This window comes from Streptomyces sp. NPDC001843 (assembly GCF_042891955.1).
Classification (GTDB): Bacteria; Actinomycetota; Actinomycetes; order Streptomycetales; family Streptomycetaceae; genus Streptomyces.
Genome location: NZ_JBIATQ010000010.1, coordinates 112,431 through 226,022, shown reverse-complemented (window position 1 = coordinate 226,022; position 113,592 = coordinate 112,431). Strand labels below are relative to the sequence as shown.

The following is a 113,592-nucleotide window of genomic DNA, read 5'->3' as shown; positions in this document are numbered from 1 at the left end:
GGCGATGTACAGGTAGTGGGTACGGTCCCGCTTCACGGCGGGTGCGGCAGGTGCCGTATCGGGAGTGCTGGCGGCCACGGCTGCCCTCCTTGACGTCTTCGTCGGCGAACACCGGCGTGCGGCTCACGTCCGGGCGTTATAGGGGAATGCGGCGACTATCCCCCTGCCGTGTGAGGGCGGTCACCCTTCCGTTCATTTAGTTCACACTTAACCCGGAGGCAGACTGACGTCATGCGCATCCCGGACGTCCCACGACCCCGCAGCCTGGCCGGCCAGCTTTTCGCCGTCCAGGCCGTGCTGATCGCGGTCGTCGTGGCCGGGTACGCGCTGTTCACCTACGTCAGCGACCAGAGGCAGGCCGAGGAGGCGGCGACCCGCCAGGCGACGGCCGTCGCCCGCTCGATCGCGGACGCACCCTCGGTGCGGGCCGCGATCCACACGTCGGACCCCTCCGCGCACCTCCAGCCCTACGCCCTGCAGGTCATGCGCGACACCCAGGTCGACTTCGTCACGATCATGAACCGGGACGGGATCCGCTGGACCCACCCGGACCACAACGAGATCGGCAAGCGCTACCTGGGTAACATCACTGCTGCCCAGCAGGGCAACACCTACACCGAGACCTTCACCGGCACCCTCGGCGCCTCGGTGCGCACGGTGACCCCGGTGGAGGAGAACGGCCACGTCATCGGACTGGTCAGCGCCGGCATCCGGGTCGAGGCGATCAGCCGCCACGTCCAGCGACAGGTCACGGCCCTGCTCGGGGTCGCCGCCGGCACCCTGCTGCTGGGCGCCGTCGGCACGTACGTCGTCAACGCCCGGCTGCGCCGTCACACCCACGGCATGAACGCGGCCGAGCTGAGCCGGATGCACGACTACCACCAGGCCGCGCTGCACGCCGTGCGCGAGGGGCTGCTCATGCTGGACGGGCAGTTCCGGGTGGCGCTGATCAACGACGGGGGGCGGGAGCTGCTCGGGGTGGGCGCCGAGGACGAGGTGGTGGGCCGGTCGGTCGCGGACCTCGGCCTGCCCGCGCCGCTGACCGGCGCGCTGCTGGCGTCGGAGCCCAGGGTGGACGAGGTGCACCTGACGGCGGACCGGGTGCTGGTGGTGAACACCTCACCGGTGTCGGGAGGTGAACGCCGGGGCACGGTGGTGACCCTGCGGGACGTGACCGAGCTGCAGTCGCTGATGGGCGAACTGGACTCCGAACGGGGCTTCACACAGGCGCTCCGCTCCCAGGCCCACGAGGCCGCGAACCGCCTGCACACCGTGGTCTCCCTGATCGAGCTGGGCCGTGCGGAAGAGGCGGTCGACTTCGCGACGGCGGAACTCGAACTGGCTCAGGCACTGACCGACCAGGTGGTGGCGGCGGTGAGCGAACCGGTGCTGGCGGCGCTGCTGCTGGGCAAGACGGCGCAGGCGAACGAGCGGGGCGTGGAGCTGGTCGTCTCCGACGACAGCCGCCTCGACGACGGTGTCCTCCCCGAGGACCTGTCGGCCCGCGACCTGGTCACCATCCTCGGAAACCTGATCGACAACGCGGTGGACGCGGCCCAAGGCAGCGCGCGGGCGCGGGTGACGGTGACCGCGTACGCGAAGGACTCCCTGGTGCTGCGGGTGGCGGACACCGGGCCCGGTGTGGATCCGGACCATGCCGACCTGGTATTCCAGCGGGGGTTCTCCACCAAGCCGGCGGGGCCGGGCGGACGTGGCCTCGGTCTGGCGCTGGTCCGGCAGGCCGTGCACCGGCTGGACGGGACCCTGTCCGTGGCGGAGGCCGACGGCGGTGGGGCCGAGTTCCGGGTCCGGCTGCCGTTGCGTACGGCGGTCGGGCCGTCCGCGGTGTCTGGAGGCGACGTATGACGAACGAGCAGCGCATCCGCGTGCTGGTGGTGGAGGACGATCCCGTAGCGGCGGACGCGCACGTCATGTACGTCGGCCGGGTGCCCGGCTTCACGGCCGTGGGCAAGGCGCACACCGGGGCGGAGGCGCGGCGTCTGCTGGACCGGACACCGGTGGATCTGCTGCTGCTCGATCTGCATCTGCCGGACGTCCACGGGCTGCAGCTGGCCCGGTCGCTGCGGGCGGCCGGGCATCACGCGGACGTGATCGCGGTGACCTCGGCACGCGACCTGACGGTGGTGCGGGAGGGGGTCTCGCTGGGGGTGGTCCAGTACGTCCTGAAGCCCTTCACCTTCGCCACACTGCGTGACCGGCTGGTCCGCTACGCCGAGTTCCACGCGGCGGTGGGCGAGGCGAGCGGCCAGGACGAGGTGGACCGCGCACTGGCGGCACTGCGCGCCCCCGGCCCCGCGGCCCTTCCCAAGGGCCTGAGCGGGCCGACACTGGAACGGGTGACCGGGGCCCTGCGGGAGGTTCCGGAGGGCCTCACGGCGGCGGGGGTCGCGGAGGCGGTGGGCATATCCCGGATCACCGCCCGCCGGTATCTGGAACACCTGGTGGAGGGGGCTCGGGCGGAGCGGAAGCCGGTGTACGGGCAGGTGGGGAGGCCGGAGTTGGTGTACCGGTGGGTGACTGGGGTGCAGGGCAGGCCGACGTGACCGGTCACCCGGCGCCGCTCCCCGCCCCGAACGGCACCGCGTACAGCACGATGTGGACCCCCAGGCCCACGACCGCGAGCGCCTCGCCCACCGACAGGACGACCAGCCCCGCCGAGGTACCGCCCCCGGCCCAGTACACGACGAGAGCGCCGAGCGGCACCACGCAGAAGGCGAGCAGGTCGACGACGCACTGCACGGCCTTGCGGGAGGAACGGCGGGCGTCCGTCCGATGGGCGACCTCCCACTGGAAGACGGCCGCCTCGTCCGCACTGGCGACGGCGGCCAGCCGGGGCCCCAGCTCCCCTCTGACGTAGGCCCCGATCGCGGAGATCTTCTGGTCGTTGACCAGGTAGGTCCACCCGAGGACCACGCACACGGGCGGCAGCGCGAGCAGCATCTCCGTGCGCTTGGCCTGGGCGGCGGCCGCGATGACGGCGGCGACGACGGTGAGCGTGACGTAGAGGAGGTTGTCCCGGAACCCGATCCGCGTCTTCTGTTCGTCCTTGACGGTCTGGTACTCGGCGAGCAGCAACTGCCCTACGGTGACGTCTCGTTCCGGCACTCGAACCCCTTCCCCTGGCAGTACCTTAAGAGTGTGCCGGAGTCACCGCCCAGCGTTCTCGTCCTGACCGCGCTCGCGTTGGAGTACGCGGCCGTGCGCGCCCATGTCGAGGACCGCCAGGACCTCGTCCACCCCGGCAACGGGACGATCCTCGAACAGGGACGACTGCCCGGCAGCCCCTGGCAGGTGGCCCTCGGCGAGCTCGGCGAGGGAGCGAGGGCCGCGGCGGCGCTCACGGCTTCGCTGATCGACTGGCTGCGGCCGCGGGCCGTCCTCTTCGTCGGGGTCGCGGGCAGTCTCAAGGACGACGTCGGCATCGGCGACGTCGTCGTCGGCACGAAGGTGTACGGCGTCCACGGGGCCAAGGTGACCGCCGAGGGGCCCCTCGTCCGCCCCGAGGCCTGGTTCGGCTCGAACGCGCTCGTCCAGGCCGCGCGTTCCGCGGTGCGGGACATGCCCGATGTACGGGCGCACTTCAAGCCGATCGCCACCGGTGACATCGTCCTGGCGGACGCCGGGGCGGAGATCGCCCGGTACGTCCGGCAGCACTACAACGACGCCGCCGCGATCGAGATGGAGGGCTCCGGGGCGGCCCACGCGGCGCATCTGTGCGGGCAGGTGGACGCCCTCGTCGTCCGCGGCATCAGCGACCGGGCCGATGCGCGCAAGTCCGATGCGGACGCCGGGGGTTCGCAGGAGAGGGCCGCGGGGCAGGCGGCTTCGGTGGCGGTGGCGGCACTGCGGAAGTACGGGCCGCGGGACGGCGGCTCCGTCGGCTCCGTCGGCTCCGTCGGCTCCGTCGGCTCCGTCGGCTCCGAGGAGGGTCCCCGAGCGGTTTATGAGGGCGATCACCTCGACTTCCGGGGCGGTACCTTCTACGGGCCGGTCGTCGGGAAGCGGACACGAGGGCGGTAGGAGACCCCAGTTCACCGACGCGCGAGCGGAACGTACAGTTTGCGCCGCCGGTCAGGACAGCGCGTGGTGCGCCGGGGAGTCGGTCGGGCCTGCCGGGGCGGGCCGGAAAGTGGCTTGCGCATATGCCCCTTTACCTTGCCCTTCGGGTGACCGTCCCCCCGGAAGGATCAGTTGCAGCCACCCGCACACCAGGCCGGAACCGTATCTTCCTACGATAAGTGATCCTGGCCGGACAGAGCGTAGCCAACCCCTGCTCATCCCCCTAGTTTGAGCGCGTGCGCAAACCGCTCTCAGCCCGACCGGTACCGCCAGGACCGCCTTTCGACGCCCCCGCCGCCCGAAGACTCCGTGCCGCCCTCGGTATGGGGCCCGAGCATGTCGCCTACGGCATGCGCGCGTCGTTCGGGCTGCCGTATGTCACCCCGGATCTCGTCATGGCCTGGGAGCGTGGGCTCGCCTCGCCGAGCGGTTCCGAGGTCACCGCGCTCGCGGCCGTGCTGTGGTGTTCGCCGGGGGAACTCGCCGGCCGGCCGCGGACGCTGCGGGAGCACCGGATCGCCCGGGGGCTCGCGCCGGAGGACGTCGCGGGCACCGTCGGGCTGGAGCTCCTCGCCTATCTGCACATGGAGGAGCACGACGCGTGGCGCGGCACCGACCGGCAGTCCGCCGCCCTCGCCGGCCTGCTGGAGCTGTCCCTGGCCGACTTCATCGGCGTCACCGGCCGCGCCGGGAAGCTGGCCGACCTGCTGCACAGGGCGGTGACCATGCGCTGGCAGGCGTGCGTCCGGCCGGTGAGCCGGATCGTGCCGCTGGACCGGCGCGTGCTGACGGCTGCGCTGCACGGACTGCACCAGGAGTACCAGCGACAGGGCGGCGACGGGCGTGACTTCCTCGACCGGATCGTGGAGCACTTCTGGTCGAGGGTGGAGGACAGCCCCCAGGACCTGTAGAAGTGCGGGGGCTCCAGAAGACCAGGAACTCCAAAAGACCGGGGGCTCTAGAAGACCGAAAGCTCTAGAAGACGGACTCCGCCTCGTCCATGCGGTCCTTCGGTACGGTCTTCAGCTCCGTCACCGCCTCCGCCAACGGCACCATCACGATGTCCGTCCCGCGCAGGGCCGTCATCCGCCCGAACTCACCACGGTGCGCGGCCTCCACGGCGTGCCAGCCGAAGCGGGTCGCGAGGACGCGGTCGTACGCGGTCGGTACGCCGCCGCGCTGGACGTGGCCGAGGATGACCGGCTTGGCCTCCTTGCCGAGCCGGCGCTCCAGCTCGTACGCCAGGGCGGTGCCGATGCCCTGGAAGCGCTCGTGGCCGAACTGGTCGATCTCACCCTTGGTGTAGTCCATGGTGCCCTCGGCCGGGTGCGCGCCCTCGGCGACGCAGACGACCGCGAACTTCTTTCCGCGGGCGAACCGCTCCTCGACCATCTTGACCAGGTCGGCGGGGTCGAAGGGGCGCTCGGGCAGGCAGATGCCGTGGGCGCCGGCGGCCATGCCGGACTCCAGGGCGATCCAGCCGGCGTGGCGGCCCATGACCTCGACCACCATCACGCGCTGGTGGGACTCGGCGGTGGTCTTGAGGCGGTCCATCGCCTCGGTGGCGACACCGACGGCCGTGTCGAAGCCGAAGGTACGGTCGGTGGAGGAGATGTCGTTGTCGATCGTCTTCGGGACGCCGACGACCGGCAGGCCCGCGTCGGACAGCATGCGCGCCGCGGTCAGCGTGCCCTCGCCGCCGATCGGGATCAGCGCGTCGATCCCGAACTCCTCGACCATGTCCGTGGCCCGCTCGCAGGCCTCGCGCAGCCGGTCGCGCTGCAGGCGGGAGGAGCCGAGGATGGTGCCGCCGCGAGCCAGGATGCCGCCCACGTCGTCCAGGTCGAGGGTGCGGTAGTGGCGGTCGAGCAGGCCCCGGTAGCCGTCTTCGAAGCCGATGACCTCGTCGCCGTAGTGAGCGACCGCCCGGTGCACGACCGACCGGATCACGGCGTTCAGGCCGGGGCAGTCGCCGCCTGCGGTGAGAACTCCGATGCGCATCGTGCTGTGTCTCCTGCTCGCTGTGGGTACCGGTGAGCCAGTCCGATTGTTTCATGTCCCCACAGGCACCCGGCGCCCGTACTGCCCCGGCGACCCCCTGCGGCCCTCGGCACTGACGGGCGCCTTACCCAGCCGCAGGGGTACCGTCAAGAGGGTTCTGCTCACCCTGGTGGGCGATTTTTCCGGCCATGCGACGGACCACGAGACGACCGCGATACGACAGCGAGATGACAGAGGGAGAGCGCACGTGACCCGCAGCGTGTACGTGACCGGGATCGACCGCGGCGACGGCCGCCAGGTCGTCGAGCTGGGGGTCATGGAGCTATTGACCCGGCAGGTCGACCGGGTCGGCGTCTTCCGTCCCCTCGTCCACGACGGACCCGACCGCCTGTTCGAGCTGCTGCGTGCCCGCTACCGGCTGGCCCAGGACCCGGTGACCGTGTACGGCATGGACTACCAGGAGGCCTCCGCGCTCCAGGCCGAGCAGGGCACGGACGAGCTGGTGTCCGCGCTCGTGGAGCGCTTCCACCGGGTAGCCCGGGACTTCGACGTCGTCCTCGTCCTCGGCACCGACTTCGCCGACACCCTGGTCCCGGACGAGCTGTCCCTGAACGCCCGGCTGGCGAACGAGTTCGGCGCGTCCGTGATCCCGGTGGTCGGCGGGCGCAGGCAGACCGCCGAGTCGGTGCTCGCGGAGACGCGCAACGCCTACCGGGCGTACGACGGGCTGGGCTGCGACGTGCTGGCCATGGTCGCGAACCGGGTGGCACGCGAGGACCGGGACGAGATCGCCGAGCGGATCGTCTCCCGGCTGCCGGTGCCCTGCTACGTCATCCCGGACGAGCCCGCGCTGTCCGCCCCGACGGTCGCCCAGATCGGGCAGTCCCTCGGCGCCAAGGTGGTGCTCGGGGACGACTCGGGGCTGGCCCGGGACGCGCTGGGGTTCGTCTTCGGCGGCGCGATGCTGCCGAACTTCCTCGCCGCCCTCACGCCGGGCTGCATGGTGGTCACCCCGGGCGACCGGGCCGATCTGGTCGTGGGCTCACTGGCCGCGCACAGCGCCGGCACTCCGCCGATCGCCGGGGTGCTGCTCACCCTGAACGAGGTGCCGAGCGAGGAGATCCTCACGCTGGCCGCCCGTCTCGCCCCCGGCACCCCGGTGCTGTCCGTGTCCGGCACCAGCTTCCCCACCGCAGAGCATCTGTTCTCCCTGGAGGGAAAGCTGAACGCGGCCACCCCGCGCAAGGCGGAGACCGCGCTCGGCCTGTTCGAGCGGTACGCCGACACCGCCGACCTGGCACGGCGCGTCTCCGCGCCAAGCAGCGACCGGCTCACCCCGATGATGTTCGAGCACAAGCTCCTCGAGCAGGCCCGCTCGGACAGGCGGCGGGTCGTGCTGCCGGAGGGCACCGAGGAGCGGGTGCTGCACGCGGCCGAGGTGCTGCTGCGCCGGGGCGTGTGCGACCTGACGCTGCTCGGGCCGGTGGACCGGATCCGCAAGAAGGCCGCCGACCTGGGCATCGACCTCGGCGACACCCAGGTGATCGACCCGGCCACCTCCGAGCTGCGCGACTCCTTCGCCGAGGAGTACGCCCTGCTGCGGGCGCACAGGGGGGTGACGGTGGAGCTGGCGTACGACGTCGTCTCCGACGTCAACTACTTCGGCACGCTGATGGTGCAGAAGGGGCTCGCCGACGGCATGGTCTCGGGGTCCGTGCACTCGACGGCGGCCACGATCCGGCCCGCGTTCGAGATCATCAAGACCAAGCCGGAGTCGTCGATCGTCTCGTCCGTGTTCTTCATGTGCCTCGCCGACAAGGTGCTGGTCTACGGCGACTGCGCGGTCAACCCCGACCCGAACGCCGAGCAGCTCGCCGACATCGCCATCCAGTCGGCCGCCACCGCACAGCAGTTCGGGGTGGAGCCGCGGATCGCGATGCTGTCGTACTCGACCGGCACCTCCGGTACGGGCGCCGACGTCGACAAGGTGCGCGAGGCGACCGAGCTGGCCCGCGCACGCCGGCCCGACCTGAAGATCGAGGGGCCGATCCAGTACGACGCCGCCGTGGAGCCGAGCGTCGCGGCCACCAAGCTGCCGGGCTCCGAGGTCGCGGGACAGGCCAGCGTGCTGATCTTCCCGGACCTCAACACCGGCAACAACACCTACAAGGCCGTGCAGCGCTCGGCCGGCGCGATCGCCGTCGGCCCGGTCCTGCAGGGCCTGCGCAAGCCGGTCAACGACCTGTCCCGCGGCGCGCTCGTCCAGGACATCGTCAACACCGTCGCCATCACGGCGATCCAGGCCCAGAACCCCAGCGAGAAGGCGTCCGAGCAGTGACCTCTCCCACCCGCGTCCTCGTCCTCAACTCAGGCTCCTCCTCGGTGAAGTACCAGCTGCTGGACATGCGGGACAGCAGCCGGCTGGCGGTGGGCCTGGTGGAGCGCATCGGCGAGCAGACCTCGCGGCTCAAGCACACCTGCGTCTCCACCGCCGACACCCGTGAACACAACGGCCCGATCGCCGACCACGACGCCGCCCTGAAGGCGGTCGCCGAGGAGCTGAGCAGGGACGGTCTGGGCCTGGACTCCCCCGAACTCGCCGCGATCGGGCACCGGGTGGTGCACGGCGGGATGTTCTTCACCGAGCCCACCGTCATCGACGACGAGGTGCTCTCCGAGATCGAGCGGCTGATCCCCGTCGCACCGCTGCACAACCCGGCCAACCTCACCGGCATCCGCACGGCCATGACACTGCGCCCGGACCTGCCGCAGATCGCCATCTTCGACACCGCGTTCCACACCACCATGCCGGAGTCCGCGGCCCGCTACGCGATCGACCCGAAGGTCGCGGACCGGCACCGTATCCGGCGGTATGGCTTCCACGGCACGTCGCACGCGTACGTGTCCCGGGCGACCGCGCGGCTGCTGGGCAAGGACCCGTCCGAGGTCAACGTCATCGTGCTGCACCTCGGCAACGGCGCGTCGGCCTCTGCGGTCGAGAAGGGCCGGTGCGTGGACACCTCCATGGGGCTGACCCCCTTGGAGGGGCTCGTGATGGGTACGCGATCCGGTGATGTGGATCCGGCGGTCATCTTCCATTTGGCGCGCGTTGGCGGAATGTCCATGGACGAGATCGACACTCTTCTCAACAAGAGGAGCGGGCTGTTCGGTCTGTGCGGGGACAATGACATGCGGGAGATCCGCCGCCGGATCGACGAGGGCGACGAAGAGGCACGACTCGCCTTCGACATCTACATTCACCGCTTGAAGAAGTACATCGGCGCCTATTACGCGGTTCTCGGCCGGGTGGACGCAATCGCCTTTACAGCAGGAGTCGGTGAAAACGCTAGCGCGGTGCGCGAGGCTGCGGTCGCGGGCCTGGAGGGCCTCGGCCTGGCCGTGGACGGCGAGCTCAACGCCGTACGCGGCGACGAGCCGCGACTGATCTCGCCCGCGCAGGCCCGGGTGGCGGTCGCCGTGGTACCGACGGACGAGGAACTGGAGATCGCGACGCAGACCTACGCACTGGTCAGAAAGAACAACTGAGCTGAACAACCCAGCTGAACAACTGAGCAGCATCCAACTCATTTGTCTCTTCCACCAGACGGAATATTCCGTAGCGAAACAAACCGATAGGATCGCCCCATGCGCCGTTCGAAAATCGTCTGTACTCTCGGCCCCGCGGTCGACTCCCACGACATGCTCGTCTCGATGATCGAGGCCGGCATGAATGTTGCCCGGTTCAACTTCAGCCACGGCACGCACGCCGAGCACCAGGCGCGGTACGACCGCGTCCGGGCCGCCTCCAAGGAGACCGGCCGGGCCATCGGTGTCCTCGCCGACCTGCAGGGCCCGAAGATCCGTCTGGAGACCTTCGCCGAGGGTCCGGTCGAGCTCGAGCGGGGTGACGAGTTCGTCATCACCACCGAGGACGTGCCCGGCGACAAGCAGATCTGCGGTACGACGTACAAGGGCCTGCCCGGTGACGTCGAGCGCGGCGACCAGATCCTGATCAACGACGGCAACGTCGAGCTGAAGGTCGTGGACGTCGAGGGCCCCCGGGTGCGGACGATCGTCATCGAGGGCGGCGTGGTCTCCGACCACAAGGGCATCAACCTGCCCGGCGCGGCCGTGAACGTGCCCGCGCTGAGCGAGAAGGACGTCGAGGACCTGCGGTTCGCGCTGCGCATGGGCTGCGACCTGGTCGCGCTGTCCTTCGTGCGGGACGCCAAGGACGTCCAGGACGTCCACAAGGTGATGGACGAGGAGGGCCGCCGCGTCCCGGTCATCGCCAAGGTGGAGAAGCCGCAGGCGGTGGAGAACATGGAGGACGTCGTGATGGCGTTCGACGGTGTGATGGTCGCCCGTGGCGACCTCGCCGTCGAGTACCCGCTCGAGAAGGTCCCCATGGTGCAGAAGCGCCTCATCGAGCTGTGCCGGCGCAACGCCAAGCCGGTGATCGTGGCGACCCAGATGATGGAGTCGATGATCACCAACTCCCGCCCGACCCGCGCCGAGGCCTCGGACGTCGCCAACGCGATCCTGGACGGCGCCGACGCGGTCATGCTGTCGGCCGAGTCGAGCGTGGGCGCGTACCCGATCGAGACCGTCAAGACGATGTCGAAGATCGTCGTCGCGGCCGAGCAGGAGCTCCTCTCCAAGGGCCTGCAGCCGCTGGTCCCGGGCAAGAAGCCGCGCACCCAGGGCGGTTCGGTGGCCCGCGCGGCCTGCGAGATCGCCGACTTCCTCGGCGGCCGGGGCCTGATCGCCTTCACCAAGTCCGGCGACACGGCCCGCCGCCTCTCCCGCTACCGCGCGGCCCAGCCGATCCTCGCCTTCACCACCGACGAGGGCACCCGCAACCAGCTCTCCCTGAGCTGGGGCGTGGAGTCCCACGTCGTGCCCTTCGTCAACAGCACCGACGAGATGGTGGACATGGTCGACGCGGAACTGGCCAAGCTGGGCCGCTTCAACCCGGGCGACATCATGATCATCACCGCTGGCTCGCCTCCTGGGGTGCCGGGGACGACGAACATGGTGCGGGTGCACCACATGGGGGGCGACGGGAGCTGACGGTTCGACCGCGGGGCTTTGTACGGCGGTGAGGGCGTCCCCTGTGACAGGACAGGGGGCGCCCTCAGCTCTTGCCGCGAAACCTACGGCAGGTCGACGGCCATCCACGGCGTCACGGAACTGGGCTGCGGGCCGGGGTGCGCCATGTGGGTGCCAGGCTCTGTGTGTGCCGCAGGGGCGGGCGGACTGGCGTCTGTCCACCCGCCCCTGCGCCCCGAGCGTCAGTCGGCCCGATCGTTGAGCCCCTCGGGTACGACCCATCGCGGGTAGCCGAAACGCTCACCGAGGGCTACCAGGACCGGCCGGTCGGCCGCTACGTGGTACGCCTTCATGGCACGCAGGAACAGCCGGTAGCCGAGGTCCGCGCAGCACTCGGTGACCACCCGCTCCAGCGCGGGGACAAGGCCGGTCACCGGGATGCCGAACGGCGGATTCTCGACCGCGAGGCTCAGTCGTTCCGCGACCGGGTGGATCACCCCCAGGACAGCCCGCCGCAGCTCCTCGTCCACCACCGGCTGCGGCGGCGGGGGGACGAACCCCGGATCGTCCAGGCGCACCCGTGCCAGCCATGCCTCTTCGGCCTTCCGCAGCCAGGCACCGGTGCTCATGCCGTGCTCCCTCGGATCGAAGACCCCGTGGGTGGCTGCGAGCCACACCGTGCGGATCGTCTCGTCCGTCAGTGGGGAGCACAGCAGCCGCTCGACGTCTTGGCCGAGCTGGGCGGCCTTTGAGCGGTCGAACTCCTCGACCGACGACTCCGCGATCCTGAGCCACACCACGGCGGGGCCCTCGTCGGAGTCAGACGGGACGTGCTCCTTGTAGAAGTACTCCAGCACCTCCCATTGCGAGGCCAGCCAGGTCAGCCCGATGTCCGTCGTGTAGAGGTCCTCGAGGAAGTCTCCCTCGCCGCCGCTCTCCGGCTCGTGTGCCATCGTCATCCCTCCAGATAAGAGGTGTACACGACCCACTTGCCCTGCCGGTGCTGAGCGACCTTCTTGCCGATGTACTTGAGCTGCACGACGACCCACTTGGATGTGACCGCGCTCCCCTGGGCGGTGTTGTCGGTCTTCGACATCATCTTCATCACCGCGGCCTCGCCTCCTGGGGTGCCGGGCACCACGAACATGGTTCGGGTGCACCACATGGGTGGGGCCGGGAGCTGAGGGCTCGGCCGAGAGGTTTTGTACGGTGCTGAGGGCGCCCACTGTGACAGGACAGGGGGCGCCCCCTCAGCTCTTGCCGCAACTACGGCAGGTCGTCGGCCATCCGCTGCCACGCCTCGAACTCGATCCAGCGCGGGTGCCCCTGCAGCAGATGCGCCAGGGTGCGTCCGGGGTTGAGCAGTCGGCGGACCATCCGCAGGAAGAGGATCTGCGAGCGTTCCAACTCACGCCACCGAGGAGCCAGTGCGGCTGCCGTTACCCGGTCCATCGGCATAACGTCGAGAGCCCGGTCGAGCACGGGCCATGGATCGAGCAGCGAGACGTCACTCCTCGCTCCCACCGCCTTGAGCAAGGAAGCCCTGAGCCACAGGTCGCGCAGCAGCCATTCGTTGTGCTGTGCACCAGTCGCTCGCTCGGCAGCGGCCAGCAGCGCCGACCATGCCTCGCCGACCGCACGCCACTGCTCGTCCGTCAGCCGGACCGGGTCCTCCTGGATGCGAGCGGCGAACATCTGCGCCGCGGCGATCCAGTGACTCACCGACCCGTCGGCGCGCGCCACCTCCGGCGCCGACCAGCGGCGTGTGTGCGCGTCGAGCTCCAGCCTGTCGAGGCCGTCGAAGAGAGCGGTCATCCGCAGTGCACCCCCGCCGTAGTTACCACCGCATCGTCCCCCTGGGCAGCCTGGCGTCCCGCTGAAGAATCCGGCTCGCGCCCAGCAACAGCCACACCGCCAAGGACTCCTGTGACCAGCATCGAACAGCTCACTCGCCTGTGCCCACCCCCCGCCGACGCGCCCCCGGTCGACTGGGACGCCGTCGAGACCACACTCGGATTCCGCCTGCCCGAGGACTACAAGCAGCTCGCCGCTGTCTATGGCCCTGGCGCCTTCGCCGACTTCATCCGCGTCTTCCACCCCCACGGCGTCACGGAGTGGGTCGACCTGACCGGACGGGTGCCCACAGCCATGTGGGAGCAGTTGCAGAACGACCAGGCGGCGGGCCGACCGGTTCCCTACGACCCGCAATGCCTGTTCGTCGTGGGCGTGACCGACAACGGTGAACACCTCTTCTGGATCACAGGCCCGAGGAACGATCCGGGCGCCTGGCACATCGCCGTCAACGAAGCGCGGGGCCCTCTGTGGTGCACCTTCAACGGAACCCTGACCGATTTCCTCGTCTCCGTCCTGAGCGGCGACACTGCCGTACCGCAGTTTCCCGACGGTCTTCGGCAGGCCGCCACCACGTTCTTCCCATCTACTTCCCGCCCATCAGCCCCCACCGCACTCCCTACCGACACCAATGTCATCCGAGAGTGGGCCCGAGCCAACGGCTACGACCTACCTTCCCGCAAACGGGTTCCCGCAGCGATCATCGTCGCTTTGGTCCAGGCACACGGCGGAGAGTGAATGCTGAAGAGGTCATCACGATCAACCGGAAGCTTCACTTCCCCGCCCTTCCCGTGCGAGGAAGCGAAAGGGTCCGCCGACTCCGTCGCCGGACCCTCACGAAAGAGCGAGTCAGCGCGTTCCCCGCATCTGGCCGAACCATGACGGATCGTCCATCGCGCCCTCGTCCTCATGCCACTGTGGAGGCGCCGAGACGACGAAGCTCCTCAGATCACCGCCGAGCACGAACAGACGCCCAGGGTTGACTTCCACCCCGTAGTCGAGGCTGACCTTCTCGCATTGCTCGTCGTCGGCCCGGCGGATGACCAAGCCCTCGTAGCTGGGACGAAGAAGCATGAGGTCGACGTTGGCGAAGTGGATGTCGATCCGGGTGTCCGGTGGCCTGTCCCGGCTGCTGCGGAGGAGCAACCTGCGATGGCCGACGGTGTACTGCCAGACCTTGAAGTACCTGTCCGATCGGAACACCTCGGAACCGGCGACCTCTGACGTCAACTCATTTCCCACCATTCAGTACATCCCAGTTCGGTTCGGGAATCTGCACAACTTTGCCCTCTTTACTGTAGAACGTGATATTGCGCCATTCGAAGTTCCCCATCTGTATCTGGAGACCTACCTGACCCATTTCCCACTGAGTGGCCGCCCAGTCGCCCGACCTCCAGGCCTTATAGGCGAGCTCGTATTGCTCAGCCGGCGAATCTCCATCGAAACCCTTTAGGCTGACTGCGACCTTGCCGTTGTTGCGCAGGACGTTCGAGACCTCGGTCATCCACAGGGCGATCGGCTTCCCGTTGGCCCTGCCGACCACTTCCCTGAAGGCGTCGCCGTTGAAGGTGTAGCCACCCTGAATTTCCTTGGCCAGTGCTTCTGAGTAGTCGCCAATCCCGAGCACCATGGTTCCGGTCGGGCACCCGTTTGTGTTGTGCACCAGAACCGATGTCGTTCCGGCCAGTTTACGGGTGCACCACTTCCGTGCCTTGCCGAGAGCCTCGATCGCCTTGGCACCGATTCCGGCGATGGCTTCATCGGAAAGGTGGAGTGCACGGAGGGATTTCCACGCGTCGGTGAAGCCGATGCCGGTCTTGGCAGCGGCGTCGACAGCCTTGACGGCACGCGCGATCGGGTCGAGCAGGCCTTCGACCGGGACATACGTGGCGAGGCTCCAGACGCAGGCGGTTTTGTCGCCGTGCCAGCAGTCCATCAGGTCTTCGGCGAAGAAGGAGAACAGGATCGATCCGGCCACGTCGCCGAAAAGGCTCTGCCATCCGGCGCGGACGATGTCCTTGCCGGAGAACTTGTGCGTCCAGCCGTCGATCTTGATGTTCTTCAGCGTCGCCCGCTGAAGGAACTGCCACGCCGACTTCGGGCACCCGTCTGCCGTGGCCTGGGCCTGGTCGTCGGCGCACAGGTAGAAGTCGGCCTCGTAGGTGACGACCAGGTCGTACATCGCGTTGCAGCCCTGGAAGGCGGCTTCCGGCATCGGCGGGCAGGTGCCGATCTGCTTACTGCTGACGATCTCGACGGTGGACTCGTCCGGAACGGCGAAAACACCGGGAATGCCCGTGCCAGCCCCTTGGGACGCCTCCTTGTTGGCCTCAGCCTGCTCAGCCTGTTTGGCCGCGTCCTGGGCTTCCTTGGCGTACTTGTCGGCGTCCTTGGCGGCCTGTTCGGCTTCGGTCGCGGCGGCGTCGGCGCGGTCGGCGGCGGCGCGGGCGTCCTTGGCGTCCTGTTCGGCCTGGGTGGCGGCGGAGCGGGCGGCTTCGGCGTCCAGTGCGGCGGCGTCGGCGGAGTCGCGGGCGTCCTTGGCGTAGCCCTCGGCGTTGCCGGCCGCCTTGTCGGCGGCTGCGGCATCTTCCGTGGCCTGCTGGTCGTAGTCGACGGTGCGCGCCAGTGATGCCGCGGCGGCGGATGCTGCCTTGGCGGCGTCGGCCGCGTAGCCGAGGGCTTCCTTGGAGTAGCCGCGGGCATCGGCCGCGTACTGGGCGGCGTTCGCCGCGTGCTGGTAGGCCTCCTTGGCGTCGCCCTTGGCCTGGTCGGCGAGGTTCTTGGCGGCCTGCGCCTCGGCGGCGGCGTTCTTGGCGTGTGCGTCGGCGACGGCCTGCTGCTGGTCGGCGATGGACTTGGACGCCTGTCCGGTCAGTACGACCAGGCCGGCGGCGGAGTCGGTGTCGACGTAGGCGGAGCCGAGCTGGATGGCGTCGTTGGCCGGGTTGGCGACCTGCGCCGCTGCTTTGCCGGCGTCCACGGCCGCCTGCGCGGTGACATGGGCGAATCCGGCGGCCTTCGCCGCGGCGGCCAGTGCCTTCCCGGCCTCTACGTTGGCTGCGTTGGCCTGGGTCTTGGCGTCCTTGGCGTGCTGCTCGGCCTCGTCGGCGAGCTTGACCGCCGTCTTGGCCTCGGCGGAGGCGTCCTGGGAGGCCTTGATGGCGTCGGCGGCGGCGCTGGTGGCGGTCTTGACGGCCGCGTCGGCCTTCAGCTTGTCGGCCTGGGCTGCATCGGCGTCGGAGCGGGCGCGCCTGGCCGCGGCTTCGGCGCGGGTGGCCGCGGCGTCGGCATCGGCCGCTGCCTGGGTGGCCGCGTCGGCCTCGGAGCGAGCCTTTGACGCGGCTGCTTCGGCGTCGTCGGCTGCCTTGTCCGCGTCATTCGCGGCGGCGCGGGCGGCGTCGGCTGCCTCCCCGGAGTCCAGGGAGTCCGCGTAGGCGTCCTTGGCGTCGGCCTTGGCGCGGGCCGCGTCCGCCTTCTGCTTGGCGTCCCAGGCGTCGTCGCGCATGGCCTTGGCGTGGTCCTTGGCCGTAACCGCGTCGTCGCGCTTGCTCTCGGCGGTGTTCTCGGCCGCCTCCGCCTTGTCCTTGGCGTCCTTCGCCTTCCCGGCCTGGGTCTCGGCGTTCCTCTTGTGCTCGGCCGCCTCGGCCTGCTTGGCGGCGGCGTTCTCCTTCTCCGCCTTGGCCGTCTTCTCCTCGGCCTCGGCCGCGAGCCGCTTGGCGTGCGCGTCCGCGGCGGCCGCCTTGGCGTCACCTTCGGCCTTCAGGGTGTCGGTGAGCTTGGCCTCCGCGGTCTCCTTGTCCTTCTTGGCGTTGTCGCGGTGGATCTTGGCCGCGTCGGCTGCGGCCTTGGCCTGCAACTCCGCCGCCTCGGCGGCCTTCTTGCGGAACTCCGCCTTGGACTGCGCGGCCTGCGCCAGCGCACGCTGCGCAATGGTGGCGCTGTCCCCAGCGGAGGCACGGGTCGCGGCCTCGGCCGTCTCGCCGGCCTTCTCCATCGCCGTCAGCGCGGCAGCCGCGCCCTTGGTGACCTGGTCCTTCTGCAGACCCACCAGCAGGCCACGGCCCCGGGGAGCACCGGCCGCGTCGGCGATGCCGTAGGCGGCCTGGATGGCCGTGTCCGAGGCGGTGGCAGCCTTCTGCGCGGCGGCCAGCTGCGTCTTGAGGACGGCAAGCTGCTTCTTCGCCCCCGCCTGCGTGGCGGCGACACCGGCCTTGGCCTTGTCGAACTGCGCCTTCGGCGGCACAGTGCCGGTGTGGCCCGACGGCTTGACGTCGTACTGCTGCGGACCGGTAGCGTTGCAGGTCTTCAGCTTGGCGTCGGTGCCGTTGTCGTACGCGCTCAGATCCAGGCACTTGCCTGTCGCGGGATTCTTCAGACTGGTGGTGGCCCGCAGGTCGTACTCCCACGTGCGCGTCGGGGAGCTGACGCAAGTCACAATCTGGATCTTCGTGCCGTCGGCGTTTCTGCCGCCCGACACATCCAGACACTTCCTGGACTTGACGTTACGCAGATGCAGGCCCAGGTCGTCACCCTCGACCGTCCACTGCTGCGCAGTACTGCCGTTGCAGGTGTACACCTGGACTGGTGTGCCGTCGGCCGTGCCGCCACCCTGCACTTCGAGACACTTGCCCTTGGACGCGTGCACCTCGATGACGGCCGGGGCATCACCGACGTAGCCCACGCCGCCAGCAGCCCAGTAGTCCTGCCAACGGGTGAGACGGTCGGCGACCCAGGAGTGGCCCAGCATCTCGCTCAGGGCCTTCGCGCCCTTGGTCAGGGCGTCGACGGCGGACTTGTTGGCGTCGAGGACCTGGTTGCGCTGGGTGGCCTGGGAGGCGATCTCCTGCTGCCACTCACCGGCCGCAGTGGTGGTGATGTCGCCCAGTACGTTGTCCGGGTCGATTGGGTCAGTCCAGCCACAGGCCGCGAACCGCGCCTTCACGTCCTCGACGGCGATGCGGTACTCCGGCGTGCCCGGCTGCGGAGCGGTGCGCGGGAAACCGCCGGAGGACAGGAAGATGCGGGCGTCGTCGGCACTCGCGTTGTGGCCGGGACCGCCGTGCATCCACTCGAAGGCACTTTTCTCGGCAAGGTAGCGGTCCCATTCCTCGCGCGACACCTGTGTCGCGTCGGGGGCCGTCGTGTACCGGCTTCCGCCCACATCGTCGACGGCCTTGAGCGTATTCTCGTCGGCCTTCGGGGTGGCGTCCTCGTAGAAGTCGAACTCGTCCTGCCAGAACCGGTCGACGACCCACTGCTTCAGGCCGGTCTGGCCGTAGAAGCTCGTGCCGCCGTCGGACGGCCAGAGGTAACCGGCGGGAGGATCCAGCCCCGCGAGTGGCTTGTCCCATCCGTCCTCGAGAGCGGACAGCGCGTCGATTTCCTTCCTGGCCTCGTCCTTGTCGGTCTCGAAGGCGGTGGCGAGCGGCGTCTGCTCCCAGTGCTGCCGGTTGGCCAAGACATGGAGCTTGTCCGGCGGCTGGTTGAGGCCGTCCTTCGCGGTCGCGGCCATCGACGGTCCGCCCAGCCGCAGCACCTCGGCCATCAGGCACTGGTCCTGGCGCAACTGCTCGGCGGCCGTGTCCTGGTACCAGTTGTAGGAGTCGTCGACCGGCTCGGTGTTCGACCGGACCGAACCGGGCTGCACCGCAAGGCCGGCCACCACGGCCAGCGTGGCGATGGAGGTGATGGCGGAGGTAAGCCTGCCTGATCTTCGTGACGTGGGCAGGCGGAACCATGGTCTGGGCTGCAAGAAGCCATCCCTTTCTTCGTTCCAGGGGCGCGGGACCATGGGGGCGGCCGAAGAGCAGAGAGCAGCGGCGTGTTGCCGAGGGTGTCTCAGGAACACACGGCTTTCGTCGTATCGATGTGTGCGGACGCCCGGCGCGGCGGCATGGCGATGCGCCCCTCCCCGTGAGCGACGGCGTTCCCCCGGTCGCTGAGTGATGTGCGCGTACGGAGTGGTCAGGCTCCGCCGGTGCGCGGCGCCACTTTAGGCCCACACAGAAGGATCCGTACAGGTGTTCACTTATGTGCGACGAGCTGATGGCGTAAATCTGTCGGCCGGTCAGCCTGCTGCCAGAGGTGCCCCTCAACCGGATCACCTGTGCTTCCCTGTGAGGTTTCTGTGAGGATGGACGGTCGGCGGGATGCGACAGGCGATCACAGATGACCGGTTTTCGACCCCGATTGCCTTCGTTTTCGTGATGGGCGCTTGAATCCCGCCGATGCGTTCGTGCTCCGCGACTCAGTCGCCGCGACCGCGCCGGCCCTGAAGGGGACCCTGGCGCTCCCGTCGTGTTCCTTCTGGTGCTCGCGCCGATCGCAACGTCGCAGCGCGGCCAACGGTCGGCCTGTCGTGTTATGGCGGCCAGACTGTACGCACTGTCTGCGCATGCGGCTGCAGCGTCGCGCCCGCCACTTGCACTGGGTCAGCATCTGCGCGACCCGGCTGGAGCCGTAGCGATGAGGACAGTGGACGAGCGCAAGAAGACCGTGCCGACCGTCTTCGTGGACGGTCGGCCGCACGTCAATCCCGATCCCGCACGGGTACGCGAGCAACTCTCTCGTTCTGTGTGACTGGCTGCCGCGCCGGTTCTCCCAGCTCGCACCAGACCGTCTTGCGGTCCGCTGCCTGCTCCACACCCCAACGTTGGGCAAGTGCATCGACAAGTGCCAGGCCGCGGCCGGACTCGGCCGTCTCGGTCGCGGACAGGAGGGTGGGCAGCGCGCGTGGGTCCGGGTCGGTGACCTCGATGCGGGTATGGCCGACGTCCGTGCCGGTGACGCGGACGGTCACGGGTGTGCCTTCGCCGAGGTGGTCGATCACGTTTGTCAGCAACTCCGTCGCGCACAGGCGGGCTTCGAAGTCGAGTGCGCGAAGGTGGTGGCGCAGTTCGCGTACGGCCTTCGGGGTCGCGAGCAGGCTGAGTTCGAACGTCATCATTCGGCCGCCGTCTTCTGGAGGGCGGTGGCGAGTGCGTGGGCCGTGACCGTGTTGCAGTTCCCGAGCGCGACGAGGCCGACGGGTGGTGTGTACCCGCCTGCGAAGCTCGGCAGGTCCGCGCGGAGGGACGGCAGCGTGATGTCGTGCAGGGCGAGGGCGGCGCGGAGGTTCTCGACGCAGAGGGTGACGTCGTAGGTGGTAGGGGCGCAGTCGGGCATGGGCGCTATCAGCCTTCTGTGCGGTGTGTGACGAATGCCTCACAGAATGTCGCCGGGCTCGCTAGCGTGGAAGGCGGTTCGCGTCCGCGACGTGAACCGTGGAAACAGAACAGTGAGTTACGGCGGTGAGCACGTGGTCCGACGTAAGGACATCGACGGGTCGATCAGCATCCCCGACTTTTACGGCAGCGAGTTGCGGTGGAAGCGGGAGGCGGCGGGACTGTCGTTGGAGAAGTTGGTCGAGGGCAGCTTCTACGGCAAGTCGCACCTCAGCGACATCGAGCACGGCAAGCGGCGCATGCCCATGGATTTGGCTCGGCACGTAGACCGGGTGCTGGGAACCGACGGATACTTCGAGCGGCACTGTGAGGATGTGCGGCGGGCCAGACGGGGGCCGCACGCCGCGTACTTCGAGCGGATTCTGGAGGCGGAGAAGCACGCGGAAACCATTGAGGAGTGGTGCCCCAGCACGTTTCCGGGACTGCTGCAGACACCTGCCTATGCGCGGACACTCGTCCGGTCCGCCCATCCGGCGGCGTCCGAGGAGTGGATCGAGGAGAAGGTGCGGGCTCGAATCGACCGCGCGTACCTTTTCGAGGACGACCATTCCGTCCCCGAGTACTGGGCGATCCTGCACCAGTCGCTGCTGACCGACACCATCGTGACGCCAGAAGAGATGGCTGCACAGCTCGACCGGATCGTGGAGCTGAGCGAGCGGCGCCGGATCACTCCGCAGATCGTTCCGCGGAAATGCGGTGCGGGCAGCCTCCATCAAGGTCATGGCGTTTCCGGATGCGCCTCCGCTGATCTACACCGAGGCGTCCTACAGCGGGGACACCATCGATGATCCGGCCCTCGTGAAGCAGTACCGCAAGGCATACGATCGGCTCAGGGCCGTAGCGCTGTCACCAGACACGTCCCTCGCCATGATCAAGGCCGCCGCAGAGGATTACCGAAATGGCAAGCAACCGGATCGACTTGAGTGACGCGCTCTGGCTGAAGAGCAGTTACAGCAACGGGGACGGCGGCGACTGTGTCGAGGTAGCCAGCGACTTTCCCGGCCTGGTCCCCGTCCGAGACTCCAAGGTGCGCCAAGGCCCCGCCATCATCCTCAGCACCACTGCTTGGGCCCCCTTCGTCGCATCGCTCAAGGAGTGAACTAGGCGTCTGTCCAGAGTGAGCGCCTGGCCGAAGCCGCTGCCGGCAGGCTCCGGCTGGACGGACCCGTTTGCGTCCGCGCCCGGCAGCCGGAGTGACCGCTGAGGTCAGCTTTCCGAGGCTGCCTTGCGGAAGAACTGCCCGCTGATCCGGGCGGCCGTCCGGGTCGGCAGAATACGGCTGAAGACGAAGGCCTGGACGGTGTTGAAAGGGCCGTCAACGACGGCGGGACCGCGGCCTCGCATGGCTTTCATCACGGTTTCGGCCACCTGCTCCGGCTGACGCTTACCGGGGACAGGGCGGGTGTTCATCGGGGTCTCGGTCGCTCCAGGGCTGACCGCGACCACCCGCACCCCGGTCCTCTTCGTCTCCGCCCACACGGCTCGGGTGAAGGAAAGCACGAATGCCTTCGAAGCGCCGTACGCAGCGTTGTACGGCGCCGGTGCGTACGCGGCGGTGCTGGCGATGTTCACGATCGCGCCGTGGCCACGGACGAGCATGCCGGGCAGCAGCAACGAGGTCAGTTCCGCCACCGCTCTGGCATTCACGTCTATCAGTGCCCGCATGCGTGCCGGATTCGTGTCGGCGACCGGCCCGACCTGGGCGACGCCGGCGTTGTTGACCAGAACCTCGACCGCGACGCGCTCATCCTCGAGCCGCTCGGCCAGTTTCGCGGGAGCCTGCTCGTGCGACAGGTCCAGTGGGACGGCGAGCACCTCCACACCGTGGTCGGCGCGTAGTCGTTTCGCTGCGGCTTCCAGCCGCGCGGCGTCGCGAGCGACCAGTACCAGGTCCATGCCCTCCCGGGCCATCCGTTCGGCGATCGCCGCCCCGATGCCCATCGTGGCGCCTGTGACCAGCGCGGTGCCCTGCTTGGTTGGTTCCATCTTCGCGATCTTCATGATGGCAACGCTAAACTTTGACATTGACGTGAATGTCAAGCCTGGTCCAGTCGAGGAGACGGCGTGCGCATCGGAGAACTCGCCAAGGCCACCGGCGTCAGCACGCGGTCGCTGCGCTACTACGAGGAACAAGGACTGTTGCCCGCAAGCCGGGGCGCCAACGGATATCGGGACTACGGCGAGCAGGCGGTGCGCGTGGTCGCCTTCATCCAGGATCTCTACCGCGCGGGGTTGTCCTCCGAGATCATCCGGCAGATCCTGCCCTGCGCCGGATCCGCGCGGCCCCAGGGCGACTGCACCGAACTGCTCGCCCGCGTGAGGCAGGTTCGTGACCAACTCGCCCACCAGGAACAGCAACTCGCAGTGCGGCGGAAGATGCTCGAACGCTACCTCTCTGGCGCCGCGACCCCGGCAGGCCTCGAGGCCCACCTGAACCGGGCGCACTGAGAGGGCAGTCCGGGTTCGGTCTAGTCAAGGAAACGCCGCCGAGCCGACGCGGTGTCCGCCCGGTGCCCACGCAGGACCACATGTTGCAACAACCCCTGGAAACGCCGTGAACAGGGAAGGCGCACCTCGGCCTCTCACCGGGCCGGTCCGGCCGACTGCGAACTCACTCGGCCGGGGGTCCCACCGTCTCCCGCAGCCACACGTTGTTGCGCAGCTCGGGATGGGCGGTGGTGATCAGCCGGAACGCCTCGGACTTCGCCCGCTCGGTGAGCTGGCCCAGCTCAGCCCAGGTCAACTCGGCCACGTCGGGTGCGTAGTTCGTCGTGAGAGTGATGGTCGTTGCCTCACGGCTGAAGGAGAAGACGTCCTGGGTCACGCTTGTCTCCACCACAATGCCACTCCCGGACTGCAGCTCCCTCCTCGCGTACTCCAGCATCAGCGCGAAATCGACCACCGGCAGTCCCGACGTGCGCAGGCTGAGATCGACCCCGTGGACGACGAGCTGCAGGTCCGCCTTGAAGAAGTCGATGGAGAAGTCCGCGCCGGTGAGCTCCGGGTGCTCGGGCCGGCCCGGATGCTCCGGCCGCGTGTCCGGGGACCAAAGGACGTCATCATCGCGAGGCTCGAAGGAGAAAGTGGTCACCTATTACACCTGTTTCTGTCAGACGATGGGCATTGCCGTCTCGAGATTGCCGAATGCGTCGCACCATCCACCCTTGTACGACGCGAAGGGCACTTCCTGGGACAGCTGACGCCCTCCGCAGCTTCTGCTGGTGGGCGCGGCGGCCAGTGCACTGTGCAGGCACGTGCAGTTCCTCAAGAGTCAGCCGGACGTGTGGCTTGTGTGCGGTCGGGCCAAGCGTTCCAGCAGCCCCACGGCTGATTGCCGGCCCGCGTCGGCCAGCAGGGGTCAGGCCCTGTCACCGAGGTTCCGCTCGCACAGACGGCGCAGAGCCTCGTACATCGCCGACGCCTGAAGACGGCCACCAGGCGACGCACGTCACCGAGAGGCCCCTTGTTTCAGGAGCGCCCTAGGTGTGCGCGCCGGGGCCGCCCTACGGTGACCTCACACGGTCCGCGGCGGACCCACCACGTCCCGCAGCCACGCGTTGTCACGCAGTTCCGGATGGGCGGTGGTGATCAGCTTGAAGGCCTCGGACTTCGCCCGGTCGGTGAGCTGGCACAGCTCGGACCAGGTCAACTTGGCTCTGGCTGGTGGCCAGTCCGTTGTAAGACTGACGGTTTTTGCTTCGCGGCTGAAGGAGTAGACGTGCTGGGTGAGACTGGCCTCAACCCTGACGTTGCTCCTGGTTTCCAGTTCCCGCCGTGCGTAGTCCAGCATGAGCGCGATATCGACCACAGGCTCTCCCAGCAGGCGCACACTGAGATCCACGCCGTGGACGACGAGACGCAGATCTGCCTTGAAGTACTTCAGGCAGAAGTCCGAGGAGTTCAGGTCTGCATTTTCCGGCCGCCAGTCCGACGACCAGGAGACGTCATCCGCGCGGGGCTCGAAAGAGCAGATGATCAACTGTCCTCCTCTCCAACTACCAGACATTCCTGAGTATCGCGGTGTGCGTCGCGAATGACTGTGCCCCGCCGGGTCTACTCCCGGCGGGGCACAGTCATTCGCGGCTCCCGGAAAGGCTTGTTAAGTATGACGACGCTCAGTCGGTCGTGTACTGGCGCATCCCGGGGATCTTCAGGTTGCCGCCGAACTGGGCCGCCTGGACCACCTTGACGTTGGTCATGTAGATCCACGAGATGTTCAGCGGCGGGGGGTTGTCCGGGGTGAACTTCACGTGGACCAGGCCCAGCAGGTTGCCCGAGATGCTCTCGGTGTACATCGTGGTCTTGCCGCCGGTGATGGTGGATTCCTGACCCTTGGCGCTCTGCACGTGGTAGGTCTTGCCCGACTGCTTGTCCTTCACCGTCTGGTGCAGGTCCACGATCTGGGTACCACCAGAGATGACGTATTTGAGTACCTTCTTCGTGGCCCCGCTGGCCGTTCTCACCTCGACGATGCCCTGGTAGTCAGCGCCGTTCAACGTCAGCGAACTCGCGTCCAGGTACCAGGGGTCGTCCGCGACCAGAATATTGTTGTCGACGCCGCTGACCTTGTCGGTGGCCGCTGGGCAGTCGTCCGGAGACGCGCTGGAACTGGCGGACGGGTCGGGCGTGGCCGAATCGGCCGCGTCCTTGGCCGCCTTGGTGGCGTCCTCGACCGTCTTGGTGGTGTCCCTGGCCGTCTTGGACACCTTGTCGGTGGTGCCCTTCACGGTGTCCCCAACCGTCTTGGTGGTCTTGTCGACCGTGTCCTTGACGGTGTCGGTGGTGCTGCCCTTGCCGGTGGAGCCGGACGAGGAGGACGTATCCGACGTGGCCGAGGGGGCCGGCGAGGACGACTCGGACGCGGAGGGCGTCGGGCTCGCGGTCGTGCCGGAATCCTTCGCGCCGCCGGTGAGGATGTCTCCGACCGTGTCACCGATGGTGTCCAGCAGGCCGCCACCGCTGCTCTGGGAGGCCGACGGGGCGGGCGAGGGCGTGTCGCCGGTGCCGGAGCCCGAGTCGGAACCCGTGTCGGAGGAGCCGGAGGTCGCGGTCGGCTTGGGCGTGGCCTTGTCGTCGGCACCTGAATCCGACGAAGAGGTGCTGCCCGAGACCTTGGTCTTGTCCTTGCTGCTGTCCTTGCCGGCGTCGGCGGATGCCGAGGGAGTCGGCGTCGCCGTGCCGGTGGACTCGCTCGCCGACGGCGACGGCGAGGCAGAGTCGTTCTCGGAGCCGTCGAGCGCCTTGACGCAGTCCTTGTACTCCGCGGCCTTCTGACTGTTGGACGTGCCGGCACTGTCCGCGATGGCGAGCGAGGACGTCACGCCCAAGCCCATGAGCACCGCCGTCGGCATCGCCACGGTGGCTATCGCCTTGCCGGCCGGCATGTGGAACCTGAACAGCGGCTTCCGGGGTGCCGCGTGGCGGGGCCCGGTTCTCGCGCGGGACCCGTCCACTTCGGTCCCGTGGGTCACCTCGTCAGCCGGCACTGTGCCTCCCGTTCGCCCCGTTCGCGGGGCTCGTTCCCGACAGGTCGTTCGACTCACCCGGCCCGTTCACGCCCTCGCCGAACAGCGGTGCGGCCTCAGCGGCACCGGCCACCTCCGGCGCGGCCTCGGCCTGCGACTCAGGCTGCGGTGGAGTACCCGGCGCCCAGGCAACAGCGAGCCCACCACCGACCAGGGCGAGCAGGAAGCCCACGACGAAGCCACCGAAGTTGGCCACGGGGATGGACACCAGCGCCAGCAGAATCGCCGCCACGCCCGCGAAGACCCTTACGTGCTTTTGGAACCAGAGGCTGATCCCCAGGACGACGAGGAGCACGCCGATGATCAGCGATCCGGCTCCCGCGGTGGTGGAAATGGCGAGCGTCAGGGCGCCGAACTTGAGGTGGGCGTACGGGAAGTACATGATCGGCAGGCCGCCGAGCAGGACGAACACGCCTGCCCAGAACGGACGGGTGCCCCGCCAGGCGCGGAACTGCTGCCTCCGGCGGGTGAACTGGCCGGGTGCAACAGGAGTCTCGGCGCTCATGGAAAAACAGCTCCCTGGTGCGGCGTTGCTGTGGTGAGGATTATGGTGCGATGGAGATGTGAAGGGGTGTGAAGGCGGCGGGCGAAGAGGTGACGGGCGGGGGACCCTGTCGGCTCCCCCGCCCGTCACTGAGTGCCTAGTAGCACTCGTACTTCGGGCCGTCGCCCCAGTTCAGCTCCATGTGCAGATTGGACAGCGAGAAAGTGCCGGCCGTGGTGGCCCAAGCCGTCTGGTGCACATCGGTCAGCGTGGCCTTGTCGGCCTGCTGAGCGAACCCGAACGGGTTCGTCTTCTCGTCGGCCTTGGGCTTCATCTTGGCGCTGCCGGCGGCGACGCCGATGTCCATGTCCTCGAAGTCGGCCGTCTTCGCGTCAAGGTTGGCGACGTCGATGTAAAGGTTCTTGGCCGTGACATCCGTACCCTTGTCACCCGCGGTCAGCTTGAGGGTGACGTTCTTACCCAGAAACGGGATCGGGGTGACCACGGACTGGCACATGTTGGTGATGTTGGCGTGGTCGAACGCCGAAACCGCCACCGGGTGTGCCTGGTCCTTGCCGTCAAGGCCCTTGCCTGTGTCGATGGCGCCGTACTGGGTGAAGTCGTAGCCGACGAGCTTGTCGGCGTGCACCTTGAAGTCCTGCCCCGACACACTGAACGACGCAGCAAGCGCACCCTGCGCAAGGGCAACACCTATCGCGGCCGTCGCGGCAACGCTGGGCACCATGACCACAGCGAACCGCTTCCATCTGGTCCCGCCACGCACCTGGGACTCCATATTTCCTCCTTCTCGGACGTACATCTCCTGGCCCTCGCTCGCCACCGAGTCAGCGGCTCAGCCGGGCAGGGATGGGAGAAGTGCTACGTCCTCGGGTAGGGGAGCGCCCGTATGTCGGTGGCGCGAACCGCGACCGAATCACCGGCGATCACCCCCGAGCGACAACCACTGGTCGCGCCTGACACGCATCACGCACAACCCTGCTGGACAGGCTTCGCCGTTGGCGAAGACCCCCCTGTCCTAGAGCCGGCGCCACTGCCGCCGGCTCTGCTCGGTGGGGACCCAGATCGTCACGTGACCCGACCGGCTGTCGGGGTACGGAAATGGACCGAGCGTGGCCGATCGTGGTGCATTCTCGCCGCCCGCACAAGGGGCTTCGTTACTGGCTAGTAACGGCCCGATAACCGAAGGACGACCCACCGGTCTCGGAGAGCGACTCTCGGTGGCAACCCAGGGCAGAGCAATGCTGTTGATTCATGGACGGAACCAGACAGATCAACAGGCTCGTTTTACTGGGAGTAACAGCGGCCGCAATTACCAAGTTTTGGCAAAGTGCGGCCGCCTCGACGCCTCGCTGGCGAATTTTTCACTCCGGCATCACAACGCCGGACGTTTAGCGACTGGTCAACGGCCGCCTCAGAACAGGGCCCTCGCCAACGCCCGCCGCGCGCCCACGACACGCGGGTCCTCCGGGCCGACCACCTCGAACAGCTCCAGCAGGCGGCGCCGTACGGTGTCCCGGTCGTCACCCACCGTGCGCTGCACGGTGTCGATCAGCCGGCCGAACGCGTCCTCCACGTGCCCGCCCACCAGATCCAGGTCGGCGGCGGCGATCTGTGCGTCGATGTCGTTCGGCTTGTCGGCCGCGTCCTTGCGCACCTGCTGCGGGTCCGCGCCCTGCACCCGCTGCAGCAACTCCGCCTGCGCCAGGCCGAGCTTCGCCTCCGTGTTGGCCGGGTCGTCGTTGAGTACGTTCCGGTACGCCTGGACGGCTCCGCCGAGGTCCCCGGCGTCCAGGGCCTGTACGGCCGCCTCCAGCAGGGCGTCGTACGGGCCCGCCGGCGCCCGGTCCTCCGTCGCCGCGCCGCCGCCGGGCTGGGCGTCCGGGTCGACGCTCAGGCCGGTGAGCCCGAAGCGCTCTTCGGCGACCTGCACCAACTGGTCGAGGGTCTGCCGGATCTGCGCCTCGCCGGCGGCTCCCTGGAAGAGCGGCAGCGCCTGCCCCGCCACGACGGCGAAGACGGCCGGGATGCCCTGCACCCCGAACTGCTGCATCAGCATCTGGTTGGCGTCGACGTCGATCTTCGCGAGGAGGATACGGCCGTTGTACTCGACGGCCAGCCGCTCCAGGACCGGGCTCAGCTGCTTGCAGGGCTGACACCACTCGGCCCAGAAGTCGATGACGACCGGTACCTCGGCGGACCGCTGGAGGACATCGCGTTCGAAGGTGGCCTCGTCGACGTCGATGACGAGATCGGCCGGGGAGACGGCCCCGGCGCCGGCGCCCTGCCGGGCGGCTTCGGCGCGCGTCTGCTCGGCCTTGGCCTTGGCCTCCTGGGCCGCCTTCACCGCGGCGAGGTCGACGACGCCGCTCATGGACATGTTCCGTGGCTGCATGCGTCTATCCTCCCCCGTTCCCGCGTGTGTGTGAAAAGGCATTGTGAAGCGCTTGCGGCGTCGGGTCCCCACCCTGCGCCGGATTGGTCATCGCTTTCGCTACGAGTCGTAGCGTAATGCCATTGGGGGCGCGGACGACAGTCCGCCCCGGTGATCTCCCTCACGGCCTCACAGGAACGGCCGGTTATGGTCGGGTCATGCAGAGCCGCAGCCCCGCCAGCCGCCCCGGACGCCCGCGCAGCGCCGCCGCGGACACCGCGATCCTGGCCGCGACCCGGGAGGCGCTGGTGGAACTCGGCTGGTCCAAGCTCACCTTGGGAGACGTGGCCACACGGGCGGGGGTTGCGAAGACCACCCTCTACCGCCGCTGGGCGGGCAAGAACGAACTCGTCGTCGACGCGGTGGCCGAGCTCTTCGACGAACTCGAACTCCCCGACCGCGGCAGCCTCGCCGCCGACATCGAGGGCGTGGTGCTGCAGCTCGCGGCCATCCTCGCCCGGCCGGAGGCCAAGAGCGGGCTGATGGCGGCGGTGGCGGAATCCACCCGCGACGAGGCCCTTCGGGAACGTGTCCGCACTTCGATAGTGGACCGCCAGAAGCGGCTGGTCCTGGAGGGCCGCGCCCGCGCCCAGACCCGCGGCGAACTCCCGCCGGAAGCCGACCCCGGCGAAGCCGCCCGCACCGTCGACCTGATCTTCGACATGGTGGCGGGCGCGGTGGTGCACCGCACCCTGGTGAGCGGCAAGCCGGCGGACGAGGACTGGGTGCGCGGCTTCACGCGGGTGCTGCTGCAGGGGCTGGCGGGAGCGACGCAGGACACCCCCTAGTGCTCATCTCTCAGGGTCGGACCAAGCCGCCACAAGTGCTCGCCGATCCGGAAAGCGGGGACCGGAGACCATCTCCCAGGTGGGTTCACCGTTCACCCAACACACCTCCTCGGGGCCGCCGTCGCCGGTGTCGAACAGGCAGCACACCCCGCCGCTGGCGGCGGTGAGGTCGGTGAACGCCTTCCTGACGTTGGCCGACCGGGCGAACAAGCGGCTCATCCCCGACGCCGCTGCCCAGCACTCCACCGACGCGTAATCAGGGTGCAGCAAAGACTCGAACCTGATCGTCGCATAGACGTACCCGATCTGGATGCGTCCGTCCGCCGCAGGTTCGAGCCCGTTCCTCTCCGCGTACTCGCGCAGTGCGTCATCAACGTCGAACATGAGGGACATGTCGAGCTTGAGCGTGCTGCTCATGGAGCAGTCGACCGGCTGGCTCTCGAAACGGGACGTGAACGGGACGACGACCCGGTCACCGCCAGGAAGTGTGATCTCAAGCGGCGGCACGGCACGGGTCGGCGGCGCCAGCCCGGCCAGATTGGCCAACGCCCTGGCGACGTTCCGGGGACGCAGGTAGATGTCGTAGCTGTAGTCCAGTCCCATCGCTTCCCCCCATGCCGGATCGGATCCGTAAACTCTCATGACCTACCCGTGGGACGCCTGCCGGTTTCGGGAAGCGCGCTGCCCACCGGTCCGAAGGCCGGTGGGCAGCGCGTGGAGTGCGTTCCCGTCAGAATCCCGCGGGTTCGGTGTACACCCCCCACTCGTCCCGCAGCACCCCGCAGATCTCCCCCAGCGTGGCCTCCGCGCGCACCGCGTCCAGCATGGGTTCGATCATGTTGGTGCCGGAGCGGGCGGCGGTCAGCATGGCGTCCAGGGCTGCCCGGACCCGGGCGTCGTCACGCGCCGCCTTCCGGGACCCGAGCTCGCGGACCTGCTCCCGCTCCACCTCGTGGCTGACCCGCAGGATCTCCAGGTCGCCGGTGACGGAGCCGGTGGCTACGTTGACGCCGACGACCTTCTTGTCGCCCTTCTCCAGCGCCTGCTGGTAGCGGAACGCGGACTCGGCGATCTCGCCGGTGAACCAGCCGTCCTCGATACCGCGCAGGATGCCGGAGGTGATGGGGCCGATCGGGTGCCGGCCGTCGGGGTGGGCCCGCAGGCCCCGCTCCTTGATCTGGTCGAAGATCTTCTCGGCGTCGGCCTCGATCCGGTCCGTGAGCTGCTCGACGTACCAGGAACCGCCCAGCGGGTCGGCCACGTTGGCGACGCCGGTCTCCTCCATCAGCACCTGCTGCGTACGGAGGGCGATCTCCGCCGCCTGCTCGCTCGGCAGGGCCAGCGTCTCGTCCAGTGCGTTGGTGTGCAGTGAGTTCGTGCCGCCGAGCACCGCCGCCAGCGCCTCCACCGCCGTGCGCACCACGTTGTTGTACGGCTGCTGGGCGGTCAGCGAGACACCGGCGGTCTGCGTGTGGAAGCGCAGCCACTGCGCCTTCTCGCTCTTCGCCCCGTACACGTCCCGCATCCACCGCGCCCAGATCCGCCGGGCGGCCCGGAACTTGGCGATCTCCTCGAAGAAGTCGACGTGGGCGTCGAAGAAGAAGGAGAGGCCGGGCGCGAACACGTCCACGTCCAGGCCGCGTGACAGGCCGAGTTCCACGTAACCGAAGCCGTCCGCGAGCGTGTACGCCAGCTCCTGCGCGGCGGTCGAGCCCGCCTCGCGGATGTGGTAGCCGGAGACGGACAGCGGCTTGTACGCGGGGATGCCGGCCGCGCAGTGCTCCATCAGGTCGCCGATCAGCCGCAGATGGGGCTCGGGCTGGAAGAGCCATTCCTTCTGGGCGATGTACTCCTTGAAGATGTCGGTCTGCAGCGTGCCGTTGAGGACCGACGGGTCCACGCCCTGCCGTTCGGCGGCGACCAGGTACATGCAGAAGACGGGCACGGCCGGCCCGCTGATGGTCATGGACGTGGTCACGTCGCCCAGCGGGATGTCCTTGAACAGGACCTCCATGTCCGCCGCCGAGTCGATGGCCACCCCGCAGTGCCCGACCTCGCCCAGCGAGCGCGGGTCGTCGGAGTCGCGGCCCATCAGCGTCGGCATGTCGAAGGCGACCGAGAGACCGCCGCCGCCGGCGGCCAGGATCATCTTGTAGCGCTCGTTGGTCTGCTCGGCGTTGCCGAACCCGGCGAACTGCCGGATGGTCCACGTACGCCCGCGGTAGCCGGTCGGGTAGAGGCCGCGCGTGAAGGGGTACTCCCCCGGCCAGCCGATCCGCTCGAAGCCTTCGTATGTGTCCCCGGGCCGGGGTCCGTACACGGGCTCGACGGCATCGCCGGAGAGCGTCGTGAAGTCTGCGTCGCGCTTGCGCGCGGCGTCGTAGCGGGCCTGCCAGCGTCGGCGGCCGTCCTCGATGGCGTCAGCGTCCATACCCTCGAATTTACTAGGACGTCCTAGTAAATGTCGACGGCTGACCGCCGCGCGAGTCCCGGGCGGCGGTGGAGCGTGACCCGTCCGGCGGAACCCGATCCGTCCGGCGGGTCGGGATTACGCCTTGACGGCGGCCGGGGCCTGGTCCGCGACCTTGGACTCCAGCTCGTGGCTGATCTTCCGCTCGACGAAGAAGGCGGCGGTCGGAACCGTCCCCGCGAGCAGCACCCACAGCTGCTTGCCGACCGGCCACTTCGCCTTGGAGCCCAGGTCGAAGGCGACGATCAGGTAGACGACGTACAGCCAGCCGTGGGCGATGGCGACGACGCGGGTGAAGTCGGCGGCGCCGTCCATGTGAAGCCCGTACTTCGCGATCATGCTCAGGCAGAGCAGCACCAGCAGCACGCCGGTGGTGTAGGCCATGACGCGGTAGCGGGTCAGCACGTTCTTTTTCATGCCGTCGAGCGTAACCGCCCGTTCCGGGAGATCTTGTCCCGGGGCGGCGCCCATCCCCGGTGCCACTCCGCCCTCGGCTCAGTCCTCGTCGAAGTCGTTCGCCGCGATCCTGAGGGGCCGCAGCATCGCGAAGATCTCCGCGCACTCCTCGGCGTCGTAGCAGCCGAGCCCGAAGTCCATCGCCATCAGGTCCCGGGTGGCCGCGTCGACCACCTCGCGCCCCTTGGCCGTGATGGTGGCGAGCGTGCCGCGCCCGTCGTTCGGGTTGGGCCGCCTGGCCACCAGCCCGGACTTCACCAGCCGGTCGACGGTGTTCGTCACCGAGGTGGGGTGCACCATGAGCCGCTCACCGATCTTGGACATCGGCAGTTCCCCGGCCTTGGAGAAGGTGAGCAGCACCAGCGCCTCGTACCGCGCGAAGGTCAGCCCGTACGGCTTGACCACCGCGTCGACCTCCGCCAGCAGGATCTGGTGCGCCCGCATGATCGAGGTGATCGCGGCCATCGACGGCACGTTTCCCCAGCGCTGCTTCCAGAGCTCGTCGGCACGGGCGATGGGGTCGAAGGGAAGACTGAGAGGCTTCGGCACGTCATCAGACCCTACCCGCCGGTCACATGCCGGTCAGCTCCGTCTCGGCCTTCGGTCACCTCCGCGGCGGCCACGGAATCCGTGCCCGTCACCTCCGCGGCGGCCACGGACCGTGCCGGCTAGTCGGCCAGATGCCGTTCGACGGTCTCGACCTTCGAGGTGAGGCCGTCGGTCACCCCGGGACGGATGTCCGCCTTGAGCACCAGCGACACCCGAGGGGCCCGTGCCTCGACGACGGCGACTGCGCGCCTGACGACGGCCATGACCTCGTCCCACTCGCCCTCGATGGAGGTGAACATGGCGTCGGTACGGTTGGGCAGGCCCGACTCGCGGACCACGCGGACGGCGTCGGCGACGTACTCCCCGACGTCCTCGCCGACGCCCAGGGGCGTCACGGAGAAGGCGACGATCATGCGTTCACGACTCCTTCCTTGCGGGCCCGGGCCGCGATGACCGCGTCCTCGGACTCGCGGCGGAGCCGGCGCTCGGCGATGAAGCCGCCGCCGGGGATGATCGAGTAGGCGAAGTAGACGGCGGCCTTGCCCTTGGCCCACTTGGTGCGGTTCCAGGCGTCGAGCCAGAAGAGCACGTAGAGGATGAACAGCACGCCGTGGATCGGGCCCAGCACCGGGGCCACGTCGAAGCCCGAGGCGACCGTGTACTTGATCACCGTGCAGGCCGCGAGCACGATCCAGGAGATGCCCTCCGGGACGGAGACCAGGCGCAGGCGGCGGATGGCGGAGGCTGTCTTGAGGTCCACGGATCACCTTCGGTGGAGAGTCGCCGGCGACGCGGTCGCCTTGTGAACGGAAGCACAATCGTCGCCCCATTGTGGCAAACGGTCGCCCCTGGCCCGCGGTAGGGGTCTGTCCGGCACCCTCCGTCCGCCGCTACCTTCACCCCGTGGCGATGTTCCGACTTCAAGGAAGCAAGGTGCTCGCCGTCGACATGACCGGTGATGCCGTCAAGGCGAAGAACGGCTCGATGGTCGCGTACGACGGGCAGATGGCCTTCAAGAAGCTGAGCGGAGGCGGTGAGGGTCTGCGGGGGATGGTGACCCGGCGGCTCACCGGTGAGCAGATGACCGTGATGGAGGTGAAGGGGCACGGGACGTGCTGGTTCGCCGACCGGGCCGCGGAGATCAATCTCGTCGCCCTCCAGGGGGACAAGCTGTACGTGGAGTCGAGCAACCTGCTCGCCACCGACGCCGGGCTGAGGACCGGGACGACCTTCACGGGGCTGCGCGGCGCCTCCCAGGGCAACGGGCTGTTCACGACGACCGTCGAGGGGCACGGGCAGGCGGCGATCATGTCGGACGGGCCGGCGGTCGTGCTCCGGGTGAGCCCCCAGTACCCGCTGATCGTCGACCCGGGGGCTTACATCGCCCACCAGGGGAACGTCCGGCAGTCCTTCCAGTCGGGCGTGACCTTCCGCACCTTCCTCGGGGAGGGCGGCGGCGAGGCGTTCCAGATCCGGTTCGAGGGGGACGGGCTGGTGTACGTCCAGCCCAGTGAGCGGAACACGATCGCGGGGGACGTGTGACATGGCGCTGCGCGAGATCAACTCGAAGATGGTCGAGGCCACCGTCCTGCCCGGGCAGCGGCTGTTCAGTCAGCGCGGCGCGATGCTCGCCTACAAGGGGGACGTCTCCTTCACCCCGAACATCCAGGGCGGTCAGGGGGGACTGATGTCGATGCTCGGGCGGCGGGTCGCCGGTGAGGCCACTCCCCTGATGACCGTCGAGGGCAGCGGGACGGTCTTCTTCGGGCACGGCGGCCACCACGTCCACGTCATCAACCTCTCCGGCGACACCCTCTACGTGGAGGCGGACCGGCTGCTGGCCTTCGAGGGCACGCTCCAGCAGGGAACGATGTTCATGGGCTCGCAGGGCGGGGTGATGGGGATGGTGCGGGGGCAGGTCACCGGACAGGGCCTGTTCACGACGACCCTGAAGGGACACGGGGCGGTGGCGGTGATGGCGCACGGCGGGGTCTTCGAGATCCCGATCACACCGCAGCGGGCCGTCCACGTCGACCCGCAGGCGTACGTCGCCCATCACGGCGACGTGCGCAACAAGCTGTCCACCGCGCTCGGCTGGCGCGACATGGTGGGGCGCGGGTCGGGCGAGGCGTTCCAACTGGAGCTCAGCGGCAGCGGCACGGTGTTCGTCCAGGCCTCGGAGGAGAAACTGTGAGCGGGTACGGAACCCCCGGTGGGCCCGGGTACGGAACCCCCGGTGGGCCCGTGGTGCACGACCCCATGACGCTGCCCGTCGACGACAACGTCAACAAGTACACCTTCTGCGTCGAGCTCAAGGGCGGGCAGTGGTTCCTGCAGAAGGGGAAGATGATCGCCTACTACGGGGCGATCGACTTCAACGGCGTCGGGCACGGCCGGCTCGACCGGCTCGTCCGCACTTCCTTCCATTCACCTCTGCACGCGAGCGACTGGGTGGTGGCGGAGGGCTCGGGGAAGATGCTCCTCGCCGACCGGGCGTTCGATGTGAACTCCTACGACCTGGACGACGGCAACCTGACCATTCGCTCGGGCAACTTGCTCGCTTTTCAGCCAAGTCTCGCCCTCAAACAGTCGATCGTGCCGGGTTTTCTGACACTCATCGGAACCGGAAAGTTCGTGGCCGCATCTAACGGCCCGGTGGTGTTCATGGAACCCCCCATCCGGGTGGACCCTCAGGCGCTCGTCGGCTGGGCCGACTGTCCGTCCCCGTGCCATCACTACGACCACGGGTATCTGACGGGCGTCATGGGCGGTCTACGTGCGATGACGGGGCTCGGCGGGGCCTCCGGGGAGGAGCACCAGTTCGAGTTCGTCGGGGCCGGGACGGTGCTGCTGCAGTCGACCGAGACGCTGATGGCGGAGCAGGCCACGGGTGCGGTGCCACATGAGCCGGGTGTGCCCGGGGGTGGCGCGGGAGCGCCGGGTGGACACGGAGGGCAACCGCCGGGAACACCGCGTCTTCCCGGACAGCTCGGGGACCTCCAGCGTCGCTTCGGGCTGTGAGCGGTAGTCTGCGGAGTGTGACGTCGAACGCGTGCGCACTGTCACACCACCCTCACTAGTTCGCTTTTCAACATTTTAGGTAGACTTCATTCATGGAGACCGAAACGGCCACGCGCTGGCTGACCGATGCGGAGCAGTGCGCCTGGCGCACCCACCTGGAGGTCAACAGGCTGTTGACGTACCAGCTCGAGAGGGATCTGCAGCCCTTCGGCCTGACGATGAACGACTACGAGATCCTCGTGAACCTCTCCGAGTCCGAGGACGTGCGGATGCGGATGAGCGACCTCGCCTCCGCGACCCTCCAGTCCAAGAGCCGGCTCTCGCACCAGATCACGCGCATGGAGAACGCGAACCTGGTGCGCCGGGAGAACTGCGAGTCCGACCGCCGCGGGCTCTACGCCGTGCTGACCGAGCACGGCATGGAGACCATGAAGAAGGTCGCCCCGCACCATGTGGCGTCCGTGCGGAAGCACTTCATCGACCTGCTCTCGCCCGAGGCGCTGCTGGAGCTGGACAAGGCGCTGAAGCCGATCGCCGAGCATCTGCGGGGGCAGCGGGGACGTCCCTGACCTCGGCAGGGGGACCGGAGCGGCAGGCGGGTGTTCAGGTCTCGCCTGCCGCTCCTTTGTCCGCGGCGCCCGAAGTTTTCGCGGCGCCCGAGGTTTCCGCGGTGCCCGAGGCCAGGAGACAGGCCACGCCGGCCGCCAGTGCCACCCCGCCCGCCAGCACGAAGCACACCGCGACCGGCACCCGGCCGATCAGCATCCCGGCCAGCAGGGCACCTCCCGAGCTGCCCGCGTTCACCGCGGTGTTCACCCAGGCCCCCGCCCGCGTCCGGGACGCCGGGGACGCCGTCTCCTCCGCGAGGAGGTACGCCGTCGTCAGGGCCGGGGCGGTGAACAGGCCCGCGCTCGCGACGGCCGCCGTCAGGACCCACACCCCGGGTGCGAGACCCGTGACGGCGAGCACCAGGCCGAGGCCGGCGGCGAAGGACGCCAGACGCACCCGCGCCGGCCAGTGCCAGTCGACCGCCCCGTTGAGCAGCCCGCCCACCGCGCTGCCCGCCGAGAGCGCGGCCAGGATCCAGGGGACCACGGAGCCGTCGTACGAGCGCTCGGTCGCGAGGGCCATCACCAGCAGCTCCGTGCCGCTGAGCGCGAGGCCCATGCCCGCGGCGACGACCACCGGGGGAAGCAGCCTGCGGTCGAACCGACGCCCGGGCCTGCCCTTCGGCTCGGCGGCGCGGGGCCCGGGCACGGCCGGAGAGGCCACGAACGCACAGGTCCCGGCCACGATCAGCAGCGCGCTCAGGGCCACCCCGGCCGCCGGTGGGGCGAAGTGGACGAGGACGCCGACCAGTGCCGGGCCGGAGACGTACAGCAGTTCCTCGGCGACCCCGTCCAGGCTGTAGGCCCGCTGCACGAGCCGGGGGTCGTCCAGGAGTCCGGCCCACACCGTACGCATGGTGGGGCCCAGCGGGGGTGCGCAGGCACCGGCGAGGGCGGCGAGCGTGCCGAGGAGTGCCGGCGGGGTGCCGGGACGCCAGGTCAGTGCCGCCAGGGCGCACAGCAGGGCGCCGTACAGCGACGCCATGGGGATCAGGGCCCGGCGCGCGCCGTGCCGGTCGACCAGCGCCGCCCGTAACGGCATGAGGAAGACGGTGGCGGCGCCGAACACGGCCATCACCGTCCCGGAGACGGCGTACGAGCCCGTCGCCCGGGTCACCGCCAGCATCACGGCCAGCCCGACCGTGCCGTACGACAGTCGGGCCGTCAGGGCGGCGGCGAAGGTGCGGCGGGCGTGCGGGACGCGCAGGACGGCGGCGTACGACGGCCGGGGGGCGGGAGAAGGGCGCGACGAAGTGAGCGCGGACATGAGTCGGTTCCTCGGCTGGAGGCGGAAGAGGGGACACCGAAGCCCCGCGCCACCGACGGCCGGCGGGCCTGCCGGGCGCGGGTGCGGCGCGCGCTCTATGCCAGGAGGAGGAACATGCCGGTGAAGCTAGCAGCGCCAGGTGCCGGGGGGCACCCGTTTTTCGGACCACCGCCGACCGGTCCCGGGCTCCTGAGGGCAAGCCCCCCGATGAGCCGGGACGCCGTCGCCGCTCAGCCCTCCGTCAACCCCGCCACCAGTTCGTCCGCCGCCCGGTACGGGTCCAGTGCGCCGGCGACGATCCGCTCCGCCAGCGCGCCGAGGCGGCGGTCGCCGTGGAGGTCGGCGATGCGTTCACGCAGGGCGGTGACGGCGATGCTCTCCACCTCGCGGGCCGCGCGGGCGAGGCGGCGTTCGGCGAGGACGCCGCGCTCCTCCATCCAGGCGCGGTGCTTCTCCAGGGCCTCGACGACCTCGTCGACGCCCTCCGCACGGGCGGCGACCGTCTTGACGATGGGCGGGCGCCAGTCGCCGGGGCCGCGGGACTCGCCGAGGCCGAGCATGTGGTTGAGCTCGCGGGCCGTGGCGTCCGCGCCGTCGCGGTCGGCCTTGTTGACGACGTACACGTCGCCGATCTCCAGGATGCCCGCCTTGGCGGCCTGGATGCCGTCGCCCATGCCCGGGGCGAGCAGGACGACGGAGGTGTCCGCCTGGGAGGCGATCTCCACCTCCGACTGGCCGACGCCCACCGTCTCGACCAGGATCACGTCGCAGCCCGCCGCGTCCAGCACGCGGATCGCCTGCGGGGCCGCCCAGGCCAGGCCGCCCAGGTGGCCGCGCGTGGCCATGGAGCGGATGTAGACGCCGGGGTCGGAGACGTGGTCCGACATGCGGATCCGGTCGCCGAGCAGGGCGCCGCCGGAGAACGGCGAGGAGGGGTCCACCGCGAGGACCCCCACCCGTTTGCCCTGTTTGCGGTACGCGGTCACCAGCGCCGAGGTGGAGGTCGACTTGCCGACCCCCGGGGAGCCGGTGAGACCGACCACGTACGCGTTCCCGGTCAGCGGCGCAAGAGCCGCCATGACCTCTCTGAGCTGCGGGGACGCCCCCTCCACCAGGGAGATCAGCCGGGCCACGGACCGTGGCCGGCCTGCCCTGGCCCCGTCCACCAGTGAGGAGACGTCCTGCATCACAGCTCCGTTCGCGAAAGGGACTTCAAGGAGACCTACGACGAGAGTGCGCTCACGCCTTGGGCACGCGCACGATCAGCGCGTCACCCTGGCCGCCGCCGCCGCACAGCGCGGCCGCGCCGACCCCGCCGCCCCGGCGCTTCAGCTCCAGGGCCAGGTGCAGGACCAGACGGGCGCCGGACATCCCGATGGGGTGGCCGAGGGCGATGGCGCCGCCGTTGACGTTCACCCTTTCCGTGGACACCCCGAGGTCCTTCATTGACTGGACGGCGACGGCGGCGAAGGCCTCGTTGATCTCGATGAGGTCGAGGTCGGAGACCTCCAGGCCCTCCTTCTTCAGGGCGTGCAGGATCGCGTTGGACGGCTGGGACTGCAGCGAGTTGTCCGGTCCCGCCACATTGCCGTGGGCGCCGATCTCGGCGATCCAGTCCAGGCCCAGTTCCTGCGCCTTGGCCTTGCTCATCACGACCACGGCGGCGGCGCCGTCGGAGATCTGCGACGAGGAGCCGGCCGTGATCGTGCCGTCCTTGGTGAAGGCCGGGCGCAGCTTGCCCAGGGACTCCGCCGTGGTGTCACCGCGGATGCCCTCGTCCTTGCTGAAGACGACCGGTTCGCCCTTGCGCTGCGGGATCTCCACCGGAGTGATCTCGGCCTCGAAGACGCCGTTCTTCTGCGCGGCGGCGGCCCGCTGGTGCGACAGGGCGGCGATCTCGTCCTGCTCGGCGCGGCCGATGCCCAGGCGGGTGTTGTGCTTCTCGGTGGACTCGCCCATGGCGATGCCCTCGAAGGCGTCGGTCAGGCCGTCGTACGCCATGGCGTCGAGCATCTCGACGGCGCCGTACTTGAAGCCCTCGCGGGACTTCGGCAGCAGGTGGGGCGCGTTGGTCATGGACTCCTGGCCACCGGCGACGACCACGTCGAACTCACCCGCACGGATCAACTGGTCCGCCAGGGCGATGGCGTCGAGGCCGGACAGGCACACCTTGTTGACGGTGAGCGCCGGGACGTTCATCGGGATGCCCGCCTTGACCGCGGCCTGGCGGGCCGGGATCTGGCCCGCGCCGGCCTGCAGCACCTGGCCCATGATCACGTACTGCACCTGGTCGCCACCGATCCCCGCACGGTCGAGGGCGGCCTTGATCGCGAAGCCGCCGAGGTCGGCTCCGGAGAACGACTTCAGCGAGCCGAGCAGCCGCCCCATCGGGGTACGGGCACCCGCGACGATGACGGAGGTCGTGCTGTTCGATCCTGACATGAGGTGGGATCCCCTTTCAGCTGCACGAGCTGAGGAGTGAACGAGGGTTTACTTCGAATGTACTGACCGGTACCGCACCCCGTCATCTGGCTGTCGGTGTGATCGCTCGCACGTTGCGTAACCCCCCGAGGAGCGGTGCACTGACACCATGCTGACGCGAATCGACCACATCGGGATCGCCTGCCACGACCTCGACGCGACCGTCGAGTTCTACCGGGCCACGTACGGCTTCGAGGTGTTCCACACCGAGGTCAACGAGGAGCAGGGCGTGCGCGAGGCCATGCTCAAGATCAACGAGACGTCCGACGGCGGCGCCTCTTACCTCCAGCTGCTGGAACCGACCCGCGAGGACTCCGCGGTCGGCAAGTGGCTGGCGAAGAACGGGGAGGGCGTCCATCACATCGCCTTCGGTACGGCGGATGTCGACCAGGACGCCGCCGCCATCGGGGAGAAGGGCGTACGCGTTCTGTACGAGGAGCCACGACGCGGCTCCATGGGGTCGCGGATCACCTTCCTGCACCCGAAGGACTGCCACGGCGTACTGACAGAACTGGTCACATCCGCGCCTGTTGAGACACCTGAGCACTGACCCTCGTACATAGGGGCCGGTAGGGTTGGGGGCGGTCGTCCCCGAACACGGGACGACCCGGTCCTGCCGTCAGGGGCAGGACCACCGGGGTCCAGGTTTCGGGGGACGAGCGTCGGGGCAGCAGCCCGTGCTCCGCCGTTGATCTGACACCATTCCCCGGGGGCCCCGTTCGGCGGACGGACGGAGCTCGTTTGGACAGGCTTGCGACCAGGGGACGGATGGGACCGCGCAGTGCGGGGCTACGAGAGCCAGGAGCGAGAGCCGGCGGCTGACGTCGACCACCTCTCTCGGTTCGAGGCCGAGATGAAACGGCTGAAGACCGAGCGGGAAAAGGCGATCCAGCATGCCGAGGACCTCGGCTACCAGGTCGAGGTGCTGCGCGCCAAGTTGCACGAGGCGCGGCGCACCATCATGTCCCGGCCCGCGTTCGACGGCGGTGACATCGGCTACCAGGCCGAACAGTTGCTGCGCAACGCCCAGATCCAGGCCGACCAGCTGCGCCAGGACGCCGAGCGGGAGCTGAGCCAGGCCCGCGCGCAGACCCAGCGCATCCTGCAGGAGCACGCCGAGCAGGCGGCCCGGCTGCAGGCCGAGCTGCACGCCGAGGCGGTGGCCCGCCGTCAGCAGCTCGACCAGGAGCTGGCCGAGCGCCGGCAGACGGTCGAGTCGCACGTCAACGAGAACGTGGCGTGGGCCGAGCAGCTGCGCGCCCGCACCGAGGCCCAGGCCCGCCGGCTCCTCGAGGAGTCGCGTGCCGAGGCCGAGCAGGCCATGGCCGCCGCTCGCGCGGAGGCCGAACGGCTGACCTCCGAGGCCCGCCAGCGGCTGCAGAGCGACGCCGAGGCGGCCCGCGCGGAGGCCGAGCAGTTGCTGCGCCGTGCCCGCGCGGACGCCGAGCGGCTGCTGAACGCCGCCTCCACCCAGGCTCAGGAGGCCACCGACCACGCCGAACAGCTGCGCGCCTCCACCGCGACGGAGTCGGACGCCGCCCGCCGCCAGGCCGGTGAGCTGAGCCGGGCCGCCGAGCAGCGCATGGCCGAGGCCGAGGAGGCGCTGCGCAAGGCGCAGACCGAGGCCGAGAAGTTGGTCACGGAGGCCAAGGAGGCCGCCTCCAAGGCCCTGACCAGCGCCGAGTCCACCAACGAGCAGCGCACGCGCACGGCCAAGGAGCAGGTCGCCCGGCTGGTCGAGGAGGCCACCAAGGAGGCCGAGAACACCCGCTCCGAGGCCGAGCAGCTGGTCGCGGACGCCCGCGCCGAGGCCGAACGGATCGTCGCGGAGGCCACCGAGAACGCCCGCACGCTCACCGCCGAGGAGAGCGCGACCCAGCTGTCCAAGGCGGCGAAGACCGCCGAGGACGTGCTGAACAAGGCGGCCGAGGACGCCCGGAACACCACCAAGGCCGCGGCCGAGGAGGCCGAGCGGATCCGGCGCGAGGCCGAGACCGAGGCCGACCGGCTGCGCGCCGAGGCGCACGACATCGCCGAGCAGCTCAAGGGCGCCGCCAAGGACGACACCAAGGAGTACCGGGCCAAGACGGTCGAGCTGCAGGAGGAGGCCCGCCGGCTGCGCGGCGAGGCCGAGCAGCTGCGCTCCGACGCGGTCGCCGAGGGCGAGAAGATCCGTGCGGAGGCCCGCAAGGAGGCCGTCCAGCAGATCGAGGAGGCCGCCCGGTCGGCCGAGGAGCTGCTGTCCAAGGCGAAGGCCGACGCGGACGAGCTGCGTCAGAAGGCGACCACGGACAGCGAGAAGGTCCGCACCGAGGCCATCGAGCGCGCGACGACGCTGCGCCGGCAGGCCGAGGAGGTCCTGGAGCGCACCCGCGCGGAGAACGAGCGCTCCCGCGAGGAGGCGGTGGAGCTCGCCGAGACCATCACCTCGAACGCCGAGCAGGCCGCGCGCGAGCTGCGTGAGGAGACCGAGCGGGCGCTCGAGGCACGGCAGGCGGAGGCCGCCGAGGAGCTGACCCGGCTGCACGGGGAGGCCGAGGCGCGGCTCGCGTCCGCCGAGCAGGCGCTGACGGACGCCCGGGAGGAGGCCGCGCGGATCCGCCGGGAGGCCGGCGAGGAGACCGAGCGGCTGCGTGCCGAGGCCGCGGACCGGATCCGTACGCTCCAGCAGCAGGCGGAGACGGAGGCCGAGCGGCTGCGTGACGAGGCCGCGTCGGACGCGTCCGCGTCCCGGGCGGAGGGCGAGGCCATCGCCGTACGCCTGCGCTCGGAGGCCGCGGCCGAGGCCGAGCGGCTGAAGACCGAGGCCCAGGACACCGCCGACCGGGTGCGGGCGGAGGCCCAGGCCGCCGCCGAGCGGCTCGCCGCGGAGGCGTCCGAGACGCTGGCCGCCGCCCAGGAGGAGGCCGCCCGCCGCCGTCGCGAGGCCGAGGAACTGCTCGGTGCCGCGCGCGCCGAGGCCGACCAGGAGCGTGAGCGGGCCCGCGAGCAGAGCGAGGAACTCCTGGCGTCTGCGCGCCGGCGCGTGGAGGACGCGCAGGCCGAGGCGATCCGGCTGGTGGAGGAGGCCGACCGGCGCGCCACCGAGATGGTGTCGGCGGCCGAGCTCCACGCCCAGCAGGTACGGGACTCCGTCGCCGGGCTGCACGAGCAGGCGCAGGAGGAGATCACCGGGCTGCGCTCCGCCGCCGAGCACGCGGCGGACCGCACCCGCCGGGAGGCCGAGGAGGAGGCGGACCGGGTCCGCGCCGACGCCTACGCCGAGCGGGAGCGGGCGAGCGAGGACGCGGGCCGGCTGCGCCGCGAGGCCCAGGAGGAGTCCGAGGCCGCGAAGGCGCTCGCCGAGCGCACGATGGCGGACGCGATCACGGAGGCCGAGCGGCTGCGCGCGGACTCGGCGGCGCACGCCCAGCGGGTGCGGACCGAGGCGTCGGACGCGCTGGCGGAGGCCGACCAGTCCGCCGCGCGCACCCGTGCGGAGGCCCGGGAGGACGCCAACCGGATCCGTTCGGACGCGGCGACGCAGGCGGACACGCTCATCACCGAGGCGCGCAACGAGGCCGAGCGGCTGCAGACCGAGACGATCGCGGAGGCGGAGCGGCTCCAGTCGGAGACGGCCGCCGAGGCCGAGCGGGTGCGGGCCGAGGCGGTCGCCAAGGCCGAGAAGCTGATCGCGGACGCCTCCGGCGACGCGGAGCGGCTGCGCGCGGAGGCCGCCGAGACGGTCGGTTCGGCGCAGCAGCAGGCGGAGCGGATCCGCACCGAGTCGCAGCGGGTCAGGGCGGACGCGGAGGCGGAGGCCGAGCGGCTGATGTCGGCCGCACGCGAGGAGGCCGACCGGACGCTGGACGAGGCCCGCAAGGACGCCAACAAGCGGCGTTCGGAGGCGGCGGAGCAGGTCGACAAGCTGATCTCCGAGACCACCGCCGAGGCCGACAAGCTGCTCACCGAGGCGCAGCAGCAGGCGCAGAAGACCACCGCGGAGGCCGAGTCGCAGGCCGACACCATGGTGGGCGTCGCCCGGCAGGAGGCCGAGCGGCTGGTGTCCGAGGCCCGGGTCGAGGGCAACTCGACGGTGGAGAAGGCCCGTACGGACGCGGACGAGCTGCTGGTCGGCGCCCGCCGGGACGCGACCGCGATCAGGGAGCGCGCGGAGGAGCTGCGCGACCGGATCACGGCCGAGATCGAGGAGCTGCACGAGCGGGCCCGCCGCGAGGCCGCCGAGACGATGAAGTCGACCGGCGACCGCTGCGACGCGCTGATCAAGGCCGCGGAGGAGCAGCTCGCCAAGGCGCAGGCGAAGGCCAAGGAGATCGTCTCGGAGGCCAACTCCGAGGCGGGCAAGGTGCGTATCGCCGCGGTGAAGAAGGCGGAGGGGCTGCTCAAGGAGGCCGAGCAGAAGAAGTCCACGCTGGTCAGGGAGGCCGAGGAGCTCAAGGCCGAGGCGATCCGCGAGGCCCGGCGCACCGTCGAGGAGGGCAAGCGCGAGCTGGAGGTCCTGGTGCGCCGGCGCGAGGACATCAACGCCGAGATCTCCCGTGTCCAGGACGTGTTGGAGGCGTTGGAGTCCTTCGAGGCCCCGTCGTCCGGCAAGGACGGCGGAGTCAAGGCGGGGGCCACCGTAGGACCCCCTCGATCGGGTGGCAAGTCGTCAGACAGCTAGCGGACAGGGTGGGTTCTGATGTCTTCTGGGTGCTTTGACCACGTCTTCGGCGACATGATGGGCTGGTCGTCCGGGGGTCGAATGTTCAAAAGAGGTGTCATTCTCCAGATCAAACACGTATCCGCTCGATGACACACCGCTTCGGCCCCTAGGATTCCACCTATCACCTCACCGGTCTCATTCGACAGGAACCCCATGAGCGACACTTCCCCCTACGGCTTCGAGCTTGTGCGGCGTGGATACGACCGCGCTCAGGTGGACGAACGGATCTCCAAGCTCGTCTCCGACCGTGACAGCGCTCTCGCCCGCATCACCGCTCTGGAAAAGCGCATCGAGGAGCTCCATCTCGAAACCCAGAACGCCCAGGCCCAGATCAGCGACGCCGAGCCGTCGTACGCGGGTCTCGGCGCGCGGGTCGAGAAGATCCTCCGCCTCGCCGAGGAGGAGGCAAAGGATCTGCGTGAGGAGGCTCGGCGCGCGGCCGAGCAGCACCGCGAGCTCGCGGAGTCGGCGGCCCAGCAGGTGCGCAACGACGCGGAGTCGTTCGCCGCGGAGCGCAAGGCCAAGGCCGAGGACGAGGGCGTCCGGATCGTCGAGAAGGCCAAGAGTGACGCCTCGCAGCTTCGTGCCGAGGCGCAGAAGGACGCGCAGTCCAAGCGTGAGGAGGCGGACGCCCTCTTCGAGGAGACCCGTGCCAAGGCCGCGCAGGCCGCCGCGGACTTCGAGACGAACCTCGCCAAGCGCCGCGAGCAGTCCGAGCGCGACCTGGCCTCGCGTCAGCAGAAGGCCGAGAAGCGCCTCGCGGAGATCGAGCACCGGGCGGAGCAGCTGCGCCTGGAGGCGGAGAAGCTGCGCACCGACGCCGAGCGTCGCGCCCGCCAGACGGTCGAGACCGCTCAGCGCCAGGCCGAGGACATCGTGGCCGACGCCAACGCCAAGGCCGACCGGATCCGCTCGGAATCCGAGCGTGAGCTCGCCGCGCTGACCAACCGCCGCGACAGCATCAACGCCCAGCTGACGAACGTCCGCGAGATGCTCGCCACGCTGACCGGCGCGGCGGTGGCCGCCACCGGTGCGCCGACCGAGGACGAGCCGATCTCCCGCGGGGTCCCGGCCCAGCAGTCCCGGTAACCCCGGACACCCACGAAGCCCCCTGCCACTCCCCCGTCGGCAGGGGGCTTCGTCCTGTTCCGCCGTACTGGCCTGCTCTCCCCCAGCTTTACTTCCCCTTGGGCGGAACCGTCAGCGCCCGGATATCCTCCTAACCCTTACGGGGGCGTGTGCCCCGCTGTCCTGAACCTTTCGATGGGTGCGGAGCATGATCGAGGCTGTAGGCCTGACCAAGCGCTACGGCGACAAGACCGCCGTGTACAACCTTTCCTTCCAGGTGCGACCGGGCGCCGTCACCGGCTTCCTCGGGCCCAACGGCTCGGGCAAGTCGACCACGATGCGGATGATCCTGGGCCTGGACAACCCGACCGCGGGCACGGTGACCATCGGCGGCTATCCGTACCGCAAGCTGCCCAACGCGGCCCGTCAGGTCGGTGCGCTGCTCGACGCCAAGGCCGTGCACGGCGGCCGGCACGCCCGTAACCACCTGCTGTGCCTGGCCCAGCTCTCGGGCATCCCGGCCCGGCGGGTGGACGAGGTACTCGGGGTCGTCGGCCTGCAGGACGTGGCCAAGAAGCGCTCCAAGGGCTTCTCGCTCGGCATGGGCCAGCGGCTCGGTATCGCGGCCGCGCTGCTCGGTGACCCGCAGGTGCTGCTGTTCGACGAGCCGGTCAACGGGCTCGACCCCGAGGGCATCCTCTGGGTGCGCAATCTGATGAAGGCGCTGGCCGCGGAGGGGCGGACCGTGTTCGTCTCCAGCCACCTGATGAGCGAGATGGCACTGACCGCCGACCACCTCATCGTCATCGGGCGGGGCCAGCTCCTCGCCGACATGAGCGTGACGGACTTCATCTCCGCCAACTCCGCCGACTTCGCCCGGGTCCGCACGCCGGACACCGAGCCGCAGCTGCGGGAGAAGCTGACCTCCGCGCTCACCGAGGCCGGCGGGCACGTGCTGCCTGAGCAGGACGGCGCGCTGCGCGTCACCGGGCTGCCGCTGCCCCGCATCAGCGACCTGGCGCACGAGGCGGACGTACGACTGTGGGAGCTCTCGCCGCACCAGGCCTCGCTGGAGGAGGCGTACATGCGGATGACGCAGGGCGCCGTGGACTACCGCTCGACCATCGACCAGAAGGCGGGCCTGCAGCAGCCGCTGCCGCCGGGCGCCCAGCCGCCCATGCCGGTTCCGGGTCAGGGCCAGCCGGGCTGGTACGCGCCGCCGCCGCCCCAGCAGGGCGGCCAGCCGTTCGGGGCGCCCCAGGGGCAGCCGGCGCCGCAGGGCGGGGCGCCCGCGGGGCCGTACGGGGGGCCTGCGGTGCCCGCGGGGGGCGCTCCCGGCGCCTACGGTGCTCCCGGCGCCGCCCAGCCGAATCCTTACGCCCAGCCGCCCGCGCAGGCGCCCGCCGCCCCGGCGACCCCGCCCGCGCCCGCGCCCCCGGCAGCCGGATCGTCCCAGCCCGCCGCATCCGCCCCCGCCAACCCGACCAAGCCCGAGGACGCCCGATGAGCACCCACCAGCCCCCGATGCCGCAGGCACCAGCCGCCGCGCCCGAGTGGCAGGCGGCGCCCGGAGCCTCGTATCCCGGCTACACCTCGCCGATCCCGGTGGTGCGCACGCACCTCGGGCACGCGCTCGCCTCCGAATGGACGAAGATCAAGTCGGTGCGCTCCACGATGTGGACGCTGGGCGTGTTCGTGCTGCTGGTGGTCGGCATCGGGCTGGCCGCCGGCGCGCTGGTGTCGAACAGCTCCGACGACGGGAGCATGCGGGGCCAGAACCCGCTCGGCCTGGGCTTCTTCGGGCTGCTGCTGGGCAGCATGTGTCTGATCACGCTGGGCGTGCTGACCACGGCCTCGGAGTACGGCACCGGCATGATCCGCACGACGATGGTCGCCTGCCCCAGCCGGGGGCGCGTGCTCGCGGCCAAGGCCATCGTGTTCTTCGGGGTGGCCTTCGTGGTCACGCTGGCGTCGGCCTCACTCGTCGCCATGGCCCAGGTGTCCATGCTGGACGGCACCGCCAAGGACCCGTCCGGCGGGGAGTGGCTGAAGGCCACGGTCGGCGTCAGCCTCTACCTCGCCCTCCTCGGGCTGCTCTCGCTCGCGGTCGGCTCGATCATCCGTCACTCGGCGGGCGCCATCACCATCATGATCGGCGTCCTGCTCGCCCCGCTGGTGATCGCGCTGTTCATGTTCTCCGAGTCACTGTCGAGCGTGCGCGACAAGCTGGTCGAGTACTCGATCCCGAACCAGTTGAGCGTCTTCTACTCCAACTCCCTCAGCGAGTCGGGCCCGTCCGGCTGGGACCCGCTGTGGATCGCCCTGGGCGTGACGGCCGCCGTGTTCGCCGGGGCGTTCGCGCTGCTGCAGAAGCGGGACGTGTGACACCCCCGCTCGGCTAGGGCGCTTCAGAACCTCGGCGCGTTACGGGACCGCTGCACCCGCGTGGTGCGGCGGTCCTTGGCGTTCCAGCACGCCTTGTGCCAGTGGCGGCGGTCGTCGACGCCCGAGTGCTCCGGCCAGGCCACGACGTGCGGGACACCCGAGGGGATCACCTGGTCGCAGCCCGGGCAGCGGTACGTCTTGCCCCCCGCGCCGGACCCGGCCACGTGCCGCACGCTCCAGTCCTCGCCCCGCCAGTTCTCCGTGGACTGCCAGCCGCCGTACCGGCCGGGGCGGTCGTCCTCGGCGCTCCGGCCGGACGCGGCCGTGCCCTTGGGGCCCTTGAGACGGTTGCGACGCGGGGACACGGGACACCTCACGGGGCTATACAGGAAGCACGGGCTGTAACCAGCCTACGCGGCACCGACAGGGGTACGCGTAGGGAACCAACCACCACAAGTGCCGCTGCCGGCCGACTCATTCTGCAGACAATCCGCAAATCCCTTCGCTAGGCCGTGTCCTCGGCACGTGTCGCACGGTTATGCCCGGTGGGGGAGCTCCGCGTCGGAGCCGAGGAAGCAGGAAATGCAATGCGCGTAGGTAGTTTTGTGCTGGCCGCCCAGTTCCCGGGGCAGGGCCAGGGGGAGGCGCTGCACCGGGCGGTCCGCTCGGCGCAGGTTTCCGAGGAGGCGGGTCTCGACGCGGTCTGGCTGGCCGAGCACCATTTCGTGCCGTACGGCACCTGCCCGTCCGCGGTCACCCTGGCCGCCCTGCTGCTGGGCCGCACCAGCCGCATCGGGGTCGGCACGGCGGTGAGCGTGCTGCCCACCGTCCATCCGGTCGCCCTGGGCGAGCAGGCCGCGCTGCTGCATGTGACCAGCGGCGGCCGTTTCACGCTCGGCGTGGGGCGCGGGGGGCCGTGGGTGGATCTGGAGGTGTTCGGCGCGGGCCTGGAGGCCTACGAGCAGGGGTTCCCGGAATCACTCGATCTGCTGGTGCGCTGGCTGCGCGAGCCGGCCGTGGCGGCCTCGGGGGAACGGTTCTCCTTCCGCGAGGTCCCCGTCGTGCCCCGCCCGTCGGAGGCGCTCGACGACACCCCGGGCCCCGAGGTCGTCGTCGCCTGCACCTCCCCGGCGACCGTGCGGCTGGCGGCCGAGCGCGGACTGCCGATGCTGCTCGGGATGCACGTCGGGGACGAGGAGAAGGCCGAGATGGTCGCCCTGTGGCGGCAGCACGCGCGGACGGCCGGACGTCCGGCCGAGGAGATCGCCCGCGCGGCCCATGTGTCGGCCGGCGTCTGCCAGATCGCGGACCGGCGCACCGACGCGGCGGAGACCCTGCTGAAGGCGATGCCGGGCTGGCTCAGGCAGGGCCTGGAGGCCCATGTGACGGTGGACGGCCGGGCACGGGCGATGCGCGACCCGCTGGCCTACACGGAACTGCTGTGCGGGCTGCACCCGGTGGGCTCCCCCCGGCTGTGCGCCGACCGTCTGGCGGCCACCTCGGAGCGCACCGGCATCTCCCGCTTCGCGCTGCTCGTCGAGGGCTCGGGTGATCTCGCGGCGACGGAGGAGAACGTCCGGCGGCTGGGCGCCGAGGTGCTGCCCCAGCTCCGTTGAGAGTTCGTGTCACGCCTCCCCGGCCGACGAGGGCTTGCCGCTCCGGTGCTGGTTGCACCTCCCGCGGGCGGAGCGGCAAGCAAGCGGTTCACCGCGTCAGCAGTCCGTGGGCTCCGCGTCAGCAGTCCCTGAGTTCCGGGGACTGGTTCAGCAGTTGACCGCGTATCGAGGTGAAGCGGGCCAGCCGTTCGTCGGCCGAGGCGTCCAACGGGAACACCGCCACCCGGTGGCAGTTCTGGAACGCCAGTCGCACACCGAAGTGCCGCTGCAGCGCGCCGCGAATCGCGTCACTGGCGAGCGCGCGCAGCAGCTGACCGCGTGCCTGCTCGTCCGGCGGGGGCGTCCGGTTGTCGGCGAAGTCTCCGCCGTCCACCTTCAGCTGGGCCACCAGGGAGCTGATCATCTCCCATGCGTAGGGCAGGGAGGTCCGGACGCAGTCGACGAAGGCAGCTTCGTCGACCTCGCCTCGCTCGGCCTGTTCGAGTAGGGCCGGTGAGACGTCGAGCGACATGGGTACTCCTCTCGCACCCCCGAACAGCAGGGGTTGCCGGACAGGTAAAGGGCGTTCGCGACACCGGACACGCTCAGTACACGTATCGCGACCTCCCGTTCACTACCGTAGGCAACGGCAGGTGACCGCACCAGGAGAATGCGCACATGGGCCGGTCCCTTTGGGCACACAATCGGCCAAGGATGAACAAGAGTTTCCAAAGCAAAAAGGGCGGCCCGGAGTGCCCCGATTGATGGCGGTGGCGGGAACGGGCGGGCGAATCGCGTGAGGCGCGGGACGTCGAGTAGCGTTGCCGACCATGCGTCTCGTCATTGCCCGGTGCTCGGTCGACTACGCCGGCCGGCTCACCGCCCACCTCCCCTCGGCCCCCCGCCTGATCCTGGTCAAGGCGGACGGCAGCGTCTCGATCCACGCGGACGACCGGGCGTACAAGCCCCTCAACTGGATGTCGCCTCCATGCACGCTCAAGGAGGGTTCCGGCGAGGACGAGGGGGTCTGGACCGTCGTCAACAAGGCGGGCGAGAAGCTGATCATCACCATGGAGGAGGTCCTCCACGACTCCTCGCACGAACTCGGTGTGGACCCCGGTCTGATCAAGGACGGGGTGGAAGCACACCTGCAGGAACTGCTCGCCGACCGCATCGAGACGCTGGGCGAGGGCTACACCCTGATCCGGCGTGAGTACATGACGGCCATCGGCCCGGTCGACATCCTGTGCCGGGACGCCGAGGGACGGACCGTCGCCGTGGAGATCAAGCGGCGTGGCGAGATCGACGGCGTGGAGCAGCTCACCCGTTACCTCGAACTGCTGAACCGCGATCCGCATCTCGCCCCGGTCCGCGGCATCTTCGCCGCGCAGGAGATCAAGCCGCAGGCCCGCGTCCTCGCCACCGACCGCGGCATCGGCTGCCAGGTGCTGGACTACGACGCGCTCCGGGGCATCGAGGACGACAAGCTGCGGCTGTTCTGAGGAGCTTTTCGAGAAGCGCGGGCGTACGTACGCCGGTGAGGGCCGGACCCCCGGGTGGGGGCCGGCCCTCATGTACGTCAGATCGTCGGGCCCGTGCCGCTGCTCCGGGAAGCGCTCGCCGAACCGCTGGACGCGGTGGGGCCGCCGGAGGTGGGACCGCTGGCGCTGTCGGTCGTGGACGGGGCGGTCGAGGTGGCCGTGCCCGTGGGGCTGCCGGTCGACGGCGGTGTCGTCGAACCACTCGGCGAGCCACCGCCCGTCGGCGGTGTCGTGGAACCGGTCGGCGGTGTCTTCGGCGGGGTCGAGTGCGGCGTCGACGGCTTGGTCGTCGTGGGCTTCGACGACGTGCTCGGCGAACCGTCCCCGCCCGACCCCTGCGTCCCGCTCGGGTCGTCCGACGGCTGGGCCGCGGTGGTGGTGGGCGCCGGATCGTCCGCGGTGCTGCCGGGGCCGGGGTCCGTCGGGTGGCTCACCGCCACGCCGGTGCCACCGCCGCCCCCGCCGCTGTTCCTCCTCGGCGTGTCCGCTCCCAGGTCGCCCCCTTCGGTGCCCGCGCTGGCGGACGGGTTGACGCTCACGTTCTTGGCTGGTTTGTCCGCGTCGTCGTTCGAGCTCATGCCGAGGGTCACGACCGTGCCGAGTACCGCGGCGAGGATGACGCCGGAGCCGGCCGCGAGGAGGTTGCGCCGGGCCGGCCGCCGGCTGCCGCCGCCCTGGGCCCTGGGCAGCAGGGCGGTGGCCGCGGCCCGGTGGGTGACCAGCGTGTCGTCGGTGGGGAGCTTGAGTTGGGGGAACGGGGCCGGGGCCCCGCGCGGGGGCGACGCTGGCTCCTCGTGGCGCGCGTCGGACGACTCCTCGCCCGCCGTGGCGCCGATCCCGGGCACGTCGCCCGCACGGTCGGCGACCAGGGCGAGGGCGCGGCGGCCGACGACGGTGCCGCGCTTGTCGGCGAGGGCGCCGCGCAGGCCGATGGAGGCCTCCAGCTCGGCGCGGGCCCGCTCGAGCTGTCCGCCGCACAGGGCGACGACGCCGAGTTCGTGGTGGAAGTAGGCCTGTTCGGCGACCTCTCCGGCACGTCGGGAGGCCTCGGCGCCGGCCCGCAGCGCGCGCTCCCAGGCGCTCCAGTGCAGCCCCGCGGCGAAGGCGGGGGCGGCGGTGCGGGCCAGCCGGACGCAGGCGCTCTCGTCGCCCTCGGCGAGCGGTGACGAGGGCTCCTCCTGTCCGAGCGGGGTCACGGGCTCGGCGGAGGACGGCTCCAGGGCGGTCAGTGCGGCGAGCAGGGCGTCGGCCTCGGCGCACACCCTTTCGGGCGTGACGGAGGGGTGGCCGGCCCACCAGGTGTAGTGCTGGACGGCGGCGAGGGCGTTCGCGGCGGCGTCGTCGGCGTATCCGGCGGCCTCCAACTGTGTTTGCACGCCGGTCGCGAGGCGGTAGCGGGAGCCGACCGGGCTGACCAGCCCGCAGCCGACGAGTTCCCCCAGGGCGGCGTCCGCGTGGGTGTCCCCGATCAGCGCGGGCAGGTGCGCCTGGTGCGGGACCTCGCCGCCGAGCGCGACGGCGAAGCGCAGGGTGGCGCGGGCGGAGGCGCTCAGCCGGGAGGCGAGCAGCGGCGCGGGTGCGGCGGCCTCCCCGAGCGACGGGAGGGGGATGTCCTCGCCGTCGTCGGCGGACGTGTCGAGCGGGGTGCCCAAGGGGGCGTCGACCGGGTGCCGCAGGTCCTCGAAGACCCCGAACTCGTCCACGGCGCCCGCGCTGGCGCGCAGTTGGTCGCGCTGCCTGAGCAGAGCACCGGCCTGGACGAACCTGAGGGGCAGACCCTCGGACTCGAACCAGAGGTCGCCGGCCCAGTTGGCCTCCTCCTCGGTGAGGACGCGGCCGACGGCGCGTTCGAGGATCTCCACGCCGCCGGCGCGGTCCAGGCCGCCGAGGACGACCTCCTCGATCGCCGAGTCGGCGGACGGGGCGGGCACGTCCGGGGTGGCGGCGATCAGGAAGGCGCACTCCGGGGTGGCGTCGACGAGTTCGTCGAGGGCCGCGCCACCGAACTCGATGTCGTCCAGGACGACGACCGCGCCGATCTCCCGGACCAGGTCGAGCAACTCGTCCGCGCCGGGGCGGTGCAGGGGTGCGTCGTGGACGGCGTGGCAGAGGTCGTGGAGCAGGTCGGTCGTCGTGCGGCGGAAGCCGGTGAGGCGGACCACGCCGTCGGGGGCGAGGTCGGCGCAGTCCTCGGCGACCAGGTCGAGCAGGGCGGTGCGGCCGGAACCCGGGGGTCCCGTGAGACGTACGGAGCGGCCGCGGGCGAGCAGGCGGACCAGGCGCTCGCGTTCGTCCTGGCGTTCCAGGAGCGGCAGCGCCGGCTGGGCCGGGCCGGGCGGTACGGCGGGCCGGGCCGCGCGGTCGGAGGCGGCGCGCTCGGCGGCCCCGAGCTTCGCGGGCCTGCCCGGCTGCTCTCCCGGCGGGCAGGGCTCTATCTCGCTGCCGTCGACCGGGTTGACGGTGAGCAGGAAGTCGCCGGTGACGAGGCGCACCGTGCGGGCGAGTGCGGGCGCGTTCTGGAAGTCGGTGGTCAGGGAGTCCCTGGGCGGGCGCTGACGCGGCGCGTTGCCGTCCGTTGTGTCCTGGCCATGCTCCCCGGGCCCCTGATTGATCGGGTCCATAGGTTTCCTAGCCCCCCAAAAGCGTCGTGTGCCCGTGTCCGGCCCCTCCCGGCCTAGCACACCGCGCTGTCGCTTCTGGTCCGGGCCCGCTCGAGGGTTGCGAGGCAGCGGGCGACCGAACCCTAAACCTTCGCACAGTATCTACGACAGCCCGGGGTGCCGCGCGGTCCGAGACGTCACCATCTCGTGAGGATTGCGTGTGACGTGCGGCTCGGCTCGTCCGACGGGTCTCCCCCGTCACCGTTTTCACACCCGGTCACGGCGTCCCGCTCGGGGGGCGGGGGGTCACACCCGGGGCAGCGACTCCACGCCGATGCCGCCCTCGATCGCCAGGATCCGGTGCAGCCGGGTGGCCACCAGCAGGCGCTGCATCTGCGGCGGCACGCCGCGCAGCACCAGGCGGCGGCCGCAGCGGCCGGCCCGCCGGTGGGCACCCATGATCACCCCGAGTCCGGTGGCGTCCCAGAACTCCAGCTCGGACAGGTCGAGCACCAGGTCACCGGCTCCGTCGTCGACGGCCGAGTGCAGGACCGTACGGGCGTCCGCCGCGCTGTGGACGTCGAGGCGGCCCCCGACGACCAGCTCGGCGTGGTCGCCCCTGATGTACATATGCGCTCCCCGTGAGTGCGTCTCGTGCTCGCTGATGTCTCGGTGATGTCTGGTGATGCAACCTCTGACGGCGTTCGACGGTCAGAGGTTGCCGTCTGTGAGCGAACCGATACCGAATTCACCCGCAGGGGTGACCCCAGAGCTCAGTGCTTGTAGAAGCCCTGCCCGCTCTTACGGCCGATGTCACCGGCGTCCACCATCCGGCGCATCAGCTCCGGCGGTGCGAACTTCTCGTCCTGCGACTCGGTGTAGATGTTGCTGGTGGCGTGCAGCAGGATGTCGACGCCGGTCAGGTCGGCCGTCGCGAGGGGGCCCATGGCGTGTCCGAAGCCCAGCTTGCAGGCGATGTCGATGTCCTCGGCGCTGGCGACGCCCGACTCGTAGAGCTTCGCCGCCTCGACGACGAGGGCGGAGATGAGCCGGGTGGTGACGAAGCCGGCCACGTCCCGGTTGACGACGATGCAGGTCTTGCCGACGGACTCGGCGAACTCCCGCGCGGTGGCGAGGGTTTCGTCGCTGGTCTTGTAGCCGCGCACCAGTTCGCACAGCTGCATCATCGGGACCGGGGAGAAGAAGTGGGTGCCGACTACGCGCTCCGGGCGTTCCGTCACGGCCGCGATCTTGGTGATCGGGATGGCGGAGGTGTTGGAGGCGAGGACGGTGTCGTCGCGCACGATCTTGTCCAGGGTGCGGAAGATGTCGTGCTTGACTTCGAGCTTCTCGAAGACGGCCTCGACGACGATGTCCGCGTCGGCGGCGGCGTCCAGGTCGGTGGTCGCGGTGATGCGGGCGAGGGCCGCGTCGGCGTCGTGCGCCTCCAGCTTGCCCTTGCTGACGAACTTGTCGTACGAGGCCTTGATGCCGTCGGTGCCACGCTTCAGTGCCTCGTCGGTGACGTCCCGCAGGACGACCTCCCAGCCCGCCTGAGCGGAGACCTGGGCGATGCCGGACCCCATGAGACCGGCCCCGATGACGGCGAGCTTCCGTGCCACTCCGACTCCCCTTACGCGCTGTTTACGGTTGCCTCTTCGGCGGACCATAGCGCTCGTGAGGGGCTGTGTGACCGGTAAGTAATGCGCGTCACGTCCCATTTGACGGACGTCACACCGACAGGGGTCAGATCTCGCCCCGGACGGCGTAGTTGAGCACCGTGTCGCCCAACAACTCCTCTATGTCATCGAGGAGGTCCAGCACCTCTCGTGACACTTCGTTCGGATTGCGCCCCTTGACCATTTCGCGCCCGATGACCGCCATGACCGCGCCGTGCGCCCACCCGATCTGACCGGCGATCAGGTACGGCCGCTCGTCCTCGTCCGCCGCGCCCGTCTCCTCACGCAGGACCGCCTCCAGGTTCGCCTGGACCTCCTGCGCGAGGGCCCACAGGCGTGAGCGCAGCGCGGGCGCCTCCTCGACAACCCGCATGAAGCGGGCGTATTCGGGCATCAGGCCGATTCGAGGCGACACCGACTCGACCTCCTCGCGCAGTTCCCGCAGGACCGCCACGGCGGCCGACTCCCCCCTGCCGCGACCCCGGACCCAGCGGGCGAGCCGGTCGACCATGCCGGCCGAGCGGTCGAAGAAGAGGTCTTCCTTGGCCGGAAAGTAGTTGTAGACGGTGTTGACGGAGACGTCGGCAGCGTCGGCGATCTCCGCGACCGTCACCGCGTCGAAGCCGCGTTCGACGAACAGCGCCGTGGCGACATCCGAGATGTACTGCCGGGTCTGCCGCTTCTTCCGCTCCCTGAGCCCTTCCGTCATGCCTCCATCCTAGCTTCGCTGGGCTCTCTTTATTTTTGGACTCATTGCAAAATTTAAGAATCTCTGTTTTTCTGGTCGGCATGACAGCAGTCATCAGCGCGGCCGGACTGGCCCGTACCTTCCAGACCAAGCGCGGCCCGGTGGAGGCCGTGCGCGGCATCGACCTCACCGTCCGCGAGGGCGAGATCCTCGGCTTCCTCGGGCCCAACGGCGCCGGCAAGACCACCACGCTCCGGATGCTCACGACCCTGCTCACCCCCACCGGCGGCACGGCCACCGTCGCGGGCTGCGACCTCGCCACCGACCCGGCCGGTGTGCGCAGGGCCTGCGGGTACGTGGCCCAGTCCGGCGGCGTCGACCCGCAGATCTCCGTGTACGAGGAGCTGGTCACCCAGGGCCGCCTCTACCGCCTGACGAAACAGCAGGCGGTGCGGCGGGCCGAGGAGTTGGCGCACGACCTGGACCTCGCCGGGCTGCTCGACCGCAAGGCGGGCGCGCTCTCCGGAGGGCAGCGGCGCCGGCTGGACATCGCGATGGGTCTCACCCACCGCCCGGAGATCCTCTTCCTCGACGAACCGACCACGGGCCTCGACCCCGGCAGCCGCGCCGACCTGTGGGACCTGATCCGCCGTCTGCGCGACGACCACGGCACGACGGTCTTCCTCACCACCCACTACCTCGACGAGGCGGACGCCCTCGCCGACCGGCTGGTGATCGTCGACAAGGGCGTGGTCGCGGCCGAGGGCACACCGGGCGCGCTCAAACTCCGGTACGGCGGCTCGGTCGACGCCTCCCTGCAGGACACCTTCCTCGCCGTAACCGGTCGCGGTCCGGCCCCGGCCGACACCGCCCCCGTAGCCGTATAGGACCACCAGGATGCTTCTCCACGACACCGCGCTGATCTACGGCCGCTACCTCCGCCAGTCCCTGCGGTCCCGCTTCGCGCTGCTCTTCGGCGTACTGATGCCGCTGCTGTACCTGTTGTTCTTCGGCCCGCTGCTCACCGGCCTGCCGCTCGGCGCGCGGGGCAGCTCGTGGCAGGTGCTGGTGCCGGGGCTGCTGCTCCAGCTCGGTCTGTTCGGGGCCGCCTTCGCGGGATTCGCGATCATCATCGAGAACGGGCACGGGGTGGTGGAGCGGATGCGAGTCACGCCGGTCAGCCGGCTCGCGCTGCTCCTGGGGCGCGTACTGCGCGAAGCGACCGTCTTCGTCTTCCAGGCGGTGCTGCTGGTGCTCGCGGCCGTGGGTCTGGGCCTGCGCGCGCCGCTGCCCGGCGTCCTCATCGGCTTCGCGTTCGTCGCGCTGCTGACGATCTCGCTGGCCTCGCTGTCGTACGCGCTGGCGATGAAGGTCCGCACCCCGCAGGAGTTCGGGCCGACGATCAACGCGCTGACCATGCCGTCCATGCTGCTGTCCGGTCTGATGCTGCCGATGAGCCTCGCACCGGCCTGGCTGGACGTGCTCTCCCACTTCATGCCGTTCCGCTATCTGGTGGACGCGGTGCGCGACGCCTACGTGGGTTCCTACGCCACCGCGCACATGCTGTACGGCGTCCTGGTGGCCGTCGGCTTCGCCGCGCTGGCCGTGACGGTGGGCACACGGGTCTTCCGGACGTCCGGAGCGTAATTACGCTGGCCTCATGGTCAATCTGACGCGCATCTACACCAGGACCGGCGACCAGGGCACGACCGCCCTCGGCGACATGAGCCGGGTCGCCAAGACCGACCTGCGGATCTCCGCGTACGCGGACGCCAACGAGGCGAACGCGGTCATCGGCACGGCGATCGCGCTGGGGAACCTGGACGAGGAGATCGTCAAGGTCCTCACCCGCGTCCAGAACGACCTGTTCGACGTGGGCGCGGACCTGTCGACGCCGGTGGTGGAGAACCCTGAGTTCCCGCCGCTGCGGGTCGAGCAGTTCTACGTCGACCGGCTGGAGGCGGACTGCGACCGCTTCAACGAGAAGCTGGAGAAGTTGCGGTCGTTCATCCTGCCGGGCGGCACCCCGGGCGCGGCCCTGCTGCACCAGGCGTGCACGGTCGTACGCAGGGCCGAGCGCTCGACCTGGGCCGCCCTGGAGGCCCATGGCGAGGCGATGAACCCGCTCACCGCCACCTACCTCAACCGCCTGTCCGACCTGCTTTTCATCCTGGCGCGGACGGCGAACAAGGAGACGGGGGACGTGCTGTGGGTGCCGGGCGGGGAGCGTTAGCGCTCGCGCTTGGGGAACAGTGTGTAGCTGCCGGCGATGATCACATTGATGCCGATCACCCACAGCATCCGCTGCTGCCAGGCCCGTAGTGAGCCGGTCCCGCCGCCCCCACCGACGTACCAGGCCGCGGCCTGCAGCAGGACGATGGCGACCAGCGCCGCGAGGATCCAGCGGCCCGCGACCCTCCATTCGTGGACGGCGCGGGCCGTCCCGTACTTCGGGGGCCGGACCGGAGGGGGGCCGCCCGCGAAGCGGTGGGCGACCCGGGCGTCCGCCCACGTGATCGTGGAGTGACCGAGGCCGACGGTGAAGCCGATGTACACGGCGGCCAGACCGTGCCGCCAGTCGGGCTCGGCGCCGTTCTTCAGGTCGATCGCCGTGACGACGAACAGCACGACCTCCAGCAGCGGTTCGCACAGCAGCAGTGCGAGGCCCGTTCGGGGCATCCGGAAGACGTAGCGGAACACCAGCCCCGCGGCCAGCAGCACCCAGAAGGCCACCTCACAGGCGACGACCAACCCGACGATCACGGCTCGCTCCCTTCGCTCACCCCACCAGGCTCGCCCGGAGGGCAGCAGGCGTCGTCGTCGCCGGTGACGAGTCCGCGGTAATCGAAAGATGCAGCTCCGAACCCTTCCGAAGGAGCAGGCGGGGCGCGCCTCGCCCGTGTTTGATGGGGCCATGCCCGTACGACTCCCCCGTCCGCACCGCGACGACGTGCTCATCGCCGTGGGCGGGCTGTTCGGAGGGCTGCTGCTGTGGGCGCTGGGCCTCTTTCCGCGTGTGCCCTCGGACAGCCTGGTGCTGTGGCCCCAGCGCTGGGCGGCTCTGGTGCCGCTGGTGGTGACCGCCGCCTGCGAGCCGCTGCGCCGCACCCGGCCCCGGATCGGCCTGCTGGTCGGCACGGTGGCGCTGACCGTCGACACGGTGACCCTGGGCAGCATCGTCACGGTCGTGCTCTACACGGATCTGGTGTACGCGGCCGTCCTGTACGGCAGCCCCGCCTCCGCCCGCCGCATCCCCTGGATCACCGGTCTGCTCACGGTGATCGGCGGGGTGGTGCCGGCCGCGCTGTGGCGTGATCCGCAGGGACTGCTGATCGGCGTCGCCGTCGGCGTCGTGGCGCTCGCCCCCGCCGAGACCGGCTGGGTCGTGCGCAATCACCGCGAAGCCGCCGAGGCGGCCCGGCTGCGTGCCGAGCAGACCGCGCTGCTCGCCGAGATGGACCGGGTCCAGGCGGTCACCGCCGAGCGGGCGCGGATGGCCCGGGAGCTGCACGACCTGGTGGCGGGCCATCTGTCGGCGATCGCCATCCACTCCACGGCCGCCCTGTCCATCGACGACCCGGACACCTCGAAGCAGGCCCTGTCCGTCATCCGTGAGAACAGCGTGGACGGTCTCGCCGAGATGCGGCGGCTGATCGGCATCCTCCGCCAGGGCGACGACGCGCCGGCCGCGACCCCGACCCTCGACGGCCTCACCGCCCTGGTCGACGGCGCCCGGGCGAACGGCCTCGACGTCCGGCTCGACGCCGACCCCGGGCGGGTGCCCGTACCGGTCGGGCTGGCCGCCTACCGGATCGTGCAGGAGTCGCTGACCAACGCACTGAAGCATGCCGCGCGCGGTCGCGTCCACGTGGTGCTGAAGCGGTCCGACGGCGTCCTGCTGGTCCGGGTGAGCAGCCCGTACGCCGGCGCCGACGGGCCCCGTGTCCCCGGCTCCGGCACCGGCCTGGTCGGGATGCGGGAGCGTGCCACGCTCCTGGGCGGCAGCTTCGACGCCGGGCCCGACGGAGCGCTGTGGACCGTCAGCGCCACCCTTCCCGTGACCGAAGGAGACCCCGAGTGATCCGCGTCCTGGTCGCCGAGGACCAGTCGGCCGTCCGCTCCGGGCTGGTGCTCATCCTGGGCACCGCGCCCGACATCGAAGTGGTCGGGGAGGCGGCGGACGGCCTGCGGGCGGTGGCCCTGGCCCGGGAGCTCCGGCCGGACCTGGTGCTGATGGACGTGCAGATGCCCCGGCTCGACGGGGTGTCGGCGACCCGGGAGGTGGTCGCGGAGGGGCTCGCGGACGTACTCGTGCTGACCACCTTCGACCTCGACGAGTACGTCTTCGGGGCGCTGCGGGCCGGGGCGGCCGGCTTCCTGCTGAAGAACGCGGAGGCGGGGGACCTGCTGGAGGCCGTGCGGACGGTGGCGCGCGGGGAGGGGATCGTCGCCCCGGCAATCACCCGGCGGCTGATCGCCGAGTTCGCCGCCCGGCCGGTGCGGGAGCCGTCCGTGGACCCGGCGGTGCTGGAGGCGTTGACGCGGCGGGAGCGCGAGGTGCTGGCGTGCATCGGTGAAGGGCTGTCGAACGCCCAGATCGCGGGGCGGCTGGAGATGGCCGAGGGCACCGTGAAGACCCATGTGAGCCGTCTGCTGGGGAAGCTGGAGCTGCGCAGCCGGGTCCAAGCGGCCGTTCTCGCCCAGGAGTTGGGGATCTAGCGCCTCACCGGGGAACGAACGGCCAAGTGGTCCAGACCTATTGACCGATGGTCCAGACCTTTCTATTCTCGCGGCACCGTGGGCATGAAGGCTCAGTCATGCCCCTGACATCCCCACAGAGGAGGCGCAGCATGCGCTTCAGACACAGAGCCGCGGCAGGGTTCGCGACCTTGCTGCTCCCCGTGGCAGGACTGGTCGGCCTCGCGAGTCCCGCCCAGGCCGCGACGACCGCCACCGCCACCTACGCCAAGACGCAGGACTGGGGCACCGGCTTCGAGGGCAAGTGGACGGTGAAGAACACCGGCACCACGGCCATCAGCTCCTGGACCGTCGAGTGGGACTTCCCCTCCGGCACGTCGGTCACCTCCGCCTGGGACGCGGACGTCACGTCCTCCGGCACCCACTGGACCGCGAAGAACAAGTCCTACAACGGCAGCCTCGCCCCCGGCGCCTCCGTCTCCTTCGGCTTCAACGGCGCGGGCTCCGGATCACCGTCCAACTGCAAGCTGAACGGCGACAGCTGCGACGGCACGACGGTCCCCGGCGACGCGGCCCCCTCCGCGCCCGGCACCCCGACCGCCTCGAACATCACCGACACCTCGGCGAAGCTCGACTGGAGCGCGGCCACCGACGACAAGGGCGTCAAGAACTACGACGTCCTGCGCGACGGGACGAAGGTCGCCACGGTGACGACCACCTCGTACACCGACACCGGCCTGAGCGCCGGCACCGACTACTCCTACACCGTCCAGGCCCGCGACACCGCCGACCAGACCGGCCCGGTCAGCGGCGCGGTCGCCGTGCACACCACCGGTGGCACCACTCCCCCGCCCACCGGCGGCAGCAAGGTCAAGCTCGGGTACTTCACCGAGTGGGGCATCTACGGACGCAACTACAACGTCAAGAACCTGGTGACGTCCGGTTCGGCCGCCAGGATCACGCACATCAACTACGCCTTCGGCAACGTCACCGGCGGCAAGTGCGCGATCGGCGACTCCTACGCCGACTACGACAAGGCCTTCACCGCCGACCAGTCCGTCAGCGGCGTCGCCGACACGTGGGACCAGCCGCTGCGCGGCAACTTCAACCAGCTGCGCGAGCTGAAGGCCAAGTACCCGAACCTCAAGGTGCTGTGGTCCTTCGGCGGCTGGACCTGGTCCGGCGGCTTCGCGGACGCCGCGAAGAACCCGGCCGCCTTCGCGCAGTCCTGTTACGACCTGGTCGAGGACCCGCGCTGGGCCGACGTCTTCGACGGCATCGACATCGACTGGGAGTACCCGAACGCCTGCGGTCTGAGCTGTGACACCAGCGGGGCGGCGGCCTACAAGAACCTGATGGCCGCGCTGCGCGCCAAGTTCGGCTCGAAGAACCTGGTCACCGCGGCGGTCACGGCCGACGGCTCCTCCGGCGGCAAGATCGACGCGGCCGACTACGCGGGCGCCTCGGCTTCCGTCGACTGGTACAACGTGATGACGTACGACTTCTTCGGCGCCTGGGACGCGCAGGGCCCCACTGCCCCGCACTCCCCGCTCACCTCGTACAGCGGCATCCCGAAGGCCGGCTTCACCACCGCCGACGCGATAGCCAAGTACAAGGCCAAGGGCGTGCCCGCGAGCAAGCTGCTGATCGGCATCGGCTTCTACGGGCGCGGCTGGACCGGAGTCACCCAGGACGCCCCGGGCGGCACGGCCACGGGCCCGGCGGCGGGTACGTACGAGCAGGGCATCGAGGACTACAAGGTGCTCAAGACGTCCTGCCCGGTCACCGGCACCGTCGCGGGCACGGCGTACGCCCACTGCGGCGGCAACTGGTGGTCCTACGACACTCCGGCCACCATCGGCACCAAGATGGCGTGGGCGAAGTCGCAGGATCTGGGCGGCGCGTTCTTCTGGGAGTTCAGCGGTGACACCAGTAACGGTGAGCTGGTGAGCGCCATCAACAGCGGGCTGTCGTAAGAGAGGTACGGCCTTTCAGGCCACGTTGACGCGCTGTCCGGGCGGGGCTGCCTCCAGCCACGCGAGGAAACCGGTCAGCGCGTCCTCGCTCATGGCGAGTTCCAGGCGCGTACCCCGGTGCGTGCAGGCGAGGACGACGGCGTCGGAGAGCAGGGCCAGCTCCTCCTCGCCCTCGGGAAGACGGCGGCCGGAGACCTCGATCTGCGCCCGCTCCAGGAGGCGGCGCGGGCGGTAGGCGTACGAGAAGACCCGGTACCACTCGATGCGGTCGCCGTTGTAGCGGGCGACACCGTAGCTCCAGCCCTTGCCGCCCGTGTCGGGTTTCTCCGGCAGGTCCCAGCGCAGGGAGCAGTCGAAGGTGCCACCGGAGCGCTGGATCAGCCTGCGGCGCAGACCGAACAGGAACAGTCCCACCACCACGAGCGCGACCACGATCCCGCACACAGTCAGAGCGAGGACCACCGGCACCGACCTCCTCGTCTCCTAGGTAACGGAACGTAAAAAACACCCGGATTCACCTCAGCCGCGGCCGGCACCGGATCGCTCCGGTCCCAGCCGCGGCTGAGTCACGTCATCGCACAGCTTGCTGGTTCAGCGAGCCGTCGCCGCCCGCAGTCGGACGTCCGCCCGGCGCTCGGCGGTGGCGTCACCCTCCGCCTTCGCGCGCTCGAGCTCGCGCTCCTCGCGCTGGACATCGATCTCGTCCGACAGCTCGGCGGTCTCGGCCAGCAGGGACAGCTTGTTGTCCGCGAACGAGACGAAACCGCCGTGCACCGCGGCGACGACCGTTCCACCGTCACTCGTACGGATGGTCACCGGGCCCGACTCCAGCACACCGAGCAGCGGCTGGTGACCGGGCATGACGCCGATGTCGCCGGACGTGGTGCGCGCGACGACCAGGGTGGCCTCGCCGGACCAGACCTCTCGGTCGGCCGCGACCAGCGCGACGTGCAGCTCAGCAGCCAAGGGTGGCTCCTCGGGTCACCACCCGGCGGTTGTGCCGGGTGTGGGGTCAATTCTAATGGGCGTGAACGAGGGGACGGGACACGCCCGCCCCCTCGACGACTCGGGCAGCCGCCCGGATCAGGAGACGCCCAGCTCCTTCGCGTTGTTCTTCAGGTCCTCGAGACCACCGCACATGAAGAACGCCTGCTCGGGGAAGTGGTCGTACTCACCGTCGCAGATCGCGTTGAACGCGGCGATCGACTCGTCCAGCGGCACGTCCGAACCGTCCACGCCGGTGAACTGCTTGGCGACGTGGGTGTTCTGGGACAGGAAGCGCTCCACGCGACGGGCACGGTGGACGACGAGCTTGTCCTCCTCGCCGAGCTCGTCGATACCGAGGATCGCGATGATGTCCTGGAGGTCCTTGTACTTCTGCAGGATCGTCTTGACGCGCATGGCGGCGTCGTAGTGGTCCTGCGCGATGTAGCGCGGGTCCAGGATGCGGGACGTGGAGTCCAGCGGGTCCACGGCCGGGTAGATGCCCTTCTCGGAGATCGGACGGGAGAGAACCGTCGTCGCGTCGAGGTGGGCGAACGTGGTGGCCGGGGCCGGGTCGGTCAGGTCGTCGGCGGGGACGTAGATCGCCTGCATCGAGGTGATCGAGTGACCGCGGGTCGAGGTGATGCGCTCCTGGAGGAGACCCATCTCGTCGGCCAGGTTCGGCTGGTAGCCCACCGCGGAGGGCATACGGCCGAGCAGGGTCGACACCTCGGAACCGGCCTGGGTGAAGCGGAAGATGTTGTCGATGAAGAACAGCACGTCCTGCTTCTGCACATCGCGGAAGTACTCCGCCATGGTCAGACCGGCCAGGGCCACGCGCAGACGGGTGCCCGGGGGCTCGTCCATCTGACCGAAGACCAGCGCGGTCTTGTCGATGACGCCCGAGTCCGACATCTCCTCGATGAGGTCGTTGCCCTCACGGGTGCGCTCACCGACACCGGCGAACACGGAGACACCGTCGTGGTTGTTGGCGACGCGGTAGATCATCTCCTGGATGAGCACCGTCTTGCCGACGCCGGCGCCGCCGAACAGACCGATCTTGCCGCCCTTGACGTACGGGGTCAGCAGGTCGATGACCTTGACGCCGGTCTCGAACATCTCGGTCTTCGACTCGAGCTCGTCGAAGTTCGGGGCCTTGCGGTGGATGGACCAGCGCTCACCGTCGTAGGACTCGTCGACGTTCAGCACCTCACCGAGGGTGTTGAACACCTTGCCCTTGGTGAAGTCGCCGACCGGGACGGTGATGCCCGTGCCGGTGTCGGTGACCGGGGCCTGGCGGACCAGACCGTCGGTGGGCTGCATGGAGATGGTGCGGACCAGGCCGTCACCCAGGTGCTGGGCGACCTCCAGGGTCAGGATCTTCTTCTCGCCCGCGTTCGCCGGGTCGGAGACCTCGACATGCAGGGCGTTGTAGATCTCCGGCATCGCGTCGACGGGGAACTCCACGTCGACGACCGGGCCGATGACCCGGGCGACGCGGCCCGTGGCCGTCGCGGTCTCAACAGTGGTGGTCATTAGCGGTCACTCCCCGCGGTCGCGTCGGCGAGAGCGCTCGCGCCACCGACGATCTCGCTGATTTCCTGGGTGATTTCGGCCTGGCGGGCCGCGTTGGCAAGCCGGGAGAGGCTCTCGATGAGCTCACCGGCGTTGTCGGTGGCCGACTTCATCGCGCGCCGCGTGGCGGCGTGCTTCGAGGCTGCCGACTGGAGGAGCGCGTTGTAGACGCGGCTCTCCACGTAGCGCGGCAGCAGGGCGTCGAGGACGTCCTCCGCCGAGGGCTCGAAGTCGTACAGCGGGAGGATCTCGCCCTGGGGCTTCTCCTCCGCGACCTCGTCGAGGCTGAGCGGCAGCAGACGGTCGTCGAGGGCCGTCTGCGTCATCATCGAGACGAACTCGGTGAAGACGATGTGGATCTCGTCCACGCCGCCCTCGGCCGTTTCCGTCTCGATGGCCTCGATCAGCGGCGCCGCGACCTTCTTGGCGTCCGCGTACGTGGGCTCGTCGGTGAACCCGGTCCACGACTCCGCGATCGTGCGCTCACGGAAGTTGTAGTGGGCGACACCGCGCCGGCCGACGATGTACGTGTCGACCTGCTTGCCCTCGGCCTCGAGGCGCGCCGTCAGCTGCTCCGCGGCCTTGATGGCGTTGGAGTTGAAGGCACCGGCGAGACCGCGGTCGCTCGTCAGGAGCAGCACCGCGGACCGCGTGACCGTCTCGGCCTGCGTGGTCAGCGGGTGCCTGGTGTTCGAACCGGTACCCACCGCCGTGACCGCGCGGGTGAGCTCGGTCGCGTAGGGAGTGGAGGCCGCCACCTTGCGCTGCGCCTTGACGACGCGCGAGGCGGCGATCATCTCCATCGCCTTGGTGATCTTCTTGGTCGCGGTGACGGATCGGATGCGACGCTTGTAGACCCGGAGCTGGGCTCCCATGAGTCAGGTCCCTTCCTTACGTCACTTGGCGGCGGCCGGGGCGTCCTCGCCGAGAAGCTTGCCGTCCGAGGTCTCGAACTGCTTCTTGAACTCGGCGACCGCGTCGTCGATGGCCTGGATGGTGTCGTTCGACATCTTCGCGCCCTCCTTGATGGAGGTCATGAGGCCCTGCTCCTTGCGGTGCAGGTACTCGAGCAGCTCCTTCTCGAAGCGGCGGATGTCGGCGACGGGAACCTCGTCCATCTTGCCGTTGGTGCCGGCCCAGATGGAGACGACCTGGTCCTCGGTGGCCATCGGCTGGTACTGAGCCTGCTTCAGCAGCTCGACCATGCGCGAACCACGCTCCAGCTGCGCCTTCGACGCGGCGTCCAGGTCGGAACCGAAGGCGGCGAACGCCTCCAGCTCACGGAACTGGGCGAGGTCCACGCGCAGACGCCCGGACACCTGGCGCATCGCCTTGTGCTGCGCGGAACCACCGACTCGGGAGACGGAGATACCGACGTTCAGCGCGGGACGCTGACCGGCGTTGAACAGGTCCGACTCCAGGAAGCACTGGCCGTCGGTGATGGAGATGACGTTGGTCGGGATGAACGCCGAGACGTCGTTGGCCTTGGTCTCGACGATCGGCAGACCGGTCATCGAACCGGCACCCATGTCGTCGGAGAGCTTGGCGCAGCGCTCCAGCAGCCGGGAGTGCAGGTAGAAGACGTCACCCGGGTAGGCCTCACGGCCCGGCGGGCGGCGCAGCAGCAGGGACACGGCGCGGTAGGCGTCGGCCTGCTTCGACAGGTCGTCGAAGATGATGAGGACGTGCTTGCCCTCGTACATCCACTGCTGGCCGATGGCCGAACCGGTGTACGGCGCCAGGTACTTGAAGCCGGCCGGGTCGGACGCGGGGGCGGCGACGATGGTCGTGTACTCCAGCGCGCCGTTCTCCTCCAGCGCGCGGCGGACCGACGCGATGGTGGAGCCCTTCTGGCCGATGGCGACGTAGATGCAGCGGACCTGCTTCTTCGGGTCGCCCGAGCGCCAGTTGTCGCGCTGGTTGATGATCGTGTCGACGGCCAGGGCGGTCTTGCCGGTCTGACGGTCACCGATGATCAGCTGACGCTGACCACGGCCGATCGGGGTCATCGCGTCGACGGCCTTGTAGCCGGTCTCCATCGGCTCGTGCACCGACTTGCGCTGCATGACCGTGGGGGCCTGCAGCTCGAGGGCGCGACGACCGCTGGTCTCGATCTCGCCGAGGCCGTCGATCGGGTTGCCGAGCGGGTCGACGACGCGGCCGAGGTAGCCCTCGCCGACGGCCACGGAGAGCACCTCACCGGTACGGGTGACCGGCTGACCCTCCTCGATGCCGCTGAACTCACCGAGGACGATGGCACCGATCTCGCGCTCTTCCAGGTTGAGCGCGAGGCCGAGGGTGCCGTCCTCGAACTTCAGCAGTTCGTTGGCCATGGCCGAGGGAAGGCCCTCGATCTTCGCGATGCCGTCGCCGGCAAGGGTGACCGTACCGACCTCCTCGCGCGAGGCCGCGTCCGGCTTGTACGACTGGACGAAGTTCTCCAGTGCGTCCCGGATCTCCTCCGGCCGGATCGTGAGCTCCGCCATCTGGGTTCCCTGCTCTCCTTGTTGGGCCCGAAGTTTCACTTGGGGGGATGGGGGACTCCCCCCTGAACGAGGTGAATCCTCTGCACGGCCCAACGTGGGCCGTATTTCTACGTCTTGTTGAGTTGCTGCTAGCTCGCCATGCGGCGGGCGGCGTCCTCGAGCCGGTCCGCGAGGGAACCGTTGATGACCTCGTCACCGACCTGCACCCGGATCCCGCCGACGACCTCGGGGTCGACGTCCAGGTTGAGGTGCATCCGACGGCCGTAGAGCTTCGCGAGGGCGGCGCCCAGGCGCTGCTTCTGCGTGTCGCTCAGCGGCACGGCCGAGGTGACCACGGCCACCGCACGGTCCCGGCGCTCGGCGGCGAGCTTGGACAGGGACTCGAGTCCCGCCTCCAGGCTACGTCCCCGCGGCGCGGTCACAAGGCGCGTCACCAGACGCTCGGTGGTCGCCTTGGCCCGGCCGCCGAGCAGCCGGTGCAGCAGCTCCACCTTGGCGGCGGTGGTGGCCTTGCGGTCGGTCAGTGCTGCGCGCAGCTCGGTGTTCGAGGTGACGATCCGGCCGAACCGGAACAGCTCGTCCTCTACGTCGTCGAGCGTGCCCGCCCGCTGGGCGGCGGTGAGGTCGGCGATGCTCGCCAGCTCCTCCAGCACGTCCACCAGGTCGCGGGGCTGCGACCAGCGGGAGCGCACCAGGCCGGACACCAGGTCGGCGGTGGTGCCGCTGACCTGGCCGCCGATCAGGCGCTGGACCAGGGTGGCCTTCGCCTCACCGGGCTGCGCCGGGTCGGTCAGAACCCGGCGCAGACCGATCTCGCGGTCGAGCAGCGCCGTGACGGCAGCCAGCTGGTCGGCCAGCTGCGTCGCGTCCACGGACGTGGCGTCCGTCAGTGCGTCGAGACGCTCCCGGGCGGCGGCGAGTGCCTCGCGGCTCGCTCCGTGCGCTGTCATCGAGTCGCCTCTGCCTTCTCCTCGAGCTCGTCGAGGAAGCGGTCGATCACACGGCTCTGGCGGGCGTGGTCCTCGAGGGACTCGCCGACGAGCTTGCCGGCCAGGTCGGTGGCGAGCTTGCCGACGTCCTGACGGAGCGCGGCCGAGGCGGCCTTGCGGTCGGCCTCGATCTGGGCGTGACCGGCGGCGATGATCTCCTCACGCTGCCGCTGGCCTTCCGCGCGCATCTCGGCGATGAGCGTGGCGCCCTGCTCCTGAGCCTCCTGGCGCAGACGCGCGGCCTCGTGGCGGGCCTCGGCCAGCTGCGCCTTGTACTGCTCGAGGACGCTCTGGGCCTCGGTCTGCGCGGCTTCGGCCTTCTCGATACCGCCCTCGATGGCCTCGCGGCGCTGCTCCAGAACCTTGTTGATGTTCGGAAGGAGCTTCTTGGCGAGGAAGCCGAAGACGATGACGAAGGCGATCAGGCCGATGACGAGCTCTGGGATCGGCGGGATGAGGGGGTTCTCGGCCTCCTCCGCCGCCAGCTGAACCAGGGGGCTCATATCAGTGCCTTTCGTCTATTGGTGCGCGACGGTCGGGTCAGGAGGTCGGGTAGACGAACGGCATGACCAGACCGATCAGGGCGAGCGCCTCACAGAAGGCGAAGCCGAGGATCTGGTTGGCGCGGATCAGGCCGGCCGCCTCGGGCTGGCGGGCGAGGGCCTGGGTGCCGTTACCGAAGATGATGCCGACGCCGACGCCCGGGCCGATCGCGGCGAGGCCGTAACCGATGGAGCCGAGGTTGCCCTTGATCTGGGTGGCGGCGAGGGTGGCCTGCGCAAGAGCGGACATGCCGGTTCTTCCTTCTCTTTCAAGGACCGGTGGGGGTTGGCCACCGGATGTCTGGGTGGGTGTGTCGGGGAGCTCAGTGGTGCTCGGCGAGCGCGCCCTGGATGTAGCTGCAGGTCAGCAGTACGAAGACGTACGCCTGGACAGCCTGGATGAAGAGCTCGAAGGCGGTCATCACGATGACCATCACGAACGAGACACCGGAGTAGGCGATGCCGATGCCGTTCAGCATGTACCAGCTGGCGATCGTGAACAGCAGCAGCAGCGTGTGACCGGCGAACATGTTCGCGAAGAGTCGCACGGCGTGCGTGAAGGGCCGCACCAGCAGGTTCGAGAAGAACTCGATCGTCATCGACAGGGGGAGTACCCCACCGAGCGTCTTGTCGTAGCCGGTGAAGTTCTTGAAGGCGCCGACGAAACCCTGTCGCTTGAAGGTCAGCGAGACCCAGGTGATGTAGACGAGGCCGGCCAGGACGGCGGGGTACGAGATGATCGCCGTGACCGGGAAGGCCGCGACCGGGATGATCGACCAGAGGTTCATCATCCAGACGAAGAAGAACAGCGAGACGACGAACGGGACGTACTTCTCGCCTTCCTTCTTGCCGATGGTCTCGTAGACGACACCCCGCCGGACGAAGTCGTAGCCGGTCTCGGCGATCATCTGGAGCTTGCCCGGGACGACCTTCGGCTTGGCGAAGGCGGCCCAGAAGAAGCCGACGATGATGATCGACCCGAGCAGCGCCAGCAGCATCGTCTTGTTGAAGTACACGTTGCTGTCCGCGTCGCCCCAGAGCGGCTTGAACAGGAACGAGTGCAGGCCCGGAGCCGGGAAGCCGCACCCGTCGAACAGGTGGCAGCTCGTGTCGAAAGCGAGCGTCTGCGTCGGGTCAGCACTCACCGCGGGCTCCTTCATCGTGGCGCATGGGTACGGCAACCTCGTTGTGTCGGCGCGACGCTGGGCCGCGGTTCGGCACGGGACTGGTGTTACGGATGTGGGGGCGGCTGGGGGGCATCTCGCCTCGCGATTGAGCAGGCGTCAGCTCGGATGCCCGCGCCCGCGATGCCGCAGTTGGCACCGGACGATAGCAGGATCTCTCGTGCGCCTTTATCCCGGGCCTACCTCTCACGACGAGTGCCCCGACTTCTCGGGCTTGTCACCCTTCGCGGAGGCACTCGAGTCGGGCTCTACGTAGAGGATCTTGGCCTTCATGTGGGCACGCGTCTGCGCGGCGATCCACGTCAGGGTGGCGACCACGAGCACGATGGCGAAGGCCCGGGGGCTGAACAGCGTCGTGTTCTTGAAGATGGAGAGAAAGACGAACATCAGCAGCAGCTGGGCCGCGTAGAGCATCAGGCCCATCATCTGGAACAGATGCGGAAGCGATTTGGCGGTGCGCTGCAGTACATAGAGCCCGATCCCCATGAAGAGGATCACCACAACCGTCGCGACGACCGCCCCGATCGCCCCTTCGCCGCCCGCGACCACACCGCTGACAACGGCGGCGATCGCACCGACGGCAGCCGTGGGCACGGCGGCCTGGGCCAGGATCCGGACGTCATTGGACGGCATGGCGGCAACTCCGCTTTCACAGGGGGCAGGGTGTCGTCATGGACGAGCGTAGTCCCGGTCCGAGTGCTGGAGACCTCACAGTCCCGGACCGTCGCACTGCGGTCCTTCGTCTCTATCCGGGGTTCTCGTGAACCGTATCACAAACTATTTGATGAGGTCTTTACCTGTGAGGTGTGCTTGCTGTCACACATGAGAGTGACAGTGCACGTCTGCGCAAAAACCGCGCCCTCTTGTCTGGTATTAGGGGGCTTTGCTCCCCCACGAGTTGGCAATGCTCTAGTCAGATTCTTACCTTGAACCGTCGCCGACGTGGAAGCGGGAACGGGCTCCGATGGCGGTCGCACCGTTGACCCGGGTCGCTCCCGCGGTCACCGGAGCGGGCTTCGGGGCGGGCTCCTCGGCGGCCTTCTGAGGCTCGTCCGCGGTCTCGTCGACGGTCTCAACGGCCAGTGCCTGCTCGTATGTTGCGGCCGCCCGGCGGCGCCGGTAGCGCGGCGGCACGAAGTGCTCGGCCCAGCGCGGGGCACGCGGGGTGAAGCGCGGCAGCAGGAGCAGTACGAGGCCGATCGCGCTGAGGAAGACCACGCCGAGCACGATCCACATCGAGGCGGAGTTCACGGAGTAGGCCAGCGCGCCGAAGCCGATCAGCGCGGACCAGAAGTACATGATCAGCACGGCCCGGCTGTGCGAGTGGCCGATCTCCAGGAGCCGGTGGTGCAGATGGCCGCGGTCGGCGGCGAACGGCGACTGGCCGCGCCAGGTGCGGCGCACGATCGCCAGGATCAGGTCGGCGGCCGGCACGGCGATGATCGTCAGCGGCAGCAGCAGCGGGATGTAGACGGGCACCGTCTGGTGCACGGCCGCCTTCTCGGAACCGGTGAACAGGGCCAGCGCGTCCGGGTCCACCTGTCCGGTGATGGAGATCGCGCCCGCCGACAGCACCAGGCCGATCAGCATCGAGCCCGAGTCGCCCATGAAGATCCGCGCCGGGTGCATGTTGTGCGGCAGGAAGCCCAAGCACATGCCCATGAGGATCGCCGCGAACAGGGTGCCGGGGGCGGCGGCCTCGATGCCGTACGAGTACCAGATCCGGTAGGCGTACAGGAAGAACGCGGCGGCGGCGATGCACACCATGCCGGAGGCGAGGCCGTCGAGGCCGTCGACGAAGTTGACCGCGTTGATCGTGATGACGACCAGCGCCACCGTCAGCAGCGTGCCCTGCCACTGGGTCAGCGCCACGTTGCCGACGCCGGGGATGGGCAGCCACAGGATCGTCAGACCCTGCATGACCATCACACCGGCGGCGATCATCTGGCCGCCCAGCTTGATCAGGGCGTCGATCTCGAACTTGTCGTCCAGGACACCGATCAGCCAGATCAGGGCCGCCCCGGAGAGCAGCGCCCGCGGCTCGTTCGACTTCGCGAACACCTCGTTGAGGTTCGTCAGGTGGTCGGCGACCAGCAGGCCCGCGCACAGTCCGAAGAACATCGCGATCCCGCCGAGCCGCGGAGTGGGTTCCCGGTGTACGTCACGGGCCCTGATCTCCGGCATCGCTCCGGCCACGATCGCGAACTTCCGTACCGGCCCTGTCAGCAGGTACGTCACCGCGGCCGTGATGCAGAGCGTCAGCAGGTATTCACGCACGGGCAACCCCACATGTCTCGCTGGCCATCTCAGCCCCACACCCTAGCGAGGTGCGCATATCTGTGGGGACTGACGGGTAGCGACGATGGTTGCACGTGTGGCTGTGTGCTTGCCGCACATCGGTTTCCACCCGGGTGCGCCTACCCGCGTTCGGCGGGGATACTGCCCGGATACGGGGGGAACGTGCCCGCCAGTTCGCGCACCTCGTCCCGGGCCGCCGTGGGATCCGTCTCACCTCGCAGCACACCGGCGACCAGCTTCGCGATCCGCGCCATCTCCGGCTCCCCCATCCCCTGCGTGGTCACCGCGGCCGTGCCCAGGCGCAGGCCGCGTGCGTCGCCGTGCGGCAGCACACAGCAGTCCAGGACCAGCCCGGCGGCGGCCAGCCGGCCCCGCGCGGTGCGCCCGTCGACGCCGAGCGGGCCCGGGTCGGCGGTGATCAGGTGGGTGTCGGTGCCGCCGGTGGTCACTACGAGGCCCTCGGCGGCGAGCCCGGCGGCCAGCACCCGTGCGTTGGCGACCACCTGGTGGGCGTACGCGGTGAAGGCCTCTGTCGCCGCCTCGCCGAACGCGACGGCCTTGGCGGCGATGGTGTGCATCTGGGCACCGCCCTGGGTGAACGGGAACACGGCCCGGTCCACGCGCTCGGCCAGTTCGGCGCCGCACAGGAGCATCCCGCCGCGCGGGCCGCGCAGCACCTTGTGGGTGGTGGCGCACACGATGTCGGCGTACGGCACCGGGCTGGGCGCCGCGTTCCCGGCGACGAGCCCGATGGGGTGCGCGGCGTCGGCGATGAGATAGGCCCCGACCTCGTCGGCGACCTCGCGGAAGAAGGCGTAGTCGATGTGGCGCGGGTAGGCGATGGACCCGCACACGATCGCCTTGGGCCGGTGCGTGCCGGCGAGGCTGCGCACCTGTTCCTGATCGATGAGCCCGGTCTCCGCGTCCACCCCGTACCCGACGAAGTCGAACCAGCGGCCGGAGAAGTTGGCGGGCGAGCCGTGGGTGAGATGGCCGCCGTGGGCCAGGCCGAGGGCGAGGACGGTGTCGCCGGGCCGCAGCAGCGCGGCGTAGGCGGCGAGCACGGCCGACGATCCCGAGTGCGCCTGCACGTTGGCGTGCGCGGCCCCGAACAGTGTCTTGGCCCGCTCCACCGCGAGGCGCTCGGCGACATCGACGATCTCGCACCCGCCGTGGTGACGGGCGCCCGGATACCCCTCCGCGTACTTGTTGGCGAGCGGCGACCCGAGCGCGGCCAGCACCGCCGCCGACGTGAAGTTCTCCGCCGCCACCAGCTGCAACGTCGTCGACTGCCGCTCCAGCTCCCCCAGCAGAATCCCGGCCAGCTCGGGATCCTGCCGCCGCAGGACATCGGCCTCGAGGGTATGACTGACCGACATGGCGCCCTCCGGGCGGTCGACGGTGACGTGAGACCAATGTAGGCCCGAGACGAACACCCCGCCCGGCGGCCACCAGCCCGTCCGGCCCCAGGATTGCAGCCCGTCCGGCGTTTGAGGACGAGGCCGTTCAGGCCGATGGGGTCCGGGGCGAAGCCCCGGCGGGGTGCAGGGGCGGAGCCCCGCAGGGGGTACAGGGGCGCAGCCCCGCGGGGGCCCAGGGGGCGCAGCCCCCCGGTGGGGTCGAAGGGGCGGAGCCCCTGGGGACGGGAAGGGTAGGGGCGGCGGGGGCGAGACCACGCCGCCAACCCGGCAGGCAGCCGCTACGCCCGGGCCGCCACCCCGGTCAGCGCGGTCACCACCGGGTCCAGCGCCTCATGTATCTCGTCCCCCACCGACCGGAAGAACGGCAGCGGCGCCCCGTAAGGGTCGTACACCTCGTCCGCCTCGGCGGTGGGCGCCAGCAACCACCCCCGCAACGCCGCAGCCGCCCGCACCAGCGCCCGCGCCCGCGTCACCAGCCCGTCCTCCAGCGGAGGCAGCGTCGCCGGGTCTATCGCCCGCACCAGACGGGTGAACTCCTTCAGCGTGAACGTGCGCAGACCGGCCGAGTGCCCCATGGAGATCACCTGGGCCCGGTGGTCCCGCGTAGCGGTCAGCACCAGGTCCGCCATGATCACATGCTCGTCCAGCAGCTCCCGCCCCACGAAGCCGGAGGCGTCCGCGCCGAAGTCGGCCAGCACCGCCTCCGCGTTGGCCTCCATGGGCGCCCCCTCGTGGCCCCAGGTGCCCGCGCTCTCCACGATCAGCCCGCGGCCCAGGACCCCGAGCCGCTCCGCGACGAAATGGCGGGTCAGCCGCTCGGTGATCGGCGAGCGGCACACGTTGCCTGTGCTGACGTGGAGGATGCGGAAGCTGTCGCGCGGAAACCCGAACGTCGTCGTCTCCTCCGCGCTGTAGCGACCGCCGCCTATGCCACGCCCCGCGTCAGGGGCCGTCAATTCGCCACCTCGAGGTCGGGTACGACCTTCCGCAGCTCGTCCGGCGAGATCGCGCCCTCGCGCAGCAGCAGCGGCACCTCACCGGTGACGTCCACGATGGACGACGGCACGTTGCCGGGGGTCGGGCCGCCGTCGAGGTAGACGGAGACGGAGTCGCCGAGCATCTCCTGGGCCGCGTCGCAGTTCTCCGGCGCCGGGTGACCCGTGAGGTTCGCCGACGACACGGCCATCGGGCCGACGTCGTTGAGCAGTTCGATGGCGACCGGGTGCAGCGGCATGCGCACGGCGACGGTGCCACGGGTGTCCCCCAGGTCCCACTGCAGGGACGGCTGGTGCTTGGCGACGAGCGTGAGGGCGCCCGGCCAGAACGCGTCGACCAGCTCCCAGGCCAGCTCGGAGAAGTCGGTGACGAGACCGTGGAGCGTGTTCGGGGAGCCGATCAGCACGGGCGTGGGCATGTTGCGGCCCCGCCCCTTGGCGTCGAGCAGGTCGGCCACCGCCTGCGAGGAGAACGCGTCCGCGCCGATGCCGTACACGGTGTCGGTGGGCAGCACCACGAGCTCGCCCCGGCGGACGGCGGAGGCGGCCTCGCGCAGACCCGTCGCGCGGTCGGTCGCGTCGTTGGTGTCGTATCGCCGTGCCATGTCTAACGGGCCTCCTCGTACACGTACTGCTGCGGGTGGGAAGTGCTGGTGGTCACGGCAGCGCCTTGCGGGCCGTCGCGAACCGGGGGCGGTTGTTGAGGTCGGGGTGGTCGGCCGCGTCGGCCCAGCCCCGTTCCTCGGTGAAGATCCAGGGCACCTGGCCGCCCTGGGTGTCGGCGTGCTCGATGACGACGACTCCGCCGGGGCGCAGCAGCCGGTGTGCCGTGCGTTCCAGGCCGCGGATGAGGTCGAGACCGTCCTCCCCGGAGAACAACGCGAGATCGGGGTCGTAGTCGCGGGCCTCGGGGGCCACGTACTCCCATTCGGTGAGCGGGATGTACGGAGGGTTGGAGATGACCAGGTCGACCTGGCCGTCGAGGTCGGGGAAGGCGTCCAGGGCGTTGCCCTGGCGCAGGTCGACCCTGGACCCCTCCATGTTCTTCCGGGTCCACTGGAGGGCTTCCTCGGACAGCTCCACGGCGTGCACACGGGAGCGCGGCACCTCCTGGGCGAGGGCGAGCGCGATGGCGCCGGAGCCGGTGCACAGGTCCACGATGCAGGGCTCGACGACGTCCATGGCGCGCACCGCGTCTATGGCCCAGCCGACCACGGACTCGGTCTCCGGCCGGGGCACGAACACCCCTGGCCCGACCTGCAGTTCGAGGTAGCGGAAGTAGGCCCGCCCGGTGATGTGCTGCAGCGGCTCGCGCTGCTCGCGCCGGGCGATGACCTCCCAGTAGCGGGCGTCGAAGTCGGAGTCCTTCACGGAGTGGAGCTGGCCCCGCTTCACGCCGTGCACGAACGCGGCGAGTTCCTCGGCGTCGGTGCGCGGCGAGGGCACGCCGGCGTCGGCCAGCCGCTGGGTGGCCTGTGCCACCTCCGCGAGCAGCACGCTGCGGGGGCTTGGGGGCCGCCCCCCAAATTCTTGCTGCACGCTCGTCCTCCGGTACTCGGTACTTCGTCTGTGCGTGGCCTGCGTGATCTGCGTGGCCTGCGTACGCGGCTTACGTGTCCTACGCGGCCGCGAGCTTCGCCGCCGAGTCCGCGTCGACGCAGGCCTGGATCACCGCGTCGAGGTCGCCGTCCAGGACCTGGTCCAGGTTGTACGCCTTGAAGCCGACGCGGTGGTCGGAGATGCGGTTCTCCGGGAAGTTGTAGGTGCGGATCTTCTCGGAGCGGTCGACGGTGCGGACCTGGCTGCGGCGGGCGTCGGCGGCCTCCCTCTCCGCCTCCTCCTGCGCCGCGGCGAGCAGCCTGGAGCGCAGGATACGCAGTGCCTGCTCCTTGTTCTGGAGCTGGCTCTTCTCGTTCTGGCAGGAGGCGACGACTCCGGTCGGGATGTGCGTGATGCGCACCGCGGAGTCGGTGGTGTTCACGGACTGGCCGCCGGGTCCGGAGGAGCGGTAGACGTCGATGCGGAGGTCGTTGGGATTGATCTCCACGTCCACCTCCTCGGCCTCCGGGGTGACGAGGACACCGGCGGCGGAGGTGTGGATACGGCCCTGGGACTCGGTCGCGGGCACCCGCTGCACGCGGTGCACCCCGCCCTCGTACTTCAGCCGGGCCCACACGCCCTGCCCGGGCTCGGTGGCCCCCTGGCCGCCCTTGGTCTTCACCGCGACCTGGACGTCCTTGTAGCCGCCGAGTTCGGACTCGGTGGCGTCGATGATCTCGGTCTTCCAGCCGACGCGCTCGGCGTAGCGCAGGTACATGCGCAGCAGGTCGCCGGCGAACAGGGCGGACTCGTCGCCGCCCGCGCCCGCCTTGATCTCCAGGATGACGTCCTTGTCGTCGCTGGGGTCGCGCGGGACGAGCAGCAGGCGCAGCTTCTCGGTGAGTTCCTCGCGCTGCTTCTCCAACTCCTTGACCTCGGCCGCGAAGTCGGGGTCGTCGGCGGCGAATTCACGCGCGGTCTCGACGTCGTCGCCCGTCTGCTTCCAGGAGCGGTACGTGGCGACGATCGGGGTGAGCTCGGCGTAGCGCTTGTTCAGCTTGCGCGCGTTGGCCTGGTCGGAGTGGACCGACGGGTCGGCGAGCTTCTTCTCCAGGTCGGCGTGCTCGGCGACGAGTTCCTCGACGGCCTCGAACATCTTGGGGCTCCTGTACTGCGGGTGAAGGGCTGGCGGGCGACCAAAAACGCCGGTCCCGGCGCGACGCCCTCCGGGGAGGGGCCGCGGCCGTGGACCGGCGAATCGGCGCTCGCTACTTCTTGGAGCCGGCGGCCTTGCCGAAGCGGGCCTCGAAGCGGGCCACACGGCCACCGGTGTCGAGGATCTTCTGCTTGCCCGTGTAGAACGGGTGGCACTCGGAGCAGACCTCGGCCCGGATGGTGCCGGACTCGATGGTGCTGCGGGTGGTGAACGACGCGCCGCAGGTGCAGCTGACCTGCGTCTCGACGTACGCGGGGTGGATGTCGCGCTTCAAGGTGTCTCCTAGGTTTCGGGAGGGCGCCGGGTCGCTCCGCGGGGTGCGGGGGCGTGAACCGGAGCCGACGTACCAGTCTGCCAGGACTGGGGCCATCCTCCCAAACCGGGGGCTCGGGGTTTCTATTCCCTGGGGGGTAGCAGGGGGGTTCGCGCGGGAGGGGGTGCCGGTTTGTCGCCGTTGGCGGGTGCAGGTTGTTCGTGGCTGGTCGCGCCCACGCGGCGGAGCCGCATATCGATACAGCCCCGCGCCCCTTCGGGGCGCCTGCAGCGGGCGCCTACGACGAAGTCACCACGCCGTTGGCCTCGCCCTTGGCGGCGTCCTTGGTGGCGCTCGCCGGGATGGGTCTGTCGTTCTTGAGGGCCGTCCAGACCTGCTGGGCCTTGGTCCGCTGGATGAGGACGCGGTTGGGGTTCGTGGGGTCGTACTGGACCGGCATCGTGACCATGTGCATCTGCGAGGAGCTGATGCCCTTCAGGCCGTTCGCGAAGTCGGTGAGGGAGTTCACGGAGCCCAGCTCGGAGTCGGCGGTGACGGTCTTGGTCGCCGTGTTCGCGAGGTCGAACAGCTTCTTCGGGTTGGTGAAGACGCCGATCTCCTTGACCTGGTTGACCAGGGCCTTGACGAAGGCCTGCTGGAGCTGGATGCGGCCGAGGTCCGAGCCGTCGCCGACGCCGTGCCGGGTGCGCACGAGGCCGAGGGCCTGCTTGCCGGTGAGCTGGTGCGTGCCGGCCTTGAGGTCGAGGTGGCTCTGCGGGTCGTCGATGTTCTTGGTGGTGTGCACCTTGACGCCGCCGAGCTCGTCGATGAGCTTCTGGAAGCCGGCGAAGTCGACCTCGAGGTAGTGGTCCATGCGCAGTCCGGTGAGGGACTCGACGGTCTTCACGGTGCAGGCGGCGCCGCCGGTGGAGTACGCCTCGTTGAACATGACCGCCTTGGCGGCGGGGTGGGTCCTGCCCTTGGTGTCGGTGCACTCGGGGCGGTTGATGAGGGTGTCGCGCGGCATGGAGACGACGGCGGCCTTCTTGTGGCCCTTGTAGATGTGCACGATCATCGCCGTGTCGGAGCGGGCGCTGCCGTCGTCGGTGCCGCCGCCGAGCTTGCGGTTGGAGCCGGAGCGGGTGTCCGAGCCGAGGACCAGGATGTTCTCGGAGCCGTTGTCGGCCTTGGCCGGCCGGTCGTTGCCGAGCGCCTGGTTGATGTCGACGCTCTTGATGTTGCCGTTGAGCTTGAAGTACACGTATCCGAGCCCGGTGCCGCCCACCACGAAGACGCCCGCCGCGGTCCAGGCGGTGACCAGCAGGGCCTTGCGGCGCCCGCTGGGGGCCTTGCGGCGGCGCCCCTTGGCTCGGCGGCGGCCTCTGGTACCGGGCTCGGTTATGGCGGGCTCCGGCGTGCTCTCGGCAGACATGCGCTCCTCGAATTCTCGTCCGGTCGGTTACCCCCTGTTTTCAGGAACAGACCTGGTGTCGCGGCACCCTTACCGCACCATGGTCACTCCACCGGGTCAGACGGGGAAACCCGGAAAAGGGTTGCACAACGGACCGTGCCCACCGTGTACGACGGTGGGCACGGTCCGTAGTCGGGCGAGCGGATCAGCCCCGTCTCACCTGCGGGTTCATCCGAAGATGTCGTACTGGTCGAAACCGGTACCGACGGAGACTCTTGTGGCGAAAATCTCGCTGGTCGCCTTCCCGGTGCCCTTGTACAGGTAGAGCGTGCCGCCGGGCGTACGGGTGAGGAAGTCGGCCTTGCCGTCGCCGTCGACGTCGCCGACCGCGTCGAAGGCGTTGTAACCGGTCCAGGCGCTGCGCACCTTGATCCGGCTGGAGAACGCCCCGGAGCCGGACTTGCCGGTGCCCTTGTACAGGTAGAGGTCGCCGGTGCTGCTCTGGCGCGCGAGCAGGTCGGCCTTGCCGTCGCCGGTGAAGTCGCCGTGGCCGCGTACCGAGTTGTACTGGTTCCAGCCCGTGCTCACCTGCACGCGCGCGGAGAAGCTGCCGTCGCCCTTGCCGGGGTAGAGCCACAAGGTGCCGGCGGAGTCCACGGAGAGCAGGTCGGGCAGGTAGTCGCCGGTGAGGTCGCCGGGGGCGATGATCCGCGTGCGGGTCTTCCAGTTGTCGAAGATTTGCTTCATGGCCCAGGAGCCGCTGGAGGTGACGTAGTGCGTCCAGAAGACGGCACCGGAGGCGCTTTCGCGGGTGATCAGGTCCTGGTAGCCGTCGCGGTCGAGATCGGCCTGCAGGACGACGTTGACGCCGTCCCAGTCGCCCCAGGACTGGCGGGCGCCGAACGCGCTGCCGGTGGAGTCCTTCTCGTAGCCGGTCTTGGCGGAGGAGCTGCGCACCCACAGGTCGGCCTTGTGGTCGCCGCTGAGGTTGGTGTCGTCGACGCGCGGGTAGGCGGCGCCGACGTAGGTGCTGACCTTGGTGAAGACGCTGTAGGCGCCCTTCTCGACACAGTCCTGCACGCCCCAGGAGACGACGCCCACGATCCGGCCGCCCACGATCAGCGGTCCGCCGGAGTCGCCGTTGCAGGCGGAGGTGGTGCCGGTGTCGCTGCCGGTGGCGGGCTTGCCCGCGCAGACCATGTGGCCCTTGACGAAGTCCGTGCCGTAGTAGCCGGCGCAGGTGCTGTCCGACTGGATGGGCAGGGTGGCCGTCTTCAGCGTGTCGGAGATGTCCTGGCTGCCGGAGCTGGTGCGGCCCCAGCCGTAGAGCGTGGCGCTCTTGCCCGCGGTGTACGAGGCCGTGTCACCGGAGGTCGTCATGCGGATCGGCGTGGCCTTGACGGCGACCGGCAGGGTGAGGACGGCGAGGTCGTTGTCGATGGTGGCCGAGTCGTACGACGGGTGGTTCCACTGCCGCCAGACGCCGGTGGCCGTACCGCCGTGCAGGTCGGTGCCGCCCGAGCCGTCGTCGCCGGCGAGCTGTGAGGTGCCGGTGATGACGGCGCCGTGGGCGTGCCAGTCGTAGCCCTTGACGCAGTGCGCGGCGGTGAGGATCTTCGTCGGCGCGACGACCGAACCGCCGCAGAAGAAGCCGATGTCGTCGCTGGTGTCGCTGGTGCCCTTGTCGTCGTAGTACCAGAGCTGGGCCATCCACGGTGCCGACGTGATGGTGGTGTCGGTACCGCCGATGATCTTCGGGTCGACGGTGGCGGTGTTCGTGCTGGTGCCGCCGCTCGTGCTCGCGCTCAGGGACGACTTCCGTGTCGTCTGTCCGGCGGTGTCGTCACCGGCGAGGGCGCCCGCGACGCGCTTCTTCAGCTCGCTGAGCGAGGGCGAGCTGACGGCGGGTTTGACCGTCGGCGTCGGCGGTGTGATGGCCGCGCCGGCGGACGAGGTCATCAGCGCGGCGGCGACGGCCGCGGCGACACCGGCGGCGGCGAGCGGAAGGCCGAAACGTACCCGACGTCTGTGCCGACCGCCGCGGGGCAGGGCTGTGCTCAAGGGTTCCCCAGGGATGCATGAGATGGAAGGGACGCATGATGCGCCCCGCCCTACTCAGCGCCAAAAGGCCGCCCCCCGTCACTGTTGTGACGGGGGGCGGCCTCAAGCGCCCCGACAGGGGCGCGGGGCTGTGTCGATCTGCGGCTCCGCCGCGTGGGCGCGACAAGCCACGGACAACCCGCAGCCGACGAGACACAGTCACCTCAACGGCGACTAGTCACCATTGCCAGGCGTAGGCGTCGTCTTCTGGATCTGCATCAGGAACTCGACGTTCGACTTCGTCTGCTTCATCTTGTCGAGCAGCAGCTCGATGGCCTGCTGCTGGTCAAGCGCGTGCAGCACCCGCCGCAGCTTCCAGACGACCGCCAGCTCCTCGTTCCCGAGCAGGATCTCTTCCTTACGGGTACCGGACGCGTCCACGTCCACCGCCGGGAAGATGCGCTTGTCGGCAAGCTTGCGGTCGAGCTTCAGCTCGGCGTTACCCGTGCCCTTGAACTCCTCGAAGATCACCTCGTCCATGCGGGACCCGGTGTCCACCAGGGCGGTGGCGAGGATGGTCAGCGAGCCGCCGTCCTCGATGTTCCGCGCCGCACCGAAGAACCGCTTCGGCGGGTACAGGGCGGTCGAGTCGACACCACCGGACAGGATGCGGCCCGAGGCGGGCGCGGCCAGGTTGTAGGCACGGCCCAGACGGGTGATCGAGTCGAGCAGCACGACCACGTCGTGGCCCAGCTCCACCAGGCGCTTGGCGCGCTCGATGGCGAGCTCGGCGACCGTGGTGTGGTCCTCGGCCGGGCGGTCGAAGGTCGAGGAGATGACCTCGCCCTTGACCGACCGCTGCATGTCGGTGACCTCTTCCGGACGCTCGTCGACGAGGACGACCATCAGGTGGCACTCGGGGTTGTTGTGGGTGATCGCGTTGGCGATCGCCTGCATGATCATGGTCTTGCCGGTCTTCGGCGGGGCCACGATCAGACCGCGCTGGCCCTTACCGATCGGCGCGACGAGGTCGATGATGCGGGTGGTCAGCACGCCCGGGTCCGTCTCCAGGCGGAGGCGGTCCTGCGGGTAGAGCGGGGTCAGCTTGTTGAACTCCGGGCGGCCGCGGCCGTGTTCGGGCGCCATGCCGTTGACGGAGTCCAGGCGGACCAGCGCGTTGAACTTCTCGCGCCGCTCGCCTTCCTTGGGCTGGCGGACCGCGCCGGTGACGTGGTCACCCTTGCGCAGGCCGTTCTTGCGGACCTGGGCGAGGGAGACGTAGACGTCGTTCGGACCCGGCAGGTAGCCCGACGTACGGATGAAGGCGTAGTTGTCCAGGATGTCGAGGATGCCCGCGACGGGGATCAGGACGTCGTCCTCGGCGACCTGCGGCTCGGCGATCTCGTCGCGGCCACGGCGGCCACGGCGGTCGCGGTAGCGGCCGCGACGGCCACGGCGTCCGCCGTCGAAGTCGTCGTCGTCCTGCGGGCCGGTGTTGCGGTCCTGCCGGCCGCCGCCCTGCTGCTGGCCCTGCTGCTGACGGTCCTGGCGGTCCTGGCGGTCCTGCCGGCCGCCGCCCTGGCTCTGCTGCTGGTCGTCGCCCTTGCCGCCACGGCGGTCACCGCGGTCGCCACGGTCCCCGCGGTCGCGGTCCCGTCCGCGCTCGCGGCGGTCGCGCCGGCCGCGGCCATCGCCGTCACCGGCGTCGCCCTTGGGGGCGTCGCCCTGCGACTGGCCCTGCTGGCCCTGCTGGGCGGGCGTCTCGGCCTTGGGCTCGTTCTTCGCCTCGGCGGCGATCGTCTCGGTACCGCTGCTCGCCGGGGCGCCCGCGTCGGCGGTGGCGCGGCGGCGGCGACGCTCGACGGGGGCGTCGTCTCCCCCACGCTCGGCTTCGCTCACGCGGTTGCCCCCGGCCGGCTGGCCGGGAATCTCGATCTGCTGCTGGGCCACGGCCTTGTCGGCGGGCGCCTCGACGGCCTTCTCGGCCTTCTTCCCGGCGGCCTCTTCGCCCGTACGGGCCTTGGAGGTGGCCCGGCGCTTCGGCTTGGTCTCGGCGGGGGCTTCGGCCTTGGCGGCCGGGGCGGCGCCGCCGCCTGCCTGCGCCTCCTTGATGACCTCGATCAGCTGGCTCTTGCGCATACGCGCGGTGCCCCTGATGCCGAGGCCGGATGCGACCTGCTGCAGCTCGGCCAGCACCATGCCCTCGAGGCCGGTACCACGGCGCCGCCGGGAGCCGGCACCGGTGGCAGGCGCGGAGGCGTCCGTGGAGGGCGCGGCAGCGGTCTCCTCGACACGTGCGCCCATCAGATCGGTGGTGTCGCTCACGAAGGGTCCTTCCCTGGAGCGGACGTCGGCCTGTCTGGCTCGGCGACCGTTTGTGCTGTCCGGCTTCGGTTCTGTCTCTGTGAACCAAGCCGGGGCGGTGGTCCGCCTAAACGGCGGAAGAGATATCTGGTGATGGCGCTTCCTCGAATCGTGGCACTCAGTGTCACGTGGTGGGGTAGCACCGATTCCGGAGCGTGCCCAGCGGCCCGCTCAGTGCGTGAGTACGACGTACTGACCAGGTACGACCTACGGAACACTGAGTGGCTTGGGGGGCTCCCGGAAGAATGTCTGTCCCGGACGGGGACACGAAGCACCTCGCCATGGTGGGGTCGGGTGCAGACTTGAGATTAACACTACCGGATCCAACAAACATTCCCCCTCTCCAAATCCGGCAACCGTGTGTCAGGTCGCAAGCGGCAGCACGCTCGCTCCCTGGACATCCAGGTTCAGCCGGTTGGCGGCCCACCCCGGGCCCGCCAGCTTTTCCACCTTGTCGGCGGTGTCCACGTCGGCCAGCGCCATGACGGTGGGCCCGGCGCCCGAGATCACCGCCGGGATCCCGTCCTCCCGCAGCCGCTCCACCAGCGCCGCGCTCTCCGGCATCGCCGGGGCGCGGTACTCCTGGTGCAGACGGTCCTCGGTGGCCGGCAACAGCAGCTCGGGGCGCCTGGTCAGGGCCTCGACGAGCAGTGCGGCGCGGCCCGCGTTGACGGCGGCGTCGACGTGCGGCACGGTGCGCGGCAGCAGACCGCGCGCCGTCTCTGTCAGTACCGGCTTTCCGGGCACGAAAACCACCGGAACGATGGAATCGTTGGGCTCCATCCTGATCGCCCGTGCGGCGCCGGCCTCCATCCAGGAGAGCGTGAAGCCGCCGAGCAGACACGCCGCGACGTTGTCGGGGTGCCCCTCGATCTCGGTGGCCAGCTCGAGCAGCGCCGTGTCGTCGAGCCTGGCCTCGCCGCCTATGGTCACCGCCCGTGCGGCGACGATGCCGGCGCAGATGGCGGCGGAGGAGGAGCCGAGGCCGCGGCCGTGCGGAATGCGGTTGGCGCACACGATCTCCAGGCCGCGCGGCTGGCCGCCGAGCAGGTCGAAGGCGGTGCGCAGGGAGCGGACGAGAAGGTGGCTCTCGTCACGCGGGAGCGTCTCGCTGCCCTCACCCGCGATGTCGATGTGCAGCCCTGAGTCGGCCACCCGGACGACGACGTCGTCGTAGAGCCCCAGCGCGAGGCCGAGGGCGTCGAAGCCCGGGCCGAGGTTGGCGCTGGTGGCGGGGACGCGCACCCGGACGGCGGCGGCGCGGAACGCTGGACCGGCCATCGCTCGATGACTCTCCTTGAGCTGCGTGATGGTCGAATGACATTCGATACGTACCTGAGCCCCTCAGGGCCGCACAGACGGCGCGGCACCCTGCCATATGCGAGGCATATGCAGTGGGCGGGTTCAGTACAGCCTATCGAAGGAAGGTTCTGTGGCGACATAGGGCGCACAGGAGGCGCACGATGCGTGTCGTGAACCTCCTGTGCCCCCTCCCTGGGGAGTCCCCAGGGAAGAGACGCCACGGGGGGTCGCCGGGTTGCCCGGGCCCGGGACGAATCCCAGCCGGCGGATGCCGCGCCGACGGATGTCAGGCGACGAATCCCAGCCGACGCATCCCAGGCGACGGCTCTCAGGCGAGGCCGAGGGGCTGTCAGGCGAGGCCGAGCCGCGCGGCGGCGGTGGCCGAGTCGACCGGGACGGTGACCGGCTGCGGGGCGCCCGCGACGGCCCAGTCCGGGTCCTTCAGACCGTTGCCGGTGACCGTGCACACGATCCGCTGCCCCGGGTCGACCTTGCCCTGCTCGGCCGCCTTCAGCAGACCGGCCACGGACGCGGCGGACGCGGGCTCCACGAAGACACCCTCCTGCGCGGCCAACAGCCGGTAGGCGCGCAGGATTTCACGGTCCGTCACCTCGTCGATGGAGCCGCCGGACTCGTCCCGCGCCGCCAGGGCGTACTGCCAGGAGGCGGGGTTGCCGATGCGGATCGCGGTGGCGATGGTCGACGGGTCCTTGACGACCTCGCCCCGCACGATCGGGGCACTGCCGGAGGCCTGGAAGCCCCACATGCGGGGCGTCTTGGAGGCGACGCCGTCGGCGGCGTACTCCTTGTACCCCTTCCAGTACGCGGTGATGTTGCCCGCGTTGCCGACCGGGAGGACGTGGATGTCGGGGGCGTCGCCGAGCATGTCCACGATCTCGAAGGCGGCCGTCTTCTGCCCCTCGATGCGCACCGGGTTGACCGAATTCACCAGCGCCACGGGGTAGTTGTCGCTCAGCGCACGGGCGAGGGTGAGGCAGTCGTCGAAGTTTCCGTCGACCTGGAGGATCTTCGCGCCGTGCACGAGGGCCTGCCCCATCTTGCCGAGCGCGATCTTGCCCTGCGGCACGAGCACCGCGGAGACCATCCCGGCGCGCACGGCGTACGCGGCGGCGGAGGCGGAGGTGTTTCCGGTGGAGGCGCAGATGACGGCCTTCGCACCCTCCTCCTTGGCCTTGCTGATGGCCATGGTCATGCCGCGGTCCTTGAAGGACCCGGTGGGGTTCGCGCCCTCCACCTTCAGGTGGACCTCGCAGCCCGTGCGCTCGGAGAGCACCTGCGCGGGCACGAGCGGCGTGCCGCCCTCGCGGAGCGTCACGACCGGCGTGGTGTCGGATACCGGCAGCCGGTCCCGGTACTCCTCGATGATTCCGCGCCACTGGTGGGTCATTGCTGGTTACTCTCCTTCAACCCGCATGATGCTGGCGACACCCCGCACGGTGTCGAGCTTGCGCAGCGCCTCGACGGTGCCGGTCAGGGCGGCGTCGGAGGCGCGGTGGGTGACGACGACGAGGGAGGCCTCGCCGTCCTTGCCCTGCTGTCGAACGGTATCGATCGACACCCCGTGCTCGGCGAACACGGTCGCCACCTGGGCGAGAACACCCGGTTTGTCGGCGACGTCGAGGCTGATGTGGTAGCGCGTGACGACGTCGCCCATGGGCGAGACGGGCAGCGCGGCGTACGCGGACTCGCCGGGGCCGGTGGACCCGTTGAGCCGGTTGCGGCAGACGGCGACGAGGTCGCCGAGCACGGCGGAGGCGGTGGGAGCCCCGCCGGCGCCGGGACCGTAGAACATCAGCTGCCCCGAGGCGTCCGACTCGACGAACACGGCGTTGTAGGCGCCGCGCACGGAGGCGAGCGGGTGGCTGAGCGGGATCATGGCGGGGTGCACGCGCGCGGTGACCGAGGCGCCGTCCTTCGCCCGCTCGCAGATGGCGAGCAGCTTGATGGTGCAGCCCATCTCCTTGGCGGAGGCGAAGTCGGCCGCCGTCACCTCGGTCATGCCCTCACGGTAGACGTCGTCGAGGCGGACCCGGGTGTGGAAGGCGATCCCGGCGAGGATGGCGGCCTTGGCGGCGGCGTCGAACCCTTCGACATCGGCGGTCGGATCGGCCTCCGCGTACCCGAGGGCGGTGGCCTCGTCGAGCGCCTCCTGGTACCCGGCACCGGTCGAATCCATCTTGTCGAGGATGAAGTTCGTCGTCCCGTTGACGATCCCGAGCACCCGGTTGACCTTGTCGCCGGCGAGGGACTCGCGCAGCGGCCGGATCAGCGGGATGGCACCGGCGACGGCGGCCTCGTAGTAGAGGTCCTTGTTGTTCGCCTCGGCCACCGCGTGCAGGGCGGCGCCGTCCTGGGCGAGGAGTGCCTTGTTGGCGGAGACCACGGACGCACCGTGCTCGATGGCGGTGGTGATGAGCGTCCGGGCGGGCTCGATCCCGCCGATGACCTCGACGACGACATCGAGGTCACCCCGTTTGACGAGGGCGGTGGCGTCGGTGGTGACGAGCGCCGGGTCGATGCCCTCACGCACCTTGGAGGGCCGCCGCACGGCCACGCCCGCGAGCTCCACCGGGGCACCGATGCGGGCGGCGAGGTCGGCGGCGTGCGTCGTCATGATGCGCGCCACCTCTGAGCCGACAACCCCACAGCCCAGCAGCGCCACCTTCAGCGGACGCGTACGCATCATCCGACCTCGTTTCCTCATACCGTCACGGTTGGACCAGTCTCACTCACCGAACGGGACTTTCTGCCCCATGTCCGGATCGTGAGACATCTATTTCATTACGGGGGACGGGGAAGACCGAAGATCTTCCGGCCCCGCGCGAACGGTGCTGCCGGGTGCCCCTTGCGGTGGCATCCCTTGAGGTGACCCTTGTACTCAGCCGACGTCGAGCCGCAGCAGGTCCTCCTCCGTCTCCCGGCGGACGATGACACGCGCCTCACCGTCGTTGACGGCGACGACGGGCGGCCGGAGCACGTGGTTGTAGTTGCTGGCCATGGACCGGCAGTAGGCCCCCGTCGCCGGTACGGCGATGAGGTCACCGGGTGCCAGGTCCGCGGGCAGGAACGCGTCCTTCACCACGATGTCCCCGCTCTCGCAGTGCTTCCCGACCACACGGGCGAGCATCGGCGCGGCGTCGGAGACACGGGAGACGAGGGCGACGCTGTACTCGGCGTCGTACAGCGCGGTGCGGATGTTGTCGGACATGCCGCCGTCGACGGAGACGTACGTCCGCAGCCCGTCGAGGGGCTTGATGGTGCCGACCTCGTACAGCGTGAAGGCGGTGGGCCCGACGATGGCACGGCCGGGCTCGACGGAGATACGGGGCGTCCGCAGCCGGGCGGCCTCGCACTCGCGAGTGACGATCTCGGTCAGCGCCTTGGCGATCTCGTGAGGCTCGCGGGGATCGTCGTCGCTGGTGTAGGCGATCCCGAGCCCACCACCGAGGTCGATCTCAGGGAGCTCCACCCCGTGCTCGTCCCGGATGTCCTTGAGCAGCCCGACCACGCGGTGCGCGGCGACCTCGAACCCGGACATGTCGAAGATCTGCGACCCGATGTGGGAGTGGATCCCGATGAGCTCAAGCCCGTCGAGCTGCAGCGCCCGCCGCACGGCCTCGGCGGCCTGCCCCCCAGCGAGCGGAATGCCGAACTTCTGGTCCTCGTGGGCGGTGGCGATGAACTCGTGAGTATGCGCTTCCACACCCACGGTGATACGGATCTGCACCCGCTGCCGCCGGCCGAGCGACTGGGCGATGTGGGCGACGCGCACGATCTCCTGGAACGAGTCGAGGACGATACGGCCCACCCCGGCCTCGATGGCCCGCCGGATCTCGCTCTCGGACTTGTTGTTGCCGTGGAGGGCGATGCGGTCGGCGGGCATGCCGGCGGAGAGGGCGGTGGCCAGCTCCCCACCGGAGCACACATCGAGGTTCAGCCCCTCCTCGTGCAGCCACCGCACGACGGCACGGGACAGGAAGGCCTTCCCGGCGTAGAACACGTCGGCGTCGGCCCCGAAGGCGGTACGCCACGCCCGCGCGCGGGCACGGAAGTCGGCTTCGTCGAGGATGTAAGCGGGGGTCCCGTACTCCTCGGCGAGGTCCTTGACGTTGGTCCCACCGACGGTGACGACCCCGTCGGCGTCCCGGGTGACGGTCTGGGCCCAGACCTTCGGGTCGAGGGCGTTGAGGTCGGTGGGCGGGGCGGAGTAGTGGCCCTCGGGGAGGACGTCGGCGTGACGGGGCCCGGCGGGGTGTGCGGAACGGCTCATCTTGGGCGTGCTCTCTCAGAGGTGATCGGGTGCGTCGATGCCGAGCAGGGACAGGCCACCGGCCAGCACCGTCCCGGCGGCTTCGGCGAGGGCGAGCCGGGCACGGTGGGCGGCCGAGGGTTTCTCGTCGCCGCGCGGCAGCACGGTCAGCAGGAAGGGCAGCGCGGCATCGGCGACGGTGACGAGGTGCCGGGCGAGACGGTCCGGGGCACGGTGGATGGCGGCCGCGGCGAGGATACGGGGATGGTCGGCGAGGGCGCCGACGAGCTCGGGGTTTCCGACCGCACCGGGCTCGGCGGTGAACCCGAGGCGGGCGGCGTTGCGGGTGAGCGCCCGGGTACGGGCATGGGCGTACCGGACGCGGAAGAGGGGATTGCCCTCACGCTGGACCAGGTGGTCGGCGGTGATCCGGGGCCGGTCGTGCGCGGCGGGATGGAGCAGGGCCCACTGGGCGGCGTCGGGCCCGAGCGGGGCGGGGTCCTCGGGGGCGGGCACGGGCCGCAGATTGACGGGCTCCCCATGCCACACCTCCACCCTCCCACCCTGCGTGCCAACAATCCGCACGAGCGCGTCGGCGACGACCTCGGCACGGGCGTCGTAGGGCACGCGCAGAGTGACGACCTGACCGGCGAGGGCGTCGCCGTGCCCGTAGGCGGGGCCGCAGTCGCGGATCTCCCGCACGAGGTCGGCGGTGGGGTCGACGTCAGGCCGGAGGCTGATGTTGAGAAACCCAGGCCCGGTGACAACAACGTCATCGACACCATCAAGGGTGGCGAGATGGGGCCGCAGTATCTCGGCGACCCGGAGGGGGGGCTGCCCGGCCGGCCTGGCGAGCTGCAACGCGACGTTGGTGGCGTAGTCCCCGCACCCTCCGGGCCCGGGCGGCGTGACCTGCACCCGCTCCGGCACGGTGACGGTCAGCTCTCCCTGGTCCACGGCACAGCGCACGGCGCGCAGCACGGTGCGGGAGAGCTCGACGGGAGTCACGGCACAAGGGTAGGGGAGGAGGGGGGTGGGAAGGCGAGCCGATAAGGCGCGAAGGTCCGGGATGTGGACAGGGGGCTGCCTACTGCAGCTGCTGATGCTGATGGGACTGGTGGGACTCAACCACCACGGAGTCAGCCCTCCCCCGGTCAACCAACCGCAGAACGAGCCGCACCAGCTCAGCCGGATTGAAGGGCTTCGCAAGAAAGGCGTCGACCCCGGCATCAAGGCCGGCCTCCACCTCCTGCTGCGTACAAGCGCTGACGACGGCGATCGGAAGCTCCCGCGTCCGAGGATCTGCCCGCAGCCGAGCGGCGGTACGTATCCCGTCGAGCCGGGGCATGACGACGTCAAGAGTGACGACATCGGGCCGCACCTGATGAACGACTTCCAGACACTCGGCACCATCGGCCGCGGTCACGACCTCGAGGCCCTCCAGCTCGAGATTGACCCTGATCAGCTGCCGGATGACCTTGTTGTCGTCCACAACAAGCACCCGACCCGACGCGCCTGGCACAACTCGAGAGTAGGTCCGGACCGGCCACCGCGTCCGGGTTTTCCCCACTTCCACCCCACCCGAGCGACCCGCCCCTCCCCCGGCTGCGGAAACCCGTTCATGAACACCCCGACAGAGCTGGTAGTGTTCTACCCGTCGCCAGGAGCGAACAGCTCCCCGCGAACGCCCCCGTAGCTCAGGGGATAGAGCAACGGCCTCCGGAGCCGTGTGCGCAGGTTCGAATCCTGCCGGGGGCACTCGCCGAGTATCAGCAGAGACCAGCGCTGACCAGAGCGGATGCCTACAGCAGAAGGCGGGAGTCAGTCTCACTGACTCCCGCCTTCGTTCGTTGTCTCTCACAGTCCACGCACCATCTGCGATACACCCGCTGTGGATCGACCTGCCCTGTGGTGGTCGGGGACAACAGAAGCGGCACCGCCTGACTGGTAGACGCCCCCTCCCTACGGCACGAAGACGGACCTTCGCGGATACGGCGGCGTTTCTGCTTGTCAGGTCCCTGGGGCGCAAGCAGTATGCGCCGATGGATGGACTGTTCTGGTTGGGCATTGTCATTGGCTCGATCTTCGGTGTCCTGGCGGACCTATGGAAGCGCCCCCTTGACCGACTGCTTGACCGTAGGCTCGAACACCGCACGGCAGTGCGTGGTGACAGACTCATGAGAAGGCTTCGGAACGATCGTCAAGCGCTCCGCGATCACCTAGTTGAAGTCATCCTTCAGACAACCGTCATTGCCTTCCTGGTTGTGATCTTGACTGGGCTGGCGGCGGGGACCTCTGGCTTTCTCTCCTGGGTAGATGTTTCGCCTTCCGGACGTATGCGCTTCGCGCTAGCCGCGCTCACGGCTATTTCCCAGTTGGTCCTTATTGCCGGTGCGGCGTACATCGTTCGCTTGGCCAGCGACGCTTTGGTAATCGCTCGGCGAGTCTCTAGGGTTCACCAAGCGAACCCCGGTATCCCTTCGGCTCCCGACTCTGATCCACCTGGCTCCACGAGCCCCCCTACGACCTAGCAGCGCCATAGGGTGGCCCCGGAAGCCTCGGGCACCCTCGGAGCGTCTCGTGTAGCGCTATGACGCGTCGCCGTCCTCTGCCAACGCCTTTGCGATCTTCGCGTTGGCTGCCTCTTCGTGACCGTCGATGCAGCCGTGATAACGCCGGTGGATCACCTCGGGAGAGTTGCCGACTCGCCGGGCTACCTCGGCGATCGGGACTCCCGCATTGAGCCACCGCGTGATGCAGGCTTGCCGCAGGTCGTACGGGCGGCCGGCCAACGGCGAGTCGACACGCTCAGGTGGGAGCGCGTACTCTCGCGCTTCTTCCCACACCCACCAATAGGTGGAAGAGCCGACCACTCCCCCACGCTCGTTTCCGAACACGCGACCTTCCTTGGCCGTGCCGAACGCTTCCAGGTGCGCCCGCAGGATCGCCACCAGGACAGGCGGGATAGGCAGCGGCCGGTCGCTCTAGGCCTCCCGCGCTCTCAGCCCGCGGCGATCGTGACGCTCCCTGGAATCGGTCCACTGCTTCCCGGCGACGGGACGCGTCTCCCGAAGCGTCAGCGTGCCCCATCCTGCGTCCGGGAGACGGCAAGTCAGAACACTTCAGTCCAACCGCCTCAGCCGGACGCAGGCCCGCGTAGTACAGGACCGCGCAGAAGGCCACCAGACGCCTCCCACGGCACCGATCCCACGAGCCAACGTAGGAGACAGCCGCAAGCAACTGACGGGCCTGTAGGGCGTTCACGAGGACACGGCGGTCCACCACGTCATTGGAGCCCACGTGCTTCCGGCGGGCGCGTTGAAGCGGGTTACCCGAGAGGTCACCCGCGACCACCGCGTGTTCAAGGGCGGTGTTCAGGGACCGACGGCGGCGCCTGTACGTGTCGCCCGCCGCCGGGGTGCCGTCCAGCTTGTAGCCGAGGCGATAGAGCACGTCCTCCAACACCGCAGCGTCTGCCACATCGGCCACCGGACGATCCGTCGTTGTGAGCCAGTCATACGCCGCTTTGGCAGGGGCGCCGCGGGCGAGTGCCGGTCGAAGGTGGATGGGAGCTGGCGTGAGCGGTGGGCTGGAGAAGGCTTCTGACCAGCCGTTGATGTGGCACTCGCTGGGAAGGCCCTCACCTGCGATCACCCGAAAGGACCAGCAGCACCCAGCGAGGCGCGTCCGAGATCCACTCGGAGATCGCCATCATGGACCGCGCTCCGGCCAGGACACCCGCCGCCGCGGCAGCAACGAGAGCCGTCAGCGGGAAGCGCCGGCCACGACGGTCACGCGGGTCGGTCAGGCCCGCAAGAAACGGTTACAAGACATACCGCATCGGGCAACTCGTCAACACGCAAGGCCTTTGGCGTCATGGCCACCTTCCGCAACCTCGCCATCGGTCTGCTCAAGAACCTCGACACTCCCGGAACCTGATCAAGCCCTGACCCTCATTACCGGTCTACGACACGACATAGGATCGCCACGGACGTGACCGGGCAGGACGATCGATCAGGAGCAGCACGGCCGATGGCGAACGAGCGCATCACTGAGGACATGGTCGAAGCCAGGCTGCGAGCGCTGGGCTACTACGACGACGAGGACGCCGTCGTGATCGAAAAGCAACAATCAACTGTACACGCAATTCGAACCGCCTTGTCGAAAGCATCGAAGACCGGCAAGGGAGGCGCGGGCTACCCTGAGTTTATTATCACCGCACCGGCCACACCCGACATGGTCGTGGTTGTCGAGTGCAAGGCAGATGTGAGAAACCATGAATCTGCGAAGCACGACCTTCCCGCCCAATACGCAGTAGACGGCGTTCTGCACTACGCACGATATCTCTCCCCCAATTACACAGTCATCGCGGTAGCCGTCTCAGGCAATAGGCACACCAACAAACACTCGTTCTTTGTACTTCCCAAGGGGGCAACTTCCGCAAAGCCTCTAGTGTCACCTACGGGCGCTCCTATTACCGAATGGGTCGGATTGGACGACCTAATGGCCGCAGCGTCCTTCGACCCAAACGTGCAGCAGCAACGCACGCACGACCTCATCGCGTTCTCGATGGAGATGCATGAATTCATGCGCGACGAGGCCGAACTCGAAGAAAAAGAGAAACCCCTTGCCGTTGCAGGTACTCTCATTGCACTAAATGATCCCGTGTTCGCAAAGACCTACGCCGAGTATCCCGCCACAGATCTTCCCGAATTTTGGATGCAGTCCATCCAGAAGGTAGTGCGAGCAGCTAAGCTCCCGGTCCCAAAGATCGAGAACATGACGCAGCCGTTCACTAACATTCAAGTACACCCGGAACTGCGCAAGCCGACCAAGGGTTACCCAAAGGGACTTCTCAGCGAGATCGTGACGCTGCTCGCCGATCGAGTAATGCCGTTTATTAACGTTTATCACGACTTCGACGTGGTCGGAGCATTCTATGGCGAGTTTCTGAAGTACACGGGAGGCGACGGTAAAGGACTGGGCATCGTTCTTACACCCCGACACGTCACCGAACTATTCTCCTTGCTGGCAAACGTGACCAAGGATGACAAGGTCCTTGACATCTGCGCCGGCACGGGTGGATTCCTCATCTCTGCAATGATGCAGATGATCCGCACAGCCACGACGGATGCAGAAGTGGAGTCAGTGAAGAAGGAGCGGCTGATCGGCATTGAGCAGCAGGCGACTATGTACGCACTGGCCACTTCGAACATGATTCTTCGCGGAGACGGAAAAGCGAACATATACCAAGGATCATGCTTCGATGTCGCCATCTCGAAGGAGATTAAATCCCATCGCGCGAACATCGGGATGATCAATCCCCCCTACGCCAAATCCAAGGAAGATCTCCACGAACTACGATTTGTCGAGCACATGCTCGACAACTTGGAGAAGGGTGGGACCGGGATTGCAATTGTCCCGGTTTCGTGCGCGACCCTCAAGTCCGAGCACAAAGCAAATCTAATGAAGAAGCACACACTGGAGGCGGTGATGAGCATGCCGCCGGAGTTGTTCCACCCCGTAGGGGTAATCACGTGCATTCTCGTGTTCACCGCCGGCATTCCTCACGCCACCGCAAACAAGAAAACCTGGTTCGGATACTGGCGCGATGACCGATTTGTCAAGGTGAAGAATCTCGGGCGCGTAGATAAGCACCAGGCCTGGCCGAAACTGCGGGACCACTGGGTTGAGATGTTCAGGAACCGCGAAGTTCATGCCGGCGAGTCTGTTATGCAAAAGGTCGGCCCAGGTGATGAGTGGGTGGCCGAGGCGTATATGGAGACGGACTACTCAGGGCTAGATCCCCTCATCCTTGAGAAGGTTATCCTCGACGACGCGATGCTGACCTTGAAGAGCGCTCAGTCTGCCGCCGCGTCAGCGAGGCAGTTCTCAAACACGGAAACTTGGGGTCAGTTTGAGCTTGGAAGCCTCTTCGACATTAAGAAGGGCAAGCGTGTCACGGCGGCCGATCGGGGCCCCGGAACTACTCGCTTCATCGGAGCTTCCGAATACAACAACGGGATCACCGACCTGTGTGATCTTGATCCTACTTTCCAGGGGCATTGCCTGACAGTTCCTTACAACGGCAACTCTGTCGGCGTGGCCTTCTATCAAGACCAGCCATTCTTTGCTTCCGATGACGTGCAGGTGCTAATTCCGAAGCAAGATGTATCCCGCTGGGCACTACTGTTCGTTGCAGCAGTGATCAGATATGAACGCTATCGATTCACCTACGGGTATAAGTGGAATCTCTCTCGCATGAAGAAGACCATCATTCGCCTGCCGATGACCGACGTCGGAACACCCGATTGGAGTCACATGGAGAGAGTTATGCAGGGGCTCCCGTTCAGCACCGCAGTGGCGTCTGATAGCGAGCGCAGCTGAAGAAGGTTCCTATCGATCCGAAGCGGTTGCCACTACAGGTCGCGAAGTGCAGTGAGAACCTGCCCCATCACAAGCTAGGAGCCTTGCGTTTTGACGGGCATGCCCGGTGATGGCCAGGACGCAGAGGCAAGCACGGCTTCCGTGATCATGTAGGTCTGCGGGGACGCGGCCGCGCACGGCAGCCAATCGTGGCACCGGTGCACGGGGTATACCCCGGCCAGATCAGTGCTGAGCTCCTTATGCGGCGCTCCGCAGACGTGGACCATTCGTGGACCGGCACCACCGGATATAAAACCGCCAGGCTCGTGACCTGCAGTCCTGCCCAGATGGCAACCGCCCTCCGGAGCCGTGTGTGCATTTCGGCATCCTGCCGAGGTTCCTGCAGGACGTGCTCAAAACCTTGTCATCGGCGACTTCTCTGTAGGCAGGGTATTGCCGTAGACAGCCTTCTACAACTGATCGCGTAAACCCGGGCGGCGCTCCAGCGCCACCCGGAAGCGGTCGCTCCCGGCCGGCACCGAATGCAACTCCCGTAATGCTCGTGCTCCAGGGTGCGGCGCACGGCGGCCCCTTCGGATGCGGCGGACAGTGATCGGCAGATCTGTCTCAGGCCTTCGGATAACCCCCTGGCCGTGGAGCACATCTGCCAAGCACCGCCGGAGCGGCTTATGCGGCGCCCAACTCGCACCACACGACCTTCCCTCGGTTGCCGTCTCTAGTCAGCGGCTGCCACCCCCACAGGTCGGCGCACGCTCTGACCAGCCCCAGCCCACGCCCGTCCTCCGCCTCGCCCACCTGCTCCAGCGGTACGGGCGGCTCCGGCGGTTGCGGGTCAGCGTCCCAGGCCCCGATCCGCAGCACGCCCGCGGACCAGCGCACGCGCAATGCGGCCGGGCCCTTGGTGTGGCGTACGGCGTTGGAGATCAGCTCCGTCGCGAGGAGTTCAGCGGTGTCGACCAGCCGGATCAGGCCGTGCATGGTGAGGATGAGGCGGAAGGTGCGGCGACTGATGGTCACGGCGCGCGTGTCGTTGGGGATGTAGAGGCAGTATTCCCAAGGCGCGTCCACATTTTCGGGCATGCGTCAGCTCCATTCGGTTTGAGAGGGGTGGCGAGGCAGGCGGTGGCATTGCCGCAGCCGTCGTGGCAGGACGGCGCGGTGCGCTTCCGCAGCGTGTGTGTTACGTCACCGACGGTATGTCATAAATTTCTGACGCTGCAAGCCGATCGCGTATTCTGACCCCGAATGGGTCGCCCTGCCAGGGCCGTTGAAGGAAGAAGGACGCCCGTGCCAGTGAGACGGCACCCCACGGCTCGTCAGGTTCGCCTGGGCGCCGAACTGCGGAGGCTGCGCGAGGCCGCGGGGCTCAAGGCAACCGAGGCTGCGAGTCTGCTCGCTGCCAGCTCCGTCCAGATGAGTCAGATCGAATCCGGACTCGCAGGGGTGAGCGAGCAACGGCTGCGCCGACTTGCGGCCCATTACGCCTGCACGGACAACGCGTTCATCGATGCCCTCGCAACAATGGCAACCGACCGGACTCGCGGCTGGTGGGAGGAGTACCGGAAGCTGCTGCCCGCGTCGTTCCTCGACCTCGCCGAGTTGGAGCACCACGCCACTTTTCTGCAAGAGGTCGCGCTGCCGTACATCCCCGGTTTGCTTCAAACGGAGGGCTACGCCCGTGCGGTCTACTCCTTCAGGGTGCCTGAACTGCCGCAAGAAGACCTTGAGTTGCGCGTTCGTCACCGCATGCAGCGCAAGGTGATCCTCGAAGGACCTGCCCCAGTCCCGTACGAAGCAGTGATCCACGAGACAGCGCTGCGGATCAGAGTCAGCGACCGCGACGCTTCCCGGACTCAGCTTTCCCGCCTCCTGGAGCTTTCCGAAGCTGAACACATCACTCTTCGCGTCATCCCGTTCGATCTAGACGGCTTCGCGGGAGCCACCAGCACGATGAAATACGCGGGCGGTGCTGTGTCCAAGCTCGACACGGTGGTTCGAGACGCACCGCACGGCACGGCGTTCATCGACGCAGACGCGCAACTCGTCGCCTTTCGAACGCTCTTCCGTAGAGTGGAGGCTGTATCACTCGACCCCGCCCAGTCCCGTGACTTCATCCACAGACTGGCGAAGGAACTGTGAGGCGCCCGATGACCGACCCCAGCTACTGGCGCAAGTCGTCCTACTCGGGCCCCGGCGACGGCAATGACTGCGTGGAGATCGCGGACTCCCCAACCCTCGTATTCATACGCGACTCCAAAGCTCCGGCCAGGGCCGCCCTGTCCTTCCCCACCGGAGCCTTCGCCACCTTCGTAGAGGCCCTGAAAGCTCACTCCCCCGCGACGGACTTGGCCGGGCCCCATGGCTGATCTACCTCGTACCCCTTAGTCGTCGCCAACTGGCAGGCGAACAATCGCAGCGGCTCTGGCGCCACCGACGGTTGCGGCAAGGCCGGCGTGGCCGGGCCCTCGATCCCCCTGACCAGTGACGCCCTGTTGCCTCACAGCCACCCGCGACAGCTTGCACATCTGCCTGTGCGGCACAAGCGCCGACATAGCCGACGGCACACGAGACCATGACCGGCATGCCCACCGAGGCGGGAACATGATGAAGGCCGGAAGCTCGCCAGGCCGCGGAGGTGCTCGTCGGCCGTGTCAGTGAGGTGTTCCCGGCCGCCGGCGATCAGCCGAGCAGCTCCCGGAACCCCGCAAGCAGAGCCCGCAACCCCAGCTCAAACGCGTAAGCGGCCCTGCTAGGCCCAGCAACCGTCCGCTCCAGCACCGCGCTCAAGTGCGGCGCCGTCTCCCGCGCCACGTCCGACACCATCACCGGCGGTGCCACCAGGTCGAGTGCCGAGCCCAGGATGAAGCTCTCCAGGGCGGTGATCAGCGGCATGACCTGGTCGTCGGCGAAGCCGGCGGTGAGCAGTAGCTCGGCGACCTTCTCGTACATGGCGTGCATGAAGGGCTCGGCGAGGGGGGCGGTGGCGAGGAGGGGGACCGCGCCGGGGTGGGCGGCGAAGGCGGAGAGGTAGGAGCGGGCCCAGCTTTCCAGGGCCTGTTCCCAGGGCTGGGACCAGTCCTCGACGCCGCTGGTGGTCAGGGCCAGCTCCTCGCGCATGAGCGAGATGATCTCGTCGCGGCCGGAGACGTGGTGGTACAGCGCGGACGGGGCGACGCCCAGGGCCTTCGCGAGGGCCGGGATGGAGAGGGTCCCCTTCTCGTCGGCCAGTCGCAGTGCCGCGGCGCCGATGCGCCGCCGGTCCAGCAGAGGCGTGCGTGGCCGTCCCACAGTGGCTCCTTGTCCTGTGCGTCCTATGTCGCCAGTCCGCGGCTGCCTTGCCGCGCGCCGTGACCCAGACGTTACCGAATGGCTTTCAGTAAGACCCTTCCCCGTCGCCGGGGTGGCGCCTACATTACTCGAAACCGAATGGCATTCAGTTTGGCGTTCGGGTGAGGGAAGGGCACGGCCACACGCATGCACGCCGACATCGTCTTCACCGGAGGCACCGTCCGGACCGGGGTGGCCGACGCTCCTGTCCAGGACGCCCTCGCCGTCACCGACGGGCGGATCAGCGCCCTGGGTGCGGACGCGCTCGCCGTCCGGGGGCCGGGTACGACCGTGGTCGACCTGGCGGGTGGGGCGCTGCTGCCGGCCTTCGGGGACGGGCATGTGCACCCGGTGCTGGGCGGGTTGGGCCTGCGGGGTGTGCCGGTGCGGGAGTGCGGCAGCGTCGAGGAGATCGTCGAGGCGGTGCGGGTCTGGGCCGACGCGCATCCGGAGGCCGAGTGGATCACCGGTGACGGGTTCGATCCGTGGCTCGCCCCCGACGGCCGCTTCGACGCGCGGTGGCTGGACGCTGCGGTGACCGACCGGCCCGTCGTCCTGCGCACCATGGACCACCACACCGCGTGGGTGAACGGCGAGGCCCTGCGACGGGCCGGGTACACCGCCGACAGCCCGGATCCGGCAGGCGGAGAGATCCTGCGCCGGGGCGCATCCGGCGAACCGCTTGGCACGCTGCGCGAGTTCGGGGCGCTCAACCCCGTACTCGCCCTCGTCCCCCAAGCCTCCCCCGAGACGCACGTGGCCGCCCTGCGGGAGGCCGCCGCCCGGTTCGCCGCGGCCGGGGTGACCTGGGTGCAGGACGCCCTGGTCGAACCGCACCACATCGACGCGTGGATCACCGCGGTGACCACGGGGCCGGGGCTGCCCGTCCGCGCCGACCTGGGATTCCTCCTGGAGCCCGGCCTGGAGCCCGGTGGCTGGCGGGAGCGGGTCGCCCGGTTCGCCGCCGACCGGGACCGGGTGGAGAGCGAGGCGGCCGGGCTGCTGACGGCCCGTACGGTGAAGCTCTTCGCGGACGGGGTCGTCGAGTCCGGGACCGCCGCCCTGCTGGAGCCGTACACCGACTGCCCGCACTCCCACGGCATCGCCAACTGGTCGCCGGATGAACTCGCCGAGGCCGTCGTCGCCGTCGACGCGCTCGGCTTCCGCCCCCATCTGCACGCCATCGGCGACGGCGGCGTCCGCAGCGCCCTGGACGCCATCGAGGCGGCCGTCCGTGTCAACGGCCCCGGTGACCGCCGGCCGGTCATCGCCCACGCCCAGTTGATCGACCCCGCCGACCTGCCGAGGTTCGCCGAACTGGGCGTGATCGCCAACCTCCAGCCGCTGTGGGCGCAGCCCGACCCCCTGATGACCGAGCTCACGCTGCCGAGGATCGGGCCGGAGCGTGGCGGGCGGCAGTACCAGATCGCCGCGCTGCTCGCCTCCGGTGCCCGGATCTCCTTCGGCAGCGACTGGCCGGTCACGGCCTACGAACCGCTGCGGGGCATCGCCACCGCGGTCACCCGCCAGACGCCCGACGGGACCCCCGAGGGCGGCTGGCTCCCCGAGGAGCGGATCGACACCGCCACCGCTCTGGCCGCCTACTCCGCCGGCTGCGCCCACCAGGCGTTCGAGGAGAAGGAATGGGGCGTGCTGCGCCCCGGTACGCGCGCCGACCTGGTGCATCTCGCCGCCGATCCGGTCGAGACCGTCCCCGGAGCCCTCGTGCGTCTGCCCGTCCTGGGCACCTGGCTCGCCGGCCGGCGCACCCACGCCGCCGACGGCACTCCCGACGACCCGCGCGCCCGGAGACGATAGGCGTTACGCCGTCGCCGTCATGACCGGCCCGCGTGTTCGGGACAACTCGCTCACCCCTCCAACGCACCCATCACGCGGGAGACCTCCATGACCGAGCCCCTCGTCCCCATCGCTCCCCAGCAGCCACCGCAGGTGGCGGCCGAGTCCCATCTGCGTCGCGGCACCCTGGGCGTCGCCGACATCGTCTTCTTCGTCGTGGCCGCGGCGGCCCCGCTCACCGTGATGGCCGCCGTCGCGCCCCTGGCCATCCTCTTCGGCGGCATTGGCGCCCCGGTCGCCTATCTCGCCGTCGGCGTGCTGCTGGTCCTCTTCGCGGTCGGGTTCACGGCCATGACGCCGTACATCCGCAACGCGGGCGCCTTCTACTCGTACATCGCCCGGGGACTCGGCCGCCCGGCCGGACTCGGGGCGGCCCTGCTCGCGGTGTTCTCGTACAACGCCCTGCAGATCGGGCTGTTCGGGGCCTTCGGCTTCTTCGCCGCCAGTACTGTCGACGACCTTCTCGGCGTCGACCTGCCCTGGACGGTGTACGCCTTCGCGGGGATCGCCGTCGTCTGGTTCCTCGGTTTCCGCTCCGTCAACCTCGGCGCCAAGGTGCTGGCCGCCCTGCTGATCGCCGAGACCGCCATCCTGCTGCTCCTCGCCGTCGCGGTGCTGGCCAAGGGCGGGGCGAGCGGGCTGACCTTCGACTCCTTCGCGCCCTCCAACTTCCTCGCCTCCGGCATGAGCGGACCCCTCGGCCTGGCCGCCGCCGCCTTCATCGGCTTCGAGGCCACCGCCATCTACCGCGAGGAGGCCCGCGACCCCGACCGCACCGTGCCCCGGGCCACCTATCTGGCCGTCGGCTTCCTCGCCCTCTTCTACGCCTTCATCACCTGGGTCATCGTGCAGGCGTTCGGCAGCGCCCAGGCCGTCGGCGTCGCCGCCAAGAACCCGCCGGAGATGTTCTTCACCGCCATGACCCAGTACGTCGGCGGCTGGGCCACCGACGTCCAGCGGGTCCTGATCGTCACCAGCCTGCTGGCCGCACTGCTCGCCTTCCACAACGCCATCACCCGGTACGTGTACGCCCTGTCCGCCGAGCACGCCTTCCCCGCCGCCCTGGGACGGGTGCACCCGCGGCACGGCTCGCCCTGGGTCGCCGGTGTCGCCCAGAGTGTCCTGGCGGTGGTCGTCGTCGCCGTGTTCGCGCTGATCGGTGTCCACCCCTACAACGAGTTCTTCCTCTGGGTGAACACGCCCGGTGTGGTCGGCATCCTCGTGCTGCAGGCACTGGCGGGCTTCGCGGTCGTCGCGTTCTTCCGCCGCAACCCGGCCGCACACGGCGAGGGCCCCCTGCGCACCCTGATCGCCCCGGCCGCGGCCGGCGTCCTCCTGGTTGCCGCGACCGTGCTGGTCTGCCGGCGCCTGGACCTGTTCACCGGCGCCGGTCCGGCCGTCAACTGGTCGCTGGTCGCGCTCACTCCGGCCGTCTTCCTGGTCGGCGTGGCTCTCGCCGTACGCCTGCGCCGCGTCCGGCCGGACGTCTACGCCAAGCTCGGTACCACGGACGTCGACTGACGCCAAGCCCGACAGCGGATCCGCCCGCCGTGGACGCGCGGTGGCGGTCCCGTCCCTCCGGACCGATCGGAAGCGACGCGACCGCCACCGGCGGACCCTCCACAGGCCATCTCACCGCCCAGCGAGGCCGGCCTCGACACCGACGCCCCGATCGCGCTCACCGGCAGTCGTCCGAGCGGTAGGTGCAGCGAGTTCCTGTCAGGCGACGGCGGTTCCCTCGAGCTCGACCATCTGGCCGGGGACCGCCAGCCGTGTCACCCCGAGCATGGTGGTGGTCGGTGCCACCCCGGCTGCCCCTAACCGAGACGCCAGCACGCCGTAGTGCGGGAACAGCAGATCGACGTCGGTGGTGTAGACGTTGAGCCGGACGAGGTTGGCGAGGGACATGCCGGCCTCGCCGAGCACGGCCTCCAGGTTGTCGAGGCTCAGCGCCAGCTGCGCTGCCATGTCACCGTCATGCTGCGGCTTGCCTTCGCCGCTCATCGCGGTCTGTCCGGAGCAGTACAGGGTCCGGGTGTGCCCGGAGACGATCTCGCCCTGGTTGAATCCCATCTCCACGGACCAGGTCACCGGGTTGACTGCCGTTCGTTCCACTGCCACATCAGCTCCTGCGAATCGTCGGGAGTGCGGACGTCCATCGGCGCGTCCGTCGCCGTCGATGACGTCGATGACGTCGATGACGTCGATGACGTCGATGACGTCGATGCTCACGAGACTCCCAAGAAAAGGTGACACCCTTGGTCACGTATTCGATAACGTCCCTCGTATGCGCGCCGATCGGCTGGTCTCGCTCGTGCTGCTGCTGCGTCAGCGCGGTCGGCTGACCGCGGACACACTGGCCCGCGAGCTCGAGGTGTCCACCCGTACCGTGCTGCGCGACATCGAGGCGCTGTCCGCAGCCGGTGTCCCGGTCTACGCCGAACGCGGCCGGCACGGCGGGTTCGCGTTGTTGCCCGGTTTCCGGACCGAGCTCACCGGACTGAACCAAGACGAGGCCCTTGCCCTGCTGACCGCCGGATCGGGGCGCGGCGATCAGGCGTTCGGCCTCGGCTCGGCGCTCGCCTCGGCCATGCGCAAGGTGGTTGACGCGCTGCCCGAGAACCACCAGGCCACCGCGAACGACGCGGCCCGGCGATTTCTCGTCGAGCCGCAGACCGACCTGCTCTCACGTCGGCCGGTCACCGAGGAGGTGCCCGGCACGGCGATGATCGAGATCCGGCGCTCGGTGCTCGCCGGACACAAACTGCGCATCCACTACGCGGCCACGGACCAGGCACCGCAGTGGCGCACGGTGGACCCGATCGGCCTGGTCACCGTGCGCGACCGGGGTTACCTGCTGGCCACGAGATCCGGCGCGGACCGCACCTACCGGCTGTCGCGGGTGCTGGCCGCCGAGGAACTCCCCGAACCGGCACAGCGGCCGAACGCGGTCGATCTGGACCGGGTCTGGCGGGAACGCTGCGCGCAGTTTCTGTCCAGCGACCATATCGCCGTGCTGGTACGGGTGAACCCTGAGCGGCGGGAGGACCTGTTGAGCACCGTGGTGGCCGTCCGCGCCGCAGAACCGGACGCGGACGGCTGGCTGCGGCTGGAGGTGACGTTCCAGGATCTGCGGCACGCCGAGTGGGCGCTGTGGCAGCTCGGCACGGACGCGGAAGCCCTGGCCCCAGCGTCACTGCGCACTGCCCTTCGCGACCGCGCGGCCGCGATCGCCGCCCGCTACGAGGTCACGGTCATCGACCCGGCCGTCAACGAGCTGCTGTGACCCGGCACGCGAGGGCCGCGAGGACGGACAAGGCGGGGGCGGCCTACTTGCCGGTGTCCACTTGCCGTTCCTTTCGACGCGAGGGCGACAGCCATCCCGTGCGGGCCGCGGTCCCAGAGGATGACGATCCCCGGTGCGGCGCCGAGCAGGACGTCCGGCTCGCTGGGTGACCGCCGACGAGGGGCAAGGCAGGCGGAACCCCGCACGTGGATTCGCGGGCTGGGGTGCGCCCGTTCTGGGGGACTTGCCGCTCTTCGGGCGATGTGCGATACGTGGAGAGGGCCCCTTTCAGCGCTCGCCGAGGAACCCCTGGTGGCCGTCCTGAAGAGGAGTGCCATGACAGGAGCGCAAGAGGCTGCCGGACGAGTGATCACCGGACGTTACCGGCTCCTGCGTCGGCTCGGCACCGGTGGCATGGGACGTGTGTGGCTGGCGTACGACCAGGAGCTGGCCTGCGAGGTCGCGCTCAAGGAGGTCATCCTGCCGCCGGACGTCCCGGAATGCGAGGTGGGCTCCCGGATCGCGAGGGCCCGCGGTGAGGCCCGGCACGCCGCCCGGCTGCGCAACAATCCGCATGTCGTCACCGTGCACGACATCGTGGAAGAGGACGGCCTGCCATGGATCGTCATGGAATACGTCCCCGCCGCCATGGACCTGGAGGCGGTGGTGCGCGAGCGGGGGCCGCTGCCGCCCCGCGACGTCGCCCGGATCGGTCTGGCGGTCCTCGACGCCCTGCTGGAGGGACACCGGCTCGGTGTCCTGCACCGGGACGTCAAACCGGCCAACATCCTGCTGACCCATCCTGGGGCCCAGTCCTCCTGTCTGGCAGAGGGCGGTGGCCGGGTGATGCTCACCGACTACGGCATCGCGCTGGAGCCGAGTTCCGGGGAGGACCGCCTGACCGCCACCCTGGAGATCGTCGGAACACCGCGCTTCATGGCCCCGGAACGGGCCAACAGTCAGCCGCCCAGCCCTGCCGCCGACCTCTTCTCACTCGGGGCCACGCTCTACTACGCCCTCGAAGGAACTGGGCCCTTCGACCGCGACACCGCCCTCACCACGCTGAGCGCCCTGCTGTTCGACTCCCCGAGCCCGCCCCGCCGGGCGAAGGAGCTGACCCCGGTGCTCTTCGGACTGCTGGCCAAGGACCCCGCGGACAGGATGGACGGTGAGGAGGCCGCCCGGCGGCTCGCCTCCATCGCCGACCAGTCCCCACCCTCCCCCTTGCAGCAACCGGCTCCCGCACCGGAGGTACCGCCGCCTGAGGGCCCCGTCGCATCGACGAAGCCGCCGCGCCCCCAGGAATCGGCCCCGCAGACCGAGACCCTGGCGCTGGCCGAGCCGAAGGAACCGACCGGCCCGCCTCCGGAACCACTGCCGCACGAAGGGGACGAGGCCAGTCCGCGGCTTCGCGCCACGCGGCCCGGAAACCGACGGGCCAGGCTCATCGCGTGGGCGGCGCTGGTGGCGCTTGCCGCGGCGGGCGCCGGCATCTACCTGGCACAGTCCCGCTCCTCGGGCCCTGAAGCCACCGCACCGTCCGTGTCCTCGATCCCCGTCGGCAACTCCCCGGGTGGGGTGGCGGTGTCGCCGGACGGACGCCGGGCCTACGCGACCAACTACTTCGACCCGGCTTCGGTATCGGTGATCGACACCGCCACCGACCGCACCGCGGGCAAGCCCATTCCCGTCGGCGACAAGCCGCAGGGGGTGGCGATCTCCCCGGACGGACGCCGGGCCTATGTGGCCAACTCCGGCTCTGATTCGGTGTCGGTGATCGACACCGCCACCGACCGCACCGTGGGCAACCCCATCAAGGTCGGCAAGAACCCGATCAGGCTGGCGGTCTCCCAGGACGGACGCCGGGCCTACGCGGCGAATGCCGGCTCGGATTCGGTGTCGGTGATCGACACCGCCACCGACCGCACCCTGGGCGACCCCATTCCCGTCGGCGACAACCCGCAGGGGGTGGCGATCTCCCCGGACGGACGCCGGGCCTACACGGCCAATGCCGGCTCGGATTCGGTGTCGGTGATCGACACCGCCACCGACCGCACCGTGGGCGATCCCATTCCGGTCGGCGACAACCCGGTCGGGGTGGCCGTCTCCCAGGACGGACGCCGGGCCTATGTGGCCGACTCCGGCTCTGATGCGGTGTCGGTGATCGACACCGCCGCCGACCGCACCCTGGGGCACCCCATCGGTGTCGGCAAGGCCCCCGTCGGGGTGGCGGTCTCCCAGGACGGACACCGGGCCTACGCGGCAAACGCCGGCTCGGATTCGGTGTCGGTGATCGACACCGACACCAATCGCACCGTGGGCAACCCCATCGATGTCGACGGGTACCCGGTATGGGTCGCTGTCTCCCAGGACGGACACCGGGCCTACGCGGCCAACTCCGGCTCGGCCTCGGTGTCGGTGATCAAGTTGTAGCCTCCCGTTCTGGCTTGGGCGGGAGTCCAATTGATCGCGGTGGGCCTGTGGTTTTCGGTTGTTGGTCGCCGGGCGGGCATGGCCGCGGCCCGACGCCGAGGTGGGATTCTCCAGGGGCCCTCGGGTCGTAGGCCGCAGGGAGAAGCACCGCGGGTCAGGTGGCAGGTCGTGGCAGGGCGGCGAGGTGGGCGAACGTAATGGCAAGTTCATGCCGCAATGGCCGGCTGACGGCGGTCCGCAGGCTGCCAGTACGCCGTCCAGCTCGGCGACGTATGAGGGCGTTTTGGCACTAAGCTGGCAAAACAGGAGTAATCGCCACCCCGAGCCACGGGAGATCATCATGGCGACAAGCGCCCGGCAGCGCATCCGACACCTCGTCGGTGCGTTTTGTGTTGCAGCGCTGCTCGCCGGAGCGGTGGGCGTGACGAGTGCTGAGGCGATGCCTCAGACAGCGAAGGCCACGGCGAAATCGCCGAGCGCAGTATCAAGGGTGCCGTGCGTTGGCCCTCAGAACCCGCCGGGCTGTATCCCTTAGTGACCCAGCCGTGTGACTTTCGAGGGTGCGGATGTGGCCGCCGGTGGTGGGGTCCGAGAGGCGGAGCGTGCGGTCCCTGCCGGCTGTGGCGAGGAGGGTGAGGCCGTCCGCCTCCACCGTGCACACTCCTCCGCAGCACCTACCGGCGCCAGCACCTCACCGCCCACGGTCCGGCGAACGATCTCCTGCTCGCCTTCCGGAACCAGCACCGGCTGCCCGTCCGTCGGCCTTGTTTCCTGGTGCTCGAGACATCGCAAGCGGCTGTGAGAGGGGCGACCCCGGTGACGCGGCGGCCGGCCCCGGGTAAGATTTTGATCTTCGGCTGGCGGAAGCCACCCGGAGTCCTCCTGAGGCTGTGCCGACACGATGAACCTCGACGACACCTCCGCACGATTCCGGCTCGACCGTGCTCTCGACCGCCTGGCCGTCACGTTTCGCGGGATGACCGCCCGCGACGACGAGGCGCAGTGCGACTGCCACTGGGGGAGTGAAGAAGAGCTCGCGCAGTTGAAAGTCCCGGACGTGGAACTCGACCCGGACCTTCTGCACCGCACCTGGACCGCCCCCGACTGGATCGATCACGGCGCGGTGCTGCGCCGAATTCTGCCTCAGTTCGCCAGGGCGCTGGTCAGCGGCACCGTGCCCATGTTCGCTGTATGCGAGGTCGGAGGTTCGTTCGCTCGTGGCCACTGGCAGCAGTGGCCCGCTCACCAAAGCGCGGCGGTGTGGGAGTTCCTGCATGCCTGGTGGGCTCACAGCCTCACCGAACCGGAGCCCGCTGTCCCCGTGTACGAGCTCCTCGCGCTGTGCACCGAGGCTTCCGCAACGCTCAGCCCGTGGCTCAGCACCTGGGAGGCGCTCGATCACCCGGTGCCCGACCGGCACCTGGCAGAAGCGGCTGCGCACTGGGAGTACGACCTGCTCGGGGACGAACTTCCATGGAACATGTGGGACAACGACAACGCGGACACGCTGCGCACCGAGCTCGCGGCCTGGCTGGTCCGACACGCCCCGGCACGGCTTCAAGCCCAGGACGCACCGGAGGAACTGCTTCACCGGATACGGCTGATGGGACTCACCGGCCCCGCCCGCTGGGAGGATCCGCACTGGCCCAACCACCGCTATTGAGCTCGTTCCACGCGTCGCCCACCCGTATCCCGTGTCGGAAGCTGTCGGCTGCCCGGAAGGGGGGCAACGCCGGCATGCCGACGACAGCCGGTGGGGCTGACGACCGAGCGCGAGGCGGCCCGGCGGCTTCTGTACGGCCGTCAGCCGGCGTCCGGCCACTCCTCCGCGGGCGGCGGGGGCTCCGGAGTGGCCTGGCGTTCTGCGTGGCGGGCGTTCTCGTCCCGTAGGGCTGTCAGCCACGGCCAGAGGTCTGGTAGGGGCTGGGCCGGGCAGGCCAGGCGGTGTTCGATGCGGCATCGCTGGAACTGGTCCGGCGGGCATACCCCGTAGACGGTCACCCGACCGTCGGACAGTTCGATCCAGCGGTGTTCCGCCGGGACCGTGTGGGCCGGCGGGGACATGTTCGGCTCCAGCAGGACCCAGTCGTGTTCGAGCGTTGCCACCCGATCCCCCAGCAGTCCGCACGAGGGACAGCGGGACTGTCCACTGCCGAGCCTTCGCGGCTCCTCTTCGTAAACCCCCATGACGTGAGCGTCGACAGATGGGCGGCATGTGCGTAGACGGCGAACCGGACGGGACGCCTGGGGCAGCCGTCCTCTGGGGGAACAGGACGCGATGCGGCAGGCGCGAGCAGCATCCGCCGGTTGGCGGCATGCGGCCGAGACACGACGGAAGCGCTGCGACCGTGATCGACCGTGCGGAGTGGCGGGGGGCGTTCGGCCGGCCGGTCGCGTCCAGGGCAGTGGGCGTCCGGATAGGTGACCGGTGACGGTCGTTCCGGACGTTCGGTGATCACCGGTGACCGTTCGCCACCTGGAGGTGACGATGCGGTGGCGTCGGTAACTTTCCATCAGCTCACAGGTGAATTCCAGCCAACGGACAGGTAAAGTCCGACCACCTGCTTGAAAAGAGAACGTCCGTACGCATCGGCTTCCGGCCCGCGGCAACCTGATCGCGCCAGTCAGCAAGTCCGAGCTCGAGGATGTTGAGTTGCCTGGAGCCCGCGAAGTGTCAGCATCCCCCTTGTCCGCCCGGTTGCGTACCGGGGCGGCGCGTCTCCTCCTGCCGACGGTGCTCGCGCTGTCGTTCGCCGTGCAGGCGGTGGGCGCCCTCCTCCCCAGTGTCCCCGTGCTCGTCGCCGCCACCGTCGTCGGAGTGACGGCGGACGTCGCGCTGCACCGGTGGCAGCGGAACATGGCCGCCGCCCTCGGGAGACTGCACGCGACCGTGTTCGTGCGCCAGGTCGTCCGGGACCTGCTGCTGGTGGCCGGTCTGATACGCATCGAGGAACAGGACTACGAGACCAAGTACCTGGCTCTCATCTGCGGTCTGCTGGTCTTCTACGCCTTCCACTTCGCCTGCCAGGCGGCCGCGGTTCTCGTCCGCCGCTCCCGGACCCTGCCCGTGGTGACCCGGAACGTCGACGCCTCGGCACTGCGGCTGAGCACCGCTCCCCCGGCGCTGCTGATGCGCCGCTCCGGGCAGCGGCTGCTCATGTTCGGTCTGCCGTCGACGGTCGGGCTGCTGGTCACCGCGGTGAACGGCTCGGCCCGGTGGGCCGCCGCGGGGATCGCCCTTTCCTGTGTCTTCGCGGTGGTGGCCGTCGGCATGCTGCTGGTGCGGCTGCGGCCGGGGCGCAGGCCGGTGACGAGCGAGCAGGCGCTGGAGTGGTTCGAGGCGTGGCTGGCGGAGTACCGGCCGACGGTGGGCATGTACTTCTCCGGCGGCACGAGCTCGGCCTACCAGGCGAACATGTGGCTGGAGCCGCTGGCCCGGCTGGAGGGGCGTCCGCTGATCGTGCTGCGTGAGCGGTTCATGGTGCGGAAGATCGCTTCTACGGATATTCCGATCGTCTGTCTGCCCAAGGTCGCCGATCTGATGCGGCTGGAGCAGTCCACGCTGAAGATGCTGATCCACCCGTCGAACTCGGGGAAGACCTCGCAGGTGCTGCGGATCCCCACCATCAAGCACGCGTTCGTCAACCACGGCGAGAGCGACAAGCTGTCGAGCTGCAACCCGTACGCGAAGGCGTACGACGAGGTATGGGTGGCCGGTCCCGCGGCGCGCGAGCGGTACGCGCTGGCCGCTGTGGGCGTCGACGACCGTGATGTGGTGGAGATCGGGCGTCCGCAGCTGGATGTCATCGAGCCGTACCGCGGTGCGCCCGCGGGGGCTTACACGACTGTTCTCTACGCCCCTACCTGGGAGGGATGGGACGGCAATCCGGGGAACACCTCCGTCATCGAGGCCGGCGAGAACATCGTGCGGGCCCTCCTGGCCGATCCCGGGGTCCGGCTGCTGTACAAGCCGCACCCGCTGACCGGGTCGGTCGATCCTCGGGCGGGGGCCGCGAACGCCCGGATCAAGGAGATGATCCGCGACGCGGCCGCCCAGCGTGCCGCCGAGCACGCCGACGAGCGGCCGGATCCGTCCGTGGCGGCGGAGCTGGCCGCGCGGACCGCCGAGCTCGACCAGCTGACGACGTCCTCGTTCCGGAGCGGCGCGGACGACGCCGAGCGGATGCTGCTGCAGGGGGTTCCGGAGGCCGGCCGGGGTGCGGCCGTGGCCGCCGCGACCGTTGCGTGGGAGGCCGCATACTGGGCCTCGTTCCCCGCGTGGGAGCACCGGATCGTCACCGGGGCCCGGCCGAACGTCTACGCCTGCTTCAACGTGGCCGACCTGCTGGTCAGTGATGTCTCCAGCGTCATCTCGGACTATCTGGAGAGCGAGAAGCCGTACGCCGTCGCCAACACCAGCGGCCTCGCCGAGGAGGACTTCCGGGAGACCTTCCCCACCGTCCGGGCGGGCGCCGTCCTCACCCCGGACGCCTCCGGGATACCGGACCTGCTGGAGTCCGTGCGCAACCCTGAGCGCGACACCTACGCCGGGGCCCGTGCCGAGCTGAAGCTGCACCTGCTGGGGCCGTCCGACCCGCCGGCCGTCGCCCGGTTCAACGACGCGGCCCGTGCGCTGTGCGCGGCGGCCGACGAGCACCGGGCCGGTATGGCGGTACGGGCGCTGCCGGCGATCCCGGCTCAGCGGGATGCCGGGGCGGCGCTGGACAGCGGGCAGGTCATGGGCTGACGGTCCGGGGGCGGGCGCGGCGGTGCCTGCCCCTCGCCTGTCCGGGGGACCTTCCCGATCAGGCGGTTCGCTTTCGGGTTGCGGTCTTCTTTGCGGCTGTCTTCTTGGTGGCTGTCTTGTTCGCGGCTGTTTTCTTGGTAGCCGTCTTCTTCGTGGTGGCCTTCGCCGTCGTCTTCGAGGCCGTCGTCTTCTTTGCCGTCGAAGTCGACTTCTTGCCGCCCGTCTCCTTGGGGGCGGCGCGGGTGAGGGATCTCTTGTCGGCCGCTTCCTCGCCGCGCGACTCCCTCGCCGCCCGCACGCTGTTCTCCAGCGCGGCCATCAGGTCGAGGACCTTGCCGCCCGACGGCGGGGCGGGGAGTTCCGGTGGCATCTCGCCGGCCGCCTTCGCCGCGATGACCTCCTCCAGGGCCTCGCGATACTCGTCGTGCAGGTCCTGGAGGTCGACCTCGCCGAGGGTGTCCATCAGCGCGTCCGCCAGGTCCAGTTCCTTGTCGCGGACGGTGACCCCCACGTCCGGGGCCACGCCCTCCGGGGAGCGGACCTCGTCCGGCCAGAGCAGGCCGTGCATGGCGATGGCGTCCCCTACGACGCGCAGCATGCCCAGGCGTTCCCGGCCGCGCAGTGCGTACTTGGCGATGGCCACCTTGTGGCTGCGTTTCAGGGCCTCACGGAGGAGTGTGTACGGCTTGGCCGCCGGGGCGCCGCTCGCGGCGAGGTAGTACGCGGCGTCCATCTGGAGCGGGTCGATCCGGTCGGCCGGCACGAAGGCGACGATCTCGATCGTCTTCGCGGTCGGGATCGGCAGGTGGGAGAGGTCCTCGTCGCTGATCGGGATGATCGTCCCGTCCGCGTCCTCGTATCCCTTGCCGATCTCCGCCTGGGTGACCTCCTTCTCCTCCAGTTCGCACACCTTGCGGTAGCGGATGCGGCCGCCGTCCTCGGTGTGGATCTGGCGGAAGGAGATGGAGTGGCTCTCGGTGGCGTTCACCAGCTTGATCGGGATGCTGACGAGACCGAAGGAGATGGCGCCGTTCCAGATGGATCGCACGTGCAGCACCTTTGCTTTTCGTTGTTTCGTCCAGCTTTGCCAGGGCTTGCGTGGGATTCTCATCGTATGACGCCTATCGCAGAGGTGGAGGGGCGGCGGGTCGCTCTCAGCAACCTGGAGAAGGTGCTGTATCCGGCTACCGGCTTCACCAAGGGGGAGCTGCTGCACTACTACGCGGTCACCGCTGAGGTTCTGCTTCCTCATCTCCGGGATCGGCCGGTTTCGTTTCTGCGGTATCCGGACGGGCCGGGTGGGCAGGTGTTCTTTACGAAGAACGTGCCGCCTGGTACGCCCGAGTGGGTCACGACCGGTGAGGTGCCTCGGTCGGAGGGGCCCGCGCGGATGGTGCTGGTGCAGGATCTGGCGTCGCTGATGTGGGCGGCGAATCTCGTTGC

At 69.5% G+C, this 113,592-nt stretch carries 104 protein-coding genes, 1 tRNA gene and 2 pseudogenes (2 of these 107 running past the window's edge); 41 read left to right on the top strand and 66 right to left on the bottom strand.

Features of this window, described 5'->3' with window-relative positions:
- Positions 1-78: the beginning of a cation:dicarboxylate symporter family transporter gene (locus tag ACFYZQ_RS25465; protein WP_389151888.1), read on the bottom strand. 1,314 nt of this gene lie to the left of the window's left edge; only the first 78 of its 1,392 coding nucleotides appear in the window; the start codon lies at positions 76-78; its stop codon lies beyond the left edge, outside the window.
- Positions 79-231: 153 nt separating this feature from the next.
- On the opposite strand from ACFYZQ_RS25465, the gene ACFYZQ_RS25460 reads away from it, so the two are divergent.
- Together ACFYZQ_RS25460 and ACFYZQ_RS25455 are read left to right on the top strand one after the other, a co-directional pair.
- A complete protein-coding gene (locus tag ACFYZQ_RS25460) occupies positions 232-1,866 on the top strand; it encodes an ATP-binding protein (protein WP_389151885.1) in 1,635 nt (544 codons plus the stop codon).
- Positions 1,863-2,564, top strand: a complete 702-nt coding sequence (locus tag ACFYZQ_RS25455; RefSeq protein ID WP_389151882.1) for a response regulator — start codon at positions 1,863-1,865, stop codon at positions 2,562-2,564. Before ACFYZQ_RS25460 ends, ACFYZQ_RS25455 begins: the two co-directional genes overlap by 4 nt.
- Before the next feature lie 4 nt (positions 2,565-2,568).
- Here the strand turns inward: ACFYZQ_RS25455 and ACFYZQ_RS25450 are convergent, their stop codons facing one another.
- The gene (locus tag ACFYZQ_RS25450) at positions 2,569-3,126 is read right to left on the bottom strand and encodes a hypothetical protein (RefSeq protein WP_389151879.1); all 558 of its coding nucleotides are present in this window, start codon (positions 3,124-3,126) and stop codon (positions 2,569-2,571) included.
- A 33-nt stretch (positions 3,127-3,159) separates the two neighbouring features.
- On the opposite strand from ACFYZQ_RS25450, the gene ACFYZQ_RS25445 reads away from it, so the two are divergent.
- A complete protein-coding gene (locus ACFYZQ_RS25445) occupies positions 3,160-4,041 on the top strand; it encodes a 5'-methylthioadenosine/S-adenosylhomocysteine nucleosidase (RefSeq protein ID WP_389151876.1) in 882 nt (293 codons plus the stop codon).
- A gap of 275 nt (positions 4,042-4,316) precedes the next feature.
- Positions 4,317-4,991 (top strand): XRE family transcriptional regulator, encoded by a 675-nt coding sequence (locus ACFYZQ_RS25440; protein WP_389151873.1) that lies wholly within the window; start codon positions 4,317-4,319, stop codon positions 4,989-4,991.
- A 64-nt stretch (positions 4,992-5,055) separates the two neighbouring features.
- Here ACFYZQ_RS25440 and ACFYZQ_RS25435 read toward each other — a convergent pair whose 3' ends face one another.
- Positions 5,056-6,081, bottom strand: coding sequence for an ATP-dependent 6-phosphofructokinase (locus tag ACFYZQ_RS25435; RefSeq protein ID WP_388802139.1), 1,026 nt, complete (start codon positions 6,079-6,081; stop codon positions 5,056-5,058).
- Positions 6,082-6,328: 247 nt separating this feature from the next.
- Here ACFYZQ_RS25435 and pta point away from each other — a divergent pair, with 247 nt between their 5' ends.
- The 3 genes from pta (at position 6,329) to pyk (ending at position 11,154) form a co-directional block, all read left to right on the top strand.
- The gene (pta, locus tag ACFYZQ_RS25430) at positions 6,329-8,419 is read left to right on the top strand and encodes a phosphate acetyltransferase (protein ID WP_389151871.1); all 2,091 of its coding nucleotides are present in this window, start codon (positions 6,329-6,331) and stop codon (positions 8,417-8,419) included.
- Positions 8,416-9,627: an acetate kinase gene (locus tag ACFYZQ_RS25425; RefSeq protein WP_389151868.1), complete on the top strand. Its 1,212-nt coding sequence runs from the start codon at positions 8,416-8,418 to the stop codon at positions 9,625-9,627. Before pta ends, ACFYZQ_RS25425 begins: the two co-directional genes overlap by 4 nt.
- Before the next feature lie 99 nt (positions 9,628-9,726).
- On the top strand, positions 9,727-11,154 hold the full coding sequence (pyk, locus tag ACFYZQ_RS25420; protein ID WP_389151865.1) for a pyruvate kinase: 1,428 nt from the start codon (positions 9,727-9,729) through the stop codon (positions 11,152-11,154).
- Between the two features lie 221 nt (positions 11,155-11,375).
- Here pyk and ACFYZQ_RS25415 read toward each other — a convergent pair whose 3' ends face one another.
- From ACFYZQ_RS25415 to ACFYZQ_RS25405, 3 genes are all read right to left on the bottom strand, one after another.
- A complete protein-coding gene (locus ACFYZQ_RS25415) occupies positions 11,376-12,086 on the bottom strand; it encodes a hypothetical protein (RefSeq protein ID WP_389151862.1) in 711 nt (236 codons plus the stop codon).
- A gap of 2 nt (positions 12,087-12,088) precedes the next feature.
- Entirely contained in the window at positions 12,089-12,280 is a 192-nt protein-coding gene (locus ACFYZQ_RS25410; RefSeq protein ID WP_389152263.1) for a hypothetical protein, read from the bottom strand.
- Between the two features lie 119 nt (positions 12,281-12,399).
- Entirely contained in the window at positions 12,400-12,948 is a 549-nt protein-coding gene (locus ACFYZQ_RS25405; protein WP_389151859.1) for a hypothetical protein, read from the bottom strand.
- Positions 12,949-13,059: 111 nt separating this feature from the next.
- Between ACFYZQ_RS25405 and ACFYZQ_RS25400 the strand changes: the two genes are divergently transcribed.
- A complete protein-coding gene (locus tag ACFYZQ_RS25400; RefSeq protein ID WP_389151856.1) occupies positions 13,060-13,722 on the top strand; it encodes a hypothetical protein in 663 nt (220 codons plus the stop codon).
- Between the two features lie 111 nt (positions 13,723-13,833).
- Here the strand turns inward: ACFYZQ_RS25400 and ACFYZQ_RS25395 are convergent, their stop codons facing one another.
- Positions 13,834-14,214, bottom strand: a complete 381-nt coding sequence (locus tag ACFYZQ_RS25395) for a hypothetical protein (RefSeq protein ID WP_389151853.1) — start codon at positions 14,212-14,214, stop codon at positions 13,834-13,836.
- A 1-nt stretch (position 14,215) separates the two neighbouring features.
- Positions 14,216-18,736: an RICIN domain-containing protein gene (locus ACFYZQ_RS25390; protein WP_389151850.1), complete on the bottom strand. Its 4,521-nt coding sequence runs from the start codon at positions 18,734-18,736 to the stop codon at positions 14,216-14,218.
- A 570-nt stretch (positions 18,737-19,306) separates the two neighbouring features.
- Between ACFYZQ_RS25390 and ACFYZQ_RS25385 the strand changes: the two are divergent.
- Positions 19,307-19,563: pseudogene (locus ACFYZQ_RS25385) on the top strand (glutaredoxin family protein); the annotation flags it as partial.
- Here the strand turns inward: ACFYZQ_RS25385 and ACFYZQ_RS25380 are convergent.
- Together ACFYZQ_RS25380 and ACFYZQ_RS25375 are read right to left on the bottom strand one after the other, a co-directional pair.
- Positions 19,514-19,930, bottom strand: coding sequence for an ATP-binding protein (locus tag ACFYZQ_RS25380; protein WP_389151847.1), 417 nt, complete (start codon positions 19,928-19,930; stop codon positions 19,514-19,516). The pseudogene ACFYZQ_RS25385 and the gene ACFYZQ_RS25380 overlap by 50 nt on opposite strands.
- A complete protein-coding gene (locus ACFYZQ_RS25375; RefSeq protein WP_389151844.1) occupies positions 19,927-20,148 on the bottom strand; it encodes a hypothetical protein in 222 nt (73 codons plus the stop codon). The genes ACFYZQ_RS25380 and ACFYZQ_RS25375 overlap by 4 nt, the downstream gene beginning before the upstream one ends.
- Positions 20,149-20,281: 133 nt before the next feature.
- Between ACFYZQ_RS25375 and ACFYZQ_RS25370 the strand changes: the two are divergent.
- A pseudogene (locus ACFYZQ_RS25370) lies at positions 20,282-21,134 on the top strand (helix-turn-helix transcriptional regulator).
- Positions 21,106-21,306 (top strand): DUF397 domain-containing protein, encoded by a 201-nt coding sequence (locus ACFYZQ_RS25365; protein WP_389151842.1) that lies wholly within the window; start codon positions 21,106-21,108, stop codon positions 21,304-21,306. Before ACFYZQ_RS25370 ends, ACFYZQ_RS25365 begins: the two are co-directional and overlap by 29 nt.
- 107 nt (positions 21,307-21,413) lie before the next feature.
- Here the strand turns inward: ACFYZQ_RS25365 and ACFYZQ_RS25360 are convergent, their stop codons facing one another.
- Positions 21,414-22,208, bottom strand: coding sequence for an SDR family NAD(P)-dependent oxidoreductase (locus tag ACFYZQ_RS25360; RefSeq protein ID WP_389151839.1), 795 nt, complete (start codon positions 22,206-22,208; stop codon positions 21,414-21,416).
- 63 nt (positions 22,209-22,271) lie between these two features.
- Here ACFYZQ_RS25360 and ACFYZQ_RS25355 point away from each other — a divergent pair, with 63 nt between their 5' ends.
- Entirely contained in the window at positions 22,272-22,655 is a 384-nt protein-coding gene (locus ACFYZQ_RS25355) for a MerR family transcriptional regulator (protein WP_389151836.1), read from the top strand.
- Positions 22,656-22,818: 163 nt separating this feature from the next.
- On the opposite strand, the gene ACFYZQ_RS25350 is transcribed toward ACFYZQ_RS25355, so the two are convergent.
- The 6 genes from ACFYZQ_RS25350 to ACFYZQ_RS25325 all read right to left on the bottom strand — a co-directional run bounded on the left by ACFYZQ_RS25350 (position 22,819) and on the right by ACFYZQ_RS25325 (position 28,629).
- Positions 22,819-23,298 carry a hypothetical protein gene (locus ACFYZQ_RS25350; RefSeq protein ID WP_389151833.1) on the bottom strand — a complete coding sequence of 160 codons (480 nt, stop codon included), beginning with the start codon at positions 23,296-23,298 and terminating at the stop codon, positions 22,819-22,821.
- Between the two features lie 423 nt (positions 23,299-23,721).
- Positions 23,722-24,186, bottom strand: coding sequence for a hypothetical protein (locus ACFYZQ_RS25345; RefSeq protein WP_389151830.1), 465 nt, complete (start codon positions 24,184-24,186; stop codon positions 23,722-23,724).
- Positions 24,187-24,322: 136 nt separating this feature from the next.
- Positions 24,323-25,693: a hypothetical protein gene (locus ACFYZQ_RS25340; protein WP_389151827.1), complete on the bottom strand. Its 1,371-nt coding sequence runs from the start codon at positions 25,691-25,693 to the stop codon at positions 24,323-24,325.
- On the bottom strand, positions 25,683-26,237 hold the full coding sequence (locus ACFYZQ_RS25335; protein ID WP_389151825.1) for a DUF6114 domain-containing protein: 555 nt from the start codon (positions 26,235-26,237) through the stop codon (positions 25,683-25,685). The genes ACFYZQ_RS25340 and ACFYZQ_RS25335 overlap by 11 nt, the downstream gene beginning before the upstream one ends.
- Before the next feature lie 136 nt (positions 26,238-26,373).
- Entirely contained in the window at positions 26,374-27,012 is a 639-nt protein-coding gene (locus tag ACFYZQ_RS25330) for a DUF6230 family protein (protein WP_389151822.1), read from the bottom strand.
- Positions 27,013-27,648: 636 nt separating this feature from the next.
- Positions 27,649-28,629: a tetratricopeptide repeat protein gene (locus ACFYZQ_RS25325; protein ID WP_389151820.1), complete on the bottom strand. Its 981-nt coding sequence runs from the start codon at positions 28,627-28,629 to the stop codon at positions 27,649-27,651.
- 197 nt (positions 28,630-28,826) lie between these two features.
- Here ACFYZQ_RS25325 and ACFYZQ_RS25320 point away from each other — a divergent pair, with 197 nt between their 5' ends.
- Positions 28,827-29,456: a TetR/AcrR family transcriptional regulator gene (locus ACFYZQ_RS25320; protein WP_389151817.1), complete on the top strand. Its 630-nt coding sequence runs from the start codon at positions 28,827-28,829 to the stop codon at positions 29,454-29,456.
- Between the two features lie 3 nt (positions 29,457-29,459).
- On the opposite strand, the gene ACFYZQ_RS25315 is transcribed toward ACFYZQ_RS25320, so the two are convergent.
- The 6 genes from ACFYZQ_RS25315 to ACFYZQ_RS25290 form a co-directional block, all read right to left on the bottom strand.
- Entirely contained in the window at positions 29,460-30,059 is a 600-nt protein-coding gene (locus ACFYZQ_RS25315; protein WP_389151814.1) for a hypothetical protein, read from the bottom strand.
- Between the two features lie 127 nt (positions 30,060-30,186).
- On the bottom strand, positions 30,187-31,887 hold the full coding sequence (locus ACFYZQ_RS25310) for a methylmalonyl-CoA mutase (RefSeq protein ID WP_389151812.1): 1,701 nt from the start codon (positions 31,885-31,887) through the stop codon (positions 30,187-30,189).
- Between the two features lie 117 nt (positions 31,888-32,004).
- Complete coding sequence (locus ACFYZQ_RS25305) at positions 32,005-32,343, bottom strand: DUF3817 domain-containing protein (protein ID WP_389151809.1); 339 nt, start codon at positions 32,341-32,343, stop codon at positions 32,005-32,007.
- A gap of 78 nt (positions 32,344-32,421) precedes the next feature.
- Complete coding sequence (locus ACFYZQ_RS25300; RefSeq protein ID WP_389151806.1) at positions 32,422-32,931, bottom strand: MarR family winged helix-turn-helix transcriptional regulator; 510 nt, start codon at positions 32,929-32,931, stop codon at positions 32,422-32,424.
- A 119-nt stretch (positions 32,932-33,050) separates the two neighbouring features.
- Entirely contained in the window at positions 33,051-33,344 is a 294-nt protein-coding gene (locus tag ACFYZQ_RS25295) for an MTH1187 family thiamine-binding protein (protein ID WP_389151803.1), read from the bottom strand.
- A complete protein-coding gene (locus ACFYZQ_RS25290) occupies positions 33,341-33,691 on the bottom strand; it encodes a DUF3817 domain-containing protein (protein WP_389151800.1) in 351 nt (116 codons plus the stop codon). The genes ACFYZQ_RS25295 and ACFYZQ_RS25290 overlap by 4 nt, the downstream gene beginning before the upstream one ends.
- A 149-nt stretch (positions 33,692-33,840) precedes the next feature.
- On the opposite strand from ACFYZQ_RS25290, the gene ACFYZQ_RS25285 reads away from it, so the two are divergent.
- The 4 genes from ACFYZQ_RS25285 (at position 33,841) to ACFYZQ_RS25270 (ending at position 36,521) form a co-directional block, all read left to right on the top strand.
- Positions 33,841-34,473, top strand: a complete 633-nt coding sequence (locus tag ACFYZQ_RS25285; protein WP_389152248.1) for an AIM24 family protein — start codon at positions 33,841-33,843, stop codon at positions 34,471-34,473.
- Position 34,474: 1 nt separating this feature from the next.
- Positions 34,475-35,125 carry an AIM24 family protein gene (locus ACFYZQ_RS25280; protein ID WP_389151797.1) on the top strand — a complete coding sequence of 217 codons (651 nt, stop codon included), beginning with the start codon at positions 34,475-34,477 and terminating at the stop codon, positions 35,123-35,125.
- Between the two features lie 65 nt (positions 35,126-35,190).
- Entirely contained in the window at positions 35,191-35,952 is a 762-nt protein-coding gene (locus tag ACFYZQ_RS25275) for an AIM24 family protein (RefSeq protein ID WP_389152245.1), read from the top strand.
- A 92-nt stretch (positions 35,953-36,044) separates the two neighbouring features.
- On the top strand, positions 36,045-36,521 hold the full coding sequence (locus ACFYZQ_RS25270; protein ID WP_389151794.1) for a MarR family winged helix-turn-helix transcriptional regulator: 477 nt from the start codon (positions 36,045-36,047) through the stop codon (positions 36,519-36,521).
- A 34-nt stretch (positions 36,522-36,555) separates the two neighbouring features.
- Here the strand turns inward: ACFYZQ_RS25270 and ACFYZQ_RS25265 are convergent, their stop codons facing one another.
- The 3 genes from ACFYZQ_RS25265 to ACFYZQ_RS25255 form a co-directional block, all read right to left on the bottom strand.
- Positions 36,556-37,827, bottom strand: a complete 1,272-nt coding sequence (locus ACFYZQ_RS25265; protein ID WP_389151791.1) for an MFS transporter — start codon at positions 37,825-37,827, stop codon at positions 36,556-36,558.
- A 230-nt stretch (positions 37,828-38,057) separates the two neighbouring features.
- Complete coding sequence (gene meaB / locus ACFYZQ_RS25260; protein ID WP_389151788.1) at positions 38,058-39,014, bottom strand: methylmalonyl Co-A mutase-associated GTPase MeaB; 957 nt, start codon at positions 39,012-39,014, stop codon at positions 38,058-38,060.
- Positions 39,015-39,066: 52 nt separating this feature from the next.
- Positions 39,067-40,269, bottom strand: coding sequence for an acetyl-CoA C-acetyltransferase (locus ACFYZQ_RS25255; RefSeq protein WP_389151785.1), 1,203 nt, complete (start codon positions 40,267-40,269; stop codon positions 39,067-39,069).
- A 148-nt stretch (positions 40,270-40,417) separates the two neighbouring features.
- Here ACFYZQ_RS25255 and mce point away from each other — a divergent pair, with 148 nt between their 5' ends.
- The 5 genes from mce to ACFYZQ_RS25230 all read left to right on the top strand — a co-directional run bounded on the left by mce (position 40,418) and on the right by ACFYZQ_RS25230 (position 48,466).
- A complete protein-coding gene (gene mce / locus ACFYZQ_RS25250; protein WP_388802065.1) occupies positions 40,418-40,858 on the top strand; it encodes a methylmalonyl-CoA epimerase in 441 nt (146 codons plus the stop codon).
- 231 nt (positions 40,859-41,089) lie between these two features.
- Positions 41,090-44,971: a polarized growth protein Scy gene (scy, locus tag ACFYZQ_RS25245; protein ID WP_389151782.1), complete on the top strand. Its 3,882-nt coding sequence runs from the start codon at positions 41,090-41,092 to the stop codon at positions 44,969-44,971.
- A gap of 195 nt (positions 44,972-45,166) precedes the next feature.
- Positions 45,167-46,102: a cellulose-binding protein gene (locus ACFYZQ_RS25240; RefSeq protein ID WP_389151780.1), complete on the top strand. Its 936-nt coding sequence runs from the start codon at positions 45,167-45,169 to the stop codon at positions 46,100-46,102.
- A 187-nt stretch (positions 46,103-46,289) separates the two neighbouring features.
- Positions 46,290-47,588, top strand: coding sequence for an ABC transporter ATP-binding protein (locus ACFYZQ_RS25235; RefSeq protein WP_389151777.1), 1,299 nt, complete (start codon positions 46,290-46,292; stop codon positions 47,586-47,588).
- Entirely contained in the window at positions 47,585-48,466 is an 882-nt protein-coding gene (locus ACFYZQ_RS25230) for an ABC transporter permease (protein WP_389151774.1), read from the top strand. The genes ACFYZQ_RS25235 and ACFYZQ_RS25230 overlap by 4 nt, the downstream gene beginning before the upstream one ends.
- Before the next feature lie 23 nt (positions 48,467-48,489).
- Here ACFYZQ_RS25230 and ACFYZQ_RS25225 read toward each other — a convergent pair whose 3' ends face one another.
- A complete protein-coding gene (locus ACFYZQ_RS25225) occupies positions 48,490-48,831 on the bottom strand; it encodes an ATP/GTP-binding protein (protein WP_389151771.1) in 342 nt (113 codons plus the stop codon).
- 222 nt (positions 48,832-49,053) lie between these two features.
- On the opposite strand from ACFYZQ_RS25225, the gene ACFYZQ_RS25220 reads away from it, so the two are divergent.
- On the top strand, positions 49,054-50,082 hold the full coding sequence (locus ACFYZQ_RS25220; protein ID WP_389151768.1) for an LLM class flavin-dependent oxidoreductase: 1,029 nt from the start codon (positions 49,054-49,056) through the stop codon (positions 50,080-50,082).
- Positions 50,083-50,200: 118 nt separating this feature from the next.
- Here ACFYZQ_RS25220 and ACFYZQ_RS25215 read toward each other — a convergent pair whose 3' ends face one another.
- On the bottom strand, positions 50,201-50,593 hold the full coding sequence (locus tag ACFYZQ_RS25215) for an SCO5389 family protein (protein WP_388802045.1): 393 nt from the start codon (positions 50,591-50,593) through the stop codon (positions 50,201-50,203).
- Positions 50,594-50,891: 298 nt separating this feature from the next.
- On the opposite strand from ACFYZQ_RS25215, the gene nucS reads away from it, so the two are divergent.
- Positions 50,892-51,563: an endonuclease NucS gene (gene nucS / locus ACFYZQ_RS25210; RefSeq protein WP_389151765.1), complete on the top strand. Its 672-nt coding sequence runs from the start codon at positions 50,892-50,894 to the stop codon at positions 51,561-51,563.
- 77 nt (positions 51,564-51,640) lie between these two features.
- On the opposite strand, the gene ACFYZQ_RS25205 is transcribed toward nucS, so the two are convergent.
- From ACFYZQ_RS25205 to ACFYZQ_RS25190, 4 genes are all read right to left on the bottom strand, one after another.
- Entirely contained in the window at positions 51,641-54,223 is a 2,583-nt protein-coding gene (locus ACFYZQ_RS25205; protein WP_389151762.1) for an ATP-binding protein, read from the bottom strand.
- A 285-nt stretch (positions 54,224-54,508) separates the two neighbouring features.
- Complete coding sequence (locus tag ACFYZQ_RS25200; protein WP_388802037.1) at positions 54,509-54,832, bottom strand: STAS domain-containing protein; 324 nt, start codon at positions 54,830-54,832, stop codon at positions 54,509-54,511.
- 143 nt (positions 54,833-54,975) lie between these two features.
- Positions 54,976-55,824 carry a 3-hydroxyacyl-CoA dehydrogenase family protein gene (locus tag ACFYZQ_RS25195; RefSeq protein ID WP_389151759.1) on the bottom strand — a complete coding sequence of 283 codons (849 nt, stop codon included), beginning with the start codon at positions 55,822-55,824 and terminating at the stop codon, positions 54,976-54,978.
- 124 nt (positions 55,825-55,948) lie between these two features.
- Positions 55,949-56,590, bottom strand: a complete 642-nt coding sequence (locus ACFYZQ_RS25190; RefSeq protein ID WP_389151756.1) for a TetR/AcrR family transcriptional regulator — start codon at positions 56,588-56,590, stop codon at positions 55,949-55,951.
- Between the two features lie 80 nt (positions 56,591-56,670).
- Here ACFYZQ_RS25190 and ACFYZQ_RS25185 point away from each other — a divergent pair, with 80 nt between their 5' ends.
- From ACFYZQ_RS25185 to ACFYZQ_RS25175, 3 genes are read left to right on the top strand one after another with little or no spacing between them, the layout of a single operon-like run.
- A complete protein-coding gene (locus tag ACFYZQ_RS25185; protein WP_389151753.1) occupies positions 56,671-57,456 on the top strand; it encodes an ABC transporter ATP-binding protein in 786 nt (261 codons plus the stop codon).
- 10 nt (positions 57,457-57,466) lie between these two features.
- On the top strand, positions 57,467-58,216 hold the full coding sequence (locus ACFYZQ_RS25180; protein WP_389151750.1) for an ABC transporter permease: 750 nt from the start codon (positions 57,467-57,469) through the stop codon (positions 58,214-58,216).
- Between the two features lie 13 nt (positions 58,217-58,229).
- Complete coding sequence (locus ACFYZQ_RS25175; RefSeq protein ID WP_389151747.1) at positions 58,230-58,802, top strand: cob(I)yrinic acid a,c-diamide adenosyltransferase; 573 nt, start codon at positions 58,230-58,232, stop codon at positions 58,800-58,802.
- Here the strand turns inward: ACFYZQ_RS25175 and ACFYZQ_RS25170 are convergent.
- Positions 58,799-59,332 carry a hypothetical protein gene (locus ACFYZQ_RS25170; RefSeq protein ID WP_389151744.1) on the bottom strand — a complete coding sequence of 178 codons (534 nt, stop codon included), beginning with the start codon at positions 59,330-59,332 and terminating at the stop codon, positions 58,799-58,801. The two genes, ACFYZQ_RS25175 and ACFYZQ_RS25170, sit on opposite strands and share 4 nt — an antisense overlap.
- A 151-nt stretch (positions 59,333-59,483) precedes the next feature.
- On the opposite strand from ACFYZQ_RS25170, the gene ACFYZQ_RS25165 reads away from it, so the two are divergent.
- The 3 genes from ACFYZQ_RS25165 to ACFYZQ_RS25155 all read left to right on the top strand — a co-directional run bounded on the left by ACFYZQ_RS25165 (position 59,484) and on the right by ACFYZQ_RS25155 (position 63,243).
- Positions 59,484-60,650, top strand: coding sequence for a sensor histidine kinase (locus tag ACFYZQ_RS25165; RefSeq protein WP_389151742.1), 1,167 nt, complete (start codon positions 59,484-59,486; stop codon positions 60,648-60,650).
- Positions 60,647-61,288, top strand: a complete 642-nt coding sequence (locus ACFYZQ_RS25160; RefSeq protein WP_389151739.1) for a response regulator — start codon at positions 60,647-60,649, stop codon at positions 61,286-61,288. Before ACFYZQ_RS25165 ends, ACFYZQ_RS25160 begins: the two co-directional genes overlap by 4 nt.
- Positions 61,289-61,419: 131 nt before the next feature.
- Positions 61,420-63,243 carry a glycosyl hydrolase family 18 protein gene (locus ACFYZQ_RS25155; RefSeq protein ID WP_389151737.1) on the top strand — a complete coding sequence of 608 codons (1,824 nt, stop codon included), beginning with the start codon at positions 61,420-61,422 and terminating at the stop codon, positions 63,241-63,243.
- Between the two features lie 15 nt (positions 63,244-63,258).
- Here ACFYZQ_RS25155 and ACFYZQ_RS25150 read toward each other — a convergent pair whose 3' ends face one another.
- The 26 genes from ACFYZQ_RS25150 to ACFYZQ_RS25025 all read right to left on the bottom strand — a co-directional run bounded on the left by ACFYZQ_RS25150 (position 63,259) and on the right by ACFYZQ_RS25025 (position 91,682).
- The gene (locus tag ACFYZQ_RS25150) at positions 63,259-63,705 is read right to left on the bottom strand and encodes a DUF2550 domain-containing protein (RefSeq protein ID WP_389151735.1); all 447 of its coding nucleotides are present in this window, start codon (positions 63,703-63,705) and stop codon (positions 63,259-63,261) included.
- A 129-nt stretch (positions 63,706-63,834) separates the two neighbouring features.
- Positions 63,835-64,209 carry a F0F1 ATP synthase subunit epsilon gene (locus ACFYZQ_RS25145; RefSeq protein ID WP_389151733.1) on the bottom strand — a complete coding sequence of 125 codons (375 nt, stop codon included), beginning with the start codon at positions 64,207-64,209 and terminating at the stop codon, positions 63,835-63,837.
- Between the two features lie 117 nt (positions 64,210-64,326).
- Positions 64,327-65,763, bottom strand: a complete 1,437-nt coding sequence (gene atpD / locus ACFYZQ_RS25140; protein WP_389151731.1) for a F0F1 ATP synthase subunit beta — start codon at positions 65,761-65,763, stop codon at positions 64,327-64,329.
- Positions 65,763-66,677, bottom strand: a complete 915-nt coding sequence (locus ACFYZQ_RS25135; RefSeq protein ID WP_389151729.1) for a F0F1 ATP synthase subunit gamma — start codon at positions 66,675-66,677, stop codon at positions 65,763-65,765. The genes atpD and ACFYZQ_RS25135 overlap by 1 nt, the downstream gene beginning before the upstream one ends.
- A gap of 21 nt (positions 66,678-66,698) precedes the next feature.
- The gene (atpA, locus tag ACFYZQ_RS25130; protein WP_389151726.1) at positions 66,699-68,288 is read right to left on the bottom strand and encodes a F0F1 ATP synthase subunit alpha; all 1,590 of its coding nucleotides are present in this window, start codon (positions 68,286-68,288) and stop codon (positions 66,699-66,701) included.
- A 128-nt stretch (positions 68,289-68,416) separates the two neighbouring features.
- The gene (locus tag ACFYZQ_RS25125) at positions 68,417-69,238 is read right to left on the bottom strand and encodes a F0F1 ATP synthase subunit delta (protein ID WP_389151724.1); all 822 of its coding nucleotides are present in this window, start codon (positions 69,236-69,238) and stop codon (positions 68,417-68,419) included.
- Positions 69,235-69,780, bottom strand: coding sequence for a F0F1 ATP synthase subunit B (locus tag ACFYZQ_RS25120; protein ID WP_389151721.1), 546 nt, complete (start codon positions 69,778-69,780; stop codon positions 69,235-69,237). Before ACFYZQ_RS25120 ends, ACFYZQ_RS25125 begins: the two co-directional genes overlap by 4 nt.
- A gap of 37 nt (positions 69,781-69,817) precedes the next feature.
- On the bottom strand, positions 69,818-70,069 hold the full coding sequence (locus ACFYZQ_RS25115; RefSeq protein ID WP_361454547.1) for a F0F1 ATP synthase subunit C: 252 nt from the start codon (positions 70,067-70,069) through the stop codon (positions 69,818-69,820).
- 73 nt (positions 70,070-70,142) lie between these two features.
- Positions 70,143-70,979 (bottom strand): F0F1 ATP synthase subunit A, encoded by an 837-nt coding sequence (gene atpB / locus ACFYZQ_RS25110; protein WP_389151717.1) that lies wholly within the window; start codon positions 70,977-70,979, stop codon positions 70,143-70,145.
- A gap of 210 nt (positions 70,980-71,189) precedes the next feature.
- Complete coding sequence (locus ACFYZQ_RS25105) at positions 71,190-71,636, bottom strand: hypothetical protein (RefSeq protein ID WP_389151714.1); 447 nt, start codon at positions 71,634-71,636, stop codon at positions 71,190-71,192.
- Between the two features lie 288 nt (positions 71,637-71,924).
- Positions 71,925-73,280 carry an MraY family glycosyltransferase gene (locus ACFYZQ_RS25100; RefSeq protein ID WP_389151711.1) on the bottom strand — a complete coding sequence of 452 codons (1,356 nt, stop codon included), beginning with the start codon at positions 73,278-73,280 and terminating at the stop codon, positions 71,925-71,927.
- Between the two features lie 140 nt (positions 73,281-73,420).
- Positions 73,421-74,680, bottom strand: a complete 1,260-nt coding sequence (gene glyA, locus ACFYZQ_RS25095; RefSeq protein WP_389151709.1) for a serine hydroxymethyltransferase — start codon at positions 74,678-74,680, stop codon at positions 73,421-73,423.
- A gap of 320 nt (positions 74,681-75,000) precedes the next feature.
- Positions 75,001-75,678: a protein-tyrosine-phosphatase gene (locus ACFYZQ_RS25090; protein WP_388801974.1), complete on the bottom strand. Its 678-nt coding sequence runs from the start codon at positions 75,676-75,678 to the stop codon at positions 75,001-75,003.
- Positions 75,675-76,322, bottom strand: coding sequence for an L-threonylcarbamoyladenylate synthase (locus ACFYZQ_RS25085; RefSeq protein ID WP_389151706.1), 648 nt, complete (start codon positions 76,320-76,322; stop codon positions 75,675-75,677). The genes ACFYZQ_RS25090 and ACFYZQ_RS25085 overlap by 4 nt, the downstream gene beginning before the upstream one ends.
- Positions 76,323-76,374: 52 nt before the next feature.
- A complete protein-coding gene (gene prmC / locus ACFYZQ_RS25080; protein ID WP_388801968.1) occupies positions 76,375-77,214 on the bottom strand; it encodes a peptide chain release factor N(5)-glutamine methyltransferase in 840 nt (279 codons plus the stop codon).
- A gap of 121 nt (positions 77,215-77,335) precedes the next feature.
- Complete coding sequence (gene prfA / locus ACFYZQ_RS25075; protein WP_389151703.1) at positions 77,336-78,412, bottom strand: peptide chain release factor 1; 1,077 nt, start codon at positions 78,410-78,412, stop codon at positions 77,336-77,338.
- Between the two features lie 112 nt (positions 78,413-78,524).
- Complete coding sequence (rpmE, locus tag ACFYZQ_RS25070; protein WP_030740744.1) at positions 78,525-78,746, bottom strand: 50S ribosomal protein L31; 222 nt, start codon at positions 78,744-78,746, stop codon at positions 78,525-78,527.
- Positions 78,747-79,023: 277 nt separating this feature from the next.
- The gene (locus ACFYZQ_RS25065; RefSeq protein ID WP_389151700.1) at positions 79,024-80,157 is read right to left on the bottom strand and encodes an LCP family protein; all 1,134 of its coding nucleotides are present in this window, start codon (positions 80,155-80,157) and stop codon (positions 79,024-79,026) included.
- A gap of 207 nt (positions 80,158-80,364) precedes the next feature.
- Positions 80,365-82,095, bottom strand: coding sequence for a trypsin-like serine protease (locus ACFYZQ_RS25060; protein WP_389152243.1), 1,731 nt, complete (start codon positions 82,093-82,095; stop codon positions 80,365-80,367).
- 315 nt (positions 82,096-82,410) lie between these two features.
- A complete protein-coding gene (gene rho / locus ACFYZQ_RS25055) occupies positions 82,411-84,501 on the bottom strand; it encodes a transcription termination factor Rho (RefSeq protein WP_389151697.1) in 2,091 nt (696 codons plus the stop codon).
- A 402-nt stretch (positions 84,502-84,903) separates the two neighbouring features.
- Positions 84,904-85,821: a homoserine kinase gene (gene thrB / locus ACFYZQ_RS25050; protein WP_389151694.1), complete on the bottom strand. Its 918-nt coding sequence runs from the start codon at positions 85,819-85,821 to the stop codon at positions 84,904-84,906.
- 370 nt (positions 85,822-86,191) lie between these two features.
- Entirely contained in the window at positions 86,192-87,250 is a 1,059-nt protein-coding gene (thrC, locus tag ACFYZQ_RS25045; protein ID WP_389151691.1) for a threonine synthase, read from the bottom strand.
- A 6-nt stretch (positions 87,251-87,256) separates the two neighbouring features.
- On the bottom strand, positions 87,257-88,549 hold the full coding sequence (locus tag ACFYZQ_RS25040) for a homoserine dehydrogenase (protein ID WP_389151688.1): 1,293 nt from the start codon (positions 88,547-88,549) through the stop codon (positions 87,257-87,259).
- Between the two features lie 192 nt (positions 88,550-88,741).
- The gene (lysA, locus tag ACFYZQ_RS25035; protein ID WP_389151685.1) at positions 88,742-90,133 is read right to left on the bottom strand and encodes a diaminopimelate decarboxylase; all 1,392 of its coding nucleotides are present in this window, start codon (positions 90,131-90,133) and stop codon (positions 88,742-88,744) included.
- A 15-nt stretch (positions 90,134-90,148) separates the two neighbouring features.
- Positions 90,149-91,120 carry an ArgS-related anticodon-binding protein NrtL gene (nrtL, locus tag ACFYZQ_RS25030; RefSeq protein WP_389151682.1) on the bottom strand — a complete coding sequence of 324 codons (972 nt, stop codon included), beginning with the start codon at positions 91,118-91,120 and terminating at the stop codon, positions 90,149-90,151.
- A gap of 79 nt (positions 91,121-91,199) precedes the next feature.
- Positions 91,200-91,682 (bottom strand): response regulator, encoded by a 483-nt coding sequence (locus ACFYZQ_RS25025; protein WP_389151680.1) that lies wholly within the window; start codon positions 91,680-91,682, stop codon positions 91,200-91,202.
- A 116-nt stretch (positions 91,683-91,798) separates the two neighbouring features.
- On the opposite strand from ACFYZQ_RS25025, the gene ACFYZQ_RS25020 reads away from it, so the two are divergent.
- Positions 91,799-91,870, top strand: a tRNA-Arg gene (locus ACFYZQ_RS25020).
- Between the two features lie 830 nt (positions 91,871-92,700).
- Here the strand turns inward: ACFYZQ_RS25020 and ACFYZQ_RS25015 are convergent.
- Positions 92,701-93,063, bottom strand: coding sequence for a hypothetical protein (locus ACFYZQ_RS25015; RefSeq protein WP_389151678.1), 363 nt, complete (start codon positions 93,061-93,063; stop codon positions 92,701-92,703).
- Between the two features lie 689 nt (positions 93,064-93,752).
- A complete protein-coding gene (locus ACFYZQ_RS25010; protein ID WP_389152240.1) occupies positions 93,753-93,881 on the bottom strand; it encodes a hypothetical protein in 129 nt (42 codons plus the stop codon).
- A gap of 263 nt (positions 93,882-94,144) precedes the next feature.
- Here ACFYZQ_RS25010 and ACFYZQ_RS25005 point away from each other — a divergent pair, with 263 nt between their 5' ends.
- Positions 94,145-96,499: an N-6 DNA methylase gene (locus ACFYZQ_RS25005; protein ID WP_389151675.1), complete on the top strand. Its 2,355-nt coding sequence runs from the start codon at positions 94,145-94,147 to the stop codon at positions 96,497-96,499.
- A gap of 666 nt (positions 96,500-97,165) precedes the next feature.
- Here the strand turns inward: ACFYZQ_RS25005 and ACFYZQ_RS25000 are convergent.
- The gene (locus ACFYZQ_RS25000; protein ID WP_389151674.1) at positions 97,166-97,579 is read right to left on the bottom strand and encodes an ATP-binding protein; all 414 of its coding nucleotides are present in this window, start codon (positions 97,577-97,579) and stop codon (positions 97,166-97,168) included.
- A 207-nt stretch (positions 97,580-97,786) separates the two neighbouring features.
- Between ACFYZQ_RS25000 and ACFYZQ_RS24995 the strand changes: the two genes are divergently transcribed.
- Both ACFYZQ_RS24995 and ACFYZQ_RS24990 read left to right on the top strand, forming a co-directional pair.
- The gene (locus ACFYZQ_RS24995; protein ID WP_389151672.1) at positions 97,787-98,638 is read left to right on the top strand and encodes a helix-turn-helix domain-containing protein; all 852 of its coding nucleotides are present in this window, start codon (positions 97,787-97,789) and stop codon (positions 98,636-98,638) included.
- Between the two features lie 8 nt (positions 98,639-98,646).
- Positions 98,647-98,865 carry a DUF397 domain-containing protein gene (locus ACFYZQ_RS24990; RefSeq protein ID WP_389151669.1) on the top strand — a complete coding sequence of 73 codons (219 nt, stop codon included), beginning with the start codon at positions 98,647-98,649 and terminating at the stop codon, positions 98,863-98,865.
- Between the two features lie 313 nt (positions 98,866-99,178).
- On the opposite strand, the gene ACFYZQ_RS24985 is transcribed toward ACFYZQ_RS24990, so the two are convergent.
- Entirely contained in the window at positions 99,179-99,787 is a 609-nt protein-coding gene (locus ACFYZQ_RS24985) for a TetR/AcrR family transcriptional regulator (RefSeq protein ID WP_389151667.1), read from the bottom strand.
- 186 nt (positions 99,788-99,973) lie between these two features.
- Between ACFYZQ_RS24985 and ACFYZQ_RS24980 the strand changes: the two genes are divergently transcribed.
- Together ACFYZQ_RS24980 and ACFYZQ_RS24975 are read left to right on the top strand one after the other, a co-directional pair.
- Positions 99,974-101,644, top strand: coding sequence for an amidohydrolase (locus ACFYZQ_RS24980; protein WP_389151664.1), 1,671 nt, complete (start codon positions 99,974-99,976; stop codon positions 101,642-101,644).
- A gap of 87 nt (positions 101,645-101,731) precedes the next feature.
- The gene (locus tag ACFYZQ_RS24975) at positions 101,732-103,204 is read left to right on the top strand and encodes an APC family permease (RefSeq protein WP_389151661.1); all 1,473 of its coding nucleotides are present in this window, start codon (positions 101,732-101,734) and stop codon (positions 103,202-103,204) included.
- A gap of 198 nt (positions 103,205-103,402) precedes the next feature.
- Here ACFYZQ_RS24975 and ACFYZQ_RS24970 read toward each other — a convergent pair whose 3' ends face one another.
- Positions 103,403-103,798: a RidA family protein gene (locus ACFYZQ_RS24970; RefSeq protein ID WP_389152237.1), complete on the bottom strand. Its 396-nt coding sequence runs from the start codon at positions 103,796-103,798 to the stop codon at positions 103,403-103,405.
- Positions 103,799-103,970: 172 nt separating this feature from the next.
- Between ACFYZQ_RS24970 and ACFYZQ_RS24965 the strand changes: the two genes are divergently transcribed.
- The 3 genes from ACFYZQ_RS24965 to ACFYZQ_RS24955 all read left to right on the top strand — a co-directional run bounded on the left by ACFYZQ_RS24965 (position 103,971) and on the right by ACFYZQ_RS24955 (position 109,065).
- Positions 103,971-104,969 carry a helix-turn-helix transcriptional regulator gene (locus ACFYZQ_RS24965; RefSeq protein ID WP_389151659.1) on the top strand — a complete coding sequence of 333 codons (999 nt, stop codon included), beginning with the start codon at positions 103,971-103,973 and terminating at the stop codon, positions 104,967-104,969.
- 336 nt (positions 104,970-105,305) lie between these two features.
- The gene (locus ACFYZQ_RS24960) at positions 105,306-107,402 is read left to right on the top strand and encodes a protein kinase (RefSeq protein WP_389151657.1); all 2,097 of its coding nucleotides are present in this window, start codon (positions 105,306-105,308) and stop codon (positions 107,400-107,402) included.
- Between the two features lie 901 nt (positions 107,403-108,303).
- Entirely contained in the window at positions 108,304-109,065 is a 762-nt protein-coding gene (locus ACFYZQ_RS24955; protein ID WP_389151654.1) for a hypothetical protein, read from the top strand.
- A gap of 140 nt (positions 109,066-109,205) precedes the next feature.
- Here the strand turns inward: ACFYZQ_RS24955 and ACFYZQ_RS24950 are convergent, their stop codons facing one another.
- Positions 109,206-109,589 carry a DUF6083 domain-containing protein gene (locus ACFYZQ_RS24950; protein ID WP_389151651.1) on the bottom strand — a complete coding sequence of 128 codons (384 nt, stop codon included), beginning with the start codon at positions 109,587-109,589 and terminating at the stop codon, positions 109,206-109,208.
- A 484-nt stretch (positions 109,590-110,073) separates the two neighbouring features.
- Between ACFYZQ_RS24950 and ACFYZQ_RS24945 the strand changes: the two genes are divergently transcribed.
- Positions 110,074-112,149 carry a hypothetical protein gene (locus tag ACFYZQ_RS24945; RefSeq protein WP_389151648.1) on the top strand — a complete coding sequence of 692 codons (2,076 nt, stop codon included), beginning with the start codon at positions 110,074-110,076 and terminating at the stop codon, positions 112,147-112,149.
- A gap of 58 nt (positions 112,150-112,207) precedes the next feature.
- Here ACFYZQ_RS24945 and ACFYZQ_RS24940 read toward each other — a convergent pair whose 3' ends face one another.
- Positions 112,208-113,206: a Ku protein gene (locus ACFYZQ_RS24940; protein WP_389151645.1), complete on the bottom strand. Its 999-nt coding sequence runs from the start codon at positions 113,204-113,206 to the stop codon at positions 112,208-112,210.
- Positions 113,207-113,263: 57 nt separating this feature from the next.
- Between ACFYZQ_RS24940 and ligD the strand changes: the two genes are divergently transcribed.
- Positions 113,264-113,592, top strand: the 5' end (the start) of a protein-coding gene (gene ligD / locus ACFYZQ_RS24935) for a non-homologous end-joining DNA ligase (RefSeq protein WP_389151641.1). 556 nt of this gene lie beyond the right edge of the window; the window shows 329 of its 885 coding nt (coding positions 1-329); its start codon is at positions 113,264-113,266; the stop codon falls past the right edge of the window.

Bases quoted from the DNA above. Each gene is read 5' to 3' on its own strand.
- ACFYZQ_RS25125 (WP_389151724.1), bottom strand. From the start codon at position 69,238: ATGACAGCGCACGGAGCGAGCCGCGAGGCACTCGCCGCCGCCCGGGAG.
- thrC (WP_389151691.1), bottom strand. From the start codon at position 87,250: ATGACCCACCAGTGGCGCGGAATCATCGAGGAGTACCGGGACCGGCTG.
- ACFYZQ_RS25275 (WP_389152245.1), top strand. From the start codon at position 35,191: ATGACGCTGCCCGTCGACGACAACGTCAACAAGTACACCTTCTGCGTC.
- ACFYZQ_RS25115 (WP_361454547.1), bottom strand. From the start codon at position 70,069: ATGTCCGCTCTTGCGCAGGCCACCCTCGCCGCCACCCAGATCAAGGGC.
- mce (WP_388802065.1), top strand. From the start codon at position 40,418: ATGCTGACGCGAATCGACCACATCGGGATCGCCTGCCACGACCTCGAC.
- ACFYZQ_RS24975 (WP_389151661.1), top strand. From the start codon at position 101,732: ATGACCGAGCCCCTCGTCCCCATCGCTCCCCAGCAGCCACCGCAGGTG.
- ACFYZQ_RS25215 (WP_388802045.1), bottom strand. From the start codon at position 50,593: ATGTCGCTCGACGTCTCACCGGCCCTACTCGAACAGGCCGAGCGAGGC.
- atpA (WP_389151726.1), bottom strand. From the start codon at position 68,288: ATGGCGGAGCTCACGATCCGGCCGGAGGAGATCCGGGACGCACTGGAG.
- ACFYZQ_RS25365 (WP_389151842.1), top strand. From the start codon at position 21,106: ATGGCAAGCAACCGGATCGACTTGAGTGACGCGCTCTGGCTGAAGAGC.
- ACFYZQ_RS25065 (WP_389151700.1), bottom strand. From the start codon at position 80,157: ATGTCTGCCGAGAGCACGCCGGAGCCCGCCATAACCGAGCCCGGTACC.
- ACFYZQ_RS25005 (WP_389151675.1), top strand. From the start codon at position 94,145: ATGGCGAACGAGCGCATCACTGAGGACATGGTCGAAGCCAGGCTGCGA.
- ACFYZQ_RS25190 (WP_389151756.1), bottom strand. From the start codon at position 56,590: ATGACGGAAGGGCTCAGGGAGCGGAAGAAGCGGCAGACCCGGCAGTAC.
- ACFYZQ_RS25320 (WP_389151817.1), top strand. From the start codon at position 28,827: ATGCAGAGCCGCAGCCCCGCCAGCCGCCCCGGACGCCCGCGCAGCGCC.
- ACFYZQ_RS25265 (WP_389151791.1), bottom strand. From the start codon at position 37,827: ATGTCCGCGCTCACTTCGTCGCGCCCTTCTCCCGCCCCCCGGCCGTCG.
- ACFYZQ_RS25410 (WP_389152263.1), bottom strand. From the start codon at position 12,280: ATGTTCGTGGTGCCCGGCACCCCAGGAGGCGAGGCCGCGGTGATGAAG.
- ACFYZQ_RS25205 (WP_389151762.1), bottom strand. From the start codon at position 54,223: ATGGACCCGATCAATCAGGGGCCCGGGGAGCATGGCCAGGACACAACG.
- ACFYZQ_RS25325 (WP_389151820.1), bottom strand. From the start codon at position 28,629: ATGCAGCCACGGAACATGTCCATGAGCGGCGTCGTCGACCTCGCCGCG.
- ACFYZQ_RS25455 (WP_389151882.1), top strand. From the start codon at position 1,863: ATGACGAACGAGCAGCGCATCCGCGTGCTGGTGGTGGAGGACGATCCC.
- ACFYZQ_RS24955 (WP_389151654.1), top strand. From the start codon at position 108,304: ATGAACCTCGACGACACCTCCGCACGATTCCGGCTCGACCGTGCTCTC.
- ACFYZQ_RS25235 (WP_389151777.1), top strand. From the start codon at position 46,290: ATGATCGAGGCTGTAGGCCTGACCAAGCGCTACGGCGACAAGACCGCC.
- ACFYZQ_RS25330 (WP_389151822.1), bottom strand. From the start codon at position 27,012: ATGGAGTCCCAGGTGCGTGGCGGGACCAGATGGAAGCGGTTCGCTGTG.
- lysA (WP_389151685.1), bottom strand. From the start codon at position 90,133: ATGAGCCGTTCCGCACACCCCGCCGGGCCCCGTCACGCCGACGTCCTC.
- meaB (WP_389151788.1), bottom strand. From the start codon at position 39,014: ATGCAGGACGTCTCCTCACTGGTGGACGGGGCCAGGGCAGGCCGGCCA.
- ACFYZQ_RS25285 (WP_389152248.1), top strand. From the start codon at position 33,841: ATGTTCCGACTTCAAGGAAGCAAGGTGCTCGCCGTCGACATGACCGGT.
- ACFYZQ_RS25105 (WP_389151714.1), bottom strand. From the start codon at position 71,636: ATGCCGTCCAATGACGTCCGGATCCTGGCCCAGGCCGCCGTGCCCACG.
- ACFYZQ_RS25460 (WP_389151885.1), top strand. From the start codon at position 232: ATGCGCATCCCGGACGTCCCACGACCCCGCAGCCTGGCCGGCCAGCTT.
- ACFYZQ_RS24980 (WP_389151664.1), top strand. From the start codon at position 99,974: ATGCACGCCGACATCGTCTTCACCGGAGGCACCGTCCGGACCGGGGTG.
- pyk (WP_389151865.1), top strand. From the start codon at position 9,727: ATGCGCCGTTCGAAAATCGTCTGTACTCTCGGCCCCGCGGTCGACTCC.
- thrB (WP_389151694.1), bottom strand. From the start codon at position 85,821: ATGGCCGGTCCAGCGTTCCGCGCCGCCGCCGTCCGGGTGCGCGTCCCC.
- ACFYZQ_RS25405 (WP_389151859.1), bottom strand. From the start codon at position 12,948: ATGACCGCTCTCTTCGACGGCCTCGACAGGCTGGAGCTCGACGCGCAC.
- ACFYZQ_RS25230 (WP_389151774.1), top strand. From the start codon at position 47,585: ATGAGCACCCACCAGCCCCCGATGCCGCAGGCACCAGCCGCCGCGCCC.
- ACFYZQ_RS25435 (WP_388802139.1), bottom strand. From the start codon at position 6,081: ATGCGCATCGGAGTTCTCACCGCAGGCGGCGACTGCCCCGGCCTGAAC.
- ACFYZQ_RS25280 (WP_389151797.1), top strand. From the start codon at position 34,475: ATGGCGCTGCGCGAGATCAACTCGAAGATGGTCGAGGCCACCGTCCTG.
- ACFYZQ_RS25040 (WP_389151688.1), bottom strand. From the start codon at position 88,549: ATGATGCGTACGCGTCCGCTGAAGGTGGCGCTGCTGGGCTGTGGGGTT.
- ACFYZQ_RS25415 (WP_389151862.1), bottom strand. From the start codon at position 12,086: ATGGCACACGAGCCGGAGAGCGGCGGCGAGGGAGACTTCCTCGAGGAC.
- ACFYZQ_RS25200 (WP_388802037.1), bottom strand. From the start codon at position 54,832: ATGTACATCAGGGGCGACCACGCCGAGCTGGTCGTCGGGGGCCGCCTC.
- ACFYZQ_RS25305 (WP_389151809.1), bottom strand. From the start codon at position 32,343: ATGAAAAAGAACGTGCTGACCCGCTACCGCGTCATGGCCTACACCACC.
- ACFYZQ_RS24965 (WP_389151659.1), top strand. From the start codon at position 103,971: ATGCGCGCCGATCGGCTGGTCTCGCTCGTGCTGCTGCTGCGTCAGCGC.
- nucS (WP_389151765.1), top strand. From the start codon at position 50,892: ATGCGTCTCGTCATTGCCCGGTGCTCGGTCGACTACGCCGGCCGGCTC.
- atpB (WP_389151717.1), bottom strand. From the start codon at position 70,979: ATGAAGGAGCCCGCGGTGAGTGCTGACCCGACGCAGACGCTCGCTTTC.
- ACFYZQ_RS25255 (WP_389151785.1), bottom strand. From the start codon at position 40,269: ATGTCAGGATCGAACAGCACGACCTCCGTCATCGTCGCGGGTGCCCGT.
- ACFYZQ_RS25165 (WP_389151742.1), top strand. From the start codon at position 59,484: ATGCCCGTACGACTCCCCCGTCCGCACCGCGACGACGTGCTCATCGCC.
- ACFYZQ_RS24990 (WP_389151669.1), top strand. From the start codon at position 98,647: ATGACCGACCCCAGCTACTGGCGCAAGTCGTCCTACTCGGGCCCCGGC.
- ACFYZQ_RS25180 (WP_389151750.1), top strand. From the start codon at position 57,467: ATGCTTCTCCACGACACCGCGCTGATCTACGGCCGCTACCTCCGCCAG.
- ACFYZQ_RS25310 (WP_389151812.1), bottom strand. From the start codon at position 31,887: ATGGACGCTGACGCCATCGAGGACGGCCGCCGACGCTGGCAGGCCCGC.
- ACFYZQ_RS25335 (WP_389151825.1), bottom strand. From the start codon at position 26,237: ATGAGCGCCGAGACTCCTGTTGCACCCGGCCAGTTCACCCGCCGGAGG.
- ACFYZQ_RS25120 (WP_389151721.1), bottom strand. From the start codon at position 69,780: ATGAGCCCCCTGGTTCAGCTGGCGGCGGAGGAGGCCGAGAACCCCCTC.
- prfA (WP_389151703.1), bottom strand. From the start codon at position 78,412: ATGTTCGAGGCCGTCGAGGAACTCGTCGCCGAGCACGCCGACCTGGAG.
- ACFYZQ_RS25240 (WP_389151780.1), top strand. From the start codon at position 45,167: ATGAGCGACACTTCCCCCTACGGCTTCGAGCTTGTGCGGCGTGGATAC.
- ACFYZQ_RS25000 (WP_389151674.1), bottom strand. From the start codon at position 97,579: ATGCCCGAAAATGTGGACGCGCCTTGGGAATACTGCCTCTACATCCCC.
- ACFYZQ_RS25220 (WP_389151768.1), top strand. From the start codon at position 49,054: ATGCGCGTAGGTAGTTTTGTGCTGGCCGCCCAGTTCCCGGGGCAGGGC.
- ACFYZQ_RS24960 (WP_389151657.1), top strand. From the start codon at position 105,306: ATGACAGGAGCGCAAGAGGCTGCCGGACGAGTGATCACCGGACGTTAC.
- ACFYZQ_RS25185 (WP_389151753.1), top strand. From the start codon at position 56,671: ATGACAGCAGTCATCAGCGCGGCCGGACTGGCCCGTACCTTCCAGACC.
- ACFYZQ_RS25175 (WP_389151747.1), top strand. From the start codon at position 58,230: ATGGTCAATCTGACGCGCATCTACACCAGGACCGGCGACCAGGGCACG.
- ACFYZQ_RS25315 (WP_389151814.1), bottom strand. From the start codon at position 30,059: ATGGGACTGGACTACAGCTACGACATCTACCTGCGTCCCCGGAACGTC.
- ACFYZQ_RS25375 (WP_389151844.1), bottom strand. From the start codon at position 20,148: ATGCCCGACTGCGCCCCTACCACCTACGACGTCACCCTCTGCGTCGAG.
- glyA (WP_389151709.1), bottom strand. From the start codon at position 74,680: ATGTCGGTCAGTCATACCCTCGAGGCCGATGTCCTGCGGCGGCAGGAT.
- ACFYZQ_RS25135 (WP_389151729.1), bottom strand. From the start codon at position 66,677: ATGGGAGCCCAGCTCCGGGTCTACAAGCGTCGCATCCGATCCGTCACC.
- ACFYZQ_RS25060 (WP_389152243.1), bottom strand. From the start codon at position 82,095: ATGACCTCGTCCGCCGGCGCGGCCATCACACCGCCGACGCCGACGGTC.
- ACFYZQ_RS24950 (WP_389151651.1), bottom strand. From the start codon at position 109,589: ATGGGGGTTTACGAAGAGGAGCCGCGAAGGCTCGGCAGTGGACAGTCC.
- atpD (WP_389151731.1), bottom strand. From the start codon at position 65,763: ATGACCACCACTGTTGAGACCGCGACGGCCACGGGCCGCGTCGCCCGG.
- ACFYZQ_RS25155 (WP_389151737.1), top strand. From the start codon at position 61,420: ATGCGCTTCAGACACAGAGCCGCGGCAGGGTTCGCGACCTTGCTGCTC.
- ACFYZQ_RS25380 (WP_389151847.1), bottom strand. From the start codon at position 19,930: ATGATGACGTTCGAACTCAGCCTGCTCGCGACCCCGAAGGCCGTACGC.
- ACFYZQ_RS25295 (WP_389151803.1), bottom strand. From the start codon at position 33,344: ATGATCGTCGCCTTCTCCGTGACGCCCCTGGGCGTCGGCGAGGACGTC.
- ACFYZQ_RS25085 (WP_389151706.1), bottom strand. From the start codon at position 76,322: ATGGCACGGCGATACGACACCAACGACGCGACCGACCGCGCGACGGGT.
- ACFYZQ_RS25360 (WP_389151839.1), bottom strand. From the start codon at position 22,208: ATGAAGATCGCGAAGATGGAACCAACCAAGCAGGGCACCGCGCTGGTC.
- ACFYZQ_RS25270 (WP_389151794.1), top strand. From the start codon at position 36,045: ATGGAGACCGAAACGGCCACGCGCTGGCTGACCGATGCGGAGCAGTGC.